Raw genomic sequence first — 111,025 nt, forward strand, 5'->3', positions numbered from 1 at the left:
ACCCATCTCCCCCGGTGTTGGGCTCCCTGCGCGCAAACATTAACCCGCGGGGGGGGGGGGGGGGGGGGGGGGGGGGGGGGGGGGGCCCGGGGGGGGGGGGGGGGGGGGGGCCCCCCCCCCCCCCACGGCTGTTTCCGGACGTCAGGGGAGTGTGGTCTTCGGGGCGACGCCGCTGAGCACGTCGTGGAGGACCTCCAGCATCTGGGCCTCCGAGAGGGCCTCGCCGTCTCCCTCGTGGAGTGTCCGCCCGGCCTTCAGCAGGTCGTTGACGATGTCGTCGATCGTCTTGCGGACGGCCTCGACGCCCTCTCCCACGCTCTTCGCGTAGTCGAGGTAGGCCTGCTTCAGCGCCTTGGCGGACGGGAACGCGTCCTGGCCCGCCTTCAGCGCCGACGGCGCCTTCGCCCAGTTCGTCCCCTGGCTTTTCACGTCCTCCTCGAAGGCCCGCAGCTCTGCAAGACGGCCCTCCAAGTAGGCGATGGTGATCTTGGTGGTGTCGCCGCTCATGCGCGGACCCCCCTCCTCGTCAGGCGAACTGCTTCCCGGCCTGGGTGTCCGACTCGCGCATGATCTCGTGCATCGTGCTGAGGGTGTTCGCGGCCGCCGTGATGTCGTCGTCCATGGCGGACTCGTTGGCCGTGACCACCCGGGAGAGGTCCTCGAAGGCACCGGCGGCGACACCCTGGAAGTGGCCGCCGTCGATCACGCCCCGCAGCTTGCTCATGAGTTCGTCCAGGTTGCTGCGCATCATGTTGCCGGCCTGGCGCAGCTCGCTCGCCGCCTGCGACACGGTCTCGTGGTGGAGCTGGATGTTGCCGAAGTCCATGGGGTTACTCGATCCTCTGCTGGTGATGATCCGTCAGGCGCCTTGCAGGCCTTCGTAGATGCCGTCGGCGGCGTGGGCACGGGCGTCGTCCTCCGCCTGGGTGAGGATCGCGTTGGCACCCTGGGTGGACTGCACGAAGCGCTCGAAGGCCCCGATGACCTGCTGGTAGCGCGTCATCCAGTCCTCGACCTTCTGCTGGAAGACGCTGCTGGCGCCGGAGATGTAGCCCCCGGCGATCTCCTCCTTGATCCGCTCGACCGTCCGGCCGGCGGTCACCATGTGCTCGATCTGCTGTTCCAGGCTCGCCAGGACCTGGCGGATCGCTTCGTCTTCCTTGGTCAACATGCCCGGTGTGGTCATGCTCTGCTCCCTTCCCTGTGCTCGCCGGGCGGGCCGCCCGGCGGAGACATCTGATCGGACCAACGGCCCTGCGGATGACGGTGGTTCAGCTGCACGACGGCGGACCCGCCGCCGCGGCGGCCGCGGGAGTGGCCGCGGGCGACGCCACCGCCTCCGGGCCCAGCGCCGCCGGATCGAGGCTCGGCCCGGCCGGCAGCAGGGCGACCACCGCGGCGGGGACGGCGACCGGCGTCGCACCGCCGTACCCGAGCTGCTTGACGGCGGCAGCCGAGGGCAGCGGGTAGCGCACCCCGCCCTCGGTGACCAGGTACTCGGTGCTGCCCGCGCCCGCCCCCGACAGCGCCCGCACCAGGGCGCCGCGCCCCGGCCGGACGGCGATCCGGTCGGCGACCGTGCAGGCCGCGCCCGCCGTGCCGGCCGGAACGGTCGGCGGGCGGCCCGATTCGGCCCGGTCGGCGGGCAGCACGGTGACGGCGGTGGTCGGGGTGGCGCCCGCGGTGTGCAGATCGGCGCAGACGCCCTCGCCGCGCAGCGGGGTGACCAGCGTCGGCGGGGTCTCCGGGAGCCCCGGGGACGGCGGGCCGCCGGGCGCGGTGTGCCCGGCGAGGTCCATCGCCCCGATCGGCGCGGGTGCCGGGGCCGCGCCGCCGTACGCCCCCTTCTGGGTGCGCGGGTCGCCGAGCAGCAGCGCGTACAGGGTCGGGGTGAGCGGGGCGAGGCCGGCCCTGGTGAGCAGGTAGTGCGCACCGCCCGGGGCCTCGAAGAGCTGGCCGATCCGGGTCGGCTTCCCGCCCAGCGCCGGGCCCGCCTCACCGCGCCCGGGGACGGCGGGCGCGGCCAGGTCGGGCCCGGCGGGCAGCGCGTTCAGCACGCCGGCCGGCACCGGGAAGGGCGTCGCACCGCCGTAACCCAGCGCCTGGAGCGCCTGGTCGGCGGTGTCGACGCGCAGCCGCTGGCCCTGCCACAGCAGGTGCACCGAGCCGTCCGGGAGGGCGACCAGCAGGCCCTGGTTCGGCGTCAGCGCCCGGCCCTCGGCCGCCGGGTCCACCAGCAGTCCGAGCCGGGGCGCGGGGGCGCCGGTCGGACCGGGCTGGACAGTGCCGCAGACCAGCCAGGTGCCGCCGGCCAGGTCGGCGGCGGGCGGCAGTCCGTCCGGGGCGCCGACGATCCCGACCGGGGCACCGCGCGGCACGTCCGCGATCGACTCCCGGCTCACCTGGCGCACCGTCATCTGCTCCCCGGCCAGCAGCCTGGCGCTGGTGTCGTTCAGCACCGGGTGCAGCTGCCCGCCGACGGACAGGTACCGGGCGCCGGTCTCCTCGACCACCACCAGCGTGCCGGGCTTGGCCCAGCCCTCGCCGCCGCCCGGCCGGATCACCCCGTACACGGCGACACCCAGCCCGATCAGCACCCCCACCGCCAGGCCCGTCATGGTGCCCCGTGTGGTGCGCCCAGTGGGGGTGTCCGGCGTGTCGGGCTCCGCCCGCAGCATGCCCGAGGCCAGCCTGCTCATCACGAACAGGTGCGCCTGCACCTGGTCGCGTCGGGACTGCATCCAGTTCCTCCCCGGTTCCTCACGGACGCGCCCGCTGCTTCGCGGCCGCACCGCTGCGCGCGCCCACTACGGTCCTACGGCCCCCGGCACCGGCCCGGTTCAGCGCACCCGGCCCCGGACCGTCGCCCCTCCGCTCTGCCACACTGGCCCCGGACGCACGGATCAAGGGGGCTCTCGTGACGGCACTGTGGATCCCGCCGGTGTACGAGGACTGGGAGACGTCGGTCCGCCTGCTGCGCGCGTACTTCACCGGGCGGCGTGCGAAGGGCGGCCCGGCCTACACGGGCGCCCACTTCGAGCGGCTCGCCGGCGGCGGCGACCGCCCGGAGACGGCGGACCGCTTCACCGCTGACGACCTGCTCGCGATCACCATGCTGAGCGTCCCGGTCGAGCCGCACGGCGCCGTCCAGCTGCTCACCGACCCCGACGGGCACTGGCAGCGTCTGCTGTCCGCCATCCCCCGCGACGCCCGGCTGGAGGACCCGGCCTGCGCCCCGCTGGTCGCCCCCGGCGGGCCGGCCACCGAGCTGTGGGAGCGGCTGGCGAACCCGCGCGGCACGTACCCGGGCAAGCCGGACGGGGTCGGCCCCGTGGTCGCCGGCAAACTGCTGGCCCGCAAGCGGCCGCACCTGATACCCGTCTACGACGTCCGGGTGAAGGCACTGTTCCGACGGCCGAGGGTCGACACCACCTTCTGGTCCGCGCTGGCCGACGCCCTGCGCGCGGACGGCGGGGCGCTCCGCGCCCGGCTGGCCGAGCTCCGTACGGAGGCCGGGATCGGTGAGGACATCGGCGTGCTGCGGGTACTGGACGTCATCGCCTGGATGCACCAGGGCGAGATCGAGCAGGCGGCGGGCTGAGCCCGCGCCCGTCACCCGCATCGGCGCCGCGAAGTGGCACGGGCAGGGTGCCTGGCCGAGGCTGGGGCGGGGGTCCCGCCTCGAATGGGTACGGTGCCGATGTTCGATACGAGCTTTGCGTTCCCGCGTTCGCTGGAGAAGCCGGTGGCCGGTGCCCGGGGCCGGGTGGCCGTGGTCGGGGCGGGCGTCGCCGGGCTGGTGTGCGCCTACGAGCTGCAGCGCCGCGGGTTCGACGTCGTCGTGTACGAGCGGGCGAACCGTCCGGGCGGGCGGGTGCGCACCCACCGCTTCTGGGACGGCACCCACGTGGACCTCGGCGCCATGCGCATCCCCGGCAACCACCACTGCGTGCTGCACTACGTCTCCCGGTTCCGGCTGGCGACCCGCCCGTTCGTCAACGCCAACCCGCGCGCCTACTACCACCTGCGCGGCCGGCGGGTCCGGGTGCAGGACGTGGCGGCGCTGTTCCCCGCGTACGATCTGCGCCCGACCGAGCGGCAGCCTCCGACCCCGGTGCTGGACCACCTGCTCGGCTCGGTGTGGCGCACCCTGACCGTCGAGCAGCAGCGCCGCACCCTGGAGGGCCACTGGGACGACCCGGCACTGGAGCGGGCGGCCTCGGTGTCGCTGTGGCAGTTCGTCCACGAGCACCTGTCCCAGGACGCCTGGGACCTGGTCGGCCACGCCAGCGGCCTCGCCCACTACGAACAGTCCTCGCTGCTGGAGGTGCTGGTCGACTACTTCGGCCTGTTCCACCGCGGCCAGGTCGAGCTGGTCGACGGGCTGGACGCGCTGATCCACGCCTTCGTCGGCTCGCTGCGCCCCGGCACGCTCCAGCTCTCCACCCAGGTCGACGAGCTGGCGCTGACCACGGACGGCGTCCGGCTCCGCGGCCGGCGGATCGGCGCCCGGCTGCAACAGGACGTCGACTACGTGGTGTGCTGCGTCCCGGCGCCCGCGCTCGACCGGATCGCCGTCACCCCGGGCCTGCCGCACGCCCAGCGGCACGCCATCCGCGGCATCAGCTACGCGAGCAGCATCAAGACCGTCCTGCACCTCACCCGCCGCCGCTGGGAGCTGGAGGACGGCATCCACGGCGGCGGCAGCTTCACCGACCTGCCGATCCAGCAGTGCTGGTACCCCTCGGACAACGCGGTGCGGGCGAAGGACGGGGTCAACGGCGGCTCCGGCCCGCGCTGGACGGTGCGCGACCCGCTGCGCTCGGCCGAGCCGACGGCCCTGCTCGGCGCGTACCTGTGGGGCGCCAACGCCCGCCGGTTCGCCGCGCTGGAACCGGCCGACCGGGACGCTCTGGTGCTGCAGTGCCTGGAAAGGCTCCACCCGGGTATCACCGGGGACGTGGACGACATCGTGCACTGCAACTGGGACGTGCAGACCGGCATGGGCGGCGGCGCCTTCGCCCATCTGACACCCGGCGAGCACACCCGCTACCTGAGCGTGCTCGGCTCCCCGTTCCCGGCGGAGCAGCCGCGGATCTTCTTCGCCGGCGAGCACCTGTCCGGCGCCCACGCCTGGTGCCAGGGCGCGGCGCAGTCCGCCCTCGGCGCGGTGAGCACGCTGCTCGACCGGGCCGGGCACCCCCGGGTCGCCACCCGGGTGGGGGCGGTGTGACGCAGGGCGAGGCGGGCCCGGCCCTCGGCCGGGCCGAACTGCTGGCCCCGTTCCGGCCCGGCCGCTGCGAACTGGTCGGCATCGAGGTCGAGTGCGGCCTGGTCGACCCGGCCACCGGGCTGGCCGCCCGTTACTTCGGCGAGCGCGGCGTGCTGGCCGTCCTGGAGGCGGTGCTGGCCAGATGGGGCGGCGAGCGGCAGGAGGACGCCGGGCGGCTGACCGGGGTACGGCTCCCGGACGGCAGCCAGATCACCCTGGAGCACGGCGGCCAGCTGGAGTACTCCTCGACGCCCGTCCCGTCCGTGGCCAAGGCGGTGGACGACATGCGTGCCGCCCTGGAGCAACTCGCCGAGCTGGTCGGCCGGTTCGGCCTCGCCCTGCTGCCCGGTGCCAACCTGCCGTTCGACCGGCTCGCCGACATGCAGTGGGTGCCGATGAGCCGGGGCGCCATCATGCGGGACTACTTCACCGGGCTGGGCGAGCCGGGCAGCCGTGCCCGGTACGTGATGGCGCTGTCGCTGTCCACCCAGGTCACCCTGGACTACCTCTCCCCCGTCGACTTCACGCAGAAGCTGCGGATGCAGATGGCCGCCGCCCCGGTGGTCTCCGCCCTGCTCGTCAACTCCCCGCTCCAGGAGGGAGGTTCGTCCAGTGGGCTGCTGTCCCACCGCTGCTGGGCCTGGCTGCGGATGGACCCGCGCCGGGGCGGGGTGCTGCCGCCCGCGCTGCGCCCCGACGTCACCGTCGAACACGTCGCCGACTGGGCGCTCGGCATCCCGCTGATCCACTACCGCACCCCGGACGGCCGCTACCACCCCGCGCCCGACCGCACCTTCGCCGAACTCCTGCGGCACGGCTACCCGGACGGCTCACGGGCCACCCCGGCGCACTGGGCCGCCCACCTCAACCAGCTCTGGACCAACACCCGGGTCCGCAGCACCCTGGAGCTGCGCGCCTCGGACGGGCCACCGTACCCGTTCATCCCGGCCGTCCCCGCCCTCTGGGCCGGGCTCAGCTACCACCCCGAATCCCGGTCCGCCGCCTGGGAGTTGCTCGGGCGCTACACCCTGCACGACCACCGGGCCGCGCTCGCCGAGCTGCCCGCCCTCGGGCTCGCCACCCGCCTCGGCGGCGACCCGGTCCGCCCACTGGCCGGCGAACTGCTGCGGCTGGCCCGGGCCGGCCTCGCCGCCCGGATCGCGGCCGGCCTCGAACCGCCGCACGTGCTCGGGTACCTGGACCCACTGGAGGAGATCCTCGCCACCGGACGGACCTTCGCCGAGCAGTGCCGGGACCGCTGGCACGGCGACCTGCGCCGCGACCCGGCCCGCTACGTCGCCGCGTACCGGGTCTGAGGCCGCCTGGGCACGTGGGCACCGCCACCACGTCAGCAGTTCGTCAACGGCGTGTCAGCAGCCCGTCAATCCGGGCCCCGGCGCCCGCGAAGCGGCGGAAGCTGGACGGACCACGCCTGCAGAACCCGCAGGTCGCCCCGGAGGTGAGCCGCATGTCCGTCCTCGCTGCGTTCCATTCCGTCGTCCCGGACGTGCGCCGCCACGGCCACGGCCTGCGCGCCGCCGTGACGCGGGTCCTGGACCGCCTGACCGCCAGCCCGCTCGACAACACCGTGCTCGGCGCCATGGGCAGGCCCCGTCCGGCCGCTGTGCGCACCCACCGACACCTCGTGCCCCGGCCGGACGGCGCCACTCCCCTCGAAGCCATCGGTGACCGGAGGCCTCGCGCCCGGTGATCTCCGGCCGGGAGCCGGGCCCGTCCGTCCCGGCGCGGGCGGGGCCCGGCGGCACGGCCATTCGGCGCAGTGCTCCCCCACGCGACACGGCCCCGGTCCGGAGTGCGCGCCTATCGTGGGCGAATGACCGATCGTCGGACCGCCCGGCCTGGTGGTGTCGCCCGGGTGGGCCACCTCGTCGCCGCCGCCGCGTTCGCCGTCTGCATGGCGGGCACCACGCTGCCCACCCCGCTCTACGGGCTGTACCAGGAGAAGCTCGGCTTCTCCGAGCTGACGGTGACGGTCGTGTTCGCGGTGTACGCCTTCGGTGTCATCGGCGTGCTGCTGCTGATCGGCAACGTCTCCGACGCCGTCGGACGCCGGCCCGTGCTGCTCTGCGGCCTGGGCTGCTCGGCCGCCAGCGCCGTGGTCTTCCTGGCCGCGGACAGCGTCGCTCTGCTCTGCCTGGGCCGCCTGCTGTCCGGATTCTCGGCGGGCCTGTTCACCGGCACCGGAACGGCGTACGTGCTGGAGCTAGCGCCGCCCGGGCACCGGGCCCGCGCGGGCTTCGTCGCGACCGCCGCCAACATCGGCGGGCTCGGCTGCGGACCACTGCTGTCGGGAGTGCTGTCGCAGTACGCGCCGTACCCACTGGTCCTGCCGTTCGCCGTGCACCTGGGGCTGCTCGCGGCCTCGTTCGGGCTCACCCTGCTGCTGCCGGAGACGGTCGCCGGGGCCCGCCCGCTGCGCACCGCCCGGCCCAACCGGCCGACCCTGCCACTGGAGGTCCGACGGGTGTTCGTGCCGGCCGGGATCGCCGCCTTCGCCGGCTTCTCCCTGCTGGGCCTGTTCACCTCGGTCAGCCCCGCCTTCCTCGCCACCGGCCTGGGCATCCACAACCGTGCGGTGGTCGGCCTGGTCGTCTTCACGACCTTCTTCGCCTCCACCCTCGGCCAGCTCCTGGTGCCCCGGCTCGGCAGCGCGCGGGCGATCCCCCTGGGCTGCCTGGTGCTGATCGCCGGGCTGGCCCTGCTGGCCGCCTCGCTCGCCCGGGAGACCGTCCTGCCGCTGGCACTCAGCGCCCTGGTGGGCGGCGCCGGCCAGGGCATGGGCCTGCGCGGCGCGGTGGGCGAGGTCGCCGCCGCCGCTCCCGCCGAGCACCGCGGCGGCGCGCTCTCGGCGCTGTTCGTGGTCGCCTACTTCGGCATCTCGATCCCGGTCATCGGGGTGGGCCTGCTCGCCGGACCGCTCGGCCTGACCGACGCGGGCCTGGCCTTCGCCGCCTGTATGGCCGTGCTCGCCGCCGCCTCCGGCGCCTACCTGCTGCGCCGGGACCTGACCTGAGCCCGGGCGGTGTCGACTGCGGCGGAACGTCGCCGTGAGCCCCGTCAGCCGGTGCGCCGCCCCCGCGATCGACACCTCGCGCACACACGAGAGGTGCCACGAAAGCCTTGTGCGCAGATGTACTTGACTCAGCATCAGCTTTCGGCCATCCTCCGTGCCGACCTGAACCCTCCGGGGCCGCCCGCTCCGACGGCCCGGCCGTCGGTGATCTCCGCTGGTCACCGGTGGATCACCCGGCGCACCCGGCGCACCCGGAAAGATCGTTCACCACCGGGATCTTGGCGCATTCGCGGGGCCGGAGCGACGAAGGCGTTCGAACGATCGGGCCCGCCGTGTTTTGCTTCCCTGCACGTGACATCGGCCGGCGCGGCAGCAGCGGGGTGTCCGTCCCGGCGTCCGAGGGCCTTGTGCTCGTCACCCGGGGCCGGGCGGTGACGCTGCCTCCACGCGTCCGCCACCGGACCGTGCCCGACACAGGAGTCCGAACACATGGGATCTTCCACGGCCGAGGAGTCGCCCGTACCCGCGGAGTCCGGCCCGCCCGCGACGCCGCCCCCGGCCCCGGAATCCGTACCGCTGCGCCGGCACCGTCCGCTGCTGCTGCTCGTCACGGAGCAGATGACGAGCTCGGTGGGACGACAGGTCACCGCGCTGGCGCTGCCGCTGCTGGCCATCGCCCATCTGCACGCCGGACCGCTGGGCGCCTCCGCGCTGATGGCGATGACCTACCTGCCCGGCGTCCTGCTCAGCCCGCTGATCGGCGTCGCCGTCGACCGGGCCCGGTTGCGGCGGATGCTGGTCTCGGTGTCCTGGCTGCAGGTCCCCGCCATCGGCAGCGTGCCGCTCGCGGCCGCGCTGGACGGCCTGACCTGGCCGCACCTGTTCGCCGCGGCCGCCGCCTCCGGGGCGCTGAGCTCCGCCCAGGGCATCGCGTTGCAGTCCTGCCTGCCCCGCGTGGTGCCCGCGGAACGCCTGCTGCCGGCCAACTCCTCGCTCACCGGCGCCCGGACCATCGGCCTGATCGGCGGACCGGCGCTCGGCGGCATCCTGATCGGCGTGATCGACCCGGCCCCGGCGCTGCTGGTCGAGTGCGCCGCCTACCTCGCCGGCGGGGCGCTGTTCCTCGCGCTGCCGGCCTCGCTGAACCGGTCCGCGCACGAGGCGGGCGGCGGCGCGCGGTCCCGCATCGAGGCGCTGAAGGAGGGCCTCGCGGTCATCCGGCGCGAGACCCTGCTGCGCCGCCAGGCCCTGGCCGCGGCCGGGCTCAACCTCGGCGGCGGGGCCGGCGGCGGTCTGTTCGTCCTGTACGCCGACCGGGAGCTGGAGCTGCCCCCGTGGCAGCTCGGCGCGGTCTACGCCGCGTACGCCGTCGGCATGGGCACCGGTGTGCTGGTCGCGACCTCCGTCACCCGGGCGCTGGGCATGGCCCGGGCCATCCGGCTGTGCGCCGTGGGAACGGGGGCCGCCCTGTTCCTCATCCCGGCGGCCTCGCTGGGACTGGCCTTCCCGGTCCTGGTCCTGTACCAGCTGCTGTTCGGGCTGCTGGCCACCGTGTGGTCGATCGCCATGACCACCGGGCGCCAGCTCGTCACCCCCGCCCACCTGCTGGGCCGCGTCAACGCCTTCCTCCAGGCCGTGCTGACCGCCACCCTGCCCGTCGGCGCCTTCGTCGGCGGGTGGCTCGCCTCCCGGGTCGGCATCGTGCCGGTGCTGGTCGGGGCGGCGGCCGTCGCCCTGGCGGGCGCGAGCAGCCTCTGGTTCCCGCGGGACATGCTCGCCGGGATCGAGCGGGCGGCGCAGAAGACGGCCTGACGCCCGGGGCGCCGACGAGTCGCCGGGCCTCCCGCCCCGAGCGCATCCTGGAGGGGAACCACATCCCCTCACCAGGGAGGAAGCGCGATGGCGGTCCGGCGCGTCGGTCTGGTGGTGCACAAGGGACGCCCCGAGGCGGTGGCGGCCTCGGGACTGGTCCGGGCCTGGTGCGCGGACCACCGGGTCCAGTGCACCGAGATCGACGTGTGGAACGCGGGTGTCCAACGGCGCAGCGCCCGCGAGGAGATGGCCGCGGCCGGGGACCCGGACCTCATCGTCGCGCTGGGCGGTGACGGCACCTTCCTGCGCGGCGCCCGCCTGGCGGCGCACAACGACTCCCTTCTGCTGGGCATCGACTTCGGGCACCTCGGGTTCCTCACCGAGGTGCCCGCCCGGGACGTGCTCCAGGCGCTGGACGCCGTCCAGGAGTCCCGTACGACGGTGGAGGAGCGGATGCTGCTCACCATGCGCGCCTCCAGACCGCTCTCGCCGCCCGAGGAGCTCGGTCCGCTGCGGGCGGACGGCCGGCGGCCGTCGCTGCCCACGCCGCAGGTGCGTCCCGGCTGCGAGGCCGGCGGGGGCTGGGGGGTGGCGCTCGACGTGCTCGGGCTGAACGACGTCGTCGTGGAAAAGTTCGACCGGGACGGCCGGGTCGCCGCCGCGGTCTACTTCGCCGGGAGGCTGCTCGCCAGCTACGCCGGCGACGCGCTGCTGGTGGCGACCCCGACGGGCTCGACCGCGTACAGCTTCGCCGCGGGCGGGCCGGTGGTCTCGCCCCGGGCGGAGGTCCTCGTCTTCACGCCCGTCGCGGCGCACATGGTCTTCATGCGCTCGGTCCTCGCCGCACCGGACGAGCCGATCGCCATCCGGCTGCTGCCGGACTCGGGGAACGCGGCGGTCAGCGTGGACGGCCAGCTCCGCGGCGTGCTGGAGCCCTGTGACTGGGTCGGCGTCTACGCCGCGCCGACGCGGCTGCGGGCGGTGCGCCTGGGGCCGACCGACTTCTACGGCCGCCTGCGCCGGCGGATGCGGCTGACCGACGCGCCCGCCACCTCCTCCGACGGCGAGGCGCCCTCGACCTGGCCGCTGACCGCGCCGCCGCCGCACGACCTGGAACACCTGAACCTGCCCACGCTGCAGCCGGGCAGACGCCTTCCCTGCGTGGTCCGCCGGGCCGACGGCGAGGCCTGACCGGCTCCGTGCGGAACGGGCGTTCCCGGAGCGAGCACGGCCGTTCCGGGAACGGGCGTTCTCAGGCCCGTCCGAGGACCCGGTCGACGGCGATCTCGATGACCACCCGGTCCGGGTTGGCCCGCGGCTCGCGGTAGCGCTCGGCGTAGCGGCGCTCCGCCTCGGCGACCTGCTCGGGCTCGTCACGGACGACCGCGACGCCCTCCAGGGTCGACCAGCGGGCCCGGTCCACCTGGCAGACCGCGACCCGCAGGCCCTCGGGCCCGGCAGCGGCGACGTTGCGGGCCTTGCGGCTGGTACGGCTGGTGATCACCCGGGCGGTCGCCGTCTCCGGCTGGTACGTCACGCCGACCGGCACCACGTGCGGCGTGCCGTCCGGGCGGGTGGTGGTCAGCGTGGAGATGTGCCGCTCCCGCCAGAAGGCGAGGAAGGAGCCGTCGAGGTCGCGCGGGTCATGGGCCATGATCGCGATGGTACGGCCCCCGGGGAACGATCTTTCCCCGGGGGCCGTACGGGCAGGGCGTCAGTGCCCGCGCGCGATCCACTCCGGCAGGGCCGGGGCCTCGGCGCCGATGGTGGTCGGCTCGCCGTGGCCGGTGCGCACCACGGTCTCGGCCGGGAGCGTCAGCAGCCGCTCGCGGATCGAGTCGACGATGGTCGGGAAGTCCGAGAACGACCGGCCGGTGGCTCCCGGGCCGCCCTGGAACAGGGTGTCGCCGGTGAAGACGGTGCCCAGCCCGGGCGCGTACAGGCAGACCGCGCCCGGCGCGTGGCCCGGGGTGTGCAGCACGGTCAGCTCGGTGCCGGCCACCTCGATCCGCTGGCCGTCGGCCAGTTCACCGTCCGGCATCCGCTCGGGGTGGGTGAGCTTCCACAGCGGCAGGTCGTCGGGGTGCAGCAGGATCGGCGCACCGGTGCGGGCGGCGAGCGCCGGAGCCGCGTCGATGTGGTCGTTGTGCGCGTGGGTGGAGACGATCGCCAGCAGCCGGCGCCCGCCGAGCGCGGCCTCGATGGCCTCGGCGTCGTGCGCGGCGTCGATCACCACCGCCTCCTCGTCGTTCCCGACGATCCAGACGTTGTTCTCCACCTCCCAGCTGCCGCCGTCGAGTTCGAAGGTGCCGGCGGTCACCAGCCGGTCGACACGCGCGGTCACAGGACCACCACCGAGCGCAGGACGTCGCCCTGGTGCATGCGCTCGAAGGCCTGCTCCACGGCGTCGAGCTCGATGGTCTCGGTGACGAAGGCGCCGAGGTCCAGGCGGCCCTGGAGGTAGAGGTCGATCAGCATCGGGAAGTCCCGCGAGGGCAGGCAGTCGCCGTACCAGGAGGACTTCAGCGCGCCGCCGCGGCCGAAGACGTCGAGCAGCGGGAGCTCCAGCGTCATCTCCGGGGTCGGCACGCCGACCAGGACGACGGTGCCGGCCAGGTCGCGGGCGTAGAAGGCCTGCTTGTAGGTCTCCGGCCGGCCGACCGCCTCGACCACCACGTCCGCGCCGTTGCCGCCGGTCAGCTCGCGGATCGCCTCGACCGGGTCGGTGGTGCGGGAGTTGACGGTGTGGGTCGCGCCCAGCTTGCGGGCGGTCTCCAGCTTGCGGTCGTCGATGTCCACCGCGATGATCTTCGCCGCGCCCGCCAGCCGGGAGCCCATCACGGCCGCGCCGCCGACGCCGCCGCAGCCGATCACCGCGACCGAGTCGCCGCGGCCGACGTTGCCGGTGTTGATCGCGGCGCCGAGGCCCGCCATCACGCCGCAGCCCAGCAGGCCGGCGACGGCCGGCTCGGCGGCCGGGTCCACCTTGGTGCACTGGCCGGCCGCGACCAGGGTCTTCTCGGCGAACGCGCCGATGCCCAGCGCCGGGGACAGCTCGGTGCCGTCCAGCAGCGTCATCTTCTGCTTGGCGTTGTGGGTGTTGAAGCAGTACTGCGGGCGGCCCCGCTTGCACGCGCGACACTGGCCGCACACCGCGCGCCAGTTGAGGACCACGAAGTCACCGGGCTCGACCTCGGTGACGCCCTCGCCGACCGACTCCACGATGCCCGCGGCCTCGTGGCCGAGCAGGAACGGGAACTCGTCGTTGATGCCGCCCTCCCGGTAGTGGAGGTCGGTGTGGCAGACGCCGCAAGCCTGGATCCGGACCACCGCCTCGCCCGGGCCCGGGTCCGGCACCACGATCGTGGTCACCTCCACGGGCGCGCCCTTGGCGCGCGCGATGACTGCCTTGACCTGCTGGGGCATCCGATTCCACCTCCGTCTGCCGATGCGGCTCTGCACCGGCGTGACCTGCGACAAACGACTGCAAGACGAACTGCCCACGAAGCGTATCGCCCGCCCGGCCGGACACCCGCGGAGCCCACGGGGCGATCCGGTGTGACGCGGTGTGATACGGCTCACCGCACGTGCCGACGGCATATCCGCCGCCGTCGCGAGGGCTCACGGGTCCTCACGTGGCACTTGCCGGCCGGGTACCCGCCGAGGGCCCGGCGACAGCCCGGCGTGGCCGTACCGACGGGGGCGCACACGCGTCACTGAGCGCCTGTCAGTGCGCCTCGAAGTGCCCGGAAAGCACCGGCGTTGGCTGGAACTGCCGCAGACGGGCGCCCCGGCACCCACGTACGGTCGTAGCTGAGACGGTCCACGCGACCACGCTCAGCACACCCGCCCCACCCGTCGGCGCGCGACCATGCGCCGGCCGCGCCGGGCGCGTACCGACCGTGCGCCCCCGCACATTTCGCGCCACACCCCCGTAGGAGCCCGACCGAACCCCGGCCCGTGTCGAGCCGCCAGCCGGCCGCATCACCCGTCCCCCGCACCATCCCCGGATTCACCCACCGTCGGGTCGCGCCCCGCGGCCCACCGCCCTGGAGTCTGGAGTACGGATGTCCACCGAGAACAGTGCGACCAGCGCCGGCACCGCCCCGCTCCCCCCGCTGCACTGCATGCGCCTGCTCGAACCCGGCCCGCCGCGCCTCGCCGCGCTGCCCACCGGCACGCCGGTCTGGCTGGTCAGCCGGCACGCCGACGTGCGCCAGGTGCTGACCGACCCGCGGCTGGGCCGCGCCCCGCTCTACGCGCCGGACGCCCCGCCGATCACGGTCACGCCCAACATCCTGGACGACCCGGACGGCATGCTGAACATCGACGGCACCGAGCACCAACGGCTGCGCCGCACCGTGCAGCGGGCCTTCACCCCGCGCGCGATCGAGCGGTGGCGGCCCTGGGTGGCCTCGGTGGTCGAGTCGCTGATCGACGAGCTGATCGACCACGGCTCCCCGGCCGACATCATCGCCGGCTACTCCCGCCCGCTGCCGGTCGCGGTGATCAGCCGGCTGATGGGCCTGGACAACCTGGACAGCAAGCGGCTGGCGCACTGGAGCGACCACGCGCTCTCCACCACCGCCTACAGCGCCGAGGCGATCGTCACCGCGATGACCGAGTTCGCCGCCTTCGGCGCCGAGGTGATCGCCGAACGCCGGGCCGCCCCCGGCGAGGACCTGGTCAGCAGCCTGCTCGCGGCCGCCGCCGAGGACGGCTCGATCACCGAGGGCCAGCTGGTCGCGCTGGTCATCGGCCTCGTCGTGGCCGGCCACGAGACCACCATGACCAGCCTCGGCAACGCCCTGGTCTACCTGCTCCAGGACGGCCGCGAGGCCTGGCAGCGGCTCGCCTCCGACGAGACCAGCGCCGCTGCCGCGACCGAGCAGCTGCTGCGCGCCGTCCCGCTCGGCGACCGGCAGGAACACATGCCCGGGCTGATGCGCCGCACCACCGAGGACGTCGAGATCGGCGGCGTGGTCATCCCGGCCGACAGCGTGGTCGCCGCCGACGCGGCCGCCGCCAACCACGACCCGGAGGCCTTCACCGGTGACCTGCGCACCGAGCTGTTCGCCCCGCTGACCGCCCCCACCCTCACCTTCGGCGCCGGGCCCCACCACTGCCTGGGCGCCTGGCTGGCCCGGATGGAGCTGGAGCTCGCGCTGTACCGGCTGGCCCGCCGACTGCCCGCCCTGCAGCTGGCCGACCCGGTGGATCAGATCGACTGGCGGCGCGGCCTGCTCACCCGCAGCCCGAACGCCCTGCGGGTGGTCTGGTGACGGGCCGCGCGGACACCGAGCCGGTGGTCGTCCGGGTCGACCGGGCCCGCTGCATCGGCTCCGGGATGTGCGCCCTCAGCGCCCCCGACTCGCTGGCCCTCGGCGCCGACGGGCTGGCCGCACCGCTGGCCGAGTACGCGGACGGCGGCGCGGCGCTGACGGACGGGCTGAGCGAGGCAGTGGACTTCTGCCCGGTCGAGGCGCTCAGCCTCCACTCGGCCCGAGGCGGCTACCGGATCGCCCCCGCGGAGTGAGACCGCCCCGGTGGTGCCCGCTGCGACGACCACGGCGGGCACCACCGGCGCCTTCCCGGCGAACCGGTCGGTCGAACAGCCGGTCGGTCGACGAACCGTTCGACCGAAGAACCGGGCGATCGATGAGCCCAGCTAATCGGTCGATGAGGTTATCGATCTTGTTCAGCTCTTCCGCCGGCTGGTGAGCTGACCGCATGACAAACGCCGAAACCCTCGCGCCACCGGCCGCCCCACCCACCACCCGCCGCTGGTCCCCGGTCCTCGCCGTCGCACTCGCCACCTTCACCGTGGTGTCCTCCGAGATGATGCCGGTCGGCCTGCTCACCCCGATGTCCCACAGCCTCGGGGTCACCGACGGGGTCGCCGGCCTCTCCCTCACCATCACCGGCCTGATCGCCGCCGTCCTCTCCCCCTTCGCCCCGCTGCTCGTCGGCCTGCGCGACCGCCGGACCGTCCTGGTCGCCTTCATGCTGCTGCTCGGCCTGGCCAACGCGGTGACCGCGCTGGCGCCGGACTTCGCCGTCCTGGCCGCCGGCCGCGTCCTGCTCGGCGCCGCCATGGGCATCGTCTGGGGCCTCGCCGCGAGCCTCGGCCCGCGCCTCGCCGACGGCCCGCGCATCGCGCTCGCCATGACGCTGATCTTCTCCGGCGTCTCCATCGCCTCGGTCCTCGGCGTCCCGCTGGGGACCTACCTGGCCGCGCTGCTCGACTGGCGCGCCGCGTTCTGGGCGCTCGCCCTGCTCGGCGCCGCCTCCGCCGCCGTCCTCGCCGCCACCCTGCCCGCGCTGCCCGTGCACGAGCGCGCACGGCTCGGCGGACTGGCCGGCGCCCTGCGCCACCGGGGTGTCGCCGCCGGGATCGCGATCACCGCCTTCGTCGTGCTCGGCCACTTCGCCGGCTACACCTACGTCCGCCCGGACCTCGAAGCCGACGCGGGCCTGAGCAGCGGCGCGATCGCCGCCTGCCTGCTGGTGTACGGACTCGCGGGCGTCGCCGGGAACTTCACCCTCGGCCCGCTGTCCGGGCGCCGCCCGAGGACCGCCGTCGCCCTCGCCCTCTCCGGCGTCACCCTGGCCGTCGCCCTGCTCACCCACGCCACCGGCGTCGTCACCGTGCTGCTCGTCCTGATCGTCTGGGGAGCCTCGTACGGCGGCGTGTCGGTCTCCACGCAGACGTGGGTCCGCACCGCCGACCCGGCCCGGATCGAGGCCTCGGCAGCGGTCTGGGCGGGCGTGTTCAACGCGAGCATCGCGCTCGGCTCCTTCGCCGGCGGACTGGTCGTCGACCGGGCCGGGACCCACGCCGTCCTGCTCACGGCGGCCGGCCTGGCCGCCGCCGGACTGCTGCTCACCCTGCTCTCCCGGCCGCACGACCGGCGCCTGGACCGGTAGTTCGGCCAGCGGCTCGACCGGCCGGTGTAGCCCGGCGGCTCAGTCGACGTGCCCGGCCAGCAGCTCGACGAACCCGGCCGCCAGCCGGTGCGGCCGCCGCTCGTTGCGGACCACCTCCAGCGTGGTCGGCTCCAGCTCGGGCACCGGCAGGAAGCGGATGTCCGGCCGCTGGACGTACGCCGTGCTGCGCTCGCACAGCAGCAGCCCCTGACGGGTGCCGGCCACCATCGACAGACCCTCCTGGATGGTGGCCGCACCCGCCGAGTAAGCCAGCTCCCGCCCGTGCGGCGTCCGCCGGGGCGCGTTCACCTCCCGCCAGTACTCGGGCGCCGGGCCGCGCGGCTCGATCAGCGGCAGCGCGGCCAGCTCGTCGGTGTTCACCCCGTCCGCCCCGCCGAGGCGCTGCGCGGCGGAGACCGCCACGTACACCGGCTGACGGGAGAACTCCATCAGCACCTCCAGCCCCGGCTCCCGGCACGGGGCGAGCACGATCGCCAGGTCGACCTCGCCCCGGGCGAGGAGCGAGAACGGGTCCGCCCACGGCAGTTCGACCAGCTGCACCGTGCCCTCCGGCAGGCCAGCGACCACCCGGGCGACCGGCTCGTACACCGCGCACTGGAATCCCAGCCGCAGCGGCGCCGCCGTCGCGGCCCGCGCCCGGGCGGCGTCGTAGCCCTCCCGGAGCCGCTCGAAGGCGGGCACCACCTGCTCGGCCAGCGCCCGCCCCAGCTCGGTCAACTCGACCCGGCGGCTGGTCCGTCGGAACACCGGGGCGCCGACCCGGCTCTCCAGGCGCTTGATCAGCTGGGAGACCCGCCCCTGCGAAACGCCGAGCCGCTGCGCCGTCCGCCCGAAGTGCAGCTGGTGGACGAGGACGGAGAAGCACTCCAGCTCCTGCAACGGCAGCTCGGGCAGGACGGGCGTGCCGAAGGCTCCGGGGGCCGGCGTCGGTCGTTCCACCACGGCAGTCTACGCCGGGCCACCGACCGCTCCACAGGCCAGCAGGGCGCGCAGCTCGGCGGCCGGATCGCCCTCGTGGTACGGGCGTTCGCTCGGCTCGATGTGGTCCAGGAACTCCTGGTACCGCAGGGCGTAGGACAGGTGGTAGAGCGGCTCGGCGAGTTCGAGGGCGCGCCGCGGGTCGGAGCCCGGGGCGTGGCGCTGCCAGGCCTCCGTCCAGACCCTGGCGTGGTGCTGCCAGGCCTCCTCGCTGAGGTAGGCGCGCGGGCGCAGCCCGTCCAGGGCGGGGTGGCCGAGGCAGGAGTCGGCGTAGTCCACGACCACCGTGCTCACGCCGTCGGAGCGCCAGTTGCCGGGGTGGAAGTCGCCGTGCACCAGCGTCTCCGGCAGGCCGCAGGCGGCCAGCCGGTCCAGCAGCCCGGGCAGGCCGGCGGCGAAGCCGCCCAGGCGGTCCAGTTCCTCGGGCGTCAGATCGGTCTCCTCGGCGAACCGGTCCAGCAGGGCCGCCAGTTGGGCCGCCAGGGCGCGGGGGGTGCGGTCGCGCAGGCCGGCCGGGCGGTCGGCGAGCGCGGCCTGGGCGGCGACGAGGCGGGGGACGACGTCGGCGACGGTCCCGGCGGACGGGCTCCAGCAGTCCTCGCCGGGGACGTGGTCGAGCAGCAGCCGCCCGCCGGAGGGGTCGGCGGCGAGGACGGTCGGGACGAGCCCGGGGTCGACGCTGCCGAGCAGTGCGATGACCTCGCCCTCGTGGGCGTTGAACGCGGGCGTCGTGGTCTTCAGCCAGGCGTCGACGCCGGTGGCGGTGGGGAGGCGGAAGAGGCCGGAGAGGTTCCAGGTCCGGATCTGCCGCGCGGGCGCGGCCTGCGGCCGGCCGACGGCGGCGAGCTGCTCCTCCGCCCAGGTCAGCGCCTCCCGCAGGCCTTCGGGCGTGGCCCAGGCGGCGCGGCGTTCGGCAGGGCCGAGCAGCGCGGCCGTCCCGTCGTCCGGGGTGCCGGCGCCGAGCCCGGTCGGCCGGTGCAGCGCCTCGGCGTGGTAGCGGACCCGCCCGCCGTGGCCGGGGTTCTCGCTCTGCCCGTCGACCAGCCGCGCCACCAGCACCGGCACTCCGGCCGACTCCGCCGCCCGCGCGACCACCCCGTCCACGGCGGACCACCAGCCGACCTCCACCTCGAAGGGGCCCAGCTGCCCGAAGTACTCGTCGCCGAAGGTGAGATCGACCGTCACGGTCCGGTTGCTCGCTCGCTGCATCGGAGCAGCTTCGCCCACGGGAGCGGGCACATGCCAACGGTTTTCCGGAAGCGCCGACCGGGGCGAGGGCGAGCAGCTCCTGCGGCAACCCCCGCCCTGAGGCCCGGAACCAGCGCTACCCGATCGCCACCGCGGTGCCCGAGACCCGTACCCGGGTGTCCTCCGCCCGCAGTTCGACCCGCAGGACGCCCGGGCGGCCCAGGTCGTCGCCCTGGTGCAGCGTCAGCACCGCCGGGGCCGTCACCGCGCCGAGGTCCCGCAGGTAGGCGCCGAAGGCGGCCGCGGCGGCGCCGGTGGCCGGGTCCTCGACCACGCCGCCGACCGGGAACGGGTCACGGACGTGGAAGACCTCGGGGGCCTCCCGCCAGGCGAGCTGCAGGGTGGTCAGGTCACGGGCGCGCATGAAGTCCGCCAGGCCGTCGAAGTCGTAGTCGAGCCGGGCCAGCCGCTCGCGGGTGGCCACGGGCACGACGAGGTGCCGGGCACCCGCGTAGGCGACGCGGGGCGGCAGCGCCGGGTCGAGGTCGGCGGCGGACCAGCCGAGCAGCGCGAGCGCCTGCGCCACGTCGGCCGCCGGCACCTCCTCCACCTTCGGCTCGACACTGGTGAGGGTGGCGCGCAGCAGCCCGTCGGCCCCGCGCTCGACCTCGACCGGGACGTCCCCGGCCGCGGTCGCGAAGACATACTGCCCGGGGCCGGTGCGCTCGGCGAGGGCGACGGCGGAGCCGACCGTCGCGTGCCCGCAGAACGGCACCTCGGTGAGCGGGCTGAAGTACCGTACCCGGTAGGCCCCTTCGGCCGGGCCGGCGGTCAGGAAGGCGGTCTCGGAGTAACCGACCTCGGCGGCGACGGCGAGCATCCGCTCGTCGGTCAGCCCGGTGGCGTCGAGCACCACGCCGGCCGGGTTGCCGCCCTCGGGGCGGGTGGCGAAGGCGGCGTAGCGGAGGATCTCAGGAGCGGCGTCGTCGGTCATGACCGGACGAACGCGCGCCGGGCGATCACTGTTCCCGCTCATCGCAGCACCGCCTCCAGGAAGTCCGATCCGAGCCGGGCGCTGCCCGCCAGGTCGAGCTCGTAGAGCATGTGGCGGTGTCGTACCTGGGCTTCTGGGCGGCCGGCTCGCTGGGCGGCGGGGCGGGCGCGGCGGGCGTCGCGGCGGTCTCGGTGCTGTACACGCTGGGCGAGATCCTCTACACCGGGTCGGGGACGGCGTTGGTGGCGGCCGTCGCCCCGCCGCACCTGCTCGGACGGGCGCTGGCGCGCTGGGAGCTGTCGGCTGGCGTGGGCAGAGCGGCCGCGCCGGCCGTGCTGACGGCGCTGCTGCGGTCGCTGGCGGTGCTGCGGCTGGGGCTGCTCGCGGTCGGCGGGCCGCTCGGCATCGGCTTCGCCGTCCATCCGGAGAGCGGGCACGCGGCCGGCTTCTCCCCGACCCTTCCGGATGCGAACGCCGCGCCCAGCGCCGATGCTGGCGGCGAGGCGTGCCGGCCCGAGGAAGGACGAAAGACACATGAGCGAGCGAAGTGAGCGAGTCGTCGAGAGGTGCGCGTTGCGCGAAGCGCCCGCCGAGCGGAGCGAGGTGGGCGCATGAGCGCACTCGACTTCGAGATCATCGACAGCCCTGACAGCTCGCTCAACAAGACCTCCGTCCTGGTCACCGGCCCGCAGGACGCGCTGCTGGTGGACGCCGGGTTCACCCGCTCCGACGGGCGCCGCCTGGTCGAGCGGATCAAGGCGAGCGGCAAGCGGCTGACCACCGTCTTCGTCAGCCATGGCGACCCGGACTTCTACTTCGGTGCCCAGGAGGTCCAGGACGCCTACCCGCAGGCCCGCTTCCTGGCCACCGCCTCGACCGTCGAGCACATCCAGGAGACCTACGAGAACAAGCTGCGCGCCTGGGCGCACCTGGGTCCGGAGCTTCCCACCCGGCTGGTGCGGCCGGAGGTGCTGCACAGCGACGAGATCGTCTTCGAGGGCCATCGCTTCGAGCTGCGCGGCGCCGACTTCCACCTGCCGGACCGGCACTACCTCTGGCAGCACCACCACCGCGCCGTGCTGGGCGGGGTGCTGCTCTTCGAGGGCCTGCACGTGTGGACCGCCGACACCCCCACCTCCGCCCAACGGGCCGCCTGGATAGACCTGTTGGACGGCATCGAGGCGCTCCAACCGACCTGGGTGGCGGCCGGCCACCGGACGGCCGGCGCACCCACCGACCACACCGCCGTCGACCACACCCGCGCCTACCTGCGCGCCTTCGAGACCGAGATCGGCCGGGCCCCGGACGCCGCCGCCGCCAAGGCGGCGCTGGAACGGCGCTTCCCGGAGCTGGGGCTGCGGATCGCGGTGGACATCGGCACCAAGGTCGTCCTGGGCGAGATGGCCTGGGGGTGAGCTGACCGTGATCGAGATCCCCCGGGACGTCGCCTCCTTCGCCGAGTCGCCCGCCCCCGCCGACGTGGTGCGCCGCCAGTACCTGGCCGCTGCCCGGGGCGACCTGGTCGCGCTGCGCACCACCCTGGCCGATGACGTCGAGTGGACCGAGATGGCCGGCTTCCCGCTGGCCGGCACCTACCGCACCCCGAAGGGCGTCACCGCCAACGTGATGGAGCGGCTGGCCGCCGAGTGGGACAACTGGACGGCGCACGACGACACCTACGTGGTGGACGGCGAGACCGTGGTGGTGCTGGGCCGCTACACGGCCGTCCACAAGGCCACCGGAAAACCGCTCGCGGTCCGGGTCGCCCACCGCTTCACCGTGCGCGGCGGCCGGATCGTGCGCTTCGAACAGTTCGCCGACACCGCGCTGGTCAGGGACGCGATGACCGGGTGAGGCCCAGCGTTCACCCGTACGGGCGAGCGCGGCGCGGCGCGCCAGGTGCGCTCTCGACAGGCCACCCGGACGGCGGCAGGCTGACCCCGACCACGGCCGGAGAGCGAGGAGTCGAGCATGGCGGGCACGGACACCGGGAGCACCGGAGCGAGCGGCGGGCGGGAGCGCCCGGTCGTCATCGTCGGGGCGTCCCTGGGCGGCGCGAAGGCGGCCGAGGCGCTGCGCGAGGCCGGCTACCGGGGCGGCATCGTCCTGATCGGCGAGGAGCACGAGCGGCCGTACGAGCGGCCGCCGCTGTCCAAGGGCTACCTGCTGGGCAAGACGCCCCGGGAGAAGATCTACGTCCACCCGCCGCAGTGGTACGCGGAGCACGACGTCACGCTGCGGCTGGGAACGGCGGTGGCCGCGATCGACCCGGCCGGACACACCGTGACGCTCGCCGACAACGGCCGGGTGGAGTACGCCAAGCTGCTGCTGACCACCGGCTCGGTGCCGCGCCGGCTGCCGGTACCCGGCGCGGACCAGGACGGGGTGCTCTACCTGCGCCGGGTCGAGGACAGCGACCGGATCAAGGCGGCGCTGCGGCCGGGGGCGCGGATCGCGGTGATCGGCGCGGGCTGGATCGGACTGGAGGTGGCGGCCGCGGCCCGGGAGGCGGGCGCCGAGGTGACGGTGCTGGAGGCGCTCGAACTGCCGCTGCTGCGGGTGCTCGGCCGGGAGGTCGCCCAGGTCTTCGCCGACCTGCACCGGGAGCACGGCGTGGACCTGCGTTTCGGCGTCAAGGTGGCCGAACTGACCGGCGAGGGCGGCACGGTGAGCGGCGTGAAGCTCGCCGACGGCACGACGGTGGCGGCCGACGCGGTGGTCGTCGGAATCGGCATCGCCCCCGCCACCGGCCTCGCCGAGGCGGCCGGGCTGGAGGTCGACAACGGGATCAGGACCGACCGGCACCTGCGCACCTCGGACCCGGACGTCTACGCGGCCGGCGACGTCGCCAACGCCTACCACCCGCTGTTCGACAGGCACATCCGGGTCGAACACTGGGCCAACGCGCTCAACCAGCCGCAGACCGCCGCCCGCGCGCTGCTCGGGCAGCCGGACGCGGTGTACGACCGGATCCCGTACTTCTTCACCGACCAGTACGACCTCGGGATGGAGTACGTCGGCTACGTCGAGCCGGACGGCTACGACCAGGTGGTGTTCCGCGGCGACCCGGCCACCCGCGAGTTCATCGCGTTCTGGCTCTCCGACGGCCGGGTGCTCGCGGGGATGAACGTCAACGTCTGGGACGTCACCGACCCGATCCGCGAACTGGTGCGCTCCGGACGGGTGGTGGACGTCAAGGAGCTGGCCGACCCGGACGTGCCGCTCGACGCGCTGTAGTCGTCGACCCGCAGCGGTCGGCCGGCGGGGCTGCCGGGGTTCCACCAGGCCCCCGCGCTCCGGGCGGTGCCGCGAACGGGGCAGGGCGGGCTGCGCGCGGTTTCGCTGCGCCGACAGCGTCTCAGCCGCGCAGGGCTTCGACCAGGCGTCGAGCCCGGGTGTCCTCCTCCAGCAACGCCCGGACCAGTTGATCAGGGCCCTGACCTGCGGCGTCAACCAGGTAGGCCTCGACCGCGCGCGGGTCGGCGGGCAGCGTCACCTCGCCGGATTCCAGCGCGGCGTGTGCCCTGGCGTAGTCGAGGCCGAGCCCGGCGAGCAGTTCGCCGGCGCCGCCTTCCTCCGCCGACTGCGGCTCGTGGCGGGCCACTTCGTGCACGGCCAGCAGGGCGAGCAGGACGTGTTCGGTGCCGGGCGTACGGCGGCCGAGGCGCTCGGCCTGCGCGTCGGCCTCCATCCGGATCCAGGCAGCCGGACCGGACGAGCCCGGCTGCAGCAGGCGCTTCCAGCGCGGGATCCGGTGGGTGCGGCGGGCCAGCAGCGCCTCCCGGGTGGGGACCAGCAGCGGGTCGAGGGCGCCCTGTCGCGCAGCGCCGTCCAGCAGGTCCAGGACGGCCCGCGGCGCGACGCCGGCCGCGCGCAGCAGCTCGGCGGCGCGGGTCCGGTCGTCGTGCCCGTCGGCGAGCAGGGCGCGCAGCAGGTGTACGGCGGTGCAGGCCGGTTCGCCGTCCCGGCGGGCCTGCCCGGTCGCGGTGGTGAGCGCCCGGGCGGCGGCCTCGCTCAGCAGCCGCCCGTCCTCCCCGGCGGTGCCGAGCACCTCCCGGGCGGGCACGGCGGCGGGCCCGTCGTCCGCCGTCCAGCGCCCCGCGCGCTCCCGGACCAGGGCGCGCAGGGTTTCCGCGCCCGCCCCGGCGGCGGCGAGGGCCGCACCGGCGGGGCCCGCCGCCCCGGCCACGGTGACCAGGAGGTGTTCCGTCCCCAGCCGCCCGTCACCCGGCTCGCCGAGCACGTGCCAGTCCGGCTCCGGCATGGTCGTTTCCATCGGCCCCTCCCACGACTGCGGCTTTACTCGAACTATAGGACTGCTTTTCCTTTTCTTGAGAGTCGACCGCGCGTCAAGAACGCGTCAGGACGGCGCCGCCGAGGCGCGGAAGACCGGGTACCCCACCGTTGTTGCCATCAGGTGCCATCGTGAGACCGCGCCCGCGAGAGGGGTGAGCACCATGGCCGACACGCTCCCCGGACCGGGCCGGGGCCCCGAGACGGAGGCGCCGCGCCTACCCCGGCCTCGCCGGGGTGCCCGCGGCCCTGCCGCCCGCCCTGCGCCACTGCAGCGGGCAGCGCACCGGCCTGCGCATCGTCGAGGTGGTGCCCGGCGCGCCCGCCGACCGCGCCGGGCTGCCCGAGGGCGACCTGCTGCTCACCTCCGCCGGCGAGCCGATGGGCAGTGCCCAGGCTCTCCAGTGCCTGATGCCGGCGGACGCGATCGGCCGCCCGCTCCCCCTCACCGTCCTGCGCGGCGAGGCCCTGGTCGACGTGCTCGCCGTCCCGGCGGAGCTGCCCTCCGACGACTGACCCTGGGCTTTCGCTGCTACGCCCCGGCCCCACGCCGCATCACCCAGAGCGCCGGCCCGCCCTCCGGCAGCCGGACCTCCTCCAGCACCTCGAAACCGAAGTGCCGGTAGACCGCCAGGTTCGCCTCCTTGGAGGACTCCAGGTAGACCGGCAGCCCGGCCGCGTCGGCCTTGGCCAGCCCCGAGCGCAGCAACGCGGCGCCCTGCCCCTGACCCTGGGCCGCCGGGTCGGCGCCGATGACCGCCAGGTACCAGTGCGGCTCCTTCGGCACGTCGGCGGCGGCCGCCTCGACGGAGCGCCGGAACGGCTCGGCCCGGTCGCCGAGGAGCTCCGCCAGTTCGGCGAGCGTCCGCGCGTCCGGGACGGCCTTGTCCTGCGCCTGCGGCGGGACCCAGAAGGCGGCCGCGTTCGCGGTCCGCTCGCACACCCCGTGGCGGCCGTACTGCCGGGTGAACAGCGTGGTGAAGTAACCGTCCAGCCCCGCCTGCCGGGTGGCCGGGTCGGGAAAGAACCAGCACATCATCGGGTCGTCGGCGAAGGCCAGGGCCAGCGATCGGCTGATGGACGACGCGTCATCGAGGGTCGCTGCCTGCGGCACGTTGGTCATCTGCATACGGACATCCTGCGCGCCCTTATCTCCGGCGCCTCGGGCAGGGGCATCAGGGCCTGACACCCCGTCATGGCAACGTCGGTTCCATCGGCCGGGAGCGCAACGCGCGCGTGCAGGCGGGCCGGGTGCATCCGCGCCGCGGACTACCGCTTCGCCGCGAGGAGTTCGGGCGCCGGTCCGAACGAGAGGTGCCGACGGGCGCGGCGGTGCGCCGACTCCAGCCGGTGCAGGTCGTGGAGCAGTTCGGGCACCGGGACGGTCAGCACCGGGCAACCTGCCCTCCGGGCGCAGTAGCCGGGCACCGAGCGCCGCAGCCGGCGGCGCAGCGGGCCGCCGCTGCGCCCGAGGACCAGCAGGTCGTCCGGCCGGTCGGCGATGTGCACCAGGGCCGGTCCGGTCTCGCCGCGGATGACCACGGAGCGCAGGGGCACGCCGGGGTCGGCGCCACCGAAGGCCGCGTCGAGGGCGTCCCACAGTCGCTGTTCGGCGGATTCCCGGACGGCGGCGAGCAGCGGCGGACAGGGCGAGCGCCGGTAGCCGTGTTCGCCGCCGGGCGGCTCCCAGGCGAGCACCGGCACCAGGACGGCGCCGCGGTCGCGGGCCTCGGAGAGGCCGCGGTGCAGTGCCGCCAGGCTCTCCAGCGACCCGCTGACCCCGACCACGATCCTGGGTTCCGCGCCGCCTGCGTGCCGCCCGTTGCCGTGCATGATCCGTCCTCGTGTGGTCGCGTTCGCCGTCGCCCTCCACCCAACCGCCTCCACGGGGGCCGGCCTGCTGTCCTTGACGGCTTCCTGACGTTCCGGGCGGTGTTCCCAACGCTCTCCATACGCGGCCCGCGGGCTCTCCGACCCACCCGGGACTCACCCGTTCGACCCAATCAACAGGCACCCGTTCGGCCCAATCAACAGGCGGAAGATCACCGCAGAATGGGTGAATGAAGACGGCCCGCCGGGAATCGACGCACCCGACGGGTAGTTCGATGTCGAACTTTCTAGGGAGCGCGGGCTTGTACTACAGCAGCGGCAACTACGAGGCGTTCGCCCGGCCGAGGAAGCCCGAGGGAGCCGAACGCAAGCGGGCGTGGTTCGTGGGGTCGGGGCTCGCCGCGCTGGCCGGGGCGGCGTTCCTGGTCCGGGACGGGCAGGTGCCCGGCGAGCGGGTCACGATCCTGGAGCGGCTGACGCTGGCCGGCGGCGCGCTGGACGGGATCAAGGAGCCCGAGAAGGGCTTCGTGGTCCGCGGCGGGCGCGAGCTGGAGGACCACATGGAGTGCCTGTGGGACCTCTTCCGCTCGGTGCCGTCGCTGGAGGTCGAGGGCGCGTCCGTGCTGGACGAGTTCTACTGGCTCAACAAGGACGACCCGAACTTCTCGCTCCAGCGGGTCACCGAGCGCCGCGGCCAGGACGCCCGCACCGACGGCCTGTTCGCGCTCGACGACAAGGCACAGAAGGACCTGGTCCGCGTCTTCCTCGCCACCCGCGAGGAGCTGGAGGGCAAGCGGATCGACGAGGTCTTCTCGCGGAACTTCCTGGACAGCAACTTCTGGCTTTACTGGCGCACCATGTTCGCCTTCGAGGAGTGGCACGGCGCGCTGGAGATGAAGCTCTACCTGCACCGCTTCATCCACCACATCGGCGGCCTGCCGGACCTGTCCGCGCTGAAGTTCACCAAGTACAACCAGTACGAGTCCATGGTCCTGCCGCTGACCCACTGGCTGATGGACCAGGGCGTGCAGTTCCGCTACGAGGTCGAGGTCACCGACATCGACTTCGACATCTCCCCCGCCACCCGGAACGCCCCCGGCCGCAAGCAGGCCACCCGGATCCACTGGCGGGAGGCCGGCCAGGAGGGCGGGGTGGACCTCGGCCCGGACGACCTGGTGTTCACCACCATCGGCTCGCTCACCGAGAACTCCGACAACGGCGACCAGCACACCCCGGCCCGGCTGCACGAGGGGCCGGCCCCGGCCTGGGACCTGTGGCGCCGGATCGCCACCAAGGACCCGGCGTTCGGCCGCCCCGAGGTGTTCTGCGGCAACATCGCCGAGAGCAAGTGGGAGTCGGCGACCGTCACCACCCTGGACGCGCGCATCCCGCACCACATCCAGAAGGTCGCCAAGCGCGACCCGTTCAGCGGCGGCGTGGTCACCGGCGGCATCGTCACCGCCCGGGACTCCTCGTGGCTGCTGAGCTGGACGGTCAACCGCCAGCCGCACTTCAAGCACCAGCCCGCCGACCAGATCGTGGTCTGGGTCTACTCGCTGTTCGTCGACCGCCCCGGCGACTACGTGAACAAGCCGATGCAGGAGTGCACCGGCGAGGAGATCACCCAGGAGTGGCTGTACCACCTGGGCGTGCCGGTCGAGGAGATCCCCGAGCTGGCCGCGCGGGCCGCCCGCTGCGTGCCGGTGATGATGCCGTACGTGACGTCCTTCTTCCTGCCCCGGCACGCGGGCGACCGGCCGGACGTGGTGCCCGAGGGCGCCGTCAACTTCGCCTTCATCGGCCAGTTCGCGGAGACCAGCCGGGACTGCATCTTCACCACCGAGTACTCGGTGCGCACCGGCATGGAGGCCGTCTACCGGCTGCTCGGTGTCGAGCGTGGCGTGCCCGAGGTGTTCAACTCCACCTACGACGTGCGCAAGCTGCTCGCCGCCACCACCCGGCTCCGCGACGGCGCCGAACTCGACCTGCCCGGGCCGGAGTTCCTGCGCAAGCGGCTGCTTCGCCGGCTGGAGGCCACCGAGATCGGCGAGCTGATGCAGGAGTTCGGCCTGATCGAGGACGAGCGGAAGTAGCCGCCGGGCACGGACTCGGGCGGCGGGCGGGCCCCGGGGCGCGCGGGAGGTCGAGCGGATCGACCGTCCCGCCACCCGGGGCCCGCCCGTTCCCGCGCACGCCCGTCGCCCGAGGGCAGTGGCACAAAGCATTAATGGTGCTATCGTCAGTAGCACCATGTTGCTGAAGCTGGACATCGGGGACACCCGACCGCTGCACGAACAGGTCGCCGGCGCGATCAGACGGGCCGTCGCCGAGGGCGAGTGCGCCCCCGGGGACAAGCTGCCTCCGGCCCGGGAGCTCTCCCGGGCACTGGGCGTGAACACCAACACCGTCCTGCGCGGGCTGCGCACGCTGCGCGACGAGGGGGTGCTGGAGTTCCGCCGGGGCCGCGGCATCACGATCGCGACCGGCGCCGACACCCGCTCCGAACTGGTCGAGCGGGTACGGAAGCTGGTCGAGGACGCGGCCCGGGCCGGCTACGGCAGGAACGATCTCGTGGACATGATCAGGGGGATGTCGTGACGGACGAGAAGACACCGACGGAGCGGACCACGGCCGAGCATCCGGCACCTCGCGGTGCCGTCTGGGCCGCGGCGGCCTGGTCGGTCGGCGTGCTGGCACTGCTGGTCGCCCTGCCGCTGACGGCGCGCCACCGGCTGCCCGACCCGCTGGCCACCCACTGGGGCGGACGGGAGCCGAACGGCTCGATGTCGCTGGCGGCGGCCGCGCTGGTCCCGGCCGCGTTCTGGGCGGTCCTGGTGCTCACCGCGGTGGCCCTGCGGCGGTACTGGGCAGGCCGGACGCCCGGGGCCGCGGCGGCCACGCTGGCGGCCGGCGGCGTGCTGCTGACGGGCGCGCAGACCTCCATCGTGCACGCCAACCTGGACCGCGTCCGCTGGCAGGACGCCGCGCCGATGGGCATCGAGGTGGTCCTGATCCTGCTGGCCACCGGCCTCGCCGGACTGCTGACCTGGCTGGCGAGCCGCCGCTACGGCGGCCGGCCCGAGCCGCGCCCGGCGGCCGGGGCGCCCGCGCTGGAGGTGCCGCCGGGCGAGCAGGTCGTCTGGCTGTCCCAGGCCGCCAACCCGTGGCTGCAACTGGCCGCGGCGGTGCTCGGACTGCTCGCGGTGACGGGGGTGCTGGTCGTCGCGAGCGGGGTCGCCGAGCTGGACTGGGCGCTGGTGCTGCCGTTCGCCGTCGCCTCCCTCGCGTCCCTCGCCAGCTCCTCGGTGCGGGCGCGGGTGACCGCCCGCGGCCTGACCATCGGCTTCGGCCCGTTCGGCCGGCCCGCCCGTCACTGGTCCCCCGCCGAGCTCGACTCCGCGCGCGCCGAGCAGCGCACCGCCGCGCAGACGGGCGGCTGGGGCTACCGGATCAACGGGCTCGGCACCACCGTGATGCTGCGCCGGGGCGTCTGCCTGGTGGTCCGCACCCGCCGGGGCGCGGACTTCGCGGTCAGCGTCGACGATGCCGAGCGCGGGGCGGCCCTGCTCAACGCACTGATCGCGCGCACCCGGCAGCCCACCGACTGAACCGTTTCCGCGGGCGGGGGACGAGGCGGCCCGGTCACCACGACCGGGCCGCCTCCACCACTGCCAGGGGGCGCCCGGTGAGCACCAAGCGGTCACCGAGGGCGCAACCCGCGCAAATCGGTGGTGCTTCGAACGCCAATGCGGGTACACAAGTTGACGGCCGCTCAGGCGTGCGGCGAAGCCCGTCCGACACCGCCCCACCCCTTCCCCCGCGGCCGGAGGACCAGCGGGCCGACGCGCCCGCACGAAAGGCAAGGAGGCGTCCGTGACTCACGACTCGCGCACGCAGAACTCCCCCGGCATCCGACGGAGCATCCAGGACGTTCGGACCATCGCGATCCTGCGCCTCGGCGTCGGCCTGATCGGCATCCTGCTGCCGCCGGCCCTGCCGTTCGGCAACTGGCTGTCCGCCGAGGTGATGGGGCGCAGCACCGACGGCTTCTGGCCGGGCTCGATGAGCGCCTCGTACTACACCGGCAGCCGGAACCTCTTCGTCGGCGGGCTGTGCGCCCTCGGGGTGTTCCTGATCTGCTACCGCTTCGACCGCCGGGACGACCGCTGGAGCACGGCGGCCGGGTTCTTCGCGCTCGGGGTCGCGCTGTGCCCGACGTCCCCGGTGGGCGGGTCCGGCGTCCAGCGCACCGTCGGGGCGTTCCACCTGGCCTTCGCGGGCCTGCTGTTCGTCATGCTGGCGCTGTTCTGCCTCTACTCCTTCCGCAACTCCCGCTCCACCCAGCCGGCCCGGGTGGGCAGGGCCTACCTGGTGGCCGGGGTGCTGATCCTGGTCGCCCTGGCACTCTCCGTCCTGGCCGGGGTGACGGGCGTCGGCTCCGGCTGGTCGGTGCGGCCGCTGTACCTGTGCGAGTGGCTGGCGACGTGGGCCTTCGGCATGGCCTGGATCGGCGCCGCGCTCGAACTCGCGGCGCACGGCCGGGCGGGGTCCGACACCATCGCGATTCCCCGCCAGCCGGGTGCCGCCGCGCTCGAACCGAGGCACCCGGAGGCCCAGGCCTGAGGGTCTGTCATCTCGTCGTACCGGGCGACCGTTACCATGCGCACCACGGACCGCCACGCCGGCGGCCTGTGACGGATGCCCAGCAACGGGAGAACGAGCATGGCGAACGAGATCCGGGCGGAGCACGGTCCGCGCGAGGATTACCCATCGGTGGACCTCCGGATGGACGTTCCGCACTCCGCCCGGGTCTACGACTACCTCATCGGCGGCAAGACCAACTTCGAGGCGGACCGGGTCGCGGCGCACGCCTCGGTGCAGGCCTGGCCGTCGCTGCCGATCTCGATGCGCACCACCCGCGACTTCATGCAGCGCTCGGTGCGCCACCTCGCGGAGCAGTACGGTGTGCGGCAGTTCCTCGACATCGGCACCGGCATCCCGACCTCGCCGAACGTGCACGAGATCGCCCAGGCGATCGCCCCCGAGGCCCGGGTCGCGTACGTGGACAACGACCCGATCGTGCTGACCCACGCCCGGGCCCTGATGGACAGCACGCCCGAGGGCCGTACCTGTTACGTGGCCGCCGACTTCCGCGACCCGGAGTCGATCATCGACAACCCCCGGCTGCGCGAGGTGCTCGACCTCTCGCAGCCGGTGGCGCTGTCGCTGATCGCGATCGTCCACTTCGTGCTGGACGAGGACGACCCGCAGGGCATCGTGCGCCGCTTCATGGACGCCCTGGCGCCCGGCAGCTTCCTCGCCCTGACGGTCTTCACCGGTGACACCGACCCGGTGGGCGTCGGCGGCGTCGGCCGCGAGTACAACGCGCGCGGCATCCCGCTCCAGATCCGTGACAAGGCCGAGACGGAGGCCTTCTTCGACGGTTACGAGCTGCTCGACCCGGGTGTCACGCTGGTGCACCACTGGCGGCCGGACGCCGGTGCCGCGCCCGTCCGCGACCAGGACATCGCGATGTACGCGGGCGTGGCGATCAAGCGCTGAACGCGGGCGCTTTCGCGGTCAAGCGCTGAATCGTTCCTCCCGGCGGGCCCGGTCAACCGGACACGGAGACCAGGCCCGCCTCGTACGCCAGGATGACCAGCTGCACCCGGTCGCGGGCGTCGAGCTTGGCCAGCAGCCGGGTCATGTAGGTCTTGACGGTCGCGATGCTGAGCACCAGTTCGGCGGCGATCTCGGTGTTGGACAGGCCCCGGCCGACCAGGGTGAGGATCTCCCGTTCGCGCTCGGTGATCCCCGCCGGCCGCCGCTCGGCGGCGGTTTGCCCGGCCGGGGCGTCCTGAGCGGCCCGCGCGAACGCCGGCTGCGGCGGGCGGCCTCCGACGAACGCCCCGATCAGCCGCCGGGTGACGCTCGGCGCGATCAGCGCGTCCCCGGCGGCGACCACCCGCACCGCGCCGAGGATGTCGTCCAGCGCCATGTCCTTGACCAGGAAGCCCGACGCCCCCGCGTGCAGCGCCGCGTACACGTGCTCGTCCTCGTCGAAGGTGGTGAGCACCACCACCCTGGTCGGCCCGCCGTCGGCGGTCACCAGCCGGGTGGCCTCGATGCCGTCGATGTCTGGCATCCGGATGTCCATCACCACGACGTCCGGCCGCAGTTCGGCGGCCAGCCGGACGGCCTCCGCCCCGGTGCCCGCCTCGCCGACCACCTCGACGTCCGCCGTCTCCGCGATCACCATCTCCAGCGCGGCGCGCACCAGCGGCTGGTCATCGGCCAACAGCACCCGGATCACGCGCCCGCCTCCGCACCCGACGGTCCCGGCGCCGAGCCGGAACCGGACACCGGCACCGGCAGCCGGGCGGCCACCCGGAAACCGCCCCCGGGCAGCGGCCCGGCCTCGAACCCGCCGCGCAGCAGGGCGACCCGCTCCCGCAGCCCGGCCAGCCCGAACCCACCGCCGGGCCCCTGGCCCCGGCCCCGCCCCCGGTCGGTGACCTCGACGGACAGCTCCCCCGCCGTCCGGTGGTCCACCACGACCACGCAGGCGCCGGCGTCCGCGTGCCGCACCACGTTGGTGACCGACTCCTGGACGATCCGGAAGGCCGCGAGGTCGACCTCCGGCGGCAGCGGCCCCGGCTCGCCGTGCCGCCGGACCTCCACCCGCACCCCCGCGGCGGTGGTCGCCCCGGCCAGCCGGTCGAGGTCGGCCAGGCCCTGGGGCACCGTGGCCGTGGCCTCGCCGTCGGCCCGGCGCAGCGCGACCAGCATCCGGCGCAGCGCCGCCAGGGTGTCCCGCCCGGCGGCCTCGATCTCGCCCAGCGCCTGCTTGGCCCGCTCCGGCCGACGGTCGATCACGCGGCGGGCGGCGCCGGCCTGGAGGGCGACGATGCCGAGGCTGTGCGCGACGGTGTCGTGCATCTCGCGGGCGATCCGCAGCCGTTCGGCGGTGACCGCCTCCTCGGCGGCCCGGGCGCCGAGCGCCTCGGCGTGTTCCCGGTTCTGCCGCGCCGAACGGCCGACCAGCCAGGCGACCAGCGCGAGCAGCGCGGCGCCGTCGGCCGAGCCGATGTGGGTGCCGGTGAAGATGCCCACCGTGTTGCCGCGCACCAGGCCGATGTGCAGCACCAGGAAGGCCATGACCAGGGCGAACGCGGCCCGGGAGCTGCGCCGCGACCGGGTCGCGGTGATCAGGCAGAGCGCGGTGTCCACCGCGAGCAGCGCGCCGGGCGGCACCTGGGCGCCGCCGGCCCAGCCGTCGGTCTCGGTGAACGCGGCGACCAGCAGCAGGGCGACGGAGAGCACCGGAAGCCGTCGCACCAGCGCCGCGCCCGCGAAGGCCACCACCGTGTCGGCCAGGGTGAACGCCCAGCCGCCGTGCGCGGCGGCGCCGGGGTGCTGTGCGGCGTCGCCGCCGAGCCGGACAGCAGGGTAGCCGGCGGCCACGCACCAGGCGAGGCCGACCCAGACCTCGGGCGGGACGCGCCGGAGCAGCGGCGGGGAGGGGGACGAGGGCATGGTTCGAGATCGTAACGACGGTCCGCGACGCCGTCATCCAACCGTGGTTGTACGGCCACGGGTGACCAGCACTGTCGACGCCGGTCCGATGCGGCCGGCCGGCTCCCCCGGGCACCGTGGGACGCATGATCGAAGTCACCGAGCTGACGAAGCGCTACGGCCGCGGCAAGCGGGTCCGCACCGCCGTCGACCGCCTCTCCTTCACCGTCCGGCCCGGCCGGGTCACCGGCTTCCTCGGCCCCAACGGCGCGGGCAAGTCCACCACCCTGCGGCTGGTCCTCGGCCTCAACACCCCCACCGAAGGCACCGTCACCGTGGCCGGGGTGCCCTTCGCCAGCCGACCGCGCGGCCTGCGCCACGCCGGCGCGCTGCTCGACGCGGGCGACGCGCACGGCGGGCGCACCGGCCGGGCCCAGCTGCGGGCGCTGGCCCGCGCCAACGCGATCCCGGCCGCGCGGGTCGAGCAGGTGCTGCACGAGGTCGGGCTCGCCGAAGCGGCCGGGCGCCGGATCCGCGGCTACTCGCTGGGCATGAAGCAGCGGCTCGGCATCGCCGGCGCGCTGCTCGGCGACCCGCCGGTGCTGCTCTTCGACGAGCCGCTGAACGGGCTGGACCCGGAGGGCGTGCTCTGGGTGCGCGGGCTGTTCCGGCGGCTCGCCGCCGAGGGGCGCACGGTCTTCGTCTCCAGTCACATGATGGCCGAGATGGAACACACCGCCGACCACCTGGTGGTGATCGGACGCGGCCGGCTGCTCGCCGACGAGAGCCTCACCGCGTTCGCCGCCCGGACCGGCCGGGCCACCGTCACCGTCCGGGCCGCCGAACCCGACCGGCTGGCGGCCGTGTTGACGGCGGCCGGCGCGGCCGTTCGGCCCGGCCCGGACGGCGCCCTCGCGGTGACCGGACTGGACGCCACCCGGATCGGCGAACTCGCCCTGGAACAGCGCCTGTTGCTGCACGCCCTGACCACCCGGGGCGCCTCCCTGGAGGAGGCGTTCATGGACCTGACCGCCGACAGCGTCGAGTACCCCGCCGGAGCGCCCCGTTGAACACCGCGTCGAGCACCACGCCCGCCCACACCCGCGCCGAGCCGCGCGCCCGCTTCGGCGACCTGCTGGCCGCCGAGTGGATCAAGTTCTGGTCGCTGCGCTCGATCTCCTGGGTGCTCGGTCTCAGCGCCCTGGCGATCGTCGCCGCCAACCTGAAGTCCGCCCTGTACACCCGCGACCACTACACGCCGGGCGAGGGCGACCCGGCGGTCATGGCGCAGGTGGCGCTGAACGACGCGTTCAACCTCGCCTCCGCCGACATCCTGATGCTGGTCGCGGGCGGCCTCGGCGCGATCGTCATCGCGGGCGAGTACGCGACCGGGCTGATCCGCACGACGCTGGCGGCCGTGCCCGATCGCCGGGCGGTGATCGCCGCCAAGGCCTGCGTGCTGGCCGCCGTGCTGTTCGGCTACGGGGTGCTCACCGTCGGCGTCTCCTTCGGCGCGAGCCAGGCGATCCTGTCCGAGGCCGGCATCGGGCAGTCCGTCACCGACCCGACCGCGCTGCGGTACGTCGCGGCGGCGGTGCTGTTCGGCCCGGTCTGCGCGCTGGTCGGGCTCGGCCTCGGCACCCTGGTCCGGCACAGCGCGGGCGCCGTGGTGGGCACCGTCGTGGTGCTGTTCTTCGTCCCGTCGCTGGTCACCGAGCGCTACCGCTGGAGCGCCGACCTGCTGCACGCCCTGCCGCTGCCCGCCTGGCAGCGCCTGGCCCGGACCACCCTGGCGGGCCTGCGCCCGTCCGAGTATCCGGCCACCGTCGCAGGCTCCTGGGTCACCTTCGCGGTGTGGTCGCTGGCCTCGGTCGCCGTCGCGGCGGTCGCGGTCCACCGCCGCGACCACTGACGGCCCCGGGCAGGTGTTCAGGACGAAGGGGCTCAGAACGCCGCGATGCTCCCGGGCGCCCGCTCGGCCCGGCTGAGCGTGCGCAGCACCGCCGCCTGGCCGTGCCGCCGGACGGCCAGCCGGGCCAGCAGGCCGATCACCGACTCGGCGGTCTCCGGTGGGAGCTCGGGGCCCGGCACCCCGACGCTGACCGCCAGGTCGTCGCCGTGGACGGCCAGTTCCATCGTCCGGGTGGCCAGCAGGTCGTCGAGGGTGAGTGCCCACGGGCCCCAGAACGGCAGCCGGACCGGTCGGGTGCCGTCCGCCGCCGCCAGCGTGGCCGCGAGCTCCGGCAGCACGGCGGCGAGCCGGCGGTGCAGCGCGGCCGGCCCGTCGGCCGCGAAGGCCTCGCTGCCCTGCCGGATCCGCACGTTGACGTCCGCGTCGAGTGCGGCGCCGACCCAGAGCGACCGGGCGTAGTGGTCCAGCAGCCCGACCACCGGCTCCGCCGGTACGGCGGCGGCCGGCAGCTCCGCCACGCAGAGGACCTGGTAGGCCAGGTGCCCGGCCAGCCCGCCGACGCTCCACTGCGCCAGTGCGCTCGGCCGCCGCCAGGAGGCCGCCACCTCCGGGCGGCGCAGCAGGTCCTCGGCCGCGGCGGCGGCGGCCAGGAAGTCCGCCCGGGCGTCCGTCACGGCCCGTCCCCCACCCGCGGCCCGGCGGCCCGGAAACCGCCCCGGCCCGAGGCCATGTCGGCGGCCGCCACCAGCAGCGCCGCCAGCACCAGGCCGGCCGCGACCGTCACCCCCAGCTGGAAGGCCAGCGCCCAGTCCGGGCGGGGGCCGGCGGCATGGGCGAAGAACACCGAGCCGACGACGGCGATGCCCACCGCGGAGCCGACCCGCTGCGCGGTCTGCAGCACTCCGCCCGCACTGCCCGCCCGGGCCACCGGCACCTGCTGGAGGGTCAGTGTCTGGTTCGGGGCGACCACCAGTCCGCTGCCCACCCCGGCGACCAGCAGCGGCAGCGCCATCGTCCAGCCCACGTCGGGCCCGGACCACAGCTGCACCGCGAGCGTCGAGGCCAGCAGCCCGGCCAGCACCAGCACCAGCCCGGCCACCACCAGCCGCCGCCCCAGCCGGCTCACCAGGCTCCCGCCCACCGTCGCGGACACCGCCGAGCCGACCGCGAACGGCGTGATCGCCAGGCCCGCCGCCAGCGCCGAGTAGTGCAGGCCCACCTGGAGGTAGAGGGTGAAGATGAAGAAGATCGCGGTGAACCCGGCGAAGTACACCAGCGACAGCAGCGTCCCCGCCGCGTACGGGCGCACCGCGAACAGCGCCATGCTCACCAGCGGTTCGTGCCGCCGCCCGTAGTACAGCTCCCAGCCGACGAAGACGGCGAGCAGCACCGCCGCCAGCGCCAGCAGCAGCCATCGGGCCGAGTCGTGCCACTGCTGCGCCTGGACGAACGGCAGCAGCAGTGAGACCGTCCCGGCGCCGAGCAGCAGCACGCCGACCGGGTCGAAGTCCCGGTGCCCGGCCCGCTCGGCGGCGGGCGGGGGCGCCGGAAGCAGCCGGTAGGCGATCGGCAGCGCGGCGACGCCGATCGGCAGGTTGACCAGGAACACCCAGCGCCAGCCGTCCTGCGGGCCGACCAGGTGGATCAGCAGCCCGCCGAGCAGCGGTCCGACCGCGGTGGACAGCCCGATGGTCGTGCCCAGCACGCCGAAGGCCCGGCCGCGCTCGGCGCCCCGGAACAGCACCTGGATGAAGCCGGACACCTGCGGCACCAGCACCCCGCCGGCCGCGCCCTGGAACAGCCGGGCCAGCACCAGCCACTCCTGGCTCTGCGCCGCCCCGGCGAGCGCGCTGGCCGCGGTGAACAGGGCGAGCCCGACGAGGAAGACGGCCCGCCGGCTGCGCGCGTCGCCGAGCCGCCCGGCGGGCACCAGCACCAGGCCGAAGGCCAGCGCGTAGCCGCTGAGCACCCATTGCAGTCCGCTGTCGGACATGTGCAGCCCGGCCCGTACGGTCGGCAGGGCGACGTTGACGATGCTGACGTCCAACAGGGTCATGAAGCCGGCGACCAGGCAGACCCCGAGCGCCCGCCAGCGGCGGGCGGCGGCCCGGCCGCCCGCCGCGGTGGCGCCGGGCCGCGGCGGGTGCGCGGTGCCGCGCGGGGGGTCGGTGTTCAAGGGGAGCCTCTTCCCGGGGGCCGGGGCGTCCTGGTCGGCGATCCGCTCGGCCTCGTGGCCGAGGAGCGATCGTCGCTCCTCGGCCCATCGTCGCCCGGCCCACCCGGGGCCGCCACCCGGGGTGCGCCGGCGTGCTCGGCGGTCAGCGGGGCGAGGGCTGCCCCGGGCGGGTTTCGAGTGCGGTGCGGCGGGAGGAGAGGGTGATCACGGCGAGGCTGGCGAGCGCGAGGGCGGTCACCACGGCGAGCATCACGGTGTAGGAGGCCAGCGAGGAGAGCGCGGCCAGGATCGCGGGGAGCAGGAAGCCCGAGTAGCAGAGCGCGTAGTAGACGCCGGTGATGCCCGCCAGGTCGTCGGGGGTGACGATGCGCTGGATCTCCAGCAGCCCGGAGACCACCCCGATGCCGTAGGCGGCGCCGAGGAGGACCGCGCCGCACAGGCCGAGCAGCGGGGAGCGGACCGCCGCGTCGCCGGCGCAGACGGCCATGCCGCAGGCCATCAGCACCATGGAGACGATGACGCCGCGCGCCGAGGAGAGCGAGTCCAGGCGCTTGGCGAAGGGCTGGACGAGGGCACCGGTGCCGAGGGTGAGGACGGTGAGCAGGGTCGCGTAGGCCAGCGACCAGTCGCCGAGCCGGTCGCCGACCAGCTGCGGGGTCACCGCGTACGCGACGCCGGCCGAGCCGAACACCCACGGGGCCATCGGCAGGACCACCCGCACGAAGCGCCGGTGCCCGGCCGCCGGGACCTTGAGGTCGGCCCAGAGGCTGCGGACGGCGGCGGTGCGGGCCCGGGTCTCGACGGCCTTCGGGAGCAGGAACAGCGCGGGCAGGGTGACCAGCAGGTGGGCGAGGTACGGGGTGACCATCGGCCAGGGGCCCCACTGGGCGAGCGCGCCGGCCACCCCGGCGCCGAGCCCGAAGCCGAGGGTCAGGGCGAGGGAGGCGCGCCGGGCTCCGGCACCCGGGTCGGCGGCCGGGTCGTGCGGGGCCTGGGAGAGCTCCTTGACCCAGCTGGTGCCGACGGCCATCGCGATGCCGACGGCTATGCCGGTGAGGAACCGCCCGGCGTAGATGGGGAGTTCACCGGCCGCGCCGCCGCACAGCACCCCGCTGGCGGCGAGCGAGGCAGTCACCGCGCCGATCATCAGCGGGCGGCGCCCGTAGCGGTCCGAGGCGGCGCCGCCGACCAGCAGTCCGGGGACCAGCCCGAGGACGTACGCCCCCAGGAAGGCGTCCACGGTGACCTCCGAGTAGCCGCCGAGGTGGCGGTACATCAGCAGCAGCGGGGTGAACTGGTTGCCGCCCCAGCCGCAGCAGAGCATGGCGAGGGCCGCGAGCAGCCACGGCCGCCCCCGGCCGGACGGTGCGACGGGACCGGCGGACGGCGGCCGGGTGGTGCTCATGGTGGTGCTGCTCCTTGTCGGATGGTGGGGTCCCGGCGGTCCGTCGGGGGTGTGCGCGCGAACCGTCGGCGCGCGCCGAGGAGAGGTCAGCGGTCGGTGACGGCCCGGTGGGCGTCCAGGTGGGCGCGCAGGGCGACGGTGAAGCCCTCGGCGTCGCGGGCCGCGATCCGCTCGACCAGCACGGTGTGCTCCTCGACCAGCGGGGCCAGCCGCTCCGGCTGGACCTGCAGCAGCTGGACGGCCATCCGGCGCTGGCGGTCGCGCAGTGTCCCGTAGAACCGCTCGGCGAGCTCGTTGCCGGAGGCCGTCACGATGCCCCGGTGGAAGGCCTCGTCGGCGTCGGCGAAGGCGCCGAGGTCGGCCCGGCGGGCGGGTTCGCGCTGCTGGTCGATCAGTTCGGACAGCTGCCGCACCAGCGCGTCGAGGCCGTCGGGGCGGCGGGTGATCCGGCGTACGGCGGTGCTCTCCAGCGCCTCGCGCAGTTCCAGCACGTCCTCGGCCTCGCCGGGGCCGACCGGCACCACGACGGCTCCGCGCTTGGGGAAGAGCCGGAGCAGCCCCTCGGCCTGCAGCCGCAGGAAGGCCTCCCGGACCGGGGTGCGGCTGAGCGAGGTGCGTTCGGCGATCTCGCCCTCGCTGATCAGCGTCCCGCCGGGGAGGCCGCCGCCGAGGATGAGGTCCTTGGTCAGTTCGTACGCGCGGTCCGCGGCCGGGACGCGGGCAGGGGGCGGGGTGTCGGCCATGGAACACACCGTAGCACCATAGATGCAAGCTTAGATGCAACACCCCGCAGGGCCGTCCGCCGGTCCGGAGCATCGGTTTCGGTACTGCTCAGGGCCGGAAGAATGCGCTTTCTCAGCCCCTCCCGCAGGACCGAGGATGGGCGGGCCAGCCAGCCTGCCGGGAGGAAGCCTTGTCCCCTGTGTCGCCAGCCCTGCCGCCCGTCGATCCGGGCCTGCTGCCGCTCACCGCCGAGTTCCGCCCCGAGGGGCTGGCCGTCGGCGGCGTGCTCCTGGACGAGGCCGCCCGCCGGTACGGCACGCCGCTGTTCGTCTACGACGAGGAGCACCTGCGCCGGCGCTGCCGCGAGGCGGTGGCCGCCTTCGGCCGGGGCAACGTCGCCTACGCCTCCAAGGCCTTCCTGTGCACCGCGATGGCCCGCCTCGCCACCGAGGAGGGCCTGCTGCTGGACGTCGCCTCCGGCGGCGAGCTGCGCACCGCGCTGTACGCCGGGGTCGACCCGGACCGGATCGTGCTGCACGGCAACAACAAGGACGAGACCGAGCTGCGCACCGCGCTGACCGTCGGCCTGCGCCACATCGTGGTGGACAGCTTCGACGAGCTGGACCGGATCGAGCGGCTGCACCGCGAGGAGGGCCTGCCCCCGGCCCGGGTCCGGCTGCGGGTGGCGCCCGGGGTCGCGGCCGGCGCCCACCAGGCCATCCAGACCGGCGGCCACGACTCCAAGTTCGGCTTCGGCTTGGCCGACGGCGCCGCCGCGGCCGCGGTGCGCCGGGCCGCGGGCTCCGCCGCCGTACGGCTGGAAGGCGTCCACGCCCACGTCGGCTCCCAGGTGCTGGACCCGGCCGAGCTGGCCGACGGCGCCGCGGCGGTGGCCCGGTTCGCGGTGGAGCACGGCCTGCGCCGGCTGACCGTCGGCGGCGGCCTGGGCGTGGCCTACCTGAACGGGCAGAGCGCCCCCTCCTTCGCCGTCTGGGCCGAGCGGGTCCGCGCGGCCGTGCGCGGGGCCGGCTGGAGCGGCGAGGTGGACGTCGAGCCCGGCCGCTCGATCGCCGCCCGGGCCGGGCTGACCGTGTACCGGGTCGGCACCGTCAAGCGGATCGAGGGCGTGCGCACCTACGTCAGCGTGGACGGCGGGATGAGCGACAACCTGCGCCCCGCGCTGTACGGCGCCCGCTACGAGGCGTTCCTGCCCCGCTGCCCCGAGGCGCCCCGCCCGCGGCGTGCCCGGCTGGTCGGCAAGCACTGCGAGAGCGGCGACGTGATCATCGACGACGCCGCGCTCCCCGCCGACCTGCGGGTCGGCGACCTGCTGGCCACCCCGGTGACCGGCGCCTACGGCTACGCCATGGCGTCCAACTACAACAAGCTGCCGCGGCCCGCCGTGGTCTTCGTCCGGGACGGCGAGGCCCGCCTGGTGGTGCGCCGGGAGACCGAGCACGACCTGCTCCGGCTGGACGTGGCCGCCGACGGCGGCACCGGGGAGCCGGTGGCTGCGCAGCGGGCACTCGCCTCATAACCTGGGCCGATGCTGAACAGCGCCCGACTGCTCGTCCTCCTGGAGATCGCCCGCCGGGGCACCATCGTGGCCGCGGCGCAGGCCCTGCACCTGAGCCCGTCCGCCATCTCGCACCAGCTCGCCCGCCTGGAGCAGGAGCTGGGTGTCGCGCTGGTGGAACGGGCTCCGCAGTCCCTGCGACTGACGCCCGCGGGTGTCCGGCTGGCCGAGCACGCCCAGGCGATCGCCGACCTGATGGCCGTCGCGCAGGACGACCTGCGGGCGCACGCCCAGGGCGCGGCCGGCGTGCTGCGGATCGGTTTCTTCGCCTCCGCCGGGCTGGACCTGCTGCCCCGGGCGCTGGCCGCGTTCGCCGCCGGGAACCCGCAGGTGGAGCTGGAGCTCATCATGGGCCAGCCGCACGAGCTGGTCCCGGACCTGGAGGCCGGCCGGCTGGACGCGGCCGTGGTCTTCGAGCACCCGCTGGACCCGTGGTGCCGCCAGGCGGCGGTGGACGTGCGGATGTACTTCGAGGAGCCGCAGCTGGTCGTGGTGCCGCTGCGGCACCGGCTCGGGCGGCGCTCGGTGGTGCGGCTGGCCGAGCTGGAGGGCGAGAGCTGGATCGGCACCCACGGCGGCAGCACCGGCGAGCCGGTGCTCGAACGCGCCTGCGCGGCCGAGGGGTTCCGTCCCCGGGTGCGCTGCCGCAGCGACCACTACCAGGTGACCATCAACCTCGCGCGGGCCGGCATGGGCGTCGCGCTGATCCCGGCGCTCGGCCTGGCCGACAGCGCCGGGGTGCACGTCTGCCGGCTGGACCACCCCCAGCTGCACCGCCGGATCGGGGTGGCCACCCGGGCCACCAACCGCAACCCGGTGCTCCAGGCATTCCTTGCCGAACTCGGCGCCGCCGCCGGGGAGATCAGGTCCCTGCTCGACATGCAGTGGGCCTGATCCCCCCGGCTCGAAGCCGTCAGGCGGGCCGCTGGGCCCAGGCCGCGAGCGCCCGGCCGACGTCCCGGATGGCGTGCACGGCGGCCCGTTCGGTGCTGGGCCCGAGCGCCACGTCCCAGTGCGCGACGACCGCGTAGGCCACCCGGCGGGCGCCCACGATGACGCCCGCGTCGGCCCGTACCCCGGTGTCCGTACCGGTCTTGTTGGCCACCAGCAGGCGGCCGGGCAGCGGCTCGGGGAAACCGGGCGCGTACGGGTCGTGGTCGATCAGCGCGGGCACCAGGCCGTGGTCGGTGTTGGCGCGCATCCAGCCGAGCAGCCGGGCCGAGGCCGCCGGGGTGGCCATGGTGCCCTGGACCGCGAGGGCCACCAGGCGGGCCAGATCGCGGGCGGTGCCGGTGGCGAAGACCGGCGGGACGTCCGGCCCGCGCTCGTCGCGCACCCGGTCGTGCAGGGTGAGCCGTTCCAGGCCGAGGTCGCGCGCCAGCCGTGCGGCGGCCGGCAGACCGACCAGCCGCAGCAGCGCGTTGGTGGCGGTGTTGTCGCTGACCGCGGCGGTCAGCCAGGCCAGGTCCTCCACCGTCCAGCCCGGGCGGCTGAGCCGGCCCAGCAGGCCGGTGCCGCCGGTGACGTCCTCGGGAAGGATCGCCACCGGCTGCCCGGCCGTCAGTTCTCCGGTGTCCAGCCGCCGGGCGACCTCGGCCAGCAGCAGCAGCTTGGAGGCACTGGCGACGGGAAGCACGACGGTGTCGTCCACCCCGACCGCACCGCCGTCGGCGCCGGTGTGCGCGCCGGGGGCGTCCACGTCGACGGCGGCCACCGCGAGGGTCAGCGGGAGCGCCGCCGAGCTGCGCGCGGCGGCGGCCACCTGGGCGAGGCTCATCGGACCCGCACCACCTCTCCGGCCCGGATCGCGGTCGGCCGGCCGCCGCGCACCGCGACCCGCCCGGCCACCACGACGGTCTCCACGCCGACCGGCGGCAGCAGCGGCTGCTCGAAGGTCGCGCCGTCCAGGACGGCCGCCGGGTCCAGTACCACCAGGTCCGCGACGGCGCCGTCCCGGACCACGCCGCGCCCGATCAGCCCGAACCGCGCGGCGGGCAGGCCGGTCATCTTGTGCACCGCGAGCTCCAGCGGCAGCAGCCCGTGCTCGCGCCCGTAGTGGCCGAGCACCCGGGCGAAGCTGCCCGCCCAGCGGGGGTGCGGGCGGCCGGGTTTGGGCACACCGTCCGAGCCGATCATCGACAGCGGGCTGGCCAGCACCCGGCGGACGTCGTCCTCGCGCATCGAGTGGCTGATGATGGTCACCTCGCCCTGGGCCTCCAGCAGCAGGTCGCAGACGTAGTCCACCGGGTCGGTGCCGCGCTCGGCGGCCAGGTCGGCGATCCGGCGGCCCTCGGCGGCGCGGCCGGCCGGGGCGGCGGCCACCGAGATCAGGTCCCAGCCGCCGTTGCCGACGGTGTTCTCCCAGCCCTCGACGCCGTTCGCGATGTCCGCCCGGATCCGGTCCCGCACCTCCTTGCTGCGCAGCCGCTCCAGCAGGGCGGCCACCCCGCCCTCGCTGGTCCACGGCGGCAGCATCGCGTGCAGCACGGTGCTGCCGGCGGTGTACGGGTAGACGTCGCAGAGCACGTCCACGCCCTCGGCGCGGGCCCGTTCCAGCCGCGGCAGGGTGCGCAGGGTGGCGCCCCAGGCGTGCCGGCCGGCCGTCTTGTGGTGGGAGACCTGGAGCGGGGCGCCGGAGCGCACCGCGATCTCCAGCGCCTCCTCCAGGGCCTTCTCCACCTGGGACATCTCGTCGCGCAGGTGCGTCACGTACGGCTTGCCGTGCCGCGCGGCGACCTTCGCCAGGGCCACGATCTCCTCGGTGTCCGCGTAGACGCCGGGCGGGTAGATCAGTCCGGTGGAGAGCCCGGCCGCGCCCTGGGTCAGCGCCCGGTCGAGCAGCCCGCACATGGCGGCCAGCTCCTCGGGGGTGGGCGGGCGGTCCTCGAAGCCCATCACCCCGGCGCGCAGCGTGCCGTGGCCGACCAGCGAGGTGATGTGGTTGCGGCGCAGTTCGGGCCGCTGGCCGGCGGCGAAGGCGTCGAAGTCCTCGGCGGGCAGCACCGGCCCGAGGCCGAAGGAGACCCGCAGGTGCTCGGCCAGTTCGGGCAGCCGCTCGGGCAGCGCGGGGAACAGGCTGATCCCGCAGTTGCCGCTGATCTCGGTGGTGACGCCCTGGAGCAGCGGGGCGAGCCGCAGTTCGTCCAGGGCGTCGCCGTCGGTGTGGGTGCCGCCGCCGAACGGGGCGGCGAGCGCGTCCGAGTGGGTGTGGACGTCGATGAAACCGGGGGTGACGACCCGTCCGGTGACGTCCAGGGTCTCGGCCGCGGCCACGGTGGTGCCCGGCGGCAGTACGGTGACCCGGCCGGCCGCGACGGCGAGGTCGGCCGGGCGGGCGGGCGCCCCGGTGCCGTCCAGCAGGGTGGCGCCGCGCAGCAGCAGGTCGGCCGGGGTCGTGGTCACGTCCGCTCCCATCAGTCCCATCGCTCCCATCAGAGCACCGTCGAGAGGAAGGCCCGGGTGCGGTCGTGCCGCGGGGCGGTGAACACCTCGGCCGGGCTGCCGGCCTCCACGACGGCGCCCTGGTCCATGAAGACGACCCGGTCGGCGACCTCGCGGGCGAAGCCCATCTCGTGGGTGACGACGATCATCGTCATGCCGCTGCGGGCGAGGTCGCGCATCACGCCGAGCACCTCGCCGACCAGCTCGGGGTCGAGCGCGGAGGTGGGCTCGTCGAAGAGCATCATGGTCGGCTCCATGGCCAGCGCCCGGGCTATCGCCACCCGCTGCTGCTGGCCGCCGGAGAGCTGGCCCGGGTAGTGGTCGGCGCGGTCGGCCAGGCCGACCCGGGCGAGCAGTTCGCGGGCCCGGCGCTCGGCCTCCTCGCGCGGGCGGCGCTTGACCGCGACCGGGCCCTCCATCACGTTCTGGAGCGCAGTGCGGTGCGGGAAGAGGTGGAAGCGCTGGAAGACCATGCCGATCCGCTCGCGCTGGTGGCGGATGTCGCGCGGCCGGCGCTCGCGCAGCCTGCTGCCGCAGGCGCCGTGCGGCTCGTAGCCGACCAGTTCGCCGTCCACCTCGATCCGCCCGGCGTCGATCTTCTCCAGGTGGTTGAAGCAGCGCAGCAGCGTGGACTTGCCGGAGCCGGAGGGCCCGATCACACAGAGCACCTCCCCCGCCCGCACCTCCAGGTCGATGCCGCGCAGCACCTCCACGTCGCCAAAGCGCTTGCGCACCTTCCGGGCCGACAGGACCACCTCGGTGGCCGGCCCGCCCGGCTTGTCCAGGTCGATCGTCCTCATGCGCCCTCCCCCTTCTTCGTCGTCCGCTTCTGCGCTCCGCCGCGCCCGGGCCTCAGATTGGCCAGCACCCGGCGGTGCAGCGCCGGCGGGGCGCCGGCCGGGTTGAACCTCCGCTCCACCGCGTGCTGGGCGACGCTCGCGATGGTGGTGAGCACCAGGTACCAGATGGACGCGACGATCAGCAGCGCGATCACCTCGAAGTTGGCGAGGTAGAGGTGCTGAGAGACGGTCATCAGGTCGGCGCCGGCGATGACGGAGACCAGCGAGGTGGTCTTCAGCATCGAGATGAACTGGTTGCCGAACGGCGGGATGATCACCCGCATCGCCTGCGGCAGCACCACCCGGGTGAGGATCTGCCGGTTGGACATGCCCAGCGAGGCACCGGCCTCGCGCTGCCCGGGGTCGACGCTCTGGATGCCGGCCCGGACGATCTCGGACATGTAGGCGCCCTCGTTGATCGACAGGCCGAGCAGCGCCGCGACGAAGCCGGTGATCAGGGTGTTGGACTGCCAGCTGACCAGCTTGGGCCCGTCGAACGGGATGCCGATGCTGATCTCCGGGAAGAGCAGCGCCAGGTTGAACCAGAAGATCAGCTGGACCAGCAGCGGGGTGCCGCGGAAGAACCAGGTGTACGCGCCGGCGGTGGTCCGCAGCACCGGGCTGTCGGACAGCTGCATCACCGCCACCACCACGCCGATGACGATGCCCACCACCTGGGAGATCAGGGTGAGTTGGACCGTCACCCAGAGCCCTTCCAGGATCACGCCGTCGAACTGGTACTTCGCGACGATGTCCCAGTGCAGGTTGGGGTTGACGATGATGGTCCAGGCGAGCCAGACGGCGACGAAGGCGGCCGCCAGCACGGCGAACCAGCGCGCCGGGCGGGGCCGGCCGGTCACCTCGAAGGCCAGGTCGTCGTCGACGGGGCCGGCCGCGGCCGCTCGGGCTGCGGAGGCGGGCATCGGGGGGTCTGCGGGCGTCGCGGGGTCTCTCATGTCGGTGCTCATCTCGTCGGTGCCGCCGTTCTCACTGCGCCGCGTTGACGGTGGCTCGCTCCACCGCGCTGCCGCCGACCTGGTAGGTGTCCAGCACCTTGCGGTACTCGCCGCTCTCGATCAGCTCCTGGAGCGCCTTCTGCACCGCGTCGCGCAGCCCGGAGTCCTTCTTCGCCACCGCGATGCCCCACGGCGCCGTCCCGTACTGCTCCGGCAGCACCTCGTAGGAGCCGCTGCTCTGCACGAACATCTGCGCCACCGGGTAGTCCACGATCGTGGCCACGGCCCGCTCGCTGTCCAGCTGGAGCAGCCCGGTCGGGGCGTCCTCGCTCTGCGAGATCGCCATCTTGGTGGCGCACTTGGCGTTCTGCTGCTCGCCGATCTCCAGGTTGGAACTGCCCTTGGCGAGGACCACCTTCTTGCCGCAGAGGTCCTCGATGGACTTGATGCCCTCGGGGTTGCCCTTCTTCGTCATGATCACGCCGCCGGTGCGGAAGTAGTCCACGAAATCGACGGCCTGGCGGCGCTGCGCGCTGTCCGTCATGGAGGACATCACCAGGTCGTAGCGGCCGGCCTGGAGGCCGGGGATCAGGCCGTCGAAGGAGGAGTTGGCGAGCTCCAGCTTCAGGCCGAGCTTCCCGGCGACGGCGGCGGCGAGGTCCGGGTCGACCCCGGTCAGCTCGGTGGTCCCGGTCTTGTACATCTCCATCGGCGGGTAGCCGACGGAGGTGGCCACTCTGAGCACGCCGCTCTGCTTGTTCTTCTCCGGGAGCAGCTCGGCGGCGCTCTTCCCGGAGTTCTGCGCGGCCTGCGCCGCGCCGGCGGCCGGGGAGCCGCCCTGGTCGGAGCGCCCGCAGGCGGTGGCGGCCAGGACGACCAGGGACAGTGCGGCCAGACAGCGCAGGGAACGGGGGCGGTTCATCGGCTACTCCCTCGGGCGGTGACGGTGCGCCGATGCTGGCAGCCGAGTCCGGGTGAACGGAAGATGATGAAGCCATTGCTGCCTCACCAACGATTTTTGTACGGCTGGCCGCTCCGTCCCGCGGCCTTCCGGCGGTGCCGGGTCAGCCGGTGAGCCACGGGGCCTCGGGCAGCTTGGCGTCCGCCTGCCGCCCGGTGAAGTCGACGGTGGCCGGGGTGCCCAGCCCCGGCATCCGCATCGTCACCCGGCGCAGCCCGCCGTCGCCGTCGACCCAGTAGGTCAGCGGCGAGCGGGCGCCGTCGGGCGCGGCGCCCTGGGCGCGCGGACCGGCGAAGCGGTCGTAGCCCCGGCCGTCGATCCGGTCCCGGCCCAGCCAGCGGGCCCCGGACTGGGCGAGCAGCAGCGGGTTGTCGGGGCGGTCCGCGCCGAGCTGGACCAGCAGGTTCAGTCCGGCGTCCAGCGGGTCCGCCGTGTAGGTCCGCGGCGACCAGCCCTGGCGCGGGATGTGCTCGGCCTGCTGCCAGGCCGGGGCATCCGTGGCGGCGGTGCCGGCCGGGTCGGGGGCCAGTCCGAGGCCGCCGGTGTCCCAGACGATCAGGCCGTGGTCCAGCGGTCCGCTCGCGCCGGTGGTCCGGTAGCGGCCGACGCCCCGGTGGTTGCGGTAGTCGACGATCCCGTCGACCCGGATGGTCACGCCCCCGCCCTCGTCGGCCGTGAGCGTCACCGCCACCGGGCTCGCCTGGTAGAGGTTCAGGCGGGACAGGGCGAGGCGGCCCGCCTCGTCGGTGGTCACCGGGCGTTCGGTGGCCTCCTCGGAGACCGTCCGGTAGACGGCCACGCCGCCCGCCGCGGCGCCGCACACCACGAGTGCGATCACGGCCTTGAGCCAGCCGGCCCGGGCCCGGCGGGGCGCGCGGCCCTCGGCGTTCGTCTTGCGGGGCATGCAGCCGCTCCCTTTCCTCGGTCGGACACGACAGTCGGGCGGGTCCGGGGACCAACGGTCCCACGAACCCGCCCGATTCGGGCCCGGTGCCGGTCTCCCCGCACCGGGCCCACTCACTGCGAACGCTAGCCGCGTTGGGCGGCCTTGCGCCTGCGGACCACCAGCACCATGGCGGTGCCGAGGACGATCAGCGCCGCAGCGCTGGTCAATGCGATCGGCATCCCCTCACCCGCACCGGTGTGGGGCAGTTGCCCGGGTGCGGGAGGCTGCGGGGCGGGGGCCGGCGGCACCGGAGCCGCCGACGTCGGCGCCGGGGTCGGCGTCTCGGTCGGGGTGGGCGTCGGCGTCGGGGTGGGGATCAGCTTGTTGACGGCCGTCACCTCCACACCGGCGTCCAGGTTCGCCGAGGTCAGCTTCAGCGGACCGAAGACGGTGACCTCCGGCGCCTCGTAGCCGGCCGGCGGGCTCAGCTCCTGCCAGTAGTACGTCCCCGGCACCCCGGTGCCCTGGCAGATGCCGTCGGCGCCGGTCGTGCAGGGCTCACCGACCTTGGTGTCGGGCTTGTCGCCGGTCGGCTGGAGCCCGTCGGTCCCGTTGGTCTCGTGCCACAGCTGGAACTTGGCGCCCGCCAGCGGCTTGCCGTCCTGGTCGTGCTTGACCAGGCGCAGCGCACCCTCCTGCAGGCGGAAGCCGAAGTCGTAGGTGTGGTCGTTCTCGCCGGGGCCACCGGTGGTCAGTGCCCGCTCCGGGAACTTGCCGCCCTTCGGAACGATGCCCTTGGAGTCGATGAAGTGGTTGTCACCGACGTCGTGGTCGGTCGGCACCCACTGGAAGAGGGGGCCGTCCTTGGCGTAGTCGGCGGGGTTGTCCAGCTTGATCGTGTACTTGGTCCTCGGCTTGAGGCCGCCGTCGACGTTGCTGTCGTCGAAGTAGTACTCGCCGCGCTGGGTCGTCTTGGTCGTGCCGACGAGCTTGCCCGCCTCGTCGTACAGGTGGACGGTCGCGCCCGGTACCGGCTTCTGGCCCGGCAGTTGGAGGCCGCTGCGCTCGGGGTCGTACCAGACCCGGTTGCCGATCTGGAGCGGAGCCTGGTCGCAGAGGACCTCCAGGTCGCCCATCGCGGCGCCCTTGCCGAACGGCGGGATGCCCGCGCCCGTGTTGAGCCGCACGCCGCCGTCCGCCTTGCCGTTGCGCTTCTGGAAGGCGCTGCCGTAGCCGTAGGCCCGGCTGTCGCTGTCGTAGCCCGAGATCACGATGGAGTCCTCGACCTTCGAGAACGCCATCCCGGCGTTGGCAGGGTTGTTGTGGCCGATCCGGGCGTTGTCGAAGAACCGCTGCCCCCGGGCCGTGGACCCGCAGCCCAGGTTGGTGTCCAGCACGTACGTGCCGTTCGCCAGGCAGGCCTTGAGGAGGTCACCGCCGGGCAGGACCTTGGTCATCGCCGCGCCCGTCGGGGCGGCCGCCGACTGGTCGCCGAAGCGGTCCCGGAAGGCGAGCAGCATCGAGCCGTCGGTCTCGAAGGCGATCTCGGCCACCGCCGGCTCGGGGTTGGCCAGGTAGTTGTCCCCGCAGGCCTGGCCGTTCTGGGTGGTCGGGAAGGTGTCCTGCCACGGGAACCAGCCGGTGCCGGGGCACGGCCCGCCGACCGTGGTGCCGCGCGGGTAGTCGAGCGGCTGGTTCAGCACCGCCGACTTGAACGCGCCGGTGGCCAGGTCGAACGGCAGCACCACGGCCCGCAGGTCCGAGGCCTTGCCGGTGGACTCGCCCGAGCAGACGCCCCCGAGGAAGCCGACGCCGTCCTGGAGGCCGAGGCCGTACGGACGCCAGTCCCCCGACGCCGGGCAGCCCGGGTCCGGGATCGGGTAGGAGGCCTTGGGCGCGGCCGCCGTCGCCGCGGTGGCGTCGTAGCGGTAGAGCTTGCGGTCGTGCAGGTTGACGACGAAGAGGTCCTTGCCGTCGTCGGTGATCTTGATGCCGCCGAGGCTCTCCTTGCCCACCGCGGGCAGGAAGGCGTCGTCGTTGCCCGGAGTGTGCGGGGTGGTGCCCGCGTCCGGGACGGTGGCGAAGAGCGTGGTCTTCTTCTTGTCCCAGTCGGTGACGTAGATCCCGCCGGGGCCGCCGGGACCGTAGCTGGTGGTCCGCTTGGCCTGGGCCGAGGAGAACACCCTCCGGTCGGCCTTGTTCCAGGCGATGCCGTAGAGGTTACCGGTCTGCCCGGCCGTGGCCACGTCGGTCAGGGTGAAGCCGGTGCCGGCCGTTCCGCGGGACTCGTACGGGAAGGACACCAGCGTGTGCTGGGCGTCCCCGTCCGCGGGCGGGTTCTGACAGGTCGACACCAGCGGCGCGTTCTTCTGGCAGTAGTCACCCGGGCTCCAGAGCCCCGTGGTGATCTCCACCTTCTTGCCGCCGGAGAGGTCGACGAACTCCTCGTTGGAGCTCAGCTTGTTCGGCCCGCCGTCCAGGCCTTCGCGGGAGGCGAAGGCCGGGTAGAGCACGCCCGGCTTCGGATTCACCACCTGGACCCGGTACTTGCCGCCGGTCAGCTTGCTCGCCGCCGGCGCCAGCGTCACGGTGCCGTCCGCCGCCGTGGTGCCCTCGATCGAGACCCCGGCGGCGTCGGTGAGCGTCACCTTCACGCCCGCCATGCCCGATTCCAGCCCGGGCGTCCACACGCCGTCGGTGTCCACGGCCCGGATCACGTGGACCGCCACCGTGCCGTCCCCGCTCTGGGGGAAGGCCGGTGGGGCCGCTGCCAGGGACCAGGACCCGGCCAGCAAGGCCAGCGTCACCGCGCCGCCCGCGGTGCGAAGGCCCGCGGCACGGCGGCCGGGTGGACCCGTCCGCCCCCCGCCCGGGCCGCGCGCGGCACCGGCGGTACGTTCACTTGTCGTCGTCATCCCTGCTCTCATTGTCCAGTTCGGGTCTTCCGCCCGCCCTCGTGAGCGAGTTCGGGAGTGGCGGAAAGCCGCCATCGTTAACGGGAGCTTAAAGGGACTTCACACAAGTTCGCCGGGAAACCAGGAACTTTGACCTGGCATCAGGCGTTACGAGGCCGTCAAGGTCATGCTGCCCGAACCCGCCCACGCGCGACTGACCAGCGAAAATCAGCCGACCACGGCCCGCCACCGCCGGCGAGCACCGCCCCACGTCGTTGACCGTCGAACACACTTCCCGCCGGAACTCCCCATACCGGGCCCCGACTCACCCATCCCACGCACAACTTGGGCAACAACCACGCACCGATTGGCCCCGCCACGGGGCGGGCTGGCACGATGTTCGGATGCGCATTCTGGTCATGGGCGGCACCCACTTCATCGGTCTCCACTTCGCCGAGGCGGCACTGGCCGCCGGCCACGAGGTCACGGTGCTGCACCGGGGCCGGACCGGCCCCGGACTGCTCCCGGACGCCACCCACCTGATCGCCGACCGCGACGCCGACCTGTCCGCGCTGCGCGGCCGCAGCTGGGACGCCACCGTCGACCTGTGCGCCTACTTCCCGCGCCAGGTCCGGGAGTTGGCGGCCGCTCTCGACCCCGGCGCGGCCGGGCGCTACCTGCTGGTCTCCTCGCTCTCGGTGTACGACGTCCCGGCCGCCCCGGGCTACACCGAGGACTCCCCGCTGCTGCCCGCCGACGGCCCGGAGGCCGAGGAGGTCACCGCCGAGAGCTACGGCGTCCTCAAGGTCCAGTGCGAGCGCGCCGCCCGGCAGGCCTTCGGCCCGGAGACGCTGCTGGTCCGCCCGACGTACGTGATCGGCCCCCGGGACTACACCCACCGCTTCGACTACTGGGTGGAGCGCCTCGCCCGGGGCGGTGAGGTGCTCGCCCCCGGGCGGCCGGACGCACCGGTCCAGGTGGTCGACGCCCGAGACCTCGCCGCCTGGATGCTCGCCCTGCTGGAGCGGGGCGCCTCCGGCGCCTACCACGCCGCCACTCCCCCGCCGTTCGGCATGGGCTCCCTGCTCGACGCCATCGCCGCGGCGGTCGCCCCGCCCGGCACCACCCTCACCTGGGTGTCCGAGGAGTTCCTCCACGCCGCCGGCGTCACGCAGCGGGCGCTCCCGCTCTGGCCGGCGATCCCGGAGATCCGCGCCACCAGCACCGCCGATCCGGCGCGCGCCCTCGCCACCGGCCTCGTCCTGCGCCCGGTGGCCGACACCGCCCGCGACATCCAGCCGTTCGAGCATGTGCCGGACACCCTCGGCCCCGCCCAGGAGGCCGAGCTCCTCGCCGCCTGGCACCAGCGGTAGGACCACCGCCACCGCGACCGCCGACGCGGGGCCGACCGCGGCCCCGCGGCAGCCGGTCCGGCCCCGGCCCGGGCATCTCCCGGGCCGGGGCCCACACGGATCCACTCCACGGCTCCACCGCGCAACCGTTCAGCCGCTCAGCCACTCAGCCCGCGATGGGCGGGTTGAGCCGGGCGAAGGCCTCCTGCCGGCGGTACGGGAAGTACGGGTACGGCGCGGTGCGGGCACTGGCCGCGTCCAGCCGGGCCACCTGGTCCTCCGTCAGGGACCAGCCGACCGCACCCAGGTTCTGGCGCAGCTGCTCCTCGTTGCGGGCGCCGATGATGACGGAGGAGACGGTGGGACGGCGCAGCAGCCAGTTGATCGCCACCTGGGGGACGGTGCGGCCGGCCTCGGCGGCGACCTCGTCCAGCGCGTCGACCACCCGGTACAACAGCTCGTCCTCCACCGGCGGGCCGTAGTCGGCGGTGTCGTGCAGCCGGCTGCCGTCCGGGAGCGGCTGCCCCCGGCGGATCCTCCCGGTGAGCCGGCCCCAGCCGAGCGGGCTCCAGACCAGGGCGCCGACGCCCTCCTCCTCGGCGAGCGGCATCAGCTCCCACTCGTAGTCGCGACCGACGAGCGAGTAGTAGACCTGGTGCGCGGCGTACCGGGGGCGGCCGTACCGGTCGGCGAGGGCGAGGGACTTCATCAGCTGCCAGCCGGAGAAGTTGGAGACGCCGGTGTAGCGGATCTTGCCGGCCCGGACCAGGTCCTCCAGGGTGGCGAGCACCTCCTCGATCGGGGTGTCGGCGTCGTAGGCGTGCAGCTGGAACAGGTCCAGGTGGTCGGTGCTGAGGCGGCGCAGCGCGTCGTCCACGCTCCGGACGAGCCGGGCCCGGGAGGTGCCGGCGTCCTGTGGGCCGTCGCCGGTGGGCAGTCCGGCCTTGGTGGAGATCAGCACCTGGTCGCGGCGGCCGCGGATCGCCTGGCCGAGCACCTCCTCGGAGGCGCCGTCGGAGTAGACGTCGGCGGTGTCGAAGAGGGTGACCCCGGCGTCGATGGCGATGTCGAGCAGTCGGCGGGCCTCCTGGACGTCGGTGGTGCCCCAGGCGCCGAACAGCGGGCCGCGGCCGCCGAAGGCACCGGTGCCTAGGCTGAGCGCGGGCACCCTGAGTCCGGACGCGCCGAGCCGGCGGTACTCCATGTCGGTGGTGACGGTCATGACGAATCTCCCCTCGAAGCCCCTAATGGGACTCTCGTTCCGTTAGGATGCCTCGAACCTAGCAGAGTCCGCCCATCTAATGGAACAGGAATCCCGTTAATGGCCGTCGAGCCCTCCCAGCCCGAGCAGCCCTCCCCACCGCCCTCCCCACCCGAGCCCTCCACGCCCGGCACCGTCCGCCCCGGCGGCCGGACCGCCCGGGTCCGCGCCGCCGTCCTGCGCGCCACCGAGGACGCCCTGGTCGAGCACGGTTTCAGCGGCCTCGACCTCGGCGACATCGCCCAACGGGCCGAGGTCGGCCGCACCACCGTCTACCGCCGCTGGGGCAGCACCACCGCGCTGGTCACGGACCTGCTCGCGGACATGGCCGAGCAGTCGCTGCCGCGCACCGACAGCGGCTCCCTCGCGGGGGACCTGCGGGCCAACGCCCGGCTCGTCCAGCGCACCCTGGCCGACCCGCGGCAGGGCGCCCTGTTCCGCGCCGTCATCGTGGCGGCGAACTGCGACCCGGACGCGGCCGCGGCACTGCGGCACTTCTACCGGCGCCGGGTCGAGGAGTGGGCGCCATGCGTCACGGCGGCCGTCGAACGCGGCGAACTCCCGCCGGACACCGACGGGTTCGAGGTCGTCCGGGCGGTCTCGGCGCCGCTCTACTACCGGATGCTCACCACCGCGGAGCCGCTGGACGAGGCGGCCGCCGACCGCGCGGCGGAGGCCGCCGAGGCGGCGGCCCGGGCCGGGGCGTTCCGGCACCGGGGCGACTGACCGCGCGGGCCGGGGAAAAGCGAACGGCCGCACAGCGCAACAGCGTTGTGCGGCCGTCGGTCCGGGAGGACCCGGGTGCCCGGGGCCCGGGGATCAGGTCAGTCCTCGTCCAGGTCCTCGTACTCCTCGCGCAGGTTCTCCAGCAGCCTCACCCAGAGGTCCGACGCGTCCGACCCCTGCCCCAACTCGGCCACCAGCGCTTCGAACTCGTCCAGCGCGGCCTTGGCATCCCCCTCGCGGATCCGCGGCTCCAGGCGCGCCAGGCGACGGACATGGTCATCGGTGCGTCTCCCCCGGCCAGAACGGTGCTCTGCCGTCATTCAAGCGCACCGCACCGACAGCGAGGGCCGCCGGGGCACCCCCCGACGGCCCTTCCGGAGCTGCGGCCTGACGGCTTAGAAGAAGCCGTCGTCCTCGTAGTAGTTGTTGACGACCACCTGCGGGTCGTCGTCGAAGGCCTCGTTCAGCAGCGCACCGCCGACCAGGCCGGCCGCGCCGGCGCCGATCAGCGCACCGGTGCCGAAGCGCCGCCCGCCCTGGGCCTGCTGGCCGGGCACCTGCGGCTGGCCCTGCTGGACCGGCTGCGGGTAGCCGGCCTGCGCCGGGGTGTAGAACGGCGGGACGTTGGTCTGCACCCGCTGGGCACAGGCCACGCAGGCCTCGATCTGGCGCGGCACTCCCCACTGCGGCGACCACAGCACCGCGGTGGTGCCGGCGCCGTGCGAGGGGTCGAAGAAACACGTCACGGGGGAACTCCCTGTTGCTGGCTGGGTCATCGGAACGGCGGGTGCGGCTGCGGGCAGCACGGCCGGCACCGGGGCCGCGACCGGCGCGGGCGGTGCGACGGGCGGCTTCACCGCAGCGGGCGGGGCGGCGGCGGGCGCCGGCTGCAGGACGTCCACCCCGAAGTCGGTGGCGATGCCCGCGAGCCCCGCGGCGTACCCCTGCCCGACCGCCCGGAACTTCCAGTCCGCGCCGTGCCGGTACAGCTCGCCGAACACCATCGCCGTCTCGCTGCCGGCCTCCGGCGCCACGTCGTACCGGGCCACCTCGGCGCCGCCGTCCTGATCGACGACCCGGATGTAGGCGCCACGGACCTGCCCGAAGGTCTGCCGCCGCTGCGCCGCGTCGTAGATCGCCACCGCGAAGACGATCTTCTCCACCCCGGCGGAGACGTCCGCGAGCCGGACCTCGATCTGCTCGCGGTCGGCGCCGCCGCCTGACCCGCCCTGGTGCCGGACCGAGCCGTCCGGGCTCTGCAGGTTGTTGAAGAAGACGAAGTGCTGGTCCGAAGCGACCTTCCCGTCCGCACCGCAGAGCAGCGCGCTGGCGTCCAGGTCGTACCCGGCTCCGGCCGTCCAGCCGAGGCACACCCGGACCACCCGGAGCCCGGGGGCCTGCTTGCCCAGGGAGACGTTGCCGCCCTTCGTCAGGGCCACACTCATGGAACTTCCTCCACCACCGTACGAGTACCGCTGTTCGACCACGACAACGCTGTAGAACTCGCAGCGGTTCCCGGTCGAACCGTCAGCTTTCCGTCAAGGCCGGGACACGCCCCGCCGGCGGCGGAACACCGCCCGGGGGCTGCGGAGACACCACCGGGGCGCCCCCTTCCGGCGGCCCGCTCGGTCACCGCCCCGGCCTACGGGCACCGCACCGGCACCCTGGCGGGCCATCAGGTCTGGACCTATCGTCAGCGCACATGACATGTCTACGTCGCGCCGCCGGACTGGCCGCCGCGCTCACCGGAACGCTCGCCGCCCTGCTGGCCCCGGCCGCAGCCGCCCAGGCCGCGCAGGCCGCCCCCGCCGGCTGCCGCACCTCCGCCACGGTGCCGCTGGACGCCGAGCAGGCCCGCCTCCAGGACGCCCGCCTGGCGGCCTTCACCGAGCGCTCCGGCCTGGGCGAGCTGCTCGGGGGCTTCCCCTCCGCTCTGTGCGCCGCCCGCAACGCCCGGCAGGCCGAACGAGTGGTGCACACCTGGGGCCGGACGCTCTGGCAGGCCGGCCTGGACCGCGCCCAGGGCCGGCGGCCGAGCGGCGAACTGCCCGCCCGGGACGACCGCCCGCTGTACTGGACCAGGCTCGCCATGACCGTCCAGCTCGCCCGCTGGCAGCCCCGGTTCGAGGTCGACCACGCCACCCTGCGGGCCCGCTTCGAGGACGCCTCGCGCGGTCTGGACGACGGATTCGAGTCCGCCCCCGGCGTCCGGCGGATCTTCGTCAGCGGCTTCGACCCGTTCGGCCTGGACGCCGAGCCACGCCGTGCCAACCCCTCCGGCTCGGCCGTCCTGCAGCTGCACGGGCAGCGGATCACGCTGGCCGACGGCCGCACCGCCGAGGTGCGGGCGGTCGTGCTGCCGGTGCGCTACGGGGACTTCGACGAGGGCATCGTCGAGCGCGCCTTCGCCCCGCACCTGCGGCCGGGCCGGCAGTCCGCCGACCTGATCACCAGCATCAGCCAGGGCTACCCGGGCAAGTTCACCCTGGAGGAGTGGGCCGGGCGCGCCCGCTCCGCCGACCCGGCCACCGACAACGTGGCCGCGCTCTCCGGCGGCACCTCCCAGCACCCGGTGGACGCCCCGGGGCTGGCCCCCGGGCCGCAGTTCGTCCGCACCACCCTGCCGACCGACGCCATGCGGGCCGTCCAGCAGCCCTTCCCGGTGCTGCTCAACGCCTTCGTCACCGAGATCCCGGCGGGCGCCACCGCCCCGGTCTTCCGGCCGGACGGACCCACCCCGGGCTCCCGCGCGGTCTCCGGTGGCGGCGGCGGGTACCTCTCCAACGAGGTCGCCTACCGCTCCAACCGGCTGCGCCTGCTCCTCGCCCCGGACCTGCCCGGCGGCCATCTGCACACCCCGGTCCTGACCGGCCTGCCGGCCGACCCGAACCGACTCACCGCACCGGAGTTCGAGCAGAACGAGGCCGCGATCGGCGACGAGGTGCGGGCGATCCTGAGCACCTCCCGGCTCTGACGGACCGTCCGGGGCGGGCGGTCACCCGCCCGTCCCGGGCGCCCGTTCAGACCGGGTCGGCGAAGCGGGTGCCCGCCGCGCGGGCGCGCGACTCGGCGATCTCGGCGCAGGCGGCGTCGCGGCCCTCCCAGTGCGAGCCCTCGACGGACTTGCCGCGCTCCAGGTCCTTGTACACCAGGAAGAAGTGGGTGATCTCCAGCAGGTCGAACTCGCGCAGGTCGTCGATGTCGCGCAGGTCCGCGTAGCGCGGGTCGCGGGACGGCACGCAGAGCACCTTCTGGTCCGGGCCGCGCTCGTCTCGCATCACCCACATGGCCACCGCCCGGCAGGTCAGCACGCAGCCGGGGACGGCCGGCTCGCCGCCGAGCACCAGGGCGTCCAGCGGCTCCCCGTCGCCGCCGAGGGTGCCCTCGACGTAGCCGTAGTCGGCGGGATAGCGGGTGGCCGTGAAGAGGGTGCGGTCCAGGCGGATCCGGCCCGCCGCGAAGTCCATCACGTACTTGTTCCGCGACCCCTGCGGGATCTCGATCACGACCTCGAACTCCACCGCGGCCTCCTCCTCGGCTCCTGGGGGAATTGTCCGCCGTCCGGACGGCCGCCGAAAGCACCCCGGCCGGTCGAACACCCACTCCACCCACGCCTCGGACCTTCGACCTGCACGCACCCCAGGTCTCGATTGGGCAGCGGAACTGACGGCATGACAGTCCTTCGTCCACGATTCCCCTACGGTGACGGCTGCAACAACCGTCACCATGCAAGAGGGGGCACGCCCATGTCCCGGAGCCGGAAGCTCCACCGCCTCAGCAACCCCGACACCGACGAACGCCGCGCCCAGCGCGCGCTCTTCCGTCACCTCCGCGACGACACCAACGCCAATCGCGGCCGGATGGCCAAGCGCGTCCGCGAGCTCCAGCTGCTGCTGGCGATGGACCCGGTCGAGTTCGAGGGGCTGATCGCCCGGCTGATGGAAGCGATGGGCATGAAGGTCGAGCTCACCGCCCGGTCGCGGGACGGCGGGGTGGACGTCCGCGGCATCGACCCCGACCCGTTCCGCGGCGGCAACGTCATCGTGCAGGTGAAGCGGTACCGGGACACGGTGGCGCCCACGGCGGTGCGGGACCTGTACGGGACGCTTCGGCACGACCAGGCCGCGACCAAGGCCGTCCTGGTCACCACCAGCAGGTTCGGGCCCAGCTCGCACCAGTTCGTCGCGGGCAAGCCGGTCAGCCTGATCAACGGCGCCGAGCTGGTCGGGCTGCTCAAGCACCACGGCTTCCACGAGGTCTTCGAGGCCGCCCAGGACGAGGCCTCCGCCGAGGCCGGCGCCCTGGACGGACTGCCCGCGATCGAGGTGGCCGCCGAGCCCTCCCGCCTGCTCCTGCACTGGACCGGGGAGGAGGAGTACGACATCGCCGCCCTGGTCTGCACGGGGAACGTGGCGCTCTCCGACGACCACCTGGTGTTCTACAACAACGCCTCGACGCCCGACGGTTCGGTGCGGCTGGTGACCGGCTACGGCGACGCGAACGCCTGCCTGATGGTCGACTTCGACGCGCTCCCCGCCGAGGTCGACCGGCTGGTCGTCATCGCCGCCGCCGACACCGAGAACCACCCCGAGGCCACCATGGGCGGGTTCGCCGGGCCGGCGCTGATCCTGGAGGCCGGCTCCGGGCAGGACGCGGCCGTGGTGCACCTGGCGGACGGCGCGGAGACCAACACCGCGATGCGGCTCGGCCGGTTCGACCGCGAGCCCTCCGGGGACTGGGAGTTCACCCCCGCGCTCGCCGGGTACCCGGGCGGGCTGCGCCAGGCCGTGACCGCGTACGGGCTGGAGGTCGTGGACGCGTGACGGGGGCGGGGCGCGTCGCGGACCCGGCAAGGCTCCCCAGGACGCGCCCCGGGGCGCCCGGCCTCGGCCGGGCGCCCCGTACGGCGTACCTCAGCGCACGACCGACAGTTCCAGCGCCGATCCCCGGTCGCCGCCCCAGCCGATCCGGTAGCTCGCCCGCCCGTCGGCCGGGAGCAGCTGGAAGGAGTCGGGGTTGGCGGCGGCGACGGTGAGCCTGATCCGCTCGCCGGAGCGGAACAGTACCGAGACGGGCTGGAGGTCGATGGTGACGCGTTGGGCGCGGCCCTGCGGGAAGTCCTCGGCGTCCTCGGCGGCGTAGCTGCGCGGCGTGCGCAGCCGGCGCCAGTCCGGGTTGTCCTCGCGGTCGGCCACCGCACGGCCGGCCAGGGCGAGTTGACCCTCCGTCAGGTAGGCGACCCGGCCGTCCGGCGCGACGTCCTCCAGGTAGACGTGCAGGGCGCCGCGGGCCGAGCCCGCCAGCCCGGTGACGTCGAGGGTGACCTTGCCGTTGCCGGTGACCCTCGTGTCGGCGGTCAGCGGCGCGGTGGTGTAGCTGAGCAGCTTGGCGTCGACGGCGGCGCGGTCGGGGTAACTGACCTCGTCACCGCTGAGGTTGGTGTTCCAGCGGTCCAGCGGGCCGGTGCCCGCGGTCGGGTCGAGGCGCAGCGGGTCGGAGCCGGTGCGGCGGTCGTCCGGTCGGCTGCCGAGCGTGCCGCCCTCGCCGAGATGGAACCGCTGGGTGCGGGTGCCCGGGACCGGCCAGCGGGTGGTGGTGCGCCAGACGCCCTCGTTGAAGGTGTAGTAGTGCACCTGCCGCCGGCCGTCGGGGCGGGTGTCGCCCCGGACGTAGCGGTCGAAGAAGTCGAGCACGCGCCGGTCGTTCTCGTCGTGTTCCTGCGCGGTGAGCGGGCGGGCGGGCCGGAACGGGTCGGCGAGCCAGCCGGCGCCGTGGTTCCAGGGCCCGATCCAGGCGTCCTGGGTGTTGGACAGGCCGGTGAACTGGGAGAGCGCTCCGTTGGCGGTCCCCGCGTCGAGCCAGCCGGCGCGGGTCAGGACGGGCACCCGGCCGGCTTCGACGGCGTCGGTCTTCTCGCCGACGCTGCCGACCGTCCAGCTCTTCGGGCCGTCCCGGTAGTCGCGGTAGGCACCGGCGTTCGCCATCTCGACCAGGTTGGCGTTGTTCGCGTGCTCGGCACGCGCGGCGGCGAGCAGGGCCTGGCCGTCGGGGCCGTCGACCGGCCGGGGCTGGAGGCCGGTGAGGCCGACGCGCGCGCAGAGCTGCCGGGCCTGCTCGTCCGTCTCGCAGGTGGTGCCGCCGGCCTGGTCGAGGATGCGCAGCAGCAACGCGTACGGGGCGACCCGGGGTTCGATGAGCACGCCGCCGGGGCGCACCAGGTCCTCGTAGGGGTCGAAGTCGTAGGAGATCGGGGCGGCGGCGGTGATGTGGTGGTTGCGGAGGGCGGTGGCGAGCATCGCGGTGTCGCCGCCGTAGGAGATTCCGGTGGTACCGACCCGGCCGTTGGACCAGGGCTGGGCGGCGATCCAGTCGCTGAGCGGGCCGCTGTCGGCGATCGCGTCGGCGCCGAGTTCGGAGCCGAGGGTGCCGAAGGAGGCGCCGGTGCCGCGCAGGTCGGCGACCACGTAGGCGTAGCCGCGGGCGGTCCACTGCTCGGCCTCGCCGCTGGTGCCGCCGGGTTCGCCGGTCCGGACCCTGGCCCGCCAGTAGCGCTGGGTGACCAGGACGGTGGGCAGTCCGGCGCCGGCCCGGGTGCCCTCGGGCAGGTGGACGTCGACGGCGAGGCGGACCCCGTCCGGCATGGTGACGTAGCGCGACCGCAGATGCGGCTCGGCAGGCCCGGAAGGCCCGGCGGCGGCCGCTGGGACGACCGAGAGCCCGAGCACGGCCGCGGCCGCGACCAGCGCCGCCAGCGGGCGGCGCAGCAGCCCCCGCCTCATCGGACGGTCGCCTTCCAGGGGCCTTCCTCCGGCCGCGCCTCGCGGTCCGTCCCCGGCCAGGGCGGCATGGTGACGGCGGTGATCCGCAGCGGCCCGTCGGAGTCCGCGTCCGTCCGGAACGGGAACGCGGTGCCCAGCGGTATCGACACCGCCGTACCGGGCGCGAGCCGTACGGTCTCCTCGCGCCCGCCCTGGCGACGCCACAGCTCTCCGCTGCCCGCGGTGACCTGCCACAACTCCTGCACGGTGGCGTGCGACACCGCGCGGGTCACCTGCCCGGGGGCGAGTGCGAAGACCGCGAGGCTCCCGGCGCCCTCCAGTACCAGCAGCGGGCGCACCTCGGCCCCGTCCGGGGCGGTGACCACCGGCGCGTCCTCCGTGTCCGCGCTGTGGAAGGGCTGCTGACCTGCCTGATTGCCCATGCGACGACCTGGCCTCTCTCGTACGAGTGAGTAGCGTGGTCCCGTCCCCCACCGCCGATGGGACCACGGGCGCCCGGCCGTCCGCCAGAGCGGGCTACCCTGAGACGACCCCGATCCGGCCCTGGTCCTCCCCGGACCCCTGGCCGTGTCCGAAGTCGCGCACCGCCTCGGTGACGATCGCCTCCAGCCGGGCGTGGTGGGCGCCGCGCCAGTAGGCCTGGCCGCAGTCGGTGCACTGGGCGAAGGCGTCGTAGGAGCGCTCGGTGCCGTCCTGCAGCTGCTCGCGCACCGAGGTCTTGGTGGCCGGCTGCAGCGTGCCGTTGCAGGTGGTGCAGCGGCTCCAGGGGGCGAGCGACGGCGCGAACCGGGAGAGCACGTCGCGCAGTTGCTCGGCGGGGCGGTGGCTGTAGACGTAGGCGCCGGCCCACAGTTCGCGGCGGCGCAGCAGTCCGCGGTCGCGGGAGAGCATGATCCGCTCTTCGGCGGCCGAGCGGGCGGCCAGCGCGGCGTCGCCGATGTCGGGGTTCTCGTACGCGGCGTCCACGCCGAGCAGGCGCAGCCGGCGGGCGAGGGTGCCGAGGTGGACATCCAGCAGGAAGCGCGGCGGGACGGGCGAGGGCTGCGGCCTGGTCACGGCCCGGACGGCGATCTCCTCGCCGTCGGCCGGAACGTGGGCCTCGGGCACGGCCCGGCCGTCCACCAGCAGGCCGCCGACCTCGGTGAGCGGGACACCCAGGGACTCGACGACGTGGCCGAGGGTGGAGGTGCCGTCGGTGCGCAGCGCGGTGCGGCCGGCCCGACGGGGCGCGGAGACGAAGAGGTGCAGCTCGGGGGCGAAGTCGAGCCAGATCTGGGGTCGGTCCACGTGGCCAGCATGCCAGCGGGCGGCGGGCCGGGGCCACCGGGTTTCCGGCCCGCCGTCGCGGCGTGAGAGGTCGGGCCCCGGCGCGGGGCCCGTCGTCAGGGCGTCCCCGGCGCGGTGCCCGCCACCACCGGCGACGGCGGGGACACCTCGTGACCGCGGTCCCGCGCCGCCCAGCGGGCGACCGGACCCATCGCGTACCCCGCCGCGAGGAACACCCCGCCCAGGACCAGCCAGCCAATCAGGCCTCCGTCCAGCAGCAGCGTGGTGAGCAGCAGTGGCCCGAGGGTGCGGGCGACGGCGACGCCGGTGCCGAAGAAGCCCTGGTACTGGCCGATCCGCCCGGGCGGGGCGAGGTCGAAGGCGATCTGCCAGCTGCCGGCCGACTGCCGCATCTCTCCGGCCACCTGCAGGACGGACGCGGCGACCAGCAGCGCGGCGACCGCCCAGACCGGCACGTCCAGCGCGGACAGCCCGAAGACGGCGCAGGAGCCGAGCAGCAGCAGGCCGGCGGAGCGGACGGCCCGGGCGGCCGGGTCCAATCCGGTGACGCCGCGCGCCGCCCGGACCTGGAAGGCCAGCACCGCGAGGGTGTTGAGCACGAACAGCGCCGAGCCGAGCCAGCCGATCCCGGGGGCGCGCTCGGCGATCCAGAGCGGGATGATCAGGCTGAGCAGCGGCATCCGCAGCAGCAGCACGGCGTTGACCGCGGTGACGGCCGCGTACCGGCGGTCGCGCAGCACGGCCAGGCGCGGCCCGGCGTCCGACTGCCCTGCCGCGGGCGGGGCTTCGGGCAGCCGCCGCAGGATCAGCGCGCCGATCAGGAAGCCGAACGCGATGACGGCGAAGGCGGCCAGGTAGGCGGCGCGGGTGCCGACGCCGAGCGCGATGCCGCCGATCGCCGCGCCGACGGCCAGTCCGCCGTTGAGGGTCGACTGGATGTGGGCGAGCAGGGTGGTGCGCTGCGCGGGCGGCACCAGGGCGGCGACCAGTGCCTGCCGGGCGGCGGTCAGACCGGACTGCGCGGTGGCGTAGAGGCAGACCGCGAGCAGGAACAGCGGGTAGGAGCGGATCACCAGGAAGGCGGCGACCACGGCCGCCGTGCCGAGCGCGAGCGCCACCGAGGTACGGCGCGGGCCGCGCCGGTCGGCGAGGTGGCCGAGCGGGACGCCTGCGACGGAGCCGAGCGCCCAGGCGAGGGTGAGGCCGAGCCCGAGGGCGGTCGGCGACATCCCGACCACCCGGGTGAAGTAGAGCGCGGAGCAGGTGTAGTACGCACCGTCGCCCACGGCGGCGGCCAACTGGGCGGCGGCCAGGGTCCGCTGGGGCCCGGCGGGCGGCAGGGCGTCCCAACGGGCGGCTCGGTCGGTCGGCATGCCCCTCCTTCACTCGTTCGCGGGTGTCGCCCGCCGGTCGTGCCGGGCCGTCACCCGCACGCGTCCACGGCGGGCGGACGACTCACGGTCCGTCACCCTTGTCCGTGGCCCCCGGACGGGCGGCGGGCGGAGTCGGTCTCCGCCACCGCCGGTTCCGGTGCGCCCCCAACCCTAGGGAAAAACCGGCCCAGTGGACCGGTCCAGTGATCAAGGAATTCCCTGGGCCAATTCCGGTCGCCGCCGCACCGTCGACCGACCCCTGAACACGCGTGCGAGAGGCTTCAGTTGGCGCCTCCGAGCCCTTCGAAGCGATCTCGCCCCGGCCTCGCCCGCACCTCCGAAGCGCCGTCCGTACCCGCTCCGAATCCGCTCCCGCCGACCGTCACGAAACCGCGATCACCCAGACCAGGGGCCAACTTTGACCGTTTTGACCCGTCAGTAGCGCCCTCTTATGCTCAACGGCGTTCGCGATCCGGCACCGGCCCGGGGCCGCCCCGCCCGCCCGTTCCGTCGCCGTCTCCGGCTCGAAGGGTGTCCTCCCATCAGCACCTCCATCGCCCCCTCGGACTCCACCGGCCAACCGGGCGACGCCGGACACCCGCGCGCCGCCCACGCCCTCCCGACCACCGCACACACCCCGGACGCCCCGGCCGCCCCGAACGCCCGGGCGACGGACGGCGCCACCCGCCGCCGGCGCTTCCTCACCTACCTGCTGGCCGCGCCCACCCTCACCGTCGCCGCCCGTCTCGGCCTCGACGCCGCCGCGCCCGCCACCGCGCAGGCCACCCCGACCCCCGCCGGGGCCGCCGCGCCCACCGTGCCCGCCCGGGAGACCGCCCTCCCCCAGCAGCTGATCGGCCTGCCCGGCATCCCGGACATCGTCGACCTCGGCGACGCGATGATCATCGCCGGGCTGCCGACCTCGCACCTGCTGGTCCTCGAAGTCACCACCGCCGGGCGCGCCGCGCTGCACCTGCCCCGGCTGGAGGTCGGCCAGGGCCTCACCACCGCGATCGCCATGATCGTCGCCGAGGAGCTCGACGCCCGGCTCTCCGACGTCGACGTCCCGCTCTCCGACGCCCGCCCCGAACTGCAGTTCAACCAGCTGACCGGCGGCTCCAACTCGATCCGCTCGCTGTACGATCCGGTGCGCGCCGCGGCCGCCGCCGCCCGGGCCCGGCTGGTGACCGTCGCCGCCAAGCGCTGGAACGTTCCCGCGACCACCCTGCGCACCGCCGGCTCCGCCGTCCTCGCCCCCGACGGCCGCCGGCTCGGCTACGGCGACCTCGCCGCCGAGGCCGCCACCGTCGCCGCACCCGCCGTCCCGGCCGTCCCCAAGACCGCCGACCAGCTGCGCCTGGTGGGCAGGCCGACCGGCCGGATCGACGCCCGCGACATCGTCACCGGCCGCGCCGAGTACGCCGGGGACCTCCGGATCCCGGGCGCCGCGCCCACCGTGGTCGCCCGCCCGGACACCGTCAACGGCACCCTCAGGTCACTCGACGCCTCCGCCGCCCGCGCCATGCCCGGGGTGCTCGGCGTGGTGCGGATCCCGAGCGGCGTCGCCGTCCTCGCCGAGACCTTCGACCAGGCGCTCAAGGCCCGCGACGCACTGCGCACCACCTGGAACCCGGGGCCGGTCGCGGGCCTGTCCGACGCCGACGTGCGCTCCCGGCTGCGCGCCGCCCACCTGCCCTCCCTCCCGCCGCCGCTGCTCTCCCACCGCGTGGAAGGGGAGTTCGACTTCGCCTTCGTCAACCACGCCCCGATGGAGGTGCTCACCGCCGTCGCCGACGTCCGGCCGAACCGGGCCGAGCTGTGGTTCGCCGCGCAGAGCCCGATCCTCGCCCAGGGCACCATCGCCGCCGAACTCGGACTGCCGGAGAACGCCGTCACCGTCCACGTGGTGCGCGGCGGCGGCTCGTTCGGCCGCCGGCTGTTCTTCGACGCCGCGCTGGAGGCCGCCCAGGTCTCCAAGGCCGCCGGCCGCCCGGTCAAGCTGATGTGGACCCGCAACGACGACATGCGCCACGGCCGGATGCGCCCGGCCAGCCACCATCTGATCCGCGCCACCTACGGCCTCGGCCAGGTGTTCAGCTGGGAGCACCACGTGGCCGGCGTCCGCACCGACCTCGGGCACGGCCTCGGCGACATGCTCACCGCCGCCGGCTACAACCTCCCGCTGGCCGGGCTCACCGCCTCCGAGCTGTTCTTCCTGCTCACCGAGAAGATCCCGTACGACGTCGGAGTGCCCACCCAGCTGCTCGCCGAGCTGCCCCTGGACCTGCACACCGGCAGCTGGCGCTCGGTCTACTCGGGCACCGTCCGGGTCGCCGACGAGATCATGATGGACGAACTCGCCCGCCGGATGGGCCAGGACGAGCTGGCCTTCCGCCGGGCCCGGATGCGCAGCGCCTCCGGGCGGGCGGTGCTGGACGAACTCGCCAAGCGGGGGAACTGGGGCCGCCCGATGCCCCCCGGCCACGCCCAGGGCATCGGCTACCACGACGAGCACGGCGCCGGCGCCGCCTACCTGGTCGAACTGGACACCACCGACCGGGCCGACCCCCGGGTGACCAAGGCCGTCGTCGTCGCCGACGTCGGCCGGGTGATCAACCCCAGGGGCCTGGAGGCCCAGCTGACCGGCGCGCTGGTCGACGGCATCTCGGTGATCCTGCAGGCCGGCAACCACCTGGACAACGGCGCCTTCCGGGAAGGCAGTTACGGCGACTTCCACTACGCCCGGCAGCGGCACACCCCGCCGGTGGTCGAGATCCACCTGATGCCCCCGAGCGGACCGCCCGGCGGTGCGGGCGAGCTGGGCGTCCCGGCCGCCTCCGCCGCCGTCGCCAACGCCTACGCCCGCGCGACCGGCACCGGCCCGCGCTCCTTCCCGATCAATTTCTGACCACCCGCACCTTCTGACCACCAGCTGAGGAATCCCGACTCCCGATGCCCACCCACACCTTCGTCCTCAACGGGCGGCCCGTCACCGTCGAAGCCCCGGACGACATGCCCATGCTCTGGGTGCTGCGCGACAAGCTCGGCGTCACCGGCCCCAAGTACGGCTGCGGGGTGGGCGTCTGCCGCGCCTGCACCAGCCACCTGGACGGCCGGGAGTTCCAGCCCTGCACCCGTTCCGTCAAGGACTGCGCGGGCCACACCGTCACCACCATCGAGGGGCTGGCCGACGGCGAGGCCCTGCACCCGGTCCAGGAGGCCTGGCTGGCCTGCGACGTCGCCCAGTGCGGCTTCTGCCAGCCCGGCCAGATCATGACCGCCGTCGCCCTGCTGCGCCACACCCCGAACCCGACGGACGCGGACATCGACCAGATCCAGAACATCTGCCGCTGCGGCAGCTACCCGCGCATCCGCGAGGCGATCAAACAGGCCGCCGCCCGGCAGGCCGCCAGGCCCTGAGCCGTCCCCCGTCCCGTCGCCGCCCCCGCATCCCCGCGCTCTGGCGCCTTCGGTCCAGACCACCTAGGCTGACCGGACCCGTCGCCGAGCCGGCAAGGATGACGCATGATCAGGCGCCGTTCACTGCTCGCCCTCGCGGGCCTGGGCGGGACCGCCGCCCTGCTGCCCGCCGGGCCCGCCCTGGCCGCACCGCCGCGCACCATCGACCTGCCCGCGCCCACCATCGGCCGGCCGGTCGGCACCATGAGCCTGCACCTGGTCGACCACGACCGGCTCGACCCGTTCGCGCCCGCCCCCGGCCCGCGCGAACTGATGGTGCAGCTCTGGTACCCGGCACGCGGCACCGCCGGCCGGCCCCGCGCCCTCTACACCACCCCCCGGGTCGCGGCCGCGATCGAGCAGGTCCTGCCACTGGACCCAGGCACCCTCGCCCGGGTCCGGCCCACCGCCCGCGCCGACGCGCCCGTCCGCCCCGGCCCGCTCCCCCTGCTGCTGCTCGGGCACGGCCGCACGGGCGGACGCAGCAACTGCACGGCACTGGCTGAGGAGTTGGCCGCGCACGGTTACCTCGTCGCGGCCGTCGACCACACCTACGACGCCGCCGCCGTCGAGTTCCCGGACGGCCGGCTGGTGCGCAGCGTCCTGTCGCAGGACCCGCCGGACCGGGACGCCGAGCGCAAGGAGATCGCCGCGCGGGTCGGCGACCTGCGCTTCGTCACCGGCCAACTGACCGGCGGCCGGCTGCCGTTCCGGGTCGACGAGGAGCGGATCGGCGTGCTCGGCCACTCCATGGGCGGAGCCGCGGCCGCCGAGGCGCTGCGCCAGGACCCGCGCTTGCGGATCGGCCTCGACCTCGACGGCGGCCTGTTCGGCTCCCCCGTCCCGGAGCTCGGGCTGGACCGGCCGTTCCTGCTGCTCACCTCGATCGACGACCACGACACCTGGCAGCACTGGCGCGAGCACCACCACGCGTGGGGGCGCCAGCTGCGCACCCTGGGCGCGGGCCACCTCAGCTTCACCGACCTGCCGCACGCCGCCGGCCCCGGCAACCTGCCGGGCCGCCTTCCCGCCGAGGTCTACGCGGCTCTGCTCGGCACCATCGCCCCCGCCCGCGCCACCGCCCTCACTCGTACCTACGTCCGGGCCTTCGTCGACCGCTTCCTCCGCGACCGCCCCGCCCCGCTGCTCGACGCCCCGTCCCCGCGCTACCCCGAGGTCGAGTTCCGCTGGAGCCGCGGGTAGGGGCTACGGTGCGAGGGCCGCCGCCGGGTCACGGCCGAAGAAGGCTGCGAGCCGGTCGTACGCCGGGGCGTCCTCGGGGACGGCGACGGCGGGGCCGAAGGCGTGGTGCTCCTCCTCGGCGCCGCGGTACTCGGGGTTGAGGGCGGCGCCGGCCCAGGCGAGCGCGGCGAGCGCGACCTCGTGGTCCAGGCCCTCGGTGGACTGGCCGCTGGCGCGGGCCAAGTCCCAGCCGTGGACGGCGAATTCGGCGATCTGCTGGTCCACCGGAAAACGGGCCGGCAGGGTGCCGCCACCGGGGACCTCCCGGGTGCCCCCGAGGTCGCCGGCCGCGCGCCAGGCGTCGACCAGCTCCTCCGCCCCGGCCTCGAAGGCGTGCAGCCAGTCCTCCTCGACCCGTTCGAAGGGCTGCGACCAGTCCGGCTGCCCGCCCTTCGCCCGTACGGTGAACTGCCGCAGGTCGTGCAGGAGGTGGCTGATCAGGTCGCCGACGTCCCACGAGCGGCACGGCGTCGGGTGGCCGGCCAGCTCGACGCCGGTGCCGTCGATCAGCCCGGCGGTCTGCGCGAGGGCCCGGGCGAGCAGCCCGATCGGGTCTTCCGCTGCGGTCATGGCACACCTCTCGGTACGGGGGTCCCGGTGCGGGAGCACGGTGTCGTGCCGGGTGATCGTAAGCGCGGGCGCCGACAACCGCCCGGCACGACACCGTGCCCGCCGCCACCACGGGTCAGGCGGCGAAGCCGCCGTCCACCGCCAGCTCGGCGCCGCTGACGTACCGGCCGTCCGGGCCCGCCAGGTAGGCGACGGCAGCGGCGACCTCCGCGCCGGTGCCGTAGCGGCCGAGCGCGGTGAGCCCGCTCTGGACCTCCGCCGACGGGCCGTCGGCCGGGTTCATGTCGGTGTCGATCGGCCCGGGGTGGACCAGGTTGGCGGTGATCCCGCGCGGCCCGAGCTCCCGCGCCAGCGCCTTGGTCAGGCCGATCAGCGCGGCCTTGCTGGTCGCGTACAGCGTCGCGCCGGGGAAGGCGACGCGCTGGGCGATGCAGCTGCCGACGGTGACGATCCGCCCGCCGTCGGCCAGGTGCGCGCAGGCCGCCCGGGCGTACAGGAAGGGCGCCCGGACGTTCACCTCCAGCACCCGGTCGACGTCGTCCAGCGTGAGGTCGCCGATCGGGCCGAGGACGCCGACGCCGGCGTTGTTCACCAGGACGTCCAGCTTCCCGAACCGCTCGGCGACGGCCTCGACCACGCCCTGCACCGCCTGCGGGTCGGCGCTGTCCGCCCGCACGGCCCAGCCGGTCCGCCCCATCGCGGTGATCTCGGCCGCGACCTTCTCGGCCCGCTCCGCACCGCCCTGGTAGGTCAGCACCACGTCGGCGCCGTCCTCCGCCAGCCGCAGGGCGACCGCGGCCCCGATCCCCCGGCTGCCGCCGGTCACCAGCGCCACCTTGCCGTCGAGCACCGCCGCACCGTTCATCGTCATATCTCCAGAACTCCTCGTTCCGATCTCGGACATGACTCGATCCTGGCCCGAGGCGCTTCAAACCCCCGGCGGTATTCGGACGTTGCGTTCAACGTTCAACCACGCCTCGGAGCGCCCCCCACCCCCGGCGTGCGCGCCGGCTGCCGGTAGTACGACCCGACCGCCGGCTGGCCCGTGTAGTTCGGCCCGGCCGCCGGGTCGGCTCCGGCGTAGCCGAAGGGCAGCACGACCTTCCGTCCGCCGTCCAGGACCAGCAGGTGCCGGCGCGCCCGGTACTCGAAGCCGGCCGCCCGCAGCGCCGCCACCACCGCGCGGGCCGCGCCGGAGCCGTCCGGGCGGCGCACCGACTCCGGGTCGAAGTGGGCGGCGAACCGGCCGTTCGGCGTCAGCCAGGAGGCGGCGCGGGCGATCACGCCGAGCTGGTCGCCGAGGTAGTGCAGCCCGTGCACACAGGTGATCAGGTCGTAGGACCGCTCCGGCGCCCAGTCCGCGACGGCCGCCGTGACCAGACGCAGGTGCGGCAGCGCCGCCAGGTCCGGCGGCGGGGCCGACGGGCCGACCAGGTCCACGCCGGTCAGCTCCACGCCCGCCCGTGGGGCTCCGGCCCGTGCCGCCCCCGGGGCCGCCCGCCGCGCCGCCTCCACCAGCGCCCGGCCCTCGCCGCTGCACAGGTCCAGCCACCCCGGCGTCGTGCCGCCGTGTTCCGTCAGCCAGTCCAGCGGGTCGAAGCCGAGCTCCCGGGCGTAGCTGTTCACCCCGTTGAGCCCGCGTTCGCGGTTCATGGTGCTGTTGGCCACCACCGGGGAGGCGGTGAGCTCACTGTCGCCGATCAGTCGGACCATCAGCCGACCCTACCGGCGCGGGGAACAGGCCGGGAACGGCCCGGATACCCACCGGAACCCACCGGAACGCACCGGAACCCACCGGCACCGGCCGGGGCGGCCACCCCGGTGCAGGGGCGGCCGCTCGGCCGGTCGGCAGGGCTCCGTCAAGCGGTTCCCCGTCAGACGGTCAGCGTCTGGCCCGGGAAGATCAGGTCCGGGTCGCCGCCGATGGTGCGCGCGTTCTTCCGGTAGAGGCTGTCCGTGTCGGTGCCGAACTTGGCCGCGATGCCGCTCAGGGTGTCACCGCTCCTGACGGTATAGCCACCACCGGCGGTGTTCTTCGGCGCGACCGGCGCGGACTGCACCGGCTTGGCCGAGGGCCGGCCCGTGGGCGCCTGCGGCTTGGCCGCGGGCTTGGCGGTCGCGGGCTTGGCGGCAGCGGGCTTGGCGGCAGCGGCAGCAGGCTTGGCGGTGGGCTTCGCCGCCCTGGCGCTCGGAGCGGCCGCCTTGGCCGGGGTGCCGGCCGAGGCGTCGACGGCGGCCGGAGCGCCGCCCCTGCCCAGACCCGCCTTCTGCGAGCAGACGGGCCAGGCGCCCGGGCCCTGCGAGGCGAGGACCTTCTCCGCGACGGCGATTTGCTGCGCCCTGGTCGCCTTGTTGGCCTGGGAGGCGTACGCGGTCCCGCCGTACGCGGCCCAGGTGGACGGGGTGAACTGCAGTCCGCCGTGGAAGCCGTTGCCGGTGCTGATGCTCCAGTTCCCGCCGCTCTCGCACTGGGCGACGGCGTCCCAGGTCGAGGCGGTAGCGGCGGAGGCCGAGGTGGCCGTGACGAGGCCGGCCACCGGCAGGGCCGCGACGGCGGCTCCCGCGACGACCGCCATCCGTACGCGGTTGCGCTTGGTGGTGGCGGTGGTGTCGGTGGCAGCGGCGGTCTCGTGACGGGGATTCATACAGGTCCTCTCGACAAGTCCCGGGTGGGCATGCGGAACCAGGCCCGGGACATGGGCCGGCAGTTGTTCGCTCACCTCACTCGACGGGCGGCCGGACACGTGTCGGACGTGCCGTGCCGCCCCGGTCACCTCCGCACGCCGACGGCCTGTTCGAGCCGGCCTGGTCGGCGGGCACCGCCCTCGCGCCGTTGGTCAGTCGGCGGGCAGTGCGTCGGGGTGAACCCGGGTGGCGCTCGTTGCGCCGCCAATGAAGCTAGGGGCCATCACCCGGACGCAGCAAGCAATTCTTGGTCGCCGCAGGTTAGTTGACTGTTACCGGCGGTATCGATCAAGGAATCATGCCCGATTTGACCATTTTTGACCGAATTTTCAAGATCAAACGATCAAATTCCGTGCCATCACTCACACCTGTCCACCCGAGAAAGCCGGCACACCATCCACGCGGAGGAACCGTCAGCTGACGCACCGTCACCGCCGCACCCGGAGTTCCCGGTTCCGCGCCGCCGCCGAGTGGCATCCATCACGCCCGGCACTCACGGCAACCGGAAAAGCACCCTCAGCGACGGCCGTCGAGCTCCGCATCCCGCGCCAGCAGCGCCGCCTGGACCCGGTTCTCGCAGCCCAGCTTGGCCAGGATCCGGCTGACGTAGGTCTTCACCGTCGCCTCGCTCATGTGGATCCGTGCCCCCGCGTCGGCGTTGGACAGACCCTCTCCGAGCAGCGCCAACACCTCCAGCTCGCGCGGGGTGAGCACCTCCAGCCGGCGCCGCGCCGCCACGCCGCGGGCGGCCAGCGAGGCGCTGCGCCCGGAGGCCAGCGAGTCGACGATGTGCCGGGTGGCGGCCGGGGAGAGGAAGGCGTTCCCACCCGCCGCCGCCCGGACGGCCTGGATCAGCTCGTTCGGCGCGGTGTCCTTGAGCAGGAAGCCGGCACCGCCCTCGGTCACGGCGCGCAGGACGTTCTCGCGCTCCCCGAAGGTGGTGAGGATCAGCGCCCGCGCGCCGGGGGCGGCCTTCGCCAGCTCCCCGAGAGCCGTCAGCCCGTCCATCACCGGCATCTGAATGTCCAGCAGCACCACGTCCACCCGGTGCGCCCGCGCGAGCTCCAGCGCCTCCCGGCCGTCGGCGGCCTCCGCGACCACCTCGATGTCGTCGGCGGAGCCGAGGATCATCCTGATTCCGGCCCGGATCAGCGGCTCGTCGTCGGCGACGAGGACTCGGATCACGCTGGTCATTCCCCTCGAACGGTGCTTCGGCTGCGGCACCATCCTCACATCCCGGCGGCATCCCTCCGAACCACCCCGATCCGGACCACCACGCTCCGAACCGGCCCGGCCCGCCCCGGTCGGAGCACCCGCCCGCGCACGGGGGCACTCGGAGGCGGCGCGAGGGTCGAACCTGCTCTCGGCGAGCACCCGCCCGCGCACGGGCGCACTCAGCCCCTCGTCACGTACTCCTGCTTCTCCACCAACGCCCCGTCCCGGAAGCAGAACCGCGCCACGTGGTCCTCGTCCCAGCCGGCGCCGGGCGCACCGCTCAGGACGTACCAGCGGCAGTGCGCGCCCGCCGGCACCTCGGGCCCTGTCCCCTTGTAGGTGTCGGTGAAGAAGTCGTTGCCGCGCGGCAGCGTCTGCAGCACCTCGGACTCGGCGGTGCCGAGCCTGATCTGCTCGTACATCGGCATCTGCACGGTCGCGTCGTTGGTGCCCTTGACGAAGGCGACCACGCCCCATACCAGCAGGCCGAGCACGATCAGCCCGACCACGACCACCCCGAGGGCGCAGCCCACCGCCGGGCTGCGCCGCCTGCGCTCCGGCTCCTCGACCGGCGGCGGGCCGTCCGGCGTCCAGTCCTCGGCCCCGTCCGTGACCTCCGCCTCCGCCCCTTCGTACGGCAGGACGGCCGCCAGCCGGAAGCCCTGCTCCGGCGTGGGCCCGGCGTGCACCATGCCACCGACCAGCCGGGCGCGCTCCCGCAGGCCGGTCAGCCCCTGACCGCCGCTGACCGCCGCGCCCACGCCGACGCGTGCGCCCACGAGCTCCGGCGCGCGACTGTTCGTCACCTCCACCACCAGGGCGTCCGGCTCGTACCGCAGCGCGACACCGATCGGCGCGCCGGGGGCGTGCTTGTGCGCGTTGGTGAGCGCCTCCTGCACGATCCGGTACGCCGCGTGGTCGACCGCGGCCGGCAGCGGACGGCGCTCGCCCTGCCGGGTGAGTTCGATCTCCGCCCCGGCCGCCCGGGAGGACTCCACCAGCCCCTCGACCCCGTCCACGCCGCCCCGGGCCGGCGTCCCGGCGGCCGTCCCGGTGCCGGGCGGCAGCGCCGTCGACTCGTCGTGCAGCACCCCGACCACCTCGCGCAGCTCGCGCATCGCCGCGACCGCCGCCTGCCGCAGCACCCCGACCGCCTCGCGCTGCCGGTCGGTGAGCGTCCGGTCCACCTCCAGCGCGCCCGAGTGCACCGAGATCAGCGCCAGCTGGTGGCCCAGGCTGTCGTGCATGTCCTGGGCGATCCGATGCCGCTCGCGCAGCCGCGCCTGGTGCACCACCATGACCCGCTCGCGCAGCAGCTGCTCGTTGCGCTCGCGCAGCGCGTCCAGCAGGGCGCGGCGCTGCGCCCGGTAGCGGCCGTAGAGCGCGGGCAGCACGGCGACCACCAGGAAGAAGCCGAGCGACAGCGACAGGAGCAGCTTCGGCGAGAACGAGGCGCCGTCCTTCAGCACGCCCGTCGCGGTGAACAGCACCCAGCCCACGACGAAGGCGCCGACCAGCGACCAGACCCGGCGGATCCGCGCGCCGGCCGTCCAGCCCGCGCAGATCAGCATCGGCATCGGCCCGACCCCCCAGCCGGCCAGGGCCGCGGCGGCGAGCAGCACGGTGGCCGGCAACCCCTTGCGCAGCACCCACAGCGCCGCGACGGCGAGGCCGAAGGGCACCGCCATGCCGGTGTTGGCGAGCAGTTCCAACAGGGCGGCGAACCCGCCCATCAACAGGGCGAGCACGGCCTCGCCCACCACCCGCCGGGGTCGCCAGGGCCCCGGCAGGGCCGTCCGTACCACCGTGTTCCAGGCCCGCGCGATCGCTTCCACGCGTCGAGGCTATCGGTCCGGCCGGAGCCCCCGCCGTCCTCCTTCGTCGCCGCCCCGCGCCGACGAAAGTCGCCTGTTCGGCCCCGCCCGTCGGCCGCTCAGCCGAAGGCCGTGAGCAGCAGCGCCACGTCGTCCACCCGGTGGGTCGAGCCGACCTCGCGCAGCAGTCGCTCGGCCGCCTGCTCCAGCCCCTCCCCCGCCACGGCCCGGGCCAGCGCGACCCGCAGCCGCTCCACGCCCCGGTCGATCGCCACCGCCGGGTCCTCCACCAGCCCGTCGGTGTAGAGGGCGAGCACCGCTGCGCCGGACAGCCGCAGGTCGCTGGCAGGATAGTCGGCCCGCTCGTCCACCCCGAGCAGCGGCCCGCCCGGGACATACAGCGCCTCGGCCCGCCCGCCGGGGTGTCGCAGCACCGGCGGGAGGTGCCCCGCCCGGGCGATCCGGGCGAGGCCGGCGGCCGGGGTCGGCCGGACCAGGCAGCAGCTGGCGAGCAGCCCGAGGTCGAGGTCGAGCAGCAGCCGGTTGGTGCGGGCGAGCACCTCGTCGGGCGGGTCGCCGCCGGTGGCGAAGGCGCGCACGGCACTGCGCAGCTGTCCCATCGCGGCGGCCGCGCCGACGCTGTGGCCCTCGACGTCGCCGATCACCAGGGTGACGTCCCCGCCGGTGACGATCGCGTCGTACCAGTCGCCGCCGATCTCCATGCCCTGGGTGCCGGGCAGGTAGCGGGCGGTGATCCGGATGCCGGGCACCTCGGGCAGCCCGTGCGGCAGCAGCGCCTGCTGCAGGCCACGGGCCAGGAGGAACTCGGCGTCGTACAGCCGGGCGCGCTCCAGGGCCTGGGCGATGAAGCCGCCGAGCGCGGTGAGCAGGCCGCGCTCCTCCACGGTGAACGGACGCGGCAGGTCGAAGCCGATGATGCAGCTGCCGACCGGCCGGAGGCGATCAGCGGCAGGAAGGCCCAGGCGCCCATCTCGTCCAGGGTCAGGCCGGGGTAGGTGGCGGCGAGTTCGCGCACCGACTCGAAGAAGATCGGGGTGCCGGTGCTGAGCGTCTCCGCGCCGGGCACCCGGGCGTCGACCGGGGTGCTCTCGAAGGCGTCCAGGAAGCCGTCCGGGTAGCCGGTCTGCGAGAGCAGGTGCAGGCGCTGGTCGCGCACCGCGTAGATGGCGAGCTCCTGGCCGCCGATGGCCGGCAGGAGTTCCTCGGCCACCGCCCGGCAGACGTCCCGCACGGTGACCGCCTCGGTGAGGGCGCTGGCCAGCTGGAGCAGGTGGTGGGTGCTGCCCACCCCGGTGCGGGCGGGCGGCGGGGCGGCGAGCGGCTCGGCAGCACCCGGCGGCGCCTCGGCCGCGACCACCCGGCCGGTGACGCCGTGCGGGTCCGGGTAGAGCGAGAAGGCGAGCCAGCCGTCCGGCGGGTGGGCGGCCAGGAAGGCGGTGGGCCGCTGGGAGAGCAGGGCGGCGCGGTAGCGGTTCTCGTAGAAGGGGTCGGCGAGCCAGGGCAGCACGTCCCAGGGGTGGTGGCCGAGCAGGTCCTCGCGGCGGGCCCGGAGCAGCGGCTCGGTGGCGCGGTTGGCGTAGCAGATCCGGCCGTCCGGGTCGAGCGAGAACACCCCCTCGTGCAGCCGCTCGACGGCGGCCGCGGCGTCGGTCAGGCTCCGCACGTCCAGCACCGCGCCGACCAGGTGGGTCCGGCCGTCGGAGATCGCCACGGGCACCCGGGCCCACAGCTCCACCGGGTACGGCAGGCCGTCCGGCCCGAGTACCCGGACCCGGGCGGCCAGCACCTCGCCGCGCTGCAGCGCGATGCGGGCGGCGGCCCGGAACTCCGGCAGGTCGCCGGGGGCGACCCGGTTGTTCAGCGCGGCCACCGTGCCGTCGAACTCGCCCGGCCCGAAGCCGAAGATCTCCCGGAACCGCTCGTCGGCGGCGAGTGCCCCGGTGGCCACGTCCCAGTCGAACAGCCCGGCCCGGGTGGCCGACGCCGCCGGCGGCGGCAGCTCCACCACGGCCACCTCGCCGCCGGGTTCCATCGGCTGCCCGGGCTCCGCCAGCTCGGCCAGTTCCCCACCCAGTCGCTCGGCCACCTCGGCCAGCCGCCGGACCGCCGGCTCCGGAACGCCCTCGTCCGAGGCGGGCCACAGCCCGCTCAGCACCCCGAACCGCTCCTCACCGTGCGCCACCGGCACGCAGGCGGAGGCGAAGTCGTACGGCAGGCCGACCGCGAGCTGCGGGAAGCGCCGCATGGTGTCCTCGGTGCCGGTCAGGGTGATCACGTGCCCGGTCCGGAAGCAGACCGCGACCGGCAGCGGCCCCGCGGCGGCCACCCGCCGGAACGGGCTCATCACTGCCAGCGGCACGCCCGTGATCGTGCGCAGCACCAGCGACCGGCGGTCCCGCGAGCGCAGGTACACCAGCGCGCCGTACGCCCCGGTGGACCCGAGCACCCGGCGCACCGCCTCGGCGAAGAGCCCGTCCCGCCGGTGCTCCGTCCGCCGGTCCGTCTCGGGGACGGACCGGCGGGCCGCCCGACCCGTCTGCGCGCCGGCGCCGGGCTCCTGCGGCCGGTCCGGACCGGGCCGCGTACCAGCGGCCCCACCGGTCGCGTGCGGATGGCGCATGCTCTTGTGCTACGCCGGGCCCGCAACAGTGTCAAGGCGAGCCCGCTCCGGCCCCGGGCGGCCCCGGAGCCCGGCTCGCACCGGCACGGACGGCATGCCGGGCACATCCCGTCGCGCCACCGCGGTCGACCTCGGGGGATCCGCTCGGGTGTGATCGTCTCGGCCGTCACGGCGTACCTCCCCCGGGCTCCCGGACGGACCTCGTGCGGGGGCGTCGCGGGGGTTCCGGGCGGTTCGGGACCCGTTCGATATTCTCCGGGCGGGTGGCGGCGTGAGGCCGCCGGTGGGGAAGCGAGAGCCGCATGCAGTCGCCGTCGTCCGGGGGTCCCACACGTGGAACGTCGTGGCAGTGGGACGAGGAAGCCGCCGGCGGCGAGACCTCCGAGGACGTGATCGCGGGCGGCGGTGAGCGCCCGCGGCCGAGTCGGCGCCGGATGCTGGTCGGGGCCGGGGTGCTCGCGGTGGGCGGGGCCGCCTGGGCGTTCGGCCGTTCGGGTTTCGGTGAGGCCCTGCCCTCGCCGGGGCCGACCAGGCCGAATCCGACCGCGCTGTCCGGGCCGACGCCGGTCTGGACCTACCGCGGCCCGGAGGCGATGACCCCGGAGCGGCTCACCGACCCGCCGGGCCGCCCGGTCTACCTCTCCAAGAACGGTCTGCAGGTCCTCGACCCCGCCAAGGGCACCGCCGCCCGGCTGCTGGTCGTCGACCCGCCGGCCGCCCGCAGCTGGCCCAGTGACCTCGACATGCTCGGCAAGGTGGTGGTCGGGCCCGAACACCTCTTCACCACCTACGAGGGCCACGTCGAGGCCCGCCACTTCACCGACCCCGCCGCCGACTGGAGCCGGCCGCTGCCCGACGAGCTCCAGGGGCAGATCCGCCTCGCCGGCTACGACCGCTACGGCCCCGGCGTCCTCTACGGCTACTCCTGGGGCCGCCCGCGGGCCGACGGCGCCCCGACGGACAACCGTCTCTTCGCGCTGCGGGTCACCGACCGCTCCCTGCTCTGGTCCGTCCGCACCGAGCGGGAGGAGCAGCCCGTCATCCCCACCACCCACAGCGGAGGCGGCCTCCTCGCCTGCGTCCGTTTCCTCGGCGGCCGCGCCGAGCTGGTGGCCCGGGATGCCGCCACCGGCCGCGAGCTGTGGACCGCCCCCGGTGACGAGGACCTGCGCTGGTGCGTGACCGGCTCGGGGAACTTCTACGTCCCCGACGGCAACGGCGGCGTGCGCATGCTGCGGGCCACCGGCGAGCCGGGCTGGACGTACTCCCCCGCCCGTGGCGAGTCCCGGCGGGCCCTGCCGCCCCTCCATGACGGCCCCCAGGTGTACATCCCGTGGGACCAGGGCGTCGTCACCTGCCACGAGTCGCACTCCGGCACCGTGCTCTGGTCCTGCCGGCTGCCGTTCCCACTGGACCGCCGCACCCGTCCGCTGGTCGGCGACAGGACGCTGTTCGTCCCGGGTACGGCGGTCGGCGGCGTCAGCGCGATCCACACCTCGACCGGCGAGCTGGGCTGGACCTTCCACGACTCGGGCCCGGGCAAGGACGTCTGGACGCTCGCCTTCGACGGAAACCTCCTCTACGCGGGCCACGACGACATCCTGCACGCCCTCCCCCTGCACTGAGCGCCCCGGCGAAACGACAGGACCCCACGAAACGGCAGGACGACCCGATGCAGGTACGCCCGATCTCCCCCGACAACCTGGCCGAGTTGCTCGCCGACCGCATCACCGCCCTGCCCGGCGCCGGCGGCCGGCGCCTGCGGGTCGCCGTGGACGGCGCGGCCGCCGCCCGGCCCGAGGCGCTCGCCGACTCCCTGGTGGAGCCGCTGCGGCTGCGCGGCCACCCGACGCTGCGGGTCTCGGCCTCCGGCTTCCTGCGCCCCGCCTCGATCCGGCTGGAGTACGGCCACCAGGACGCGGACGCCTTCCACGACCTCTGGCTGGACGACGGCGCCCTGCTGCGCGAGGTGCTCGACCCGCTGGAGCCGGGCGGCAGCGGCCGCGTCCTGCCCTCCCTGCGCGACCCGGTCACCGACCGGTCGACCCGCGCCCCGTACACCGAACTCCCGCCCGGCGGCGTGCTGTTGCTGGACGGCGCCCTGCTGCTCGGCCGCTGGCTGCCGCTGGAGCTGACCGTCCACCTGGCCCTCGGCCCGGCCGCACTGGCCCGCCGTACCCCGGCCGACCAGCAGTGGACGCTGCCCGCCTTCGCCCGCTACGAGGCGCAGACCGGGCCCGCCGAGGCGGCCGACGTCACCGTCCGGGTGGACGACCCCCGCCACCCCGCGCTGGTCGAGCGGCCGTGACCTCCGGGGCCGGGCCGCGCTGGCAGTACGGGCACCAGTACACCGCCCGGTCGCGCGGCGGCGAGCCCTGCCGCCCGGTGACCACGGGAGTGACGCAGCGCGGGCAGGGCCGTCCGGCCCGGCCGTAGACCCAGTGCTGGTAGCCGGGCCGGGTGTCGCCGGTGGTGATGTGGCCGGGGCGCAGCTTGTTGGCCTCCAGCATCTGCCGGGCGCGCTCCACCAGCCGGTCGGGGTGCGGGAGTTCGCCGACCTCGGTCCAGGGGGTGACGCCCGCCACGAAGCACAGCTCGTTGGCGTAGACGTTGCCGATCCCGGCGAGGTTGCGCTGGTCGAGCAGGGCCTCGACGAGCGGGCGGCCCGGGCGGGCGAGGAGCCGGCGGACGGCCTCGACCGGGTCCCAGTCGGGGCCGAGCAGGTCGGGGCCGAGGTGGCCGACGATCCGCCGTTCGTCGGCGGTGCGCAGCAGTTCGACGACGGGCAGCCGGTAGCCGACGGCGGTGCCCCGGTCGGTGCCGAGGACGGCGCGGATCTGCCGGTCGGGGCCGCCGGTCCACCGCTCGCCGGGGCGGTAGACCTCCCAGCGGCCGTCCATCCGCAGGTGGGTGTGGAGGGTGAGGCCGCCGTCGAAGCGGGCGAGCAGGTGCTTGCCGCGCGGGGCGACCTCCAGCACCCGGCGGCCGGTGAGGTCGGCGGTGGCGTGCGCGGGCACCCGCAGGTCCGCGCTGGTCAGCGGCTGTCCGGCGAGGGCCTCGTGCAAGTGGGCCGCCGCGCGGTAGACGGAGTCACCTTCTGGCATGTCTCCATTCTGGTCCGTACGGCGGCCCGGCGGGGTACCGGCCCCGGTGCGCTACGCCGACTGCTCCGGGGCGGCCTGGCCCTCGCGCACCACGACCACCGGGCAGGGCGCGTGCTCGGTGAGATGGCGGCTGACCGAGCCGAGCAGCACGCCGGTGAAGCCGCCCAGGCCCCGGCTTCCGACGACGATCAGCGCGGCGCCCTTGGCGGCCTCCAGCAGCGCCCGGGCGGCGTTGCCGGGCATCACGGTCTCGGTGATCTGCACGCCGGCGTCGTCGCCGGCCACCTTGGTGATGGTCTCGCTGAGGGTCTTCCCGGCGATCTCCTCGGGGTTGAAGGTCTCGACGGTCGGCACGCCCTGCCCGGCCCAGCCGTAGAAGGCCGGGTACTCCCAGGCGGCGATCGCGTGGACCGTCCCGCCGACGGCCCGTGCGTAGTCGATCGCCCAGCGCAGCGCCTGCTCCGAGGCGGGCGAGCCGTCCACGCCGACGACGATCCGGGGATTGGCACTCATGCCCTTGCTCCTTCGGTTGCTCCTGATCGGTCCGGACCCGCCGAACATAGATCAAATCGGACAAACAGTCGCCATCTGCCACGCCGGAAGCGGCCCACCGCATTCAATTCCAAGTGCGACGGGCGATCAGGAACTGGGAGGATGCCCGGATGCCGAGCAAACCGCGCCGCCGCACCGGCGGCTTCGCCGAGGTCCTGGCCGCCCTGCCGCCCAAGGACGAGGACGAGGACGGCTGGGTGCTCCACGACCCGCTCGAGTCGGGCGGCTTCGTGGACTCCGAAGGACGCTGCTGGCGGCTGGCCCGCGGCCCGGTGGACCGGCGGCTGGCGAAGCGGCTGGCGGTCCACGCGGACGAGATGACGCTGGGCCGGTGGGGCCGGCTGCACGAAGCCTCACCGGGCTTCTTCGTGCCCTCCCTGCTCGCCCCCGAGGAACGTCCGGACGCCTGGCAGCGGGCCTCCGCCCTGGAATATCTGGCGTACGAGTTCCGCGCCTCCGGCGGCCGGACGCTGCTCTACCTCGTGGTGTTCTGCTGAGCCGCCCTCCGGGTCGACCCCGGCTCGACTCAACTCCGGTAGGCGGCCCAGGCGTTGGCCATCCGCTGGACCTGGCCCGGGGTGAACTGGGTCATGCAGGAGTCGTAGCTGTAGTCCATGAAGTTGTGGATCGGGTCGAGCCCCGGGCCGGGGCAGGTGTCGCGGCCCTCTGGGCAGCCGGAGGCGGCGGTGCGCTCGGCCGGGGTGTCGTCCACGTAGTCGCCCGGGGCCCGGCAGCCGCCCTGGAAGGTGTGGAGGAGGCCGAGCCAGTGGCCGATCTCGTGGGTCGCGGTGTTGCCCTCGTTGTAGTGGGTGGCGGCGCCGCCCGGCAGGGAGGCGTCGAGCACCACGACGCCGTCGTCGGCCGGGTTCGTCCGGTACGCGTTCGGGAACGTCGACCAGCCGAGCAGGGACTTGCCGAGCCGGGCGGTGTAGAGGTTGAGGGTGCCCTGGTCCCCCTTGCGCAGGGTGGTCTTCATCGCCCGCTCGGCCGGCGAGCCCGGGGTCATGCCGGTGTACCAGGAGGCGTTGTCGGTCCAGTCCGTGCCGGCCAGCCGGAAGTGGAACGGGCTCGGGGCGTTGCCCTCGCCCTGGCCGCCGTAGCTGCTGTTGAGGTGGTCGATCTGGCCCGCGACGGCGGCCTGGTCGAGCCGTCCGGCGCCGCCGTCGTGGATCACGTGGACGAAGACCGGGACGGTGGTGGGAACGGCGGCCCGGACCCGGCCGGTGCCCAGTTCGGCGAGCCGCTGGTCGAGGTCGGCCTGCATCGCCCGGGCCTGCGCGGCGCTGACCTCGTTCGGGTCCCGGCCCGGGCGGCTGCCGGCCGGCAGCCGGGCCGCGGCACCGGCACCGGCACCGGCCGCACCGTCGCCGTCGTCCACGCACCCGGCCGCCGGCACAGCGGCGCGGTGCGCGGCCGGTGCGGCGAACTGGCTCAGACCGGCCACGGCGACCAGCGCAGCGGCGCAGGGGAACAGTCGGGGGGCACGCGAGCGCACCCGGGCAGTACGACGCATCAGCGCTCCTGACGGGGGAGTTGACGGAGTCTGCGCCGCGCCCCGGGCCTGCTCCGGCCGGACCCGCCGGCGCCCGGCGCGGACTCGCCGAGACTACGACGCCGTGAAGTCGATCTCCCGCAGGGCGCGCGCGGCGGCCCGGTCCAGTACCACGGCCGACGCACAGCCGGCCGGCAGCCGCCCGGCCTCCAGGATCCGGCGGCGCAGCCGGCCGACCGCGGCCAGGTGCCGGGCGAAGGCGTAGCGCGAGACGCCGCGCCCGCGCCGCCGCTGCCCGTCCAGCGCCTCGGCCGGGTCGGCGTCGAGCAGCAGCAGGTGCACCCGGCGGCCCTGCCGGGCGGCGGCCCCGACCAGCCAGGCCCGCACCCAGGGCTGGGTGCCGCAGTCGTGCACCGCGAGCGGCCCGCCGTCCAGCACGGCCCGGCGCAGCCGCCGGTAGTGGGCGAGCCGGGCCAGCGGGCGGTAGAACGCGTACGGCAGGCGGCCGGGCAGCCTGGCCGCGTACTCCTCGCGGACCAGCTGGGAGTCGATCAGCGGGGCGCGGACGCAGCGGCGCATCAGGGTGCTCTTGCCGCTGCCCGGCAGACCGGTGACGACCAGCAGGTCCCCGGCCGGGTAGCGCAGGGCCGCCGGCCCGGGCCCGCGCAGCTCGTGCCGGGCGGGCGGCTCGTACGGCGCGGGCAGGACGACGCGTTCCCCGGCGGTGCGCGGCGGCGGCACCCTCGGCGCCGCCGTCCGCACCGTTCTCGTCCCGCTCACCCGGTCTCCCCCCGCCGTTCCCGTCCAAGGAGCATGGCGCATTCCCAAGAGTGAGTAAAGGGCGGAGGTCGGGGCGGGTACGGACGACCCCGGCCGGTGCCGGGCCGCCGGCCCGCCGACGGCCCGAAGGGCGCGTCAGCCGAGCTGCGGGGCGATCCTGGAGGCGATCAGCTCCAGGTGGTCGAGGTCGTCCAGGTCGAGGATCTGGAAGTAGATCCGCTCGCTGCCGGCCGCCGCGTACCGGCCGATCTTCTCGACCACCTCGTCCGGGGTGCCGGCCAGGCCGTTCTCCTTCAGCTCGTCCACCTCGCGGCCGATCGCGGCGGCGCGACGGGCCACCTCGGCGTCGTCGCGGCCGACACAGGCCACCAGGGCGTTGGAGTAGACCAGGTCGTCGGCCGAGCGCCCGGCCCGCTCGACGGCGGCGCGGACCCGGCCGAACTGGGCGACGGTGTCGTCCACCGAGGCGAACGGCAGGTTGAACTCGTCGGCGAAGCGGGCCGCCAGGGCCGGGGTGCGCTTGGGGCCGAGGCCGCCGACCAGCACCGGGACGTGCTCCTGGGCAGGCTTGGGCAGCGCGGGCGAGTCGGTCAGCGTGTAGTACTCGCCGGCGAAGTCGAAGGTGTCGCCGAGCTTGGTGTTCCACAGCCCGGTGATGATCGCCAGCTGCTCCTCCAGCCGCCCGAACTTCTCCTTCGGGAAGGGGATGCCGTACGCGGTGTGCTCGGCCTCGTACCAGCCCGCGCCGAGGCCGAACTCGACCCGGCCGCCGCTCATCGCGTCCACCTGGGCGACCTGGATCGCGGTCACGCCCGGCAGCCGGAAGGTCGCGGCGGTCATCAGGGTGCCCAGGCGGATGGTGCTGGTGTCGCGGGCGAGACCGGCCAGGGTGATCCAGGCGTCGGTGGGCCCGGGCAGGCCGTCGACGTCGCCCATCTTCAGGTAGTGGTCGGAACGGAAGAAGGCGCTGAAGGCACCGAGCTCCTCGGCGGTGCGGGCGACCGCGAGGAGGGTGTCGTAGCTCGCGCCCTGCTGGGGTTCGGTGAAGATGCGGAGATCCATGCCGGCCATTGTGGTACCGACCACCCGGCGGTCGGCGCAACGGATCCGCCGGGCCGCAGAACGTCCGCGGGGCGGGCGGGCCGGCCCGGGCAGGGGTGGCCAAGGTCTCAGCACGGAACCCTCACGGCCGCCCGTTCCCGTCCCGGGGCTCGCCTACCGTGGACGGATGTTCGCCACCTCCGACGATTCCTTCCGGCGCTCCCCGACGAGCCGGCCGGCTGCCCGCTGCCCGGCATCGTGACCGCCTTCACGCCCCGGCTGGCCGAGTTCGCCTTCGAGCCGGGCTTCGTGGCGGCGGTCGACCAGCACACGGCGATGCTGCGGGAGCTGCTGTACGCGCAGGGGCCGGAACTCGCGCCCTGGCCCGTGGACCGTGGGGAGTTGTCGGACTACGCGCTGGGCTTCCTGGACGCGCTCGCCGAGATCGGCTGGCGGGAGCCGGTCGGTTACGACTACGCCGTGACCCGCCTCACCGCGATCTGCTGGCTGGTGCGCGAGCAGGGCCTGCTGAAGGTCTGAGCCGGCAGACACCACGGGCTACCGGCTCTGCTCCCCCTTCCGGTGTCCGGGACGGCCCCCTCGGGTGAACCGTCCAGCCGTCCGCGCGCGTACAGTGGCGGTCCGGGGGGACGGGCCACGGGGCGGGACGGACGGGACGGTGCGGCAGTGAACGGTACGGCGGCGGAGCGCGCGGTGGGCCACCGGGCGCTGCACTGGCACGTCCGGCCGGAGGCGGCGCGGGCCGCCGTCCTGGTGCTGCACGGCGGCGAGGAGCACAACCTCGCCCGGCCCGGGCTCCTCAACCTCCCGCTGCTGCGGATGCACGGCTTCCTGCGCGGGCTCACCAGGGCGACCGCGGACGCCGGCATCGCCGTCGGGACCGTCCGCTACCGCCACCGCGGCTGGAACGGTGAGCGGGCGGACGCCGCACTGGACGCGACCACCGCGCTCGACGAACTGGCCGCGCTGCTCGGGCCGGTGCCGACCGTACTGGTCGGCCACTCGATGGGCGGACGCGCCGCACTCCAGGCCGGCGGCCACCCGTCCGTCACCGGCCTGATCGCCCTCGCACCGTGGTGCCCGGCCGAGGACCCGTGCGAACAGCTCGCCGGACGGGACGTGCTGATGCTGCACGGCGACCGCGACACCGTCACCCCGCCCGCCGACACCCACGCCTTCGCCGCCCGCAGCCGCGCCGCGGGCGCCCGGGTCTGCGGCTACACCGTCACCGGCAGCGGCCACGCCATGCTCCAGCGCATCCCCGACTGGCACCGCGCCACCACCCGCCTCACCACCGCCCTGCTCGGCCTCCACCCCCTCCCGGCCGAAACCGCCACCGCCCTCGCCCTCCCGGCGGTCTCCCGCGAGGCCCTCACCCTCGCCCTCCCGCCCCAGCCCCGCCGGGCGCCGGCCCTCCCGGCGAACCTCTGACGCAGCGCGCGCGGCGGCGGGGGACGGTTCAGGTGGACGGCCGCCTCACGGCCGGCGCACCGAACGCCACGTCACCACCGCACCGGTCGTGCCCGCCAGCAGCAGACAGGCGCAGGTCACGGCCGTGAGGGCGGCCGGATCCAGATGGAGGGTGACGGGGGCTCCGGTGCTCTGGGAGAGACCGGAGGCGAGGCCGGCCAGGGGCGGGAGGGTGGCCAGCAGGCCCAGCACGGTGGCGATGGCGGTCACCAGGGCCGCTTCGGCCGCGGCGAGCAGGACCAGTTGGCGGGCGGTGCCACCGGTGGAACGCAGGACGGCGAGGTCGCGGCGGCGGCTGCGGGCGGACAGGGCGGTGCTGTTGGCGGTGGCGATCGCGCTGTAGCCGACGGCGACGGCGATCAGCATCGCGGCGAGGCTGTCGGTCAGCCGGGCGTCCGTGTCGTAGTCGTCCAGCGCGTAGCGGACGGCGTCGTGGACGGCCGTGCCGGGGACCACCGCGACGGGCCTGCTGTCCGCCGGGACGAAGAGGTCGTCGCCCAGGGCGGCCGGGTCGTGGCTGCGGACGAGGGGCCGGGCGAGGACGAAGTCGCCGCGGGCCGGGTCGTCCGGCAGGATCCCGGCGATGCGCAGCGGGACGGTGGCGCCGTCGGCGAAGCGGACCGGGTACTGCTGCCCCGCCGTCACGCCCAGCCACTTCGCCGTCGACACTCCCAGGACAGCCTCTCCGGGCCGGCTCCAGGCCGGGTCGCGGGAGCCGAGGGCGTCGATCACGACGGTCGTCCCGTCGGCCCGGTGGACGAAGGCGCGGGTCGGGAGGGCGGCCTTGCCGACCGGGTGGGCGGCGGCCGCCTCGTCGGTGAGGCCCGGGGTGCCGTCGTTGGTGACGATCGCCTGGCCGGCGAGCCGCAGGGCCTGCCCGGCCGGGTGGGCCGCCCGCATCGTCTCCACCGCGCCGCTGAGCAGCACGGCGAAGCCGACCGCCGCGATCACCGGTGCCGCTGTGGCGGCGGCGCGGCCGGCGCCCGCCGTCAGCCCGGCCCGCAGCAGCAGCGGTCCGGCCGAGCCGAGCCGTCGCAGCGGTGCGGTCACCACCCGGCCCACCGGGCCGACCAGGGCCGGGGCGAGCAGGGCGGCCGCCGTGATCAGCACCATGGTGGCGGTGATCGCCAGGCTGACCCGGCGGTCCGCGGCGGCGGTGGCGGTGAGGACCGCGCAGCCGGTGCCGAGGCCGAGCACCGCCAGTCCGCCGACCAGCCGGGCGCGGCTCGGCCTCCGTTCTCCCGTGCGGTTCTCGTGCAGTGCCTCCAACGGTGCGACCCGGACGGCCGGGCGGCTCGCCGCCCAGGCGCCGAGCACGCTGACGCCGACGCCGATCGCGGTGGCGGTGAGCAGCGGCCAGGCCGTGACCCGGACCGCGAGCCCCGGCGGCGCGACGTCCAGGCGCAGCAGGGCGTCGCGCAGCAGTGGGGCGGCCGCGAGGCCGGCGAGGCAGCCCGCCGCCGAGCCCAGCAGGCCGACCACCGCGGCCTCGCCGAGGAGCATCCGGCGCAGTTGGCCCGGGGTGGCGCCGAAGGTGCGCAGCAGGCCGAGTTCGCGGCGCCGCAGGCCGGTGGCGAGGACGAGCATCGAGGCGACCAGGAAGCCGGTGGTGAACACGCCGAGGGTGGCCAGTGCGGCGATCAGCTGGGTGCCGAGGAAGCGCCGGTGCTCGACGTGGCGGGGCTGGAGCGCGGCGCGGCCGTCGCCGGTGACCACCGTCGCCCGGTCGCCGACGGCCGTGCGGGCGGCCGCGGCCAGGCCGGCGGCCGGGGTGTCGGGGGCGGGGAGCAGGGCGATCGTCCGGGCGCCCGGGTCGCGCTGCGCGGCTGCGGCGTCGCTGAGGTAGTAGCCGGGGCCGTCCACCGTGCCGACGACGGTGAACTCGGTGCGTCCGGCGGTGAGGTTGACGGTCAGCCGGGCGCCGGCCGGGACGCCGAGGGACTGGTCGACCACCACCTCCTCGGCGGTGTCCGGGGCCCGGCCGGTGAGCAGCCGGTACGGGGCCAGCCGGGCCGAGGACCAGCCGTGTCCGGCCTCGGCCGCGCCCTCGTCGGGGACCGGCCTGCCGTCCCGGACGGCCTGGGCGTAGAAGACGCGGTCCACCACGACGGCTGCCACGCCGGGCAGCGCGCGCAGCCGGTCGGTGAGAGCCGCCGCCTCGGCGGGGCTCCACGGGATGCGGTCCTTGGGGCTGCCACCGCGGTCGGTGGCCTGCGGCGGGAGTACCAGGGCGGTGGTGGCGGCAAGGCGGGGCTGGACGGCGGGACGGGCGGACTCGTACACGGTCAGGGTCGCCGTGATCAGCCCGGCGCCGACCAGGACCGCGAGCCAGCAGGCGAGGTGACTCGACCAGCGCTCGCGGACGTTGGCGAGGATCAGCATCACGCCTCCAGCCGGGCCATGCGGGCCACGACGGCGGCGGCGGCGCGGGTGGTGTCACCGTCGAGGTCCAGCCGGTCGGCGATCCGTCCGTCCTGGAGGAAGACCACGGTGTCGGCGATGGCGGCGGCCGTCGGGTCATGGGTGACCATGATCGTGGTCTGCCCCTGCTCGTCCACCAACCGCCGTAGCAGACTCAGGACTTCGTCCGAGGTGCGGGTGTCCAGCGCGCCGGTGGGCTCGTCGGCGAAGAGCACGTCGGGGCGGGTGACCAGGGCGCGGGCCAGGGCTACGCGCTGCTGCTGGCCACCGGACAGGCCGCTCGGCCGGTGCCCGGCGCGCTCGGCCAAGCCGACGGCGCGCAGCGCGGCGGTCACCTCCTCGCGGCCGACGGTCCCGCGCTTCCTGCGGCCCGCGAAGCGGGAGGGCAGTTCGACGTTCTGTGCGGCGGTCAGCGACTCGACCAGGTTGTACGCCTGGAACACGAAGCCGATCCGCTCGCGCCGCAGCTCGGTGCGCCGGCGCTCGCTCTGGGCGCCGAGGTCGAGACCGGCCAGCAGCACCCGGCCGCCGGTGGGGCGGTCCAGGCCGGCGGCGCACTGGAGCAGCGTGGACTTCCCGGAGCCGGAGGGCCCCATGATCGCGGTCAGGGTGCCGCGCGGGAAGCCGAGCGTCACCCCGTCGAGTGCGGTCACGGCCCCTTCGCCGGTGCCGTGCACCTTGCGGACGTCGTGCAGCTCCACCACGCCGTGCGGCTCGGCCGCGCCGTGCGGTTCGGACATGCCGTGCGGTGCGGACATGCCGTGCGGTGCGGCCGCGCGGCCGTCCGCCGTGGGTTCCCGATGGTTCTCCATGCCGGGAATTCCAGCGAATCCGCACGTCGGAGGCACTGATCCGGGCACTACCGGGAAGGTAGTGCCTGCACTACCCCGCCCGTTGCCCCGCCGCACTATCGTTCTTCGCATGCGTCCGAGAACGGCATGGCAGGCGATGGCCCAACGGCCGTTGAACTTCCTCACCTCCGCGTGGCCTTGGCGCTCAGTGGCGTACCTGGCGAGCGGGGTGCTGGTGGGCGCCGCGGCGCTGGCGGTGGTGGCCGCCGGGCTGGTGGCGGGGGCCGTGCTGCTGGTGGTGCTGGTGGGGGTGGCGCCGCTGGTGGGGGTGGTGCTGTCGGCGGTGGCGGTCGCGGCGGTCGAGCGGCGCCGGCTGCGACTGGTGGACCTGGACCCGGCCGAGGACCCGCACCGGGCTCCGGACGGTCCGGGGCTGCGCGCCTGGGCGGCCACCCGGCTGACGGAGCCGGTGACCTGGCGCGAGCTGGGCTTCACCCTGGTCTCGGCAGCCTCGCTGTGGTGGCTGGACCTGCTGGTGCTGTTCTTCTCCTTCGGAGTGCCGGCGCTCTGCTTCTCGTCACTCGACGGCTCCACCTGGCCGTGGTCGGTGTTCGGGGCCTTCGTGCTGCTCTCCTCTCCGTACACGGTGACCTCCTGGGCGGGCGCCCGCGCGGCCCTCGCGCGCACCCTGCTCGCCCCGCGTGACGCGGAGTTGGGCGTGCAGCTGCGGGAGGTGAAGGCATCCCGGGCGCGGCTGGTGGACGCCTTCGACGCCGAGCGGGAGCGGATCGAACGGGACCTGCACGACGGCGCGCAGCAGCGGCTGGTCTCGCTGGGGATGACGCTCGGGCTGATGCACCTGGACATCCCGCCGGAATCGCCGCTGGGCCCGCAGCTGGCCCGGGCGCAGGAGCAACTCGGCGCCGCACACGAGGAGTTACGCCGGATCGTGCGCGGCCTCAACCCGCCGGTGCTGGCCGACCACGGGCTGGCCGCCGCCGTCCGGGAGCAGGCCGGCCGGTTCCCGATCCCGGTCGCCGTCGACCTGGATCTGCCCGGCCGGCTGCCCCGGCAGCTGGAGACCGGCCTCTACTACCTGATCAGCGAGGCGATGACCAACATCGCCCGCCACAGCGGCGCCGGCCACGCCCGGGTCTCCGGCCGCTACCACGCGGACCTGCTCGTCCTGGAGATCGCCGACGACGGCCGCGGTGGCGCCGATCCGGCGCTCGGCAGCGGACTGACCGGGCTCGCCGACCGTCTCACCGCCGTCGACGGCCGGATGCGGGTGTCCAGCCCGGCCGGCGGTCCGACCCTGCTCCACGTGGAGATACCGTGCCACTTCGGGTGATCGTCGCCGAGGACGCCGTCCTGATCCGCGAGGGGATGGTCGGGCTGCTGCACCGCTTCGGGCACCGCACCCTCGCCGCCGTCGGCGACGCGGACGCCCTGGTCGCCGCCGTACGCGCCGAGCGGCCGGACCTCGTGGTCACGGACGTCCGGATGCCCCCGGGCAACCGCGACGACGGCCTGCGCGCGGCCGTCGGTCTGCGCCGGGAGTTCTCGGGACTGCCGGTGGTGGTGCTCAGCCAGTACGTCGAACAGTCCTATGCGATGCGGCTGTTGGACTCCGACGGCGGCCGGGCGGTCGGCTACCTGCTGAAGGAGCGGGTGGGCGCGGTCGCCGACTTCATGGCCGGCCTGGAACGGGTGGCCGGCGGCGGGACGGTGGTCGACCCAGAGGTGGTCCAGCAACTGGTCCGACTGCGGCACGACCCGCTGGAACGCCTCAGCGCCCGCGAACGCGAGGTGCTGGCCCTGATGGCCCAGGGCCGCTCCAACGCCACGCTCGCGGCGGAGCTCTTCATCAGCGACGCGGCGGTGAACAAGCACATCGGCAACATCTTCGCCAAGCTGGACCTGCCGGTGGACGTGGACGGCCACCGGCGGGTCCTGGCGGTGTTGCGCTACCTGGGGGCTTGAGGACGGCGGGAACCGTCCGGCCGGCTCACCCGGTGGGCGGCCCGGTGCCGTTGGGCGTGGTGGGCCGGTTGCCGCCGTCCGAGCCGGAGGCCTGGAAGCCGTGGCCGGACTAGGGCCTCTCTTATGGATCATGCCGGGCGCGCGGCGTTGGAGCACGCACCTCGCTGCGTTGTCGTCGGTTGCCCATGCTCCGCATGGACGCCCTCCTCCGCCTTGCGATGCACGCACTCCAACGCCGCGCGCTGATCCGACCTGGTCCATAAGAGAGGCCCTAGACCGTGCTCCAGAGGGCGGCGGCGAAGACCGCCGTCACCCAGGTCCACAGGACGGACAGGCCGAGGTGCGCGAGGGTGCGCAGGCGGTCGCCGCGCCACAGCCGGGGCGAGAAGTAGGCGAATTCGAAGAGCCAGCGCAGGCCCCAGAAGAGGGTCTGGCCCGCCAGCAGGGCGGTGCCCAGCCGGCCGCCGGCGAGCAGGTCGGGGGCCAGGCAGAGCGGGAGCAGGCCGAGCAGGGCGCAGGCGAGGCCGATGAAGAAGAGGTGGGCGTAGGAGACCTGACGGGTCAGCAGCGTGGTGCCGGACAGGTCCGCGGGCCAGCCGATGGCGCGGGGCAGCACCGCGTGGACCAGGCCGGCGGTCACGAGGGCGGCGCCGACCAGGCGCAGCTGGGATTCCAGGGTGATCAGTCCGGTCATGATGCGGGCTTCCGGAAGGCGAAGGCGGTGACCAGGCCGGCGATCCGGCGTTCGGCGGCCGGGTGCAGGCCGGCCTCGGCGGCGTGCCGGAGCCAGGTGTCGCGGGGCAGGAAGTGCCAGGCGCCGGGGCCGTAGACGGCGGTGTTGGCGGCGTCCCGCAGGTGTTCGACCAGCAGCAGGGTGCCGCCGGGGCGCAGGGTGCGGGCGGCCTCGGTGAACAGGGCGGTGCGGTCGGCGGGCCGGCGCAGCTCGTGGGCGGCGAAGACGGCGAACACGGTGTCCAGGGCACCCGTTGCGGCGGGCAGGGCGCCCGGGCGGGCCGGGATGGCGCCGGGGGCGGGCGGGGCGTGACGGCGGGCGCGGCGGATCGAGCCGCCCGCGGTCAGCGCCAGGTCGTACAGGTCGGCGACCCGCCCGCGGGCTTCGGGGTGGCGGGCGGCGAGCGGGCGGCTGGCCTCGTCCAGGCCGGTGCTGATCACCAGGTGGTCGCCGGGGCCGTCGGGCAGCAGGGCGGGCAGCCAGTCGTAGCGGTGGAGTGCGGAGCGGTCGTAGACGCACCAGGTGGCGAGGGTGCTGACGGCGAGGTAGCCGGCGGCGGTGGCGGCGGCCGTACGGGCGAGCGCGGCGGCGGGGCCGGGCAGTCGGCGGGCCAGCGCCCGGCCGGCGGCAACGGTGAGCGCACCGGCGGCGTACATCGGCCAGTTGTAGCGGACGACTTCGCGCACGCCGGACGGGCGGGGGCCGTCGAGCCGGGCAGCGGCCGGGCGCAGGACGGCCGGGCAGGCGGCCGACGGGCGGGGCCCGGCCGCGGTGGGGGCGGTCATCGGACGGCTCCGGTGAGGTCGCGGCGCTCTCCGGCGTGCCAGCCGTAGTCGAGGCCGGCGACGTGGAAGGCGTTGGCGAGCACCGGCCGGCTGCCGGCCAGCGGGCCGTGGTCGAAGAAGGTGAGCCGGGGCACCTCGACGGACACCGGGGCCGGGTCCCAGTGGGCGCGGGTGGCCTTGACCACGATCATCGAGCGGGTCTGCGGCTCGTACTCGAAGGTGTAGGGCAGCGGGCCGGCGAAGCGGCGCGCGGCGCGGGCGTCCGCGAACGGGCTGCCCGGCGGGAGGGCGGCGGGGGCGCTGCCGAGGTCGGCGCGCACGTGCAGGTCGGCGCGGCCGTCGCCGCTGAGCACCTTGAACTCCAGGGTGTCGCCGAGCACCCGGGTGCCGATCCGGGCGTGCCGGTAGTGGTAGCGGGAGAAGATGTTGCCGCCGACCGCCATCATCCGGCTGTCGGTGTCCGAGCGCAGGATGCGCAGGCCGCGCATGGTGCGGCCGCCGGGGGTCGGGAAGCGGGTGAAGACCCGGTAGCCGGTGAGGATGAAGTCCCGGCCGAGGCGGGCGGGCAGCGCGGCCGGGCGCAGCGCCCGGGTGTCCACGACGGCGGCGGCGACGAACCCGTGCTCGGTGCCGTCGGGGTCGGTGTAGGTGTCGAGGGCGAGGCCGGGCGGCACCAGCGGGGTGAGCCGGCTCGGCGGCAGGGCGTAGGTGAGGACGAGCGAGTGCACGAAGTGGGTGCGCATCGCGAAGGGGTGGCGTTGCAGCAGGTGTCGCACGGTCGACTCCGTGGTCTGGTACGGGGATTCGGAGCGTGACGGGGCAGCACGGGACCGCCCTCCGCCGCAGGCCGCGGCGGGGTGTTCTCGCACGTCCTCATCATGGCGCACGACTTTGAACGCGTTCAACTCGGAGTGGGAGGGGGTACGTGAACGCCTGGTGCCCGCGCCGCGCGAGCGCAGGCGGCCGGCCTCCGGACGGGGTGCCCGGTTACCGGACCGGACACCCGGCGGGCAGCGGTCCCGGGGGGCTCCTGTGCCCGAACGAACCACCCGGGACTGCTTCTCGCTCCCCCCACACGGGTGGTTTCTCCCTCCACACCGGCCTCGGAGACGGTCGGTGGACGGATGATCCGTCCCGGGGCCGTACCGGGCGGCCCGGGAAGGACGGTTCGCAACGATGAGCACGACGCGGCGGTCGCTGCTGGGCGCGACGCTGGCCGCCCCGCTACTGGGGTGGCTCACCGGGACGGCGGCCGGTGCCGGTGACGGCGGCACCGGCCGCGCCGGAAGACTGGGCACGCTCTCCGACGGCTGGGTGGAAGTGCGCTGGACCCCGGAGGCACAGGCCCAACTGGACCGCCACCACGCGATGGTGGACGTCGTCGCCCCGGCGCGCATGGTGCTGAACGACCGGGGCCCGGCGGTGCGCCTGCCGATCCGCTCGGCCCAGGGTGACCCGTCCCTCGCGAACCCGCCGAAGGCACGCGGCGACGGGGCGCTGGACGGCGGGGTCTCCGTCCGCACCCCCCAGGGGGTCTACCAGGTGGTGAACCTGGCCGGCGCGATCGAGGACAGCCTGGGCTCCGGCCGCTGCGAGGTCGGCGGGGCGGAGATGGGGCAGCGCTCGGCCTTCCACTGCGGCCTGGCGGAGGGGAAGCTGACGGCCCAGCCGGTGCCCGCGGGGCAGCCGATGAAGGTCCGGCTCAGCGGGGTGCCGCTGCGCCCCACCCAGGAGGCGGTGGACGCGTACACCGCGAACTTCGGCGCGCACCCGGTCACCGTGGACACCGTGCTGGGGTACGTCACGGCCGAGGGGACGTACACCCCTCCCCCGGCCGTGTAGGAGGAGGAGCGGCGGCAGCCGGCCGGTCGTCGCGGGGCTGCCCGGGCTGCCCGGACTGCCGGGACTGGGCGGGCACGCCGGCGCCGAAGCGGCGCTCGCGGGCCGCGTAGGCCCGGACCGCCCCGCGCAGCCGGGCCAGGTCGTAGTCGGGCCACGGCGTGGGGTCGAACAGCAGCTCGGCGTAGGCGAGTTGCCAGGGCAGGAAGTTGCTGATCCGCTGCTCCCCGGAGGTGCGGATCAGCAGGTCGACGTCCGGGAGGTCCGGGACGTACAGGTGCCGGGCGAGGTCGGCCGGGCCGATCGCCTCCGGACGGATCCCACCGGCCACCGCCTCGGCGGCCAGGCTCCTGGCCGCGGCGGTCAGTTCCTCCCGTCCGCCGTAGTCCACGCAGACCGTCAGGCTCAGCGTGCCGTTGTTGGACGTCAGGCTCTCCACCAGCGCGATCGAGGAGGCCAGCGACTCGTCCACCCGGTCCCGCCGGCCGCACCAGCGGATCCGCACGCCGAGCGCGTGCAGGCCCTCCGCGCTGCGGGTGAGGCCGTCGGCCAGCGAGTCGAACAGCGCGGTCAGCTCCTCGGGCGGGCGGTCCCAGTTCTCGGTGGAGAACGCGTACAGGCTCAGGTGCCGGATGCCCAGCCGCAGCGCCGCGTTGACCAGCCGCAGTGCGGCCCGCTGCCCGGCCTGGTGGCCCTGCTGGGCGGGCAGCCGCCGGGCCTCGGCCCAGCGGCGGTTGCCGTCCATGATCACGGCGACGTGGGCGGGCGCGCCCTCCGAGGACACCGAACGGCCGCGGCGGTGGGGCGTGATGCCGTCGGAGCTCAGCGGTGTGAGGCCCTCGGTCAGGACGCGTGAGCGCACCAGGGCCACTTCGTCGTACTGGAGCTGGGCGCCGAGCAGCAGGGTGTGCAGGAACGGGCGGCAGCCGGGGGCGGCGAGCCAGGTGGCGGGCAGGGCCTGCTCCAGCAGCCGGTGCATCTGCGCCTGTTGGCACTCGACCAGCCCGTCCAGGGCGGCCCGGTGGTCGCGTCGGCGGGCGAGCCGGCCGAGGTCGGCGACGGTCAGGCCGAGCCGGCGCAGGTCCTCCTGCGGCAGGTAGCAGCGGCCGGCCGCGAGGTCGAGCGGGAGGTCCTCCAGGATGTCGGCCAGCTGGCAGGCCTCCCCCAGTGCGGACAGCGCGCCCACCGCCTGCGGGCCCCGCACCCCCAGCAGCGGGGCCCACAGTTCGGTGATCGTCCCCGCGACGCCCCGCAGGTGGCGGCGCAGGTCCGCGTGGGTCTCGAAAGCCGGCGGGCGGGCGCCGTCGGCCAGGGTGGCGTCCAGGAACTCCTCGACCAGCGCCGGGTCCAGCTCCCAGCGCCGCACGGTGTCCACGAAGGCCCGGCGCAGCGGGTGCTCGCTGTGGCCGGCAGCCAGTTCGGCCAGGGTCTCGGCCCGCCAGCGGGCGAACCGGCGCTCCCGCTCGGCGGGGCCGGCGACGGCGTGGGCTTCACCGTCGCCTTCGTGGGCTTCACCGTCGCCTTCGTGGGCGTCGGCGTCGGCATCGACGTCGTCGGCGATCCGGTCGGACCGGGAGGCGAAGCCGTTGACGGCGTGGAAGTACGGCCGCACCTCGGGCGGCAGCATGTCGCTGATCGCCCGCAACGGGGCCAGCCGGCGTGCCACCTCCTGCTCGCAGACCCGGTACGACTCCTCCAGCTCCGGCGAACCGCCCACCGCCGCCGCCCCGTTCCCCGCCATGCCCGTTCCCCGCCCTCCGCCGACACCGTGCGCCGTGCGCCGTCTGGTCAACGAGGCGGGGGCGGATCGGTGGCGATCCGGGCGGACGCCGACCGGCCCGGATCGCCTCGGCCCAGGTCGGGCCCACGGCCCAGGTGCACCCGGCGGATCGAGGAGCTGCGCCACCACATCCGCCCCGGGGGCTCACCGTCCCGGACCTCGCGGCCCATGCCCACGTCAGCGAACGGCAGCCGACCCGACCGCCGTCACGGCAGCCGTACGGTGAACACCGTGCGGCCGGGCCGGCTCTCCACCGCCACCGTGCCGCCGTGCGCCCGGACCACGGCCCGGACGATGGCCAGGCCGAGCCCGGTCGAGCCGGTGGCGCGGGAACGGGCCCGGTCACCCCGGACGAAGCGCTCGAAGACCCGGTCGACCAGCTCGGGCGCGATCCCCGGGCCGTCGTCCGTGACGCTCAGCTCGACCTGCCCGTCCACCCGTTCGAGGCGCAGGAGGACCGCGGTTCCGGGCAGGGTGTGGGTCCGGGCGTTGGCCAGCAGATTGGCCACCACCTGGCTCAGCCGGTGCTCGTCCCCGCGGACCGGCACCGGGTCCTCGGGCAGCGCGAGCCGCCAGCGGTGCTCCGGCCCGGCGGCGCGGGCGTCGGCCACCGCGTCGAGGGCGATCCGGGTCAGGTCCACCTCCTCCGCGGCCAGCGGGCGGCCGGCGTCCAGCCGGGCGAGCAGCAGCAGGTCCTCGACGATCGCCCCCATCCGCACCGCCTCGGCGTCGATCCGCTCCAGCGAGTGCCGGACCTCCGCCGGCACCGGCCCGGGGTGGCGCAGCGCCAGTTCGGCGTGGCCGCGGACCGCCGCGACCGGGGTGCGCAGCTCGTGGCTGGCGTCGGCGGCGAAGGCGCGCAGCCGTTCCTCCACCGCGTGGCGGCGGGCGAGGGCGTCACCGACGTGCCCGAGCATCCGGTTGAGCGCGGCGCCGACCCGGCCGACCTCGGTGCGCGGGTCGTCGTCCGGCACGCGTTCGGCGAGCATCACCTCGCCGCTGGCGAGCGGCAGGGCGCTGACCCGCTCGGCCATGCCCACCACGCGCCGCAGCGGGCGCAGCGAGAAGCCGACCCAGGCGGCCCCGGCCGCGCCCGCCGCGGTGGCGGCGATCGCGAAGACGGTGAGCTCCAGGGTCGCCAGCCGCTCGACGGTGTCCTCGGCCTGGCGCAGCGGCAGACCGCTGACCAGCACGTCGCCGTCCCGCCCCGCCACCGCGCGGACCCGGTACTGGCCCAGGGCCCGGCCGAGGTCGAGGCTACGGGCCGGGCCGTTGACGGGCAGGACCGCCAGCGCGTGCTGCTGCTCGGGGGTGAAGGTGACCCGGTCATCGTCGTCGCCGGGTTCGTCCACGTCGTCGGCGTCCCCGTCGACCACGCCCGCGGCGGTGACCCGGCCTGCCAGCAGCCGCACCCCGAGGGTGCCGGGGGTCTGGGCCCGGGTGTCGGGGCCGGCGCCCCGGCCGGTGTGCTCCAGGCTCGCGGCGTAGCGGCCGCCGGACTCGACGAGCTGCTGGTCCAGACGGTCGACCAGGAAGTGGCGCAGCGCGGCGGTGGTGGCGAAACCGACGGCGGCGCAGGTGGCGACGAGCAGCACCAGCAGGCCGGCGGTCAGCCGGGCGCGCAGGGTGCGGGGCACCAGCCGGGCGGCGCGCGGCCTCGCACTGCGGAGCCGGCCGCCCCGCGTCACGTCGCGGCCTTGATCAGGTACCCCGCGCCGCGCACCGTGTGGATCATCGGGCTGCGGCCCGCGTCCACCTTCTTGCGCAGGTAGCTGATGTACAGCTCCACGATGTGCGCCTGCCCGCCGAAGTCGTACGACCAGACCGCCTCCAGGATCTGCGCCTTGCTGAGCACCTGCCGGGGGTGGCGCATCAGGTGGGCGAGCAGCGCGTACTCGGTCGGGCTGAGCTCGACCACCTCCCCGCCCCGGGTGACCTCGTGGGCCCGGTCGTCCAGTACGAGGTCGCCGAGCACCAGCGCGTGCGGGGGCGGCTGCCCCGTCGCGGCGGGCGGGGCGGCCCGGCGTAGCAGGCCGTGCAGCCGGACCACCACCTCGGCCAGGCTGAACGGCTTGGTCACGTAGTCGTCACCGCCGGCCGCGATGCCGGCGATCCGCTCCTCGACCGCGTCCCGGGCGGTGAGGAAGAGCACCCGCACCTCGGGCCGCCCGGCGTGGATGCGGCGCAGCACCTCCAGGCCGTCGAGGTCGGGCAGCATCACGTCGAGCACCACGGCGTGCGGCCGCCAGTCCTCGGCGGCCTCGACGGCGGCCAGGCCGGTGGTCGCACCGCGCGCCTGCCAGCCCTCGTACCGGACGGCCCCGCAGACCACCTCGACCAGGTCCGGTTCGTCGTCGACGACCAGGACGCGCCAGTCCGGGCGGTCGGCGGTCTCGTCCATGGGGCTCCCTCGGGCTTGTGCTTCGCATTGTTCATCCTGGCGCGCCCGGATGAGAAACCGGTGAGACCCCAAGGAATGGTTCGTAGGCCATCGCACCATCGCTGACCTGTGTGAACGACCTCGCAGAGGGGGCCGTGGGCCGGTCGGTTCAGAGCGGTCTCAGAGCTTGCGGTGCGATCGTTGGCGACCTCGGCGGCACTCGCCGCCGGGCGCTGAGGAGGTTCCCGATGACCACTGCCGCCGCACGGACGTCGCGGCCCGGGCCCGCGTCCGACCGGCCCAGGCACCGGGCGGCGCCGCGTCCGCCGCTCGCCCTCGACCCGCGCGCGGCGCTCGGCCTGATCACCGTGGGTGCGCTCGGCGTGCTCGCGCTCTGGTGGAAGGGCACGCCGGCGGTGGTCGGCGCGGCCGGCTGGCTGACCGGCGCCGGCCGGATCACCGGGCTGCTGGCCGGCTACGCCGCGCCGGTGCTGCTCCTGCTGATGGCCCGGCTGCCGCCGGTGGAGCGCGGGGTGGGCGCGGACCGGCTGGCCCGCTGGCACGCCTTCGGCGGGCGCTGGATGGTGGCCATGGTCTCGGTGCACGTGCTGACGACCGTCTGGGGCTACGCGCTGACCGACGACCGCGGCCTGGTCGGCGAGGGCGTGGAGGTCGTGTTCCACTACCCCGAGATGATCAAGGCCACCCTGGGCACCCTGCTGCTGCTCGGCACCGGCGCGGTCTCCGCCCGGATCGCGCGCCGCCGCCTCGCCTACGAGACCTGGTACTACCTGCACCTGGCGACCTACCTCGCGGTGGCGCTGGCCTTCTCCCACCAGCTGGCCACCGGCGCAGACCTGGGCGGCGGCCCCGGCCAGGCCGCCTGGTACGCCCTCTACTTCGGCACCGCCGCACTGCTCGGCTGGTTCCGGCTGCTGCGGCCGTGGCTGCTCGACCGGCGGCACCGTCTGGAGGTCGCCGAGGTGCGGCCGGAGGGCCCCGGCGTGGTGTCGCTCTTCCTGAGCGGGCGGCGGCTGGACGAACTCGGCGCCGAGCCGGGCCAGTTCTTCCGGCTCCAGTTCCAGGTGCCCGGGCTGCGCTGGGCCGCCAACCCGTACTCGCTGTCCGCGCCGCCGCACCCGCACTTCCTGCGCTTCACGGTCAAGGACCTCGGCGGGCACAGCGCCGCGGTGGCCGCCCTGCGCCCGGGGACCAGGGTGCGCGCTGAGGGCCCGTACGGGGCGTTCACCGGGCGGCGGCTGCGGCAGCGCCGGGTGCTGCTGCTCGGCGCCGGGGTGGGGATCACCCCGCTGCGCGCCCTGTTCGAGACCCTGCCGGGCGAGCTGACGCTGGTCCAGCGGGCCCGCCGGCCGCAGGACGTGCTGTTCCGGGCGGAGCTGGCCGCGATCGCCCGGCGGCGCGGCGCGGCGGTGCACGAGCTGCTCGGCTCGCGCGAAGAGGTCGGAGACCTCGGGGCCGCGCTGGCCCGGCTGGTCCCGGACCTCGCCCGGCACGAGGTCTACCTGTGCGGCCCGGAGGCGATGGCCGAGGAGGCCGTCCGCGCGCTGCGGGCGGCAGGGGTGCGGCCGGGGCGCATCCACCACGAGAGCTTTTCCTTCTGAGCCCTTCCGATTCCACGTCCCTGAGGAGCGTCGATCCCATGCGCCGAGCCGTCGTCACCAGCGCCGCCACCGCGGCCGGGGTGGTGCTGCTGTTGTCCCTCAAACCGCACGAGGCGACCGGACCGACCCCGGTGATCGGCTCGGGGTCGGACTCCGGCTCCGGCTCCGGCTCCGCCGTCGGTCCCGGTTCCGGCTCCGGTTCCGGTTCCGGTTCCGGTTCCGGTTCCGGAACCGACGTCTCCGGGACGTCGAACACCCCCGCGCCCTCCGCCTCCGCCTCCGCCGCGGGCGCCACCCGGAAGGTCAGCGGCAACACCGTCAACACCCGCTACGGCCCGGTGCAGGTGCAGGTCACCCTCGCGGGCAGCCGGATCACCGCCGTCGACGTGGTCAAGTACCCGAACTCCGAACGGCGTGACCGCGAGATCAACAGCTCCGCACTGCCGGTCCTCAACCAGGAGGCGATAGCCGCGCAGAGCGCCCGGATCGACATGGTCAGCGGCGCGACGTACACCAGCGACGGCTACGTCCGCTCCCTGCAGAGCGCCCTCGACCGGGCCAAGGGCTGAGGCGCCCGTGCTGCGCCACGCCGAACCCGTGATGGGCACCGTCTTCTCCATCGCCGTGCGCGACCCCGGCCCCGGCACCCCGGCCGTGCTGGAACGGATCACCGAGCGGCTGCACCGGATCGACGCGGTGTTCTCGACCTACCGGCCGGACAGCGACATCAGCCGCCTCGACCGGGGCGAACTCGCCCCGGACGACTGCGATCCGGAGGTCCTCGCCGTCCTGGCCGCCTGCCGCGAGGTGGCCGCCGAGACCGACGGGTACTTCACCGAGCGGCCGGGCGGCCGCCTCGACCCCAGCGGCTGGGTCAAGGGCTGGGCGGTCGAGCAGGCGGCCGCCCTGCTGCGCTCCTCCGGAGCCCGGCAGTACTGCGTCAGCGGCGGCGGGGACGTACAAACCGCCGGCGGGCCGTGGCGGATCGGCGTCGCCGACCCCCGGCAGCCGGGGCTGCTGGCCGCCGTCCTGGCCGGCCACGACCTGGCCGTGGCCACCTCGGGCACCGCCGAGTGCGGCGCGCACATCCTCGACCCGCACACCGGCCGCCCGGCCGGCGGCCTGGCCTCGCTCACCCTGGTCGGCTCCCCGGGCACCGGCATCGCCCGCACCGACGCCTGGGCCACCGCCGCCTTCGCCATGGGCCCGGACCGCGCCCTCGCCTGGGTCGCCCGCCGGCCCGGCGTCGAGGCCCTGGCCGTGCTGCCGGACGGTTCGAAGCGCTGGACCCCGGGTCTGCCGGAGCACCTCCCGGCGAGCGGTCCGGCGGACTGGCGGGCCGCCGTCGGCTGACGGGGGCGGTCCCGAACGGACGCCCGCTCCTCGCGGAACGACCGTTCCCGGGAACGCCCGTTCCGGTCTACACCCGTTCCTGCTGCGCCGCCCGCCAGGCCTCCCAGGCCACCAACGGTGCGAGGTACGACCAGCGCCGCGAGCCGTCCGGGCAGGTGCCGCCTTCGACCAGTTCGGAGACCGCACGCCGGGTGAACGGCACCCAGACGGCCATGTCGTGCTCGAAAGTGCTGTGGCAGGCCTCACGGCGGCGGTCGATCTCGGCCGCGTCGAGCCGGGACCGGACGGTGGCCACCACCGTGTAGCAGGAGGCCGGCTCGCTCCAGCCCAGCCAGGTGATCACGGTCGGCCCGACGTCGTCCGGCAGCAGCCCCAGCTCCTCCTCCAGCGCCCGCCGGACCAGCCCGTAGAAGTCCTCGGCGGCGCCAGGCTCGTCGCGGTACTTCATCGTTTCGTTGATCCCGACCGTCCACTGCGCCGGGAAGGTGTTGACCGCCAGCGAGCGGCGGAGCAGCAACAACCGGCCCTGCCGATCCCGCACCGCGACGCAGGCACTGACCATCGTGGGCGGCGCGACGGCCACGAAGCTCGTCAGGCCCTCGTCCAGCGCCTCGCGCAGCAGCCGGGCCACCTCCGGATCCTCCCGGCCCAGCCGGGTGGTGGCCATGCACTCCGCGTAGTCACTCTCGGCGATGTCCACCTCGCAGACCCGCGCGCCGCCGTGCTCGCCGTGATCGACCGTCAGCCGCGAGACGTACGCCGTCCGGCCCGCCGCACCGGCCGCCCGCTGGCGTGCCACCTCGTCGGCCCACCCGACCGCGTCCAGCACGTGCGGGCGCTCCACTCGTCCGTGGTGCGCCGTCACCAGCGTGTTCGGTGTCAGCGGCCTGGCCGCCGACCAGGTGATCAGCGGCGCCAGCCCGTCCGCCCGCACGTCGTGCGCCCGGGCCGCCGCCGTCAGGCTCGCCCGCCGGACCCGCGGCACCGGCACCCGGGAACCGAGCCGCGAGCCGCCGAACTTGGCGAAGTCGTACACCAGATTGGTCAGCACGCCGAGCAGCAGCGCCCCACCGATCCCCAGCAGCCACTCCACCCCGGTCCCCCACTTCCGCGATCGACCCGCCCCATTGTGGAGCGGCCCCGCTGCCGAGGGAAGGGCTGCAGGCCGCAGCCGGTTCCGCCGCCGGTGTTAGGGTGGTCGGAAAGTCGGCTCGGAGGCTCGGAGGCACTGAACAGTCGTGCGGGCGACCAGGATTGCCGGGTCCACGGTCCGGTCCGCCATCCGCCCGGGCCTGCGCTCCACCGCCCGGTCCGCGGTGCGCCGCTCCCCCGCCGCCGCCGGCTATCTCCTCCTCTGCCTCGGCACCGGTCTGGCCGCGCTGGTCGCGCTCGGCCTGCTGCTCGCCGTCCTCGCCCTCTGCCTGGTGGGCGTGGGCCTGCTGCTCCTCCCACCAGCCCTGCAACTGCTGCGCCGCTACGCCGAGTTCCACCGGCGTCAGGTCGGCCGTCGACTGGGCGGCGACCGGCTGAGCACGCCGTACGGCGACCGGATGTCCGTGCGCGACCCGGCCGTCCGCAAGGACCTGGCGTGGCTGCTCGCCCACGGCACCGCCGGAACGGTGTTGTGCGGGACTGCCCTCACCCTGTGCAGCCACGCCGTCAACTGGCTGACCGCGCCGGTGTGGTGGCAGCTCCTGCCGGCCGAACGCGGGAAGATCATCCTGCTGACCGTCGACTCCTGGCCGATGGCCACCGCGGCAGCAGCCGACGGGATCGGCTACGCCGTGATCGCCCTGGCCGCGCTGCCGCCGATCGCCGACCTGCACGCCCGGGCCTCCCGCCGGCTGCTGGTCGCCCGGCCCGGCACATCGCTCGCCCTGCGCGTCCGGGAGCTGACCACCAGCCGGTCCGAGGCGCTGGACGCCCACGCCGCCGAACTGCGCCGGATCGAACGGGACCTGCACGACGGCGCCCAGGCCAACCTGGTCGCCGTCTCGCTCCGGCTCGGCATGATCCGCCGTGCGCTCGACCGACGCCCCGAGCAGGCAGCCGAGTTGGTGGACTCCACCCAGCTCGTCGCCGAGCAGGCCCTGGAGTCGCTGCGCGCCCTGGTGCGCGGCATCCACCCGCCGCTGCTCGCCGACCGCGGCCTCGCCGAGGCCGTACGCTCGCTCGCCGACCGCTGCGCCGTGCCCACCCGGGTCGGGCTGGACACGCCCGGCGCATCCGCCGGCCCGCCGCCGCGCGCACCGGCCGCCGCCGAGGCCGCGGCCTACTTCGTGGTCTCCGAGGCGCTCGCCAACGTCGGCCGGCACAGCGGCGCCCGCAGCGCCCTGGTCCGGCTGCGGATCACCGCCGACGCCATCGCCGTCCGGGTCGAGGACGACGGACGGGGCGGCGCCGCCGAGGGCGCCGGCAGCGGGCTGCCCGGCCTGCGCCGGAGGGTCGCCGCGTTCGACGGGACCACCCGCCTGTCCAGCCCGCCCGGGGGCCCGACCGTACTGGAGGTGGTGATCCCGTGCGGATCCTGATCGCCGAGGACAACGCCCTGCTCCGCGAGGGCCTGGTCCTGCTGCTGCACAGCGAGGGACACGAGGTGTGCGCGACCGTCGAGCACGGCGACGACCTGCTGCCCGCCCTGCTCGACCACCGCCCCGACGTCGCCGTGGTCGACGTCCGGCTGCCGCCGGGCTTCCGCGACGAGGGCCTGCGCGCCGCCGTGGAGGCCCGCCGCCGACTGCCCGCGCTGCCCGTCCTGATCCTCTCCCAGTACGTCGAACGCGCCTACGCCGCCGAACTGCTCGCCCAGAGCGCCACCGGTGTCGGCTACCTGCTCAAGGACCGGGTCGGCCACACCGAGGAGTTCCTCCAGGCGCTGCGGCGGGTCGCCGGAGGCGGCACCGCGATGGACCCGGAGGTCATCTCCCAGCTGATGGCCCGCCGCACCGGCCCCGACCCGCTGGCCGCCCTCACCCCGCGCGAGCGCGAGGTGCTCGCGCTGATGGCCGAGGGCCACAACAACCCGACCATCGCCCGACTGCTCTTCCTCGCCGAGAGTTCGGTGAACAAGCACATCGGCAGCATCTTCGGCAAGCTCGGCATGCCCACCCCCGACACCGGCCACCGCCGGGTGCGCGCCGTCCTCACCTACCTGCGCACGCTCGCCGACGAGTGACCCTCCGCCGCTCGCCCGTCCTCCGAAGACGCCAACCGCAGCTGCTCCTCCTCGACGATCAGCGCCGCCAGTGACCGCTCCGACACGTCCACCGCCTCCGGGGTCGACTCCGCCACCTCGCTGCGCCGCGCATAGTCGTCGAACAGCCGGCCCTTCGCCCGCAGCAGGTCCAGCATCCGCTGGTCGACGCTGTCCGTCGCCAGCAGCCGGTGCACCCGCACCCGGCGGACCTGCCCCATCCGGCGCGACCGCGCCACCGCCTGCTCCTCCAGGGTCGGCTTGACCTGCGGCTCGCACAGGATCACCACCGAAGCCGCCTGGATGTTCAGCCCCACGCCCCCGGCCTGGATCTGGCAGAGCAGCACCGCGTGCCCGGGCGCAGCGGCGAACCCGTCCACCACCTCCTGCCGCCGCACCGCGTCCAGTGAGCCGTCGATCGGCCCGAACACCCGCTGGTCCAGGGCCATGTGAACGGCCGCCAGGACGTCCCGGAAGAACGAGAAGACCACCACCTTCAGCCCGCTGTCCGCCGCCTTCCGGACGATCTCCAGCAGCCGCCTCAGCTTGGCCGACTCAGCCGGGTCCGCGTACCCGGCCCGGCGCATCGCCGGGAAGTTGCCCGCCGCGACGGCCGAGCGGTAGGCGGCGAGGTCGGCCGGCGAGAACTCCTCCCACTCGTCCACGTGCACCACCTCGGGCAGCTCGGTGAGCACGTCCCGCTGGTTGCGGCGCAGGTACGCCGGGGCGACCGCCTTGCGGAAGGCCACCGACCCGGCGGCCGCCGAACCCTGCTGGGCCAACGGCATCAGATCGGGCCGGAGGTACCGCACCAGGCTGCGGAACTCCTCCACCCGGTTCTCCATCGGCGTCCCGGTGAGGAACAGCACCCGCTCCACCCGCTCCGCCCAGGCGGCCACCGCCCGGGAGCGCTGCGTGGCAGGGTTCTTGACGAAGTGCGCCTCGTCCACCACGACCATCCCGACCTCGACCGCCTCCGCCGCCTCCGCGACCTCCGGACGGCGCAGCCCGTCGAAGGTCACCACCGCGACCCCGCCGTCCCGGAGCCACTCGGCGAGCGCGGCCTCCCGCTCCTGGCCGTGCACCCGGAACGCCCGCAGGGTGCTGCGCGACTCGACCTCCCGGGTCCAGTTGATCAGGACACTGGCCGGGCAGACCACCAGGAAGTGGGTGCTCCCCCGCGCCCGCAGGTGCGCCAGCACGGCGATCGCCTGCACCGTCTTGCCGAGGCCCATCTCGTCCCCGATGATCACCCGCCGCTGGGCGAGCGCGAACCGCGCCCCGAAGGCCTGGTAGCCGCGCAGCGAGACCCGGCAGTGGGCGTCGTCCAGCGGCTCGGCCCGTACCCGGTCCGACAGCTCCTCCGGCAGGAACCCCTCGGCGGCGGAGGGTTCGGCGCCGGCCTCCTCGACGATCCCGCCGAGCACGCCGTAGTAGTCGGCCGAGCGGAGCTCGAAGTCCGTCCACGCCTCGACCGGGTCGACCGGCGGGCGCAGCAGGTCGACCGAGGTCTGGGCGAGCAGCACCGGGACCTCCTGCGCCCCGAACCCGGCCAGCACCTTCTCCAGCCGCTCGACCGCCGCCTGCGCCTGCGCCCGCCGCTCCCGCCCGGCGAACAGTCCGCGCAGCACCCCCCGGGCCGGCCGCGCGGCCGCCACCAAGGGCTCGACCTCGGCCTGGACCCGCTCCGCGGTGTCCCTGGCCCGCCGCGCCTGCGGCCCGGCGGCCACCAGCCGCTGGAGCGCCACGACCAGCGCGGTGCTCATCGTGTCCTGCTGCTCGACGTCCAGCCGCACCGCCACCGTCTCCTCGACGGCCCGGGCGATCTGCCCGGCCGCGGCCAGGGCCTGCGCCGCCGTCTGCGCCCCGACCCCCGGGATCAGCCGGAGCGTGTAGCCGGAGGCCTCCGCCACCTGCCGTACCGTCCCCAGCCCGGCCGCCTCCAGCGCCCCGACCCGCAGCCGCCCCTCGGTCACGTCCCGGAGCCGAGCCACCGCGATGGCCCCCAGCTCCTCCCGCACCAGCCGGTCCCGCAACGCGACGTACGCCAGCCGCGCCTCCTCCACGGCCCCCCGGTGATCCGCCACCACCGCCGCGGCCGCCGCCCGCAACCCCTGCGCCTCGGCGAGGACCGCCCCGGGCCGCCGCCCACCCCGCCGCCTCTCCCCCACCGCCCGACCCCCGTCCCGCTCCGACACCCAGGGGCCCCATGATCCCACCCGCCGACCCGGCCCTGTCCGTACGGAACCACGGCCGTGACGCCCGGCGGTAGGCTCTCGCCAGGCAGGGAGGGGCGGACAATGGCCAAGGTCGTCTTCGTACACGGTGTCGCCAAGCAGTACCTCAGCGAGGACTCGCTGGCACGGGACGTCGTTCCCGAACTCATGGGCGGCGTACGGCTGGCGGGCGGCCCCGTCCCCGAGCCGACGGACGTGGCCGTCGCCTTCTACGGTGACCTGTTCCGCCCCCGGGGCACCCGCGCGGGGTCCGAGCCGAACTACGACGCCTCGGACGTCGAGACCGAGGAGGAGTTCCGACTCCTCATGGCCTGGTGGGCGGAGGCCGCCCGGACGGACCCCGGCGTCCCGGCCCCGGACGAGACCGGCACCCGCGGGGCGGTCGGCTGGGCCCTCTCGCAGTCGCTCAGGATCCGCAGGGTCCGCGCAGCCCTCGACGCGCTCACCGGCGCCCGGTACCTGCGCGGCGTCCTGGATGCGGCGCTGATCGGCAGTCTGAAGCAGCTGGCGCGCTACTTCGAGGACGAGCGGATCCGTGAAGCGGCGCGCGAACGGCTGGCCGCGCAGATCGGCTCGGACACCCGGGTGGTGGTGGCCCACTCGCTGGGCTCCGTCGTCGCCTACGAGACGCTGTGCCAGGAAGGCCGCCCCGACTGGGACGTCCGGATGCTCGTCACCCTGGGCTCGCCCCTCGGCATGGGCGCGCTCGTCCTCGACCGCCTCCAGCCGGAGCCCCTGGACCGCAAGGCCAGGTGGCCCAAGTCCCTCCGGGCCTGGACCAACGTCGCCGACGCGACGGACATCGTCGCCGCCGTGCGGGAACTCCGCCCCGCCTTCGGCCCCCGGGTCACCGACGTCCCGGTGCACAACGGATCCCACATGCACGACGCGACCCACTACCTCACCGCGGTGGAGACCGGCCGGGCTGTCGCCGCAGGGATGAAGTAGAAGGAGACCGGCCGGCCCCATGCACTACCTGATCGCTGCCGGTACGTCCACCTACAGTGCCGGTGAACTGCCGTACCTCGCCCACGCCCTCGACGACGTCGAGCGGGTCGCCGAGTTCCTCACCTCTCCGGAGATGGGCTACACCCGGGTGCTCGGGGAGGTCTCGCTCGACCCGGTGTCCGCGGACTTCGAGGACGCGCTCTCCGACTGGTGCACGAGTGGCGAGCTCACCGCGGACGACGTGGTGGTCGTGTACTACGCCGGCCACGGTGAGCAGCCGAACCCGGGCGCGCCGTACCGCCTCGCCTGCGCCGACAGCCGGTTCAGCCGGCCCCGCTCCTGGCTCTCGCCGCAGAACATGGCCGAGATCCTGGCGGCCTCGCCGCTGCGGAACGTCCTCTTCGTCATCGACTCCTGCCATGCCGCTCACGGCTCCACGGAGATCCAGGTCATGACGGACGGAATCGTCGCGTCGCGGCCTCGCGGCGACGACAACGGGGCCGGCACCTGGGTCCTCGCCTCCGCCCGTCACCGTGACCTCGCCGACGACGGCGCGTTCGTGTCCCGGTTCGTCGAGGTGTGCGCGGCGGGCGACGGGCCGTCCCAGCGGTACCTCTCTCCGTCTGCGGTGGCGGCCAAGGTCAACCAGGCGTTCCTGACGGCGGGGGCGCGGCAGCGGGCCGCGTGCTCCTCGAACCACCAGGGCGCACCGCCACCGTTCTTCCCCAATCCCGGCTACGACCCGAGCGCGGAGGTCGGCGATCGGGAGGTGGCAGGCGAGTCCTCGGACCTGTCCTCCCACTTCGAGCCGCGAGGGCGGGGCGTGGAGCACGTGCACGACCCGGGGTCGTACTTCACGGGCCGTCGCACGGCGCTCGACAGGTTGCGGGACGCCATGACCGGACCGGGCGGGCGAGGGGCCCTGGCGGTCACCGCCGCACCCGGCTCCGGAAATTCCGCGGTACTGGGACGGCTCGTGCTGGAGGGCCACTCCGACGTCTCCGTCAACGCGCGCAACCAGAGCCTGGAGGCACTGGTGGCCCGTCTGGCCGCAACTGCTGACCCGTGGAAAATCGACACCGAGTCGGCGGAGGCCTCCACGACCGGCTTCGCGAATACCGCCGGTGACGCCGTGCTATTCATTGCGATCACCGAAGAAGCGTCTCGGCGGGATTCTTCGGTGATCGACCGTGGCATTGCCGACGGAATGGACGATGCTGGTACCCGAACGCGCATCCATTTTTGGAACGCAACGACTCGACAACCTATCGATGATAAATCGTTCACATTGCCGACGATGCCCGCTCTGTTGGCGCCGCATCACAACGCCACCGGCACCCGCTACATCGCCATCGTCAGTGCCGACAGTGACGCAGTAGTGCTCGACCTGGAGAACAACCGGTTCCAGACCGTGTATCCGGCTCAGCCCGAGAACGGCGTTCCCGAGCTCCGGAACCTCACCACTGGATACGGCTACTACCTCCGCTGGGGCGACGCGAAGTCGGGCAGTCCGGTACTCGTCTACATGTCCGAGCGAGGCCGTGACGACACCAGCCTTTCCCCCGTCGTCGTCTGGGACTCCGCCCATCCCGAAGCCCCCGCCCGCGAGCTCCCCGTCCGCGCGCGTCGGCTCCTCTGGACGGGACTCGCCCCGAGCGGCGAGTCCCTGCTGGCCATCAGCGACGAGTTCGGGATCAAGCTGTTCTGCCTCCCCAGTCTGGAAGAGGTGTGGTCGACCCCCCTCCCCGCTCTCGTCACCTCGCTCGCGGCCCGCCCCCACAGCCCCCACCTCGACCTCGGTGTCGCCACCCAGCAGGGCGTGGTCCTGATCCGGCCCCGCCTCAGCCCGTACTGGCAGCGGCGGCTGCTGCAGAAGCGGTGAGGCGCGCTACGCCCGCATCCGGCGGAAGACGGCGCCCAGCAACAACGCGGTGAGCGCCACCAGGATGCCGGCCTCGACGAGTTGGACGGGGACGAGGTGGTCGGCCGGGTGGTAGCGGAGCCAGGACGCGGTGGCGCCGTCGCAGTCGGTGCTGAAGCTGAAGCCGCAGCTGCTGGTGCTGACGCGGGTGCCGTCGGGGAGGACGACGCCGCGGTCGAGAAGCCAGGAGTTGGTGGGCTGGGTGGTGCGCAGGGCGGCCACCCGGTCCACGGCCGGGTAGAAGGAGGGGCGCGTCCAGAGGACGAGGCCGTGGGTGGCGGCGACGAGGGCGCCGGTGAGGAACATCGCGGGCAGGGTGCGGCGGACGAGTTGCCCGACGAGGACGCCGAGGGTCAGGGCGAACAGGGACCAGGCGATCGGGGCGAGGCCGAGAGCCGGGTAGGTGAAGAACTGGAACGGCGGGTCGAAGGCGGCCGGGCCGTGCACGATGTCCGTCCACCACACCCAGGTCATCAGCACGGCGAGCACGCCACTGACGGCCAGGACGGCGAGGCCGGGGACGGCGAGGCGGACGGCCAGCC

General features: G+C 74.8%; 103 protein-coding genes and 1 pseudogene (1 of these 104 only partly in view). 46 read left to right on the top strand and 58 right to left on the bottom strand.

The annotated features are described in order from the left end of the window. Positions 1–141: 141 nt before the first annotated feature. The 4 genes from ACIRRH_RS16390 to eccB all read right to left on the bottom strand — a co-directional run bounded on the left by ACIRRH_RS16390 (position 142) and on the right by eccB (position 2,741). On the bottom strand, positions 142–507 hold the full coding sequence (locus ACIRRH_RS16390) for a hypothetical protein (RefSeq protein ID WP_403067205.1): 366 nt from the start codon (positions 505–507) through the stop codon (positions 142–144). Between the two features lie 19 nt (positions 508–526). Continuing rightward, positions 527–826, bottom strand: a complete 300-nt coding sequence (locus ACIRRH_RS16395) for a WXG100 family type VII secretion target (protein ID WP_403067207.1) — start codon at positions 824–826, stop codon at positions 527–529. A 33-nt stretch (positions 827–859) separates the two neighbouring features. Further along, positions 860–1,186 carry a hypothetical protein gene (locus tag ACIRRH_RS16400; RefSeq protein ID WP_403067209.1) on the bottom strand — a complete coding sequence of 109 codons (327 nt, stop codon included), beginning with the start codon at positions 1,184–1,186 and terminating at the stop codon, positions 860–862. A gap of 85 nt (positions 1,187–1,271) precedes the next feature. Further along, entirely contained in the window at positions 1,272–2,741 is a 1,470-nt protein-coding gene (gene eccB, locus ACIRRH_RS16405; protein ID WP_403067211.1) for a type VII secretion protein EccB, read from the bottom strand. 176 nt (positions 2,742–2,917) lie between these two features. Here eccB and ACIRRH_RS16410 point away from each other — a divergent pair, with 176 nt between their 5' ends. The 7 genes from ACIRRH_RS16410 (at position 2,918) to ACIRRH_RS16440 (ending at position 11,309) form a co-directional block, all read left to right on the top strand. Beyond that, on the top strand, positions 2,918–3,601 hold the full coding sequence (locus ACIRRH_RS16410) for a DUF6308 family protein (protein ID WP_403067213.1): 684 nt from the start codon (positions 2,918–2,920) through the stop codon (positions 3,599–3,601). 99 nt (positions 3,602–3,700) lie between these two features. Continuing rightward, positions 3,701–5,233, top strand: coding sequence for a flavin monoamine oxidase family protein (locus ACIRRH_RS16415; RefSeq protein ID WP_403067215.1), 1,533 nt, complete (start codon positions 3,701–3,703; stop codon positions 5,231–5,233). Beyond that, entirely contained in the window at positions 5,230–6,588 is a 1,359-nt protein-coding gene (locus ACIRRH_RS16420; protein WP_403067217.1) for a glutamate-cysteine ligase family protein, read from the top strand. The genes ACIRRH_RS16415 and ACIRRH_RS16420 overlap by 4 nt, the downstream gene beginning before the upstream one ends. Before the next feature lie 152 nt (positions 6,589–6,740). Further along, complete coding sequence (locus ACIRRH_RS16425; RefSeq protein ID WP_403067219.1) at positions 6,741–6,983, top strand: hypothetical protein; 243 nt, start codon at positions 6,741–6,743, stop codon at positions 6,981–6,983. Between the two features lie 123 nt (positions 6,984–7,106). Further along, positions 7,107–8,306: an MFS transporter gene (locus ACIRRH_RS16430; protein WP_403067221.1), complete on the top strand. Its 1,200-nt coding sequence runs from the start codon at positions 7,107–7,109 to the stop codon at positions 8,304–8,306. Positions 8,307–8,795: 489 nt separating this feature from the next. Further along, entirely contained in the window at positions 8,796–10,118 is a 1,323-nt protein-coding gene (locus tag ACIRRH_RS16435; protein ID WP_403067223.1) for an MFS transporter, read from the top strand. Positions 10,119–10,205: 87 nt separating this feature from the next. Then, positions 10,206–11,309 (top strand): NAD(+)/NADH kinase, encoded by a 1,104-nt coding sequence (locus ACIRRH_RS16440; protein WP_403067225.1) that lies wholly within the window; start codon positions 10,206–10,208, stop codon positions 11,307–11,309. Positions 11,310–11,370: 61 nt separating this feature from the next. On the opposite strand, the gene ACIRRH_RS16445 is transcribed toward ACIRRH_RS16440, so the two are convergent. The 3 genes from ACIRRH_RS16445 to ACIRRH_RS16455 are packed head-to-tail and all read right to left on the bottom strand — an operon-like array spanning position 11,371 to position 13,544. Further along, complete coding sequence (locus tag ACIRRH_RS16445; RefSeq protein ID WP_403067227.1) at positions 11,371–11,772, bottom strand: pyridoxamine 5'-phosphate oxidase family protein; 402 nt, start codon at positions 11,770–11,772, stop codon at positions 11,371–11,373. 60 nt (positions 11,773–11,832) lie between these two features. Beyond that, positions 11,833–12,462, bottom strand: a complete 630-nt coding sequence (locus tag ACIRRH_RS16450; RefSeq protein ID WP_403067229.1) for an MBL fold metallo-hydrolase — start codon at positions 12,460–12,462, stop codon at positions 11,833–11,835. After that, positions 12,459–13,544 carry an S-(hydroxymethyl)mycothiol dehydrogenase gene (locus tag ACIRRH_RS16455; RefSeq protein WP_403067231.1) on the bottom strand — a complete coding sequence of 362 codons (1,086 nt, stop codon included), beginning with the start codon at positions 13,542–13,544 and terminating at the stop codon, positions 12,459–12,461. The genes ACIRRH_RS16450 and ACIRRH_RS16455 overlap by 4 nt, the downstream gene beginning before the upstream one ends. Positions 13,545–14,185: 641 nt before the next feature. Between ACIRRH_RS16455 and ACIRRH_RS16460 the strand changes: the two genes are divergently transcribed. From ACIRRH_RS16460 to ACIRRH_RS16470, 3 genes are all read left to right on the top strand, one after another. Then, complete coding sequence (locus ACIRRH_RS16460; RefSeq protein ID WP_403067233.1) at positions 14,186–15,400, top strand: cytochrome P450; 1,215 nt, start codon at positions 14,186–14,188, stop codon at positions 15,398–15,400. Beyond that, positions 15,397–15,654 (top strand): ferredoxin, encoded by a 258-nt coding sequence (locus ACIRRH_RS16465; protein ID WP_403067235.1) that lies wholly within the window; start codon positions 15,397–15,399, stop codon positions 15,652–15,654. Before ACIRRH_RS16460 ends, ACIRRH_RS16465 begins: the two co-directional genes overlap by 4 nt. Before the next feature lie 194 nt (positions 15,655–15,848). Further along, the gene (locus tag ACIRRH_RS16470) at positions 15,849–17,045 is read left to right on the top strand and encodes an MFS transporter (RefSeq protein WP_403067237.1); all 1,197 of its coding nucleotides are present in this window, start codon (positions 15,849–15,851) and stop codon (positions 17,043–17,045) included. A 39-nt stretch (positions 17,046–17,084) separates the two neighbouring features. On the opposite strand, the gene ACIRRH_RS16475 is transcribed toward ACIRRH_RS16470, so the two are convergent. The 3 genes from ACIRRH_RS16475 to ACIRRH_RS16485 form a co-directional block, all read right to left on the bottom strand. Further along, a complete protein-coding gene (locus ACIRRH_RS16475; RefSeq protein WP_403067240.1) occupies positions 17,085–18,005 on the bottom strand; it encodes a LysR family transcriptional regulator in 921 nt (306 codons plus the stop codon). Positions 18,006–18,014: 9 nt separating this feature from the next. Next, entirely contained in the window at positions 18,015–19,229 is a 1,215-nt protein-coding gene (locus ACIRRH_RS16480; RefSeq protein ID WP_403067242.1) for an aminoglycoside phosphotransferase family protein, read from the bottom strand. A gap of 139 nt (positions 19,230–19,368) precedes the next feature. Further along, the gene (locus ACIRRH_RS16485) at positions 19,369–20,226 is read right to left on the bottom strand and encodes a PhzF family phenazine biosynthesis protein (protein WP_403067244.1); all 858 of its coding nucleotides are present in this window, start codon (positions 20,224–20,226) and stop codon (positions 19,369–19,371) included. Between the two features lie 116 nt (positions 20,227–20,342). On the opposite strand from ACIRRH_RS16485, the gene ACIRRH_RS16490 reads away from it, so the two are divergent. The 4 genes from ACIRRH_RS16490 to ACIRRH_RS16505 all read left to right on the top strand — a co-directional run bounded on the left by ACIRRH_RS16490 (position 20,343) and on the right by ACIRRH_RS16505 (position 23,463). Beyond that, positions 20,343–20,777 carry a hypothetical protein gene (locus tag ACIRRH_RS16490; protein WP_403067246.1) on the top strand — a complete coding sequence of 145 codons (435 nt, stop codon included), beginning with the start codon at positions 20,343–20,345 and terminating at the stop codon, positions 20,775–20,777. A 60-nt stretch (positions 20,778–20,837) separates the two neighbouring features. Next, the gene (locus tag ACIRRH_RS16495) at positions 20,838–21,641 is read left to right on the top strand and encodes an MBL fold metallo-hydrolase (RefSeq protein WP_403067248.1); all 804 of its coding nucleotides are present in this window, start codon (positions 20,838–20,840) and stop codon (positions 21,639–21,641) included. A 7-nt stretch (positions 21,642–21,648) separates the two neighbouring features. Further along, positions 21,649–22,080, top strand: coding sequence for a nuclear transport factor 2 family protein (locus ACIRRH_RS16500; RefSeq protein WP_403067250.1), 432 nt, complete (start codon positions 21,649–21,651; stop codon positions 22,078–22,080). 117 nt (positions 22,081–22,197) lie between these two features. Further along, a complete protein-coding gene (locus ACIRRH_RS16505) occupies positions 22,198–23,463 on the top strand; it encodes an NAD(P)/FAD-dependent oxidoreductase (RefSeq protein ID WP_403067252.1) in 1,266 nt (421 codons plus the stop codon). 121 nt (positions 23,464–23,584) lie between these two features. Here ACIRRH_RS16505 and ACIRRH_RS16510 read toward each other — a convergent pair whose 3' ends face one another. Continuing rightward, positions 23,585–24,502 (bottom strand): Clp protease N-terminal domain-containing protein, encoded by a 918-nt coding sequence (locus ACIRRH_RS16510; RefSeq protein WP_403067254.1) that lies wholly within the window; start codon positions 24,500–24,502, stop codon positions 23,585–23,587. Positions 24,503–24,756: 254 nt separating this feature from the next. On the opposite strand from ACIRRH_RS16510, the gene ACIRRH_RS16515 reads away from it, so the two are divergent. Continuing rightward, complete coding sequence (locus ACIRRH_RS16515) at positions 24,757–25,035, top strand: PDZ domain-containing protein (protein ID WP_403067256.1); 279 nt, start codon at positions 24,757–24,759, stop codon at positions 25,033–25,035. Between the two features lie 16 nt (positions 25,036–25,051). Here the strand turns inward: ACIRRH_RS16515 and ACIRRH_RS16520 are convergent, their stop codons facing one another. After that, positions 25,052–25,648, bottom strand: a complete 597-nt coding sequence (locus ACIRRH_RS16520; protein WP_403067258.1) for a GNAT family N-acetyltransferase — start codon at positions 25,646–25,648, stop codon at positions 25,052–25,054. A gap of 140 nt (positions 25,649–25,788) precedes the next feature. Next, positions 25,789–26,352, bottom strand: a complete 564-nt coding sequence (locus ACIRRH_RS16525; RefSeq protein ID WP_403067260.1) for a universal stress protein — start codon at positions 26,350–26,352, stop codon at positions 25,789–25,791. Positions 26,353–26,651: 299 nt separating this feature from the next. Between ACIRRH_RS16525 and ACIRRH_RS16530 the strand changes: the two genes are divergently transcribed. From ACIRRH_RS16530 to ACIRRH_RS16550, 5 genes are all read left to right on the top strand, one after another. After that, positions 26,652–28,442 (top strand): oleate hydratase, encoded by a 1,791-nt coding sequence (locus tag ACIRRH_RS16530; RefSeq protein ID WP_403067262.1) that lies wholly within the window; start codon positions 26,652–26,654, stop codon positions 28,440–28,442. 157 nt (positions 28,443–28,599) lie between these two features. Continuing rightward, positions 28,600–28,947 carry a GntR family transcriptional regulator gene (locus ACIRRH_RS16535; RefSeq protein WP_403067264.1) on the top strand — a complete coding sequence of 116 codons (348 nt, stop codon included), beginning with the start codon at positions 28,600–28,602 and terminating at the stop codon, positions 28,945–28,947. Further along, positions 28,944–29,957, top strand: coding sequence for a DUF1648 domain-containing protein (locus ACIRRH_RS16540; protein ID WP_403067266.1), 1,014 nt, complete (start codon positions 28,944–28,946; stop codon positions 29,955–29,957). The genes ACIRRH_RS16535 and ACIRRH_RS16540 overlap by 4 nt, the downstream gene beginning before the upstream one ends. 265 nt (positions 29,958–30,222) lie before the next feature. Further along, the gene (locus ACIRRH_RS16545; RefSeq protein ID WP_403067268.1) at positions 30,223–30,972 is read left to right on the top strand and encodes a hypothetical protein; all 750 of its coding nucleotides are present in this window, start codon (positions 30,223–30,225) and stop codon (positions 30,970–30,972) included. 99 nt (positions 30,973–31,071) lie between these two features. Beyond that, on the top strand, positions 31,072–31,911 hold the full coding sequence (locus ACIRRH_RS16550) for an SAM-dependent methyltransferase (protein WP_403067270.1): 840 nt from the start codon (positions 31,072–31,074) through the stop codon (positions 31,909–31,911). A 52-nt stretch (positions 31,912–31,963) separates the two neighbouring features. Here ACIRRH_RS16550 and ACIRRH_RS16555 read toward each other — a convergent pair whose 3' ends face one another. Together ACIRRH_RS16555 and ACIRRH_RS16560 are read right to left on the bottom strand one after the other, a co-directional pair. Further along, positions 31,964–32,608 carry a response regulator gene (locus ACIRRH_RS16555; protein WP_403067427.1) on the bottom strand — a complete coding sequence of 215 codons (645 nt, stop codon included), beginning with the start codon at positions 32,606–32,608 and terminating at the stop codon, positions 31,964–31,966. 50 nt (positions 32,609–32,658) lie between these two features. Then, complete coding sequence (locus tag ACIRRH_RS16560; protein WP_403067272.1) at positions 32,659–33,885, bottom strand: sensor histidine kinase; 1,227 nt, start codon at positions 33,883–33,885, stop codon at positions 32,659–32,661. 125 nt (positions 33,886–34,010) lie between these two features. Here ACIRRH_RS16560 and ACIRRH_RS16565 point away from each other — a divergent pair, with 125 nt between their 5' ends. Continuing rightward, positions 34,011–34,934, top strand: coding sequence for an ATP-binding cassette domain-containing protein (locus ACIRRH_RS16565; protein WP_403067274.1), 924 nt, complete (start codon positions 34,011–34,013; stop codon positions 34,932–34,934). After that, positions 34,931–35,776 carry an ABC transporter permease subunit gene (locus tag ACIRRH_RS16570; RefSeq protein ID WP_403067276.1) on the top strand — a complete coding sequence of 282 codons (846 nt, stop codon included), beginning with the start codon at positions 34,931–34,933 and terminating at the stop codon, positions 35,774–35,776. The genes ACIRRH_RS16565 and ACIRRH_RS16570 overlap by 4 nt, the downstream gene beginning before the upstream one ends. Before the next feature lie 32 nt (positions 35,777–35,808). Here the strand turns inward: ACIRRH_RS16570 and ACIRRH_RS16575 are convergent, their stop codons facing one another. The 4 genes from ACIRRH_RS16575 to ACIRRH_RS16590 all read right to left on the bottom strand — a co-directional run bounded on the left by ACIRRH_RS16575 (position 35,809) and on the right by ACIRRH_RS16590 (position 40,100). Beyond that, a complete protein-coding gene (locus ACIRRH_RS16575; protein ID WP_403067278.1) occupies positions 35,809–36,450 on the bottom strand; it encodes a maleylpyruvate isomerase N-terminal domain-containing protein in 642 nt (213 codons plus the stop codon). Beyond that, the gene (locus ACIRRH_RS16580) at positions 36,447–37,832 is read right to left on the bottom strand and encodes an MFS transporter (RefSeq protein WP_403067429.1); all 1,386 of its coding nucleotides are present in this window, start codon (positions 37,830–37,832) and stop codon (positions 36,447–36,449) included. Before ACIRRH_RS16580 ends, ACIRRH_RS16575 begins: the two co-directional genes overlap by 4 nt. 262 nt (positions 37,833–38,094) lie before the next feature. Next, positions 38,095–39,357: an MFS transporter gene (locus ACIRRH_RS16585; RefSeq protein WP_403067280.1), complete on the bottom strand. Its 1,263-nt coding sequence runs from the start codon at positions 39,355–39,357 to the stop codon at positions 38,095–38,097. Between the two features lie 86 nt (positions 39,358–39,443). Beyond that, complete coding sequence (locus tag ACIRRH_RS16590) at positions 39,444–40,100, bottom strand: GntR family transcriptional regulator (RefSeq protein WP_403067282.1); 657 nt, start codon at positions 40,098–40,100, stop codon at positions 39,444–39,446. Between the two features lie 179 nt (positions 40,101–40,279). Between ACIRRH_RS16590 and lysA the strand changes: the two genes are divergently transcribed. Both lysA and ACIRRH_RS16600 read left to right on the top strand, forming a co-directional pair. Next, positions 40,280–41,617 carry a diaminopimelate decarboxylase gene (gene lysA, locus ACIRRH_RS16595; RefSeq protein ID WP_403067284.1) on the top strand — a complete coding sequence of 446 codons (1,338 nt, stop codon included), beginning with the start codon at positions 40,280–40,282 and terminating at the stop codon, positions 41,615–41,617. 9 nt (positions 41,618–41,626) lie between these two features. Then, entirely contained in the window at positions 41,627–42,550 is a 924-nt protein-coding gene (locus ACIRRH_RS16600; RefSeq protein WP_403067286.1) for a LysR family transcriptional regulator, read from the top strand. 19 nt (positions 42,551–42,569) lie between these two features. Here ACIRRH_RS16600 and ACIRRH_RS16605 read toward each other — a convergent pair whose 3' ends face one another. From ACIRRH_RS16605 to ACIRRH_RS16635, 7 genes are all read right to left on the bottom strand, one after another. After that, the gene (locus ACIRRH_RS16605; protein WP_403067288.1) at positions 42,570–43,433 is read right to left on the bottom strand and encodes a serine hydrolase; all 864 of its coding nucleotides are present in this window, start codon (positions 43,431–43,433) and stop codon (positions 42,570–42,572) included. Then, complete coding sequence (locus ACIRRH_RS16610) at positions 43,430–45,058, bottom strand: amidohydrolase family protein (protein ID WP_403067290.1); 1,629 nt, start codon at positions 45,056–45,058, stop codon at positions 43,430–43,432. The genes ACIRRH_RS16605 and ACIRRH_RS16610 overlap by 4 nt, the downstream gene beginning before the upstream one ends. Positions 45,059–45,087: 29 nt before the next feature. Further along, positions 45,088–45,897, bottom strand: a complete 810-nt coding sequence (locus tag ACIRRH_RS16615) for an amino acid ABC transporter ATP-binding protein (protein WP_403067292.1) — start codon at positions 45,895–45,897, stop codon at positions 45,088–45,090. Further along, a complete protein-coding gene (locus tag ACIRRH_RS16620; RefSeq protein WP_403067294.1) occupies positions 45,894–46,892 on the bottom strand; it encodes an amino acid ABC transporter permease in 999 nt (332 codons plus the stop codon). Before ACIRRH_RS16620 ends, ACIRRH_RS16615 begins: the two co-directional genes overlap by 4 nt. A gap of 31 nt (positions 46,893–46,923) precedes the next feature. Further along, positions 46,924–47,814: an ABC transporter substrate-binding protein gene (locus tag ACIRRH_RS16625; protein WP_403067296.1), complete on the bottom strand. Its 891-nt coding sequence runs from the start codon at positions 47,812–47,814 to the stop codon at positions 46,924–46,926. Between the two features lie 142 nt (positions 47,815–47,956). Beyond that, on the bottom strand, positions 47,957–48,757 hold the full coding sequence (locus ACIRRH_RS16630; protein ID WP_403067298.1) for a hypothetical protein: 801 nt from the start codon (positions 48,755–48,757) through the stop codon (positions 47,957–47,959). Positions 48,758–48,882: 125 nt separating this feature from the next. Next, complete coding sequence (locus ACIRRH_RS16635; protein ID WP_403067300.1) at positions 48,883–51,546, bottom strand: SdrD B-like domain-containing protein; 2,664 nt, start codon at positions 51,544–51,546, stop codon at positions 48,883–48,885. A gap of 491 nt (positions 51,547–52,037) precedes the next feature. On the opposite strand from ACIRRH_RS16635, the gene ACIRRH_RS16640 reads away from it, so the two are divergent. After that, complete coding sequence (locus tag ACIRRH_RS16640) at positions 52,038–53,006, top strand: NAD-dependent epimerase/dehydratase family protein (RefSeq protein ID WP_403067302.1); 969 nt, start codon at positions 52,038–52,040, stop codon at positions 53,004–53,006. Positions 53,007–53,151: 145 nt separating this feature from the next. Here ACIRRH_RS16640 and ACIRRH_RS16645 read toward each other — a convergent pair whose 3' ends face one another. After that, positions 53,152–54,189 carry an aldo/keto reductase gene (locus ACIRRH_RS16645; protein WP_403067431.1) on the bottom strand — a complete coding sequence of 346 codons (1,038 nt, stop codon included), beginning with the start codon at positions 54,187–54,189 and terminating at the stop codon, positions 53,152–53,154. A gap of 117 nt (positions 54,190–54,306) precedes the next feature. On the opposite strand from ACIRRH_RS16645, the gene ACIRRH_RS16650 reads away from it, so the two are divergent. Further along, positions 54,307–54,972, top strand: a complete 666-nt coding sequence (locus ACIRRH_RS16650) for a TetR/AcrR family transcriptional regulator (protein ID WP_403067304.1) — start codon at positions 54,307–54,309, stop codon at positions 54,970–54,972. 98 nt (positions 54,973–55,070) lie between these two features. Here ACIRRH_RS16650 and ACIRRH_RS16655 read toward each other — a convergent pair whose 3' ends face one another. After that, entirely contained in the window at positions 55,071–55,292 is a 222-nt protein-coding gene (locus tag ACIRRH_RS16655; RefSeq protein WP_403067306.1) for a hypothetical protein, read from the bottom strand. 573 nt (positions 55,293–55,865) lie between these two features. Continuing rightward, positions 55,866–56,417: pseudogene (locus ACIRRH_RS16660) on the bottom strand (TerD family protein); the annotation flags it as partial. 257 nt (positions 56,418–56,674) lie between these two features. Between ACIRRH_RS16660 and ACIRRH_RS16665 the strand changes: the two are divergent. After that, positions 56,675–57,946 carry a pyroglutamyl peptidase gene (locus ACIRRH_RS16665; protein ID WP_403067308.1) on the top strand — a complete coding sequence of 424 codons (1,272 nt, stop codon included), beginning with the start codon at positions 56,675–56,677 and terminating at the stop codon, positions 57,944–57,946. 46 nt (positions 57,947–57,992) lie between these two features. Here ACIRRH_RS16665 and ACIRRH_RS16670 read toward each other — a convergent pair whose 3' ends face one another. Next, the gene (locus ACIRRH_RS16670; RefSeq protein ID WP_403067310.1) at positions 57,993–58,493 is read right to left on the bottom strand and encodes an inorganic diphosphatase; all 501 of its coding nucleotides are present in this window, start codon (positions 58,491–58,493) and stop codon (positions 57,993–57,995) included. Between the two features lie 225 nt (positions 58,494–58,718). Between ACIRRH_RS16670 and ACIRRH_RS16675 the strand changes: the two genes are divergently transcribed. Beyond that, entirely contained in the window at positions 58,719–59,795 is a 1,077-nt protein-coding gene (locus tag ACIRRH_RS16675; RefSeq protein ID WP_403067312.1) for a restriction endonuclease, read from the top strand. A 90-nt stretch (positions 59,796–59,885) separates the two neighbouring features. Here ACIRRH_RS16675 and ACIRRH_RS16680 read toward each other — a convergent pair whose 3' ends face one another. The 4 genes from ACIRRH_RS16680 to ACIRRH_RS16695 all read right to left on the bottom strand — a co-directional run bounded on the left by ACIRRH_RS16680 (position 59,886) and on the right by ACIRRH_RS16695 (position 64,411). Then, on the bottom strand, positions 59,886–61,751 hold the full coding sequence (locus tag ACIRRH_RS16680; protein ID WP_403067314.1) for a CocE/NonD family hydrolase: 1,866 nt from the start codon (positions 61,749–61,751) through the stop codon (positions 59,886–59,888). Next, complete coding sequence (locus ACIRRH_RS16685) at positions 61,748–62,173, bottom strand: cupin domain-containing protein (protein WP_403067316.1); 426 nt, start codon at positions 62,171–62,173, stop codon at positions 61,748–61,750. Before ACIRRH_RS16685 ends, ACIRRH_RS16680 begins: the two co-directional genes overlap by 4 nt. Positions 62,174–62,267: 94 nt before the next feature. Further along, positions 62,268–63,038: a Mut7-C RNAse domain-containing protein gene (locus ACIRRH_RS16690; protein WP_403067318.1), complete on the bottom strand. Its 771-nt coding sequence runs from the start codon at positions 63,036–63,038 to the stop codon at positions 62,268–62,270. A gap of 95 nt (positions 63,039–63,133) precedes the next feature. After that, positions 63,134–64,411, bottom strand: a complete 1,278-nt coding sequence (locus ACIRRH_RS16695) for an MFS transporter (RefSeq protein WP_403067320.1) — start codon at positions 64,409–64,411, stop codon at positions 63,134–63,136. A gap of 451 nt (positions 64,412–64,862) precedes the next feature. Between ACIRRH_RS16695 and ACIRRH_RS16700 the strand changes: the two genes are divergently transcribed. The 3 genes from ACIRRH_RS16700 (at position 64,863) to ACIRRH_RS16710 (ending at position 69,073) form a co-directional block, all read left to right on the top strand. Then, positions 64,863–67,319, top strand: a complete 2,457-nt coding sequence (locus ACIRRH_RS16700) for a molybdopterin cofactor-binding domain-containing protein (protein WP_403067322.1) — start codon at positions 64,863–64,865, stop codon at positions 67,317–67,319. A 44-nt stretch (positions 67,320–67,363) separates the two neighbouring features. Beyond that, positions 67,364–67,831 (top strand): (2Fe-2S)-binding protein, encoded by a 468-nt coding sequence (locus ACIRRH_RS16705; RefSeq protein WP_403067324.1) that lies wholly within the window; start codon positions 67,364–67,366, stop codon positions 67,829–67,831. 105 nt (positions 67,832–67,936) lie between these two features. Beyond that, a complete protein-coding gene (locus tag ACIRRH_RS16710) occupies positions 67,937–69,073 on the top strand; it encodes an alpha/beta hydrolase (protein ID WP_403067326.1) in 1,137 nt (378 codons plus the stop codon). 3 nt (positions 69,074–69,076) lie between these two features. Here ACIRRH_RS16710 and ACIRRH_RS16715 read toward each other — a convergent pair whose 3' ends face one another. The 8 genes from ACIRRH_RS16715 to ACIRRH_RS16750 all read right to left on the bottom strand — a co-directional run bounded on the left by ACIRRH_RS16715 (position 69,077) and on the right by ACIRRH_RS16750 (position 78,037). After that, entirely contained in the window at positions 69,077–69,682 is a 606-nt protein-coding gene (locus ACIRRH_RS16715) for a TIGR03086 family metal-binding protein (protein ID WP_403067328.1), read from the bottom strand. A gap of 115 nt (positions 69,683–69,797) precedes the next feature. Continuing rightward, positions 69,798–70,553 (bottom strand): SDR family NAD(P)-dependent oxidoreductase, encoded by a 756-nt coding sequence (locus ACIRRH_RS16720; protein ID WP_403067330.1) that lies wholly within the window; start codon positions 70,551–70,553, stop codon positions 69,798–69,800. A gap of 95 nt (positions 70,554–70,648) precedes the next feature. Continuing rightward, positions 70,649–71,395 carry a class I SAM-dependent methyltransferase gene (locus ACIRRH_RS16725; RefSeq protein ID WP_403067332.1) on the bottom strand — a complete coding sequence of 249 codons (747 nt, stop codon included), beginning with the start codon at positions 71,393–71,395 and terminating at the stop codon, positions 70,649–70,651. 161 nt (positions 71,396–71,556) lie between these two features. After that, the gene (locus tag ACIRRH_RS16730) at positions 71,557–72,327 is read right to left on the bottom strand and encodes a transglycosylase family protein (RefSeq protein ID WP_403067334.1); all 771 of its coding nucleotides are present in this window, start codon (positions 72,325–72,327) and stop codon (positions 71,557–71,559) included. 556 nt (positions 72,328–72,883) lie between these two features. Continuing rightward, a complete protein-coding gene (locus ACIRRH_RS16735) occupies positions 72,884–73,552 on the bottom strand; it encodes a response regulator transcription factor (RefSeq protein ID WP_224280824.1) in 669 nt (222 codons plus the stop codon). 209 nt (positions 73,553–73,761) lie between these two features. Further along, positions 73,762–75,417 carry a sensor histidine kinase gene (locus ACIRRH_RS16740; protein WP_403067336.1) on the bottom strand — a complete coding sequence of 552 codons (1,656 nt, stop codon included), beginning with the start codon at positions 75,415–75,417 and terminating at the stop codon, positions 73,762–73,764. A 98-nt stretch (positions 75,418–75,515) separates the two neighbouring features. Beyond that, positions 75,516–76,166, bottom strand: a complete 651-nt coding sequence (locus ACIRRH_RS16745; protein ID WP_403067338.1) for a PP2C family protein-serine/threonine phosphatase — start codon at positions 76,164–76,166, stop codon at positions 75,516–75,518. Further along, on the bottom strand, positions 76,058–78,037 hold the full coding sequence (locus tag ACIRRH_RS16750; protein WP_403067340.1) for a PAS domain-containing protein: 1,980 nt from the start codon (positions 78,035–78,037) through the stop codon (positions 76,058–76,060). Before ACIRRH_RS16750 ends, ACIRRH_RS16745 begins: the two co-directional genes overlap by 109 nt. A 302-nt stretch (positions 78,038–78,339) precedes the next feature. On the opposite strand from ACIRRH_RS16750, the gene ACIRRH_RS16755 reads away from it, so the two are divergent. Together ACIRRH_RS16755 and ACIRRH_RS16760 are read left to right on the top strand one after the other, a co-directional pair. Continuing rightward, entirely contained in the window at positions 78,340–79,662 is a 1,323-nt protein-coding gene (locus ACIRRH_RS16755; protein WP_403067342.1) for a PQQ-binding-like beta-propeller repeat protein, read from the top strand. Positions 79,663–79,709: 47 nt separating this feature from the next. Further along, positions 79,710–80,345: a uridine kinase gene (locus ACIRRH_RS16760; RefSeq protein ID WP_403067344.1), complete on the top strand. Its 636-nt coding sequence runs from the start codon at positions 79,710–79,712 to the stop codon at positions 80,343–80,345. Here ACIRRH_RS16760 and ACIRRH_RS16765 read toward each other — a convergent pair. Together ACIRRH_RS16765 and ACIRRH_RS16770 are read right to left on the bottom strand one after the other, a co-directional pair. Next, entirely contained in the window at positions 80,293–81,141 is an 849-nt protein-coding gene (locus ACIRRH_RS16765) for a DNA-formamidopyrimidine glycosylase family protein (protein ID WP_403067346.1), read from the bottom strand. The two genes, ACIRRH_RS16760 and ACIRRH_RS16765, sit on opposite strands and share 53 nt — an antisense overlap. A gap of 51 nt (positions 81,142–81,192) precedes the next feature. Next, entirely contained in the window at positions 81,193–81,654 is a 462-nt protein-coding gene (locus ACIRRH_RS16770; RefSeq protein ID WP_403067348.1) for a universal stress protein, read from the bottom strand. 149 nt (positions 81,655–81,803) lie between these two features. Between ACIRRH_RS16770 and ACIRRH_RS16775 the strand changes: the two genes are divergently transcribed. Continuing rightward, on the top strand, positions 81,804–82,190 hold the full coding sequence (locus ACIRRH_RS16775; RefSeq protein WP_403067350.1) for a hypothetical protein: 387 nt from the start codon (positions 81,804–81,806) through the stop codon (positions 82,188–82,190). Positions 82,191–82,219: 29 nt separating this feature from the next. Here ACIRRH_RS16775 and ACIRRH_RS16780 read toward each other — a convergent pair whose 3' ends face one another. The 3 genes from ACIRRH_RS16780 to ACIRRH_RS16790 form a co-directional block, all read right to left on the bottom strand. Beyond that, positions 82,220–83,206: a zinc metalloprotease gene (locus ACIRRH_RS16780; protein WP_403067352.1), complete on the bottom strand. Its 987-nt coding sequence runs from the start codon at positions 83,204–83,206 to the stop codon at positions 82,220–82,222. 93 nt (positions 83,207–83,299) lie between these two features. Beyond that, positions 83,300–84,007, bottom strand: coding sequence for an AAA family ATPase (locus ACIRRH_RS16785; protein WP_403067354.1), 708 nt, complete (start codon positions 84,005–84,007; stop codon positions 83,300–83,302). Between the two features lie 93 nt (positions 84,008–84,100). After that, the gene (locus ACIRRH_RS16790; protein ID WP_403067356.1) at positions 84,101–85,027 is read right to left on the bottom strand and encodes an LLM class F420-dependent oxidoreductase; all 927 of its coding nucleotides are present in this window, start codon (positions 85,025–85,027) and stop codon (positions 84,101–84,103) included. A gap of 237 nt (positions 85,028–85,264) precedes the next feature. Between ACIRRH_RS16790 and ACIRRH_RS16795 the strand changes: the two genes are divergently transcribed. Continuing rightward, positions 85,265–85,546 carry a DUF6401 family natural product biosynthesis protein gene (locus tag ACIRRH_RS16795; RefSeq protein ID WP_403067358.1) on the top strand — a complete coding sequence of 94 codons (282 nt, stop codon included), beginning with the start codon at positions 85,265–85,267 and terminating at the stop codon, positions 85,544–85,546. A gap of 147 nt (positions 85,547–85,693) precedes the next feature. Next, complete coding sequence (locus tag ACIRRH_RS16800; RefSeq protein ID WP_403067360.1) at positions 85,694–86,458, top strand: alpha/beta hydrolase; 765 nt, start codon at positions 85,694–85,696, stop codon at positions 86,456–86,458. Positions 86,459–86,503: 45 nt separating this feature from the next. Here ACIRRH_RS16800 and ACIRRH_RS16805 read toward each other — a convergent pair whose 3' ends face one another. Further along, positions 86,504–88,879, bottom strand: a complete 2,376-nt coding sequence (locus ACIRRH_RS16805) for an FtsX-like permease family protein (RefSeq protein ID WP_403067362.1) — start codon at positions 88,877–88,879, stop codon at positions 86,504–86,506. Continuing rightward, a complete protein-coding gene (locus ACIRRH_RS16810; RefSeq protein WP_403067434.1) occupies positions 88,879–89,658 on the bottom strand; it encodes an ABC transporter ATP-binding protein in 780 nt (259 codons plus the stop codon). Before ACIRRH_RS16810 ends, ACIRRH_RS16805 begins: the two co-directional genes overlap by 1 nt. A gap of 181 nt (positions 89,659–89,839) precedes the next feature. On the opposite strand from ACIRRH_RS16810, the gene ACIRRH_RS16815 reads away from it, so the two are divergent. Beyond that, positions 89,840–91,060 (top strand): sensor histidine kinase, encoded by a 1,221-nt coding sequence (locus ACIRRH_RS16815; RefSeq protein ID WP_403067364.1) that lies wholly within the window; start codon positions 89,840–89,842, stop codon positions 91,058–91,060. Next, positions 91,045–91,692, top strand: a complete 648-nt coding sequence (locus ACIRRH_RS16820; RefSeq protein WP_403067366.1) for a response regulator — start codon at positions 91,045–91,047, stop codon at positions 91,690–91,692. Before ACIRRH_RS16815 ends, ACIRRH_RS16820 begins: the two co-directional genes overlap by 16 nt. Positions 91,693–91,963: 271 nt before the next feature. On the opposite strand, the gene ACIRRH_RS16825 is transcribed toward ACIRRH_RS16820, so the two are convergent. Genes ACIRRH_RS16825 through ACIRRH_RS16835 form a run of 3 tightly spaced genes read right to left on the bottom strand, consistent with a single transcriptional unit; the run spans position 91,964 to position 93,986 of the window. Continuing rightward, positions 91,964–92,386, bottom strand: coding sequence for a hypothetical protein (locus ACIRRH_RS16825; RefSeq protein WP_403067368.1), 423 nt, complete (start codon positions 92,384–92,386; stop codon positions 91,964–91,966). Next, entirely contained in the window at positions 92,383–93,210 is an 828-nt protein-coding gene (locus tag ACIRRH_RS16830) for a class I SAM-dependent methyltransferase (RefSeq protein ID WP_403067370.1), read from the bottom strand. The genes ACIRRH_RS16825 and ACIRRH_RS16830 overlap by 4 nt, the downstream gene beginning before the upstream one ends. Continuing rightward, entirely contained in the window at positions 93,207–93,986 is a 780-nt protein-coding gene (locus ACIRRH_RS16835; RefSeq protein WP_403067372.1) for a DUF2071 domain-containing protein, read from the bottom strand. The genes ACIRRH_RS16830 and ACIRRH_RS16835 overlap by 4 nt, the downstream gene beginning before the upstream one ends. A 400-nt stretch (positions 93,987–94,386) precedes the next feature. Here ACIRRH_RS16835 and ACIRRH_RS16840 point away from each other — a divergent pair, with 400 nt between their 5' ends. Further along, positions 94,387–95,052 carry a hypothetical protein gene (locus ACIRRH_RS16840; RefSeq protein WP_403067374.1) on the top strand — a complete coding sequence of 222 codons (666 nt, stop codon included), beginning with the start codon at positions 94,387–94,389 and terminating at the stop codon, positions 95,050–95,052. Here ACIRRH_RS16840 and uppS read toward each other — a convergent pair. From uppS to ACIRRH_RS16855, 3 genes are all read right to left on the bottom strand, one after another. Then, complete coding sequence (uppS, locus tag ACIRRH_RS16845; RefSeq protein WP_403067376.1) at positions 95,012–96,790, bottom strand: polyprenyl diphosphate synthase; 1,779 nt, start codon at positions 96,788–96,790, stop codon at positions 95,012–95,014. The genes ACIRRH_RS16840 and uppS overlap by 41 nt on opposite strands. Before the next feature lie 245 nt (positions 96,791–97,035). Beyond that, the gene (locus ACIRRH_RS16850; RefSeq protein WP_403067378.1) at positions 97,036–98,517 is read right to left on the bottom strand and encodes a sensor histidine kinase; all 1,482 of its coding nucleotides are present in this window, start codon (positions 98,515–98,517) and stop codon (positions 97,036–97,038) included. Beyond that, positions 98,514–99,230 (bottom strand): response regulator transcription factor, encoded by a 717-nt coding sequence (locus ACIRRH_RS16855; RefSeq protein ID WP_403067380.1) that lies wholly within the window; start codon positions 99,228–99,230, stop codon positions 98,514–98,516. The genes ACIRRH_RS16850 and ACIRRH_RS16855 overlap by 4 nt, the downstream gene beginning before the upstream one ends. A gap of 227 nt (positions 99,231–99,457) precedes the next feature. Between ACIRRH_RS16855 and ACIRRH_RS16860 the strand changes: the two genes are divergently transcribed. The 3 genes from ACIRRH_RS16860 to ACIRRH_RS16870 are packed head-to-tail and all read left to right on the top strand — an operon-like array spanning position 99,458 to position 102,184. Then, positions 99,458–100,831 (top strand): ferric reductase-like transmembrane domain-containing protein, encoded by a 1,374-nt coding sequence (locus ACIRRH_RS16860; RefSeq protein WP_403067382.1) that lies wholly within the window; start codon positions 99,458–99,460, stop codon positions 100,829–100,831. A 38-nt stretch (positions 100,832–100,869) separates the two neighbouring features. Then, on the top strand, positions 100,870–101,400 hold the full coding sequence (locus ACIRRH_RS16865) for an FMN-binding protein (protein ID WP_403067384.1): 531 nt from the start codon (positions 100,870–100,872) through the stop codon (positions 101,398–101,400). Positions 101,401–101,431: 31 nt separating this feature from the next. Further along, positions 101,432–102,184, top strand: coding sequence for an FAD:protein FMN transferase (locus ACIRRH_RS16870; protein WP_403067436.1), 753 nt, complete (start codon positions 101,432–101,434; stop codon positions 102,182–102,184). Between the two features lie 67 nt (positions 102,185–102,251). On the opposite strand, the gene ACIRRH_RS16875 is transcribed toward ACIRRH_RS16870, so the two are convergent. Then, entirely contained in the window at positions 102,252–103,277 is a 1,026-nt protein-coding gene (locus tag ACIRRH_RS16875; protein WP_403067386.1) for an NUDIX domain-containing protein, read from the bottom strand. A gap of 145 nt (positions 103,278–103,422) precedes the next feature. Here ACIRRH_RS16875 and ACIRRH_RS16880 point away from each other — a divergent pair, with 145 nt between their 5' ends. Both ACIRRH_RS16880 and ACIRRH_RS16885 read left to right on the top strand, forming a co-directional pair. Further along, complete coding sequence (locus tag ACIRRH_RS16880; RefSeq protein WP_403067388.1) at positions 103,423–104,715, top strand: sensor histidine kinase; 1,293 nt, start codon at positions 103,423–103,425, stop codon at positions 104,713–104,715. Then, positions 104,703–105,359 (top strand): response regulator, encoded by a 657-nt coding sequence (locus tag ACIRRH_RS16885; RefSeq protein WP_403067390.1) that lies wholly within the window; start codon positions 104,703–104,705, stop codon positions 105,357–105,359. The genes ACIRRH_RS16880 and ACIRRH_RS16885 overlap by 13 nt, the downstream gene beginning before the upstream one ends. On the opposite strand, the gene ACIRRH_RS16890 is transcribed toward ACIRRH_RS16885, so the two are convergent. Then, on the bottom strand, positions 105,332–107,548 hold the full coding sequence (locus tag ACIRRH_RS16890) for a DEAD/DEAH box helicase (protein WP_403067392.1): 2,217 nt from the start codon (positions 107,546–107,548) through the stop codon (positions 105,332–105,334). The genes ACIRRH_RS16885 and ACIRRH_RS16890 overlap by 28 nt on opposite strands. A gap of 129 nt (positions 107,549–107,677) precedes the next feature. Between ACIRRH_RS16890 and ACIRRH_RS16895 the strand changes: the two genes are divergently transcribed. After that, a complete protein-coding gene (locus ACIRRH_RS16895) occupies positions 107,678–108,562 on the top strand; it encodes a hypothetical protein (protein ID WP_403067394.1) in 885 nt (294 codons plus the stop codon). Between the two features lie 19 nt (positions 108,563–108,581). Further along, positions 108,582–110,444, top strand: coding sequence for a caspase family protein (locus ACIRRH_RS16900; protein ID WP_403067396.1), 1,863 nt, complete (start codon positions 108,582–108,584; stop codon positions 110,442–110,444). A 6-nt stretch (positions 110,445–110,450) separates the two neighbouring features. Here the strand turns inward: ACIRRH_RS16900 and ACIRRH_RS16905 are convergent, their stop codons facing one another. After that, positions 110,451–111,025 carry the 3' portion of an ABC transporter permease gene (locus tag ACIRRH_RS16905; RefSeq protein WP_403067398.1) on the bottom strand. It continues 418 nt past the right edge of the window, so 575 of the gene's 993 nt are visible here — the last part of the coding sequence; its start codon lies beyond the right edge, outside the window; its stop codon occupies positions 110,451–110,453.

The organism is Kitasatospora sp. NPDC101235, from assembly GCF_044767505.1.
GTDB lineage: Bacteria > Actinomycetota > Actinomycetes > Streptomycetales > Streptomycetaceae > Kitasatospora.

What these genes read in the sequence shown, in the direction of transcription:
- ACIRRH_RS16825 (WP_403067368.1), bottom strand. Translation starts at nt 92,386, where the DNA reads ATGACCGGACTGATCACCCTGGAATCCCAGCTGCGCCTGGTCGGCGCC.
- ACIRRH_RS16760 (WP_403067344.1), top strand. Translation starts at nt 79,710, where the DNA reads ATGCAGGTACGCCCGATCTCCCCCGACAACCTGGCCGAGTTGCTCGCC.
- ACIRRH_RS16390 (WP_403067205.1), bottom strand. Translation starts at nt 507, where the DNA reads ATGAGCGGCGACACCACCAAGATCACCATCGCCTACTTGGAGGGCCGT.
- ACIRRH_RS16755 (WP_403067342.1), top strand. Translation starts at nt 78,340, where the DNA reads ATGCAGTCGCCGTCGTCCGGGGGTCCCACACGTGGAACGTCGTGGCAG.
- ACIRRH_RS16495 (WP_403067248.1), top strand. Translation starts at nt 20,838, where the DNA reads ATGAGCGCACTCGACTTCGAGATCATCGACAGCCCTGACAGCTCGCTC.
- ACIRRH_RS16550 (WP_403067270.1), top strand. Translation starts at nt 31,072, where the DNA reads ATGGCGAACGAGATCCGGGCGGAGCACGGTCCGCGCGAGGATTACCCA.
- ACIRRH_RS16870 (WP_403067436.1), top strand. Translation starts at nt 101,432, where the DNA reads ATGGGCACCGTCTTCTCCATCGCCGTGCGCGACCCCGGCCCCGGCACC.
- ACIRRH_RS16700 (WP_403067322.1), top strand. Translation starts at nt 64,863, where the DNA reads ATGCTCAACGGCGTTCGCGATCCGGCACCGGCCCGGGGCCGCCCCGCC.
- ACIRRH_RS16640 (WP_403067302.1), top strand. Translation starts at nt 52,038, where the DNA reads ATGCGCATTCTGGTCATGGGCGGCACCCACTTCATCGGTCTCCACTTC.
- ACIRRH_RS16400 (WP_403067209.1), bottom strand. Translation starts at nt 1,186, where the DNA reads ATGACCACACCGGGCATGTTGACCAAGGAAGACGAAGCGATCCGCCAG.
- ACIRRH_RS16425 (WP_403067219.1), top strand. Translation starts at nt 6,741, where the DNA reads ATGTCCGTCCTCGCTGCGTTCCATTCCGTCGTCCCGGACGTGCGCCGC.
- ACIRRH_RS16615 (WP_403067292.1), bottom strand. Translation starts at nt 45,897, where the DNA reads ATGAGGACGATCGACCTGGACAAGCCGGGCGGGCCGGCCACCGAGGTG.
- ACIRRH_RS16620 (WP_403067294.1), bottom strand. Translation starts at nt 46,892, where the DNA reads ATGAGAGACCCCGCGACGCCCGCAGACCCCCCGATGCCCGCCTCCGCA.
- ACIRRH_RS16780 (WP_403067352.1), bottom strand. Translation starts at nt 83,206, where the DNA reads ATGCGTCGTACTGCCCGGGTGCGCTCGCGTGCCCCCCGACTGTTCCCC.
- ACIRRH_RS16435 (WP_403067223.1), top strand. Translation starts at nt 8,796, where the DNA reads ATGGGATCTTCCACGGCCGAGGAGTCGCCCGTACCCGCGGAGTCCGGC.
- ACIRRH_RS16715 (WP_403067328.1), bottom strand. Translation starts at nt 69,682, where the DNA reads ATGACCGCAGCGGAAGACCCGATCGGGCTGCTCGCCCGGGCCCTCGCG.
- ACIRRH_RS16520 (WP_403067258.1), bottom strand. Translation starts at nt 25,648, where the DNA reads ATGCAGATGACCAACGTGCCGCAGGCAGCGACCCTCGATGACGCGTCG.
- ACIRRH_RS16775 (WP_403067350.1), top strand. Translation starts at nt 81,804, where the DNA reads ATGCCGAGCAAACCGCGCCGCCGCACCGGCGGCTTCGCCGAGGTCCTG.
- ACIRRH_RS16555 (WP_403067427.1), bottom strand. Translation starts at nt 32,608, where the DNA reads ATGGTGATCGCGGAGACGGCGGACGTCGAGGTGGTCGGCGAGGCGGGC.
- ACIRRH_RS16605 (WP_403067288.1), bottom strand. Translation starts at nt 43,433, where the DNA reads ATGAGCCTCGCCCAGGTGGCCGCCGCCGCGCGCAGCTCGGCGGCGCTC.
- ACIRRH_RS16585 (WP_403067280.1), bottom strand. Translation starts at nt 39,357, where the DNA reads ATGAGCACCACCCGGCCGCCGTCCGCCGGTCCCGTCGCACCGTCCGGC.
- ACIRRH_RS16430 (WP_403067221.1), top strand. Translation starts at nt 7,107, where the DNA reads ATGACCGATCGTCGGACCGCCCGGCCTGGTGGTGTCGCCCGGGTGGGC.
- ACIRRH_RS16680 (WP_403067314.1), bottom strand. Translation starts at nt 61,751, where the DNA reads ATGAGGCGGGGGCTGCTGCGCCGCCCGCTGGCGGCGCTGGTCGCGGCC.
- ACIRRH_RS16810 (WP_403067434.1), bottom strand. Translation starts at nt 89,658, where the DNA reads ATGTCCGAACCGCACGGCGCGGCCGAGCCGCACGGCGTGGTGGAGCTG.
- ACIRRH_RS16415 (WP_403067215.1), top strand. Translation starts at nt 3,701, where the DNA reads ATGTTCGATACGAGCTTTGCGTTCCCGCGTTCGCTGGAGAAGCCGGTG.
- uppS (WP_403067376.1), bottom strand. Translation starts at nt 96,790, where the DNA reads ATGGCGGGGAACGGGGCGGCGGCGGTGGGCGGTTCGCCGGAGCTGGAG.
- ACIRRH_RS16650 (WP_403067304.1), top strand. Translation starts at nt 54,307, where the DNA reads ATGGCCGTCGAGCCCTCCCAGCCCGAGCAGCCCTCCCCACCGCCCTCC.
- ACIRRH_RS16805 (WP_403067362.1), bottom strand. Translation starts at nt 88,879, where the DNA reads ATGCTGATCCTCGCCAACGTCCGCGAGCGCTGGTCGAGTCACCTCGCC.
- ACIRRH_RS16695 (WP_403067320.1), bottom strand. Translation starts at nt 64,411, where the DNA reads ATGCCGACCGACCGAGCCGCCCGTTGGGACGCCCTGCCGCCCGCCGGG.
- eccB (WP_403067211.1), bottom strand. Translation starts at nt 2,741, where the DNA reads ATGCAGTCCCGACGCGACCAGGTGCAGGCGCACCTGTTCGTGATGAGC.
- ACIRRH_RS16455 (WP_403067231.1), bottom strand. Translation starts at nt 13,544, where the DNA reads ATGCCCCAGCAGGTCAAGGCAGTCATCGCGCGCGCCAAGGGCGCGCCC.
- ACIRRH_RS16395 (WP_403067207.1), bottom strand. Translation starts at nt 826, where the DNA reads ATGGACTTCGGCAACATCCAGCTCCACCACGAGACCGTGTCGCAGGCG.
- ACIRRH_RS16665 (WP_403067308.1), top strand. Translation starts at nt 56,675, where the DNA reads ATGACATGTCTACGTCGCGCCGCCGGACTGGCCGCCGCGCTCACCGGA.
- ACIRRH_RS16900 (WP_403067396.1), top strand. Translation starts at nt 108,582, where the DNA reads ATGCACTACCTGATCGCTGCCGGTACGTCCACCTACAGTGCCGGTGAA.
- ACIRRH_RS16840 (WP_403067374.1), top strand. Translation starts at nt 94,387, where the DNA reads ATGAGCACGACGCGGCGGTCGCTGCTGGGCGCGACGCTGGCCGCCCCG.
- ACIRRH_RS16765 (WP_403067346.1), bottom strand. Translation starts at nt 81,141, where the DNA reads ATGCCAGAAGGTGACTCCGTCTACCGCGCGGCGGCCCACTTGCACGAG.
- ACIRRH_RS16705 (WP_403067324.1), top strand. Translation starts at nt 67,364, where the DNA reads ATGCCCACCCACACCTTCGTCCTCAACGGGCGGCCCGTCACCGTCGAA.
- ACIRRH_RS16510 (WP_403067254.1), bottom strand. Translation starts at nt 24,502, where the DNA reads ATGGAAACGACCATGCCGGAGCCGGACTGGCACGTGCTCGGCGAGCCG.
- ACIRRH_RS16460 (WP_403067233.1), top strand. Translation starts at nt 14,186, where the DNA reads ATGTCCACCGAGAACAGTGCGACCAGCGCCGGCACCGCCCCGCTCCCC.
- ACIRRH_RS16645 (WP_403067431.1), bottom strand. Translation starts at nt 54,189, where the DNA reads ATGGAGTACCGCCGGCTCGGCGCGTCCGGACTCAGGGTGCCCGCGCTC.
- ACIRRH_RS16685 (WP_403067316.1), bottom strand. Translation starts at nt 62,173, where the DNA reads ATGGGCAATCAGGCAGGTCAGCAGCCCTTCCACAGCGCGGACACGGAG.
- ACIRRH_RS16525 (WP_403067260.1), bottom strand. Translation starts at nt 26,352, where the DNA reads ATGCACGGCAACGGGCGGCACGCAGGCGGCGCGGAACCCAGGATCGTG.
- ACIRRH_RS16630 (WP_403067298.1), bottom strand. Translation starts at nt 48,757, where the DNA reads ATGCCCCGCAAGACGAACGCCGAGGGCCGCGCGCCCCGCCGGGCCCGG.
- ACIRRH_RS16815 (WP_403067364.1), top strand. Translation starts at nt 89,840, where the DNA reads ATGCGTCCGAGAACGGCATGGCAGGCGATGGCCCAACGGCCGTTGAAC.
- ACIRRH_RS16655 (WP_403067306.1), bottom strand. Translation starts at nt 55,292, where the DNA reads ATGACGGCAGAGCACCGTTCTGGCCGGGGGAGACGCACCGATGACCAT.
- ACIRRH_RS16580 (WP_403067429.1), bottom strand. Translation starts at nt 37,832, where the DNA reads ATGACCCTGTTGGACGTCAGCATCGTCAACGTCGCCCTGCCGACCGTA.
- ACIRRH_RS16625 (WP_403067296.1), bottom strand. Translation starts at nt 47,814, where the DNA reads ATGAACCGCCCCCGTTCCCTGCGCTGTCTGGCCGCACTGTCCCTGGTC.
- ACIRRH_RS16830 (WP_403067370.1), bottom strand. Translation starts at nt 93,210, where the DNA reads ATGACCGCCCCCACCGCGGCCGGGCCCCGCCCGTCGGCCGCCTGCCCG.
- ACIRRH_RS16445 (WP_403067227.1), bottom strand. Translation starts at nt 11,772, where the DNA reads ATGGCCCATGACCCGCGCGACCTCGACGGCTCCTTCCTCGCCTTCTGG.
- ACIRRH_RS16860 (WP_403067382.1), top strand. Translation starts at nt 99,458, where the DNA reads ATGACCACTGCCGCCGCACGGACGTCGCGGCCCGGGCCCGCGTCCGAC.
- ACIRRH_RS16440 (WP_403067225.1), top strand. Translation starts at nt 10,206, where the DNA reads ATGGCGGTCCGGCGCGTCGGTCTGGTGGTGCACAAGGGACGCCCCGAG.
- ACIRRH_RS16485 (WP_403067244.1), bottom strand. Translation starts at nt 20,226, where the DNA reads ATGACCGACGACGCCGCTCCTGAGATCCTCCGCTACGCCGCCTTCGCC.
- ACIRRH_RS16895 (WP_403067394.1), top strand. Translation starts at nt 107,678, where the DNA reads ATGGCCAAGGTCGTCTTCGTACACGGTGTCGCCAAGCAGTACCTCAGC.
- ACIRRH_RS16730 (WP_403067334.1), bottom strand. Translation starts at nt 72,327, where the DNA reads ATGAATCCCCGTCACGAGACCGCCGCTGCCACCGACACCACCGCCACC.
- ACIRRH_RS16675 (WP_403067312.1), top strand. Translation starts at nt 58,719, where the DNA reads ATGTCCCGGAGCCGGAAGCTCCACCGCCTCAGCAACCCCGACACCGAC.
- ACIRRH_RS16560 (WP_403067272.1), bottom strand. Translation starts at nt 33,885, where the DNA reads ATGCCCTCGTCCCCCTCCCCGCCGCTGCTCCGGCGCGTCCCGCCCGAG.
- ACIRRH_RS16565 (WP_403067274.1), top strand. Translation starts at nt 34,011, where the DNA reads ATGATCGAAGTCACCGAGCTGACGAAGCGCTACGGCCGCGGCAAGCGG.
- ACIRRH_RS16505 (WP_403067252.1), top strand. Translation starts at nt 22,198, where the DNA reads ATGGCGGGCACGGACACCGGGAGCACCGGAGCGAGCGGCGGGCGGGAG.
- ACIRRH_RS16770 (WP_403067348.1), bottom strand. Translation starts at nt 81,654, where the DNA reads ATGAGTGCCAATCCCCGGATCGTCGTCGGCGTGGACGGCTCGCCCGCC.
- ACIRRH_RS16855 (WP_403067380.1), bottom strand. Translation starts at nt 99,230, where the DNA reads ATGGACGAGACCGCCGACCGCCCGGACTGGCGCGTCCTGGTCGTCGAC.
- ACIRRH_RS16725 (WP_403067332.1), bottom strand. Translation starts at nt 71,395, where the DNA reads ATGGTCCGACTGATCGGCGACAGTGAGCTCACCGCCTCCCCGGTGGTG.
- ACIRRH_RS16785 (WP_403067354.1), bottom strand. Translation starts at nt 84,007, where the DNA reads ATGCGCCATGCTCCTTGGACGGGAACGGCGGGGGGAGACCGGGTGAGC.
- ACIRRH_RS16535 (WP_403067264.1), top strand. Translation starts at nt 28,600, where the DNA reads ATGTTGCTGAAGCTGGACATCGGGGACACCCGACCGCTGCACGAACAG.
- ACIRRH_RS16790 (WP_403067356.1), bottom strand. Translation starts at nt 85,027, where the DNA reads ATGGATCTCCGCATCTTCACCGAACCCCAGCAGGGCGCGAGCTACGAC.
- ACIRRH_RS16865 (WP_403067384.1), top strand. Translation starts at nt 100,870, where the DNA reads ATGCGCCGAGCCGTCGTCACCAGCGCCGCCACCGCGGCCGGGGTGGTG.
- ACIRRH_RS16470 (WP_403067237.1), top strand. Translation starts at nt 15,849, where the DNA reads ATGACAAACGCCGAAACCCTCGCGCCACCGGCCGCCCCACCCACCACC.
- ACIRRH_RS16600 (WP_403067286.1), top strand. Translation starts at nt 41,627, where the DNA reads ATGCTGAACAGCGCCCGACTGCTCGTCCTCCTGGAGATCGCCCGCCGG.
- ACIRRH_RS16720 (WP_403067330.1), bottom strand. Translation starts at nt 70,553, where the DNA reads ATGACGATGAACGGTGCGGCGGTGCTCGACGGCAAGGTGGCGCTGGTG.
- ACIRRH_RS16590 (WP_403067282.1), bottom strand. Translation starts at nt 40,100, where the DNA reads ATGGCCGACACCCCGCCCCCTGCCCGCGTCCCGGCCGCGGACCGCGCG.
- ACIRRH_RS16750 (WP_403067340.1), bottom strand. Translation starts at nt 78,037, where the DNA reads ATGCGCCATCCGCACGCGACCGGTGGGGCCGCTGGTACGCGGCCCGGT.
- ACIRRH_RS16710 (WP_403067326.1), top strand. Translation starts at nt 67,937, where the DNA reads ATGATCAGGCGCCGTTCACTGCTCGCCCTCGCGGGCCTGGGCGGGACC.